125 protein-coding genes (2 of these 125 cut by a window edge) are annotated in these 109752 nt (G+C 63.6%); 51 read left to right on the top strand and 74 right to left on the bottom strand.

Annotated features, from left to right (window positions below; translation table 11 throughout):
* The 9 genes from BMY84_RS05865 to uvrC form a co-directional block, all read right to left on the bottom strand.
* A protein-coding gene (locus tag BMY84_RS05865) for a LysR family transcriptional regulator (RefSeq protein WP_093081508.1) crosses the window boundary here: on the bottom strand, positions 1-759 show its 5' portion. The gene continues 33 nt to the left of window position 1, outside the view; the window shows 759 of its 792 coding nt (coding positions 1-759); its start codon is at positions 757-759; its stop codon lies off the left edge, out of view.
* Complete coding sequence (gene apaG, locus BMY84_RS05860; protein WP_093081837.1) at positions 756-1154, bottom strand: Co2+/Mg2+ efflux protein ApaG; 399 nt, start codon at positions 1152-1154, stop codon at positions 756-758. Before apaG ends, BMY84_RS05865 begins: the two co-directional genes overlap by 4 nt.
* Before the next feature lie 38 nt (positions 1155-1192).
* Positions 1193-2401, bottom strand: coding sequence for an O-succinylhomoserine sulfhydrylase (gene metZ, locus BMY84_RS05855; RefSeq protein ID WP_093081505.1), 1209 nt, complete (start codon positions 2399-2401; stop codon positions 1193-1195).
* Complete coding sequence (locus BMY84_RS05850) at positions 2398-3390, bottom strand: threonine dehydratase (RefSeq protein WP_093081503.1); 993 nt, start codon at positions 3388-3390, stop codon at positions 2398-2400. Before BMY84_RS05850 ends, metZ begins: the two co-directional genes overlap by 4 nt.
* A gap of 64 nt (positions 3391-3454) precedes the next feature.
* Positions 3455-3874, bottom strand: a complete 420-nt coding sequence (locus tag BMY84_RS05845; protein ID WP_093081835.1) for a hypothetical protein — start codon at positions 3872-3874, stop codon at positions 3455-3457.
* 88 nt (positions 3875-3962) lie between these two features.
* A complete protein-coding gene (gene leuB, locus BMY84_RS05840) occupies positions 3963-5006 on the bottom strand; it encodes a 3-isopropylmalate dehydrogenase (protein ID WP_093081500.1) in 1044 nt (347 codons plus the stop codon).
* Positions 5007-5098: 92 nt separating this feature from the next.
* Positions 5099-5833, bottom strand: a complete 735-nt coding sequence (gene recO / locus BMY84_RS05835; protein WP_093081497.1) for a DNA repair protein RecO — start codon at positions 5831-5833, stop codon at positions 5099-5101.
* A 56-nt stretch (positions 5834-5889) separates the two neighbouring features.
* The gene (locus BMY84_RS05830) at positions 5890-7248 is read right to left on the bottom strand and encodes an NAD-dependent succinate-semialdehyde dehydrogenase (RefSeq protein ID WP_093081494.1); all 1359 of its coding nucleotides are present in this window, start codon (positions 7246-7248) and stop codon (positions 5890-5892) included.
* A 313-nt stretch (positions 7249-7561) separates the two neighbouring features.
* Positions 7562-9475, bottom strand: a complete 1914-nt coding sequence (gene uvrC, locus BMY84_RS05825) for an excinuclease ABC subunit UvrC (RefSeq protein ID WP_093081492.1) — start codon at positions 9473-9475, stop codon at positions 7562-7564.
* 155 nt (positions 9476-9630) lie between these two features.
* Here uvrC and BMY84_RS05820 point away from each other — a divergent pair, with 155 nt between their 5' ends.
* Together BMY84_RS05820 and BMY84_RS05815 are read left to right on the top strand one after the other, a co-directional pair.
* The gene (locus BMY84_RS05820) at positions 9631-10683 is read left to right on the top strand and encodes an NAD(P)-dependent alcohol dehydrogenase (RefSeq protein WP_093018184.1); all 1053 of its coding nucleotides are present in this window, start codon (positions 9631-9633) and stop codon (positions 10681-10683) included.
* A 137-nt stretch (positions 10684-10820) separates the two neighbouring features.
* A complete protein-coding gene (locus BMY84_RS05815; RefSeq protein ID WP_093081489.1) occupies positions 10821-12128 on the top strand; it encodes a M20/M25/M40 family metallo-hydrolase in 1308 nt (435 codons plus the stop codon).
* 286 nt (positions 12129-12414) lie between these two features.
* On the opposite strand, the gene BMY84_RS05810 is transcribed toward BMY84_RS05815, so the two are convergent.
* The 5 genes from BMY84_RS05810 to BMY84_RS05790 all read right to left on the bottom strand — a co-directional run bounded on the left by BMY84_RS05810 (position 12415) and on the right by BMY84_RS05790 (position 15058).
* Positions 12415-13038: a F0F1 ATP synthase subunit B family protein gene (locus BMY84_RS05810; RefSeq protein WP_093081486.1), complete on the bottom strand. Its 624-nt coding sequence runs from the start codon at positions 13036-13038 to the stop codon at positions 12415-12417.
* The gene (locus BMY84_RS05805) at positions 13031-13525 is read right to left on the bottom strand and encodes a F0F1 ATP synthase subunit B family protein (RefSeq protein WP_093081484.1); all 495 of its coding nucleotides are present in this window, start codon (positions 13523-13525) and stop codon (positions 13031-13033) included. Before BMY84_RS05805 ends, BMY84_RS05810 begins: the two co-directional genes overlap by 8 nt.
* 88 nt (positions 13526-13613) lie before the next feature.
* Entirely contained in the window at positions 13614-13841 is a 228-nt protein-coding gene (locus BMY84_RS05800) for a F0F1 ATP synthase subunit C (protein WP_006961951.1), read from the bottom strand.
* 60 nt (positions 13842-13901) lie between these two features.
* Entirely contained in the window at positions 13902-14687 is a 786-nt protein-coding gene (locus BMY84_RS05795) for a F0F1 ATP synthase subunit A (protein WP_093018191.1), read from the bottom strand.
* Positions 14688-14734: 47 nt separating this feature from the next.
* The gene (locus BMY84_RS05790; RefSeq protein ID WP_093018192.1) at positions 14735-15058 is read right to left on the bottom strand and encodes an AtpZ/AtpI family protein; all 324 of its coding nucleotides are present in this window, start codon (positions 15056-15058) and stop codon (positions 14735-14737) included.
* A 191-nt stretch (positions 15059-15249) separates the two neighbouring features.
* Between BMY84_RS05790 and BMY84_RS05785 the strand changes: the two genes are divergently transcribed.
* Together BMY84_RS05785 and BMY84_RS29650 are read left to right on the top strand one after the other, a co-directional pair.
* The gene (locus tag BMY84_RS05785) at positions 15250-15555 is read left to right on the top strand and encodes a metalloregulator ArsR/SmtB family transcription factor (RefSeq protein ID WP_177203906.1); all 306 of its coding nucleotides are present in this window, start codon (positions 15250-15252) and stop codon (positions 15553-15555) included.
* A gap of 385 nt (positions 15556-15940) precedes the next feature.
* Positions 15941-16096, top strand: coding sequence for a hypothetical protein (locus BMY84_RS29650; protein ID WP_177203905.1), 156 nt, complete (start codon positions 15941-15943; stop codon positions 16094-16096).
* Between the two features lie 79 nt (positions 16097-16175).
* On the opposite strand, the gene BMY84_RS05780 is transcribed toward BMY84_RS29650, so the two are convergent.
* From BMY84_RS05780 to BMY84_RS05765, 4 genes are all read right to left on the bottom strand, one after another.
* The gene (locus BMY84_RS05780; RefSeq protein WP_093081478.1) at positions 16176-16442 is read right to left on the bottom strand and encodes a hypothetical protein; all 267 of its coding nucleotides are present in this window, start codon (positions 16440-16442) and stop codon (positions 16176-16178) included.
* 118 nt (positions 16443-16560) lie between these two features.
* Complete coding sequence (locus tag BMY84_RS05775; RefSeq protein ID WP_093081476.1) at positions 16561-16941, bottom strand: YdbL family protein; 381 nt, start codon at positions 16939-16941, stop codon at positions 16561-16563.
* A complete protein-coding gene (locus BMY84_RS05770) occupies positions 16938-17126 on the bottom strand; it encodes a YnbE family lipoprotein (protein WP_093018195.1) in 189 nt (62 codons plus the stop codon). Before BMY84_RS05770 ends, BMY84_RS05775 begins: the two co-directional genes overlap by 4 nt.
* Positions 17123-20356, bottom strand: coding sequence for an intermembrane phospholipid transport protein YdbH family protein (locus BMY84_RS05765; protein ID WP_093081832.1), 3234 nt, complete (start codon positions 20354-20356; stop codon positions 17123-17125). The genes BMY84_RS05770 and BMY84_RS05765 overlap by 4 nt, the downstream gene beginning before the upstream one ends.
* A 146-nt stretch (positions 20357-20502) precedes the next feature.
* Here BMY84_RS05765 and radC point away from each other — a divergent pair, with 146 nt between their 5' ends.
* From radC to rimO, 5 genes are all read left to right on the top strand, one after another.
* Positions 20503-21198 (top strand): RadC family protein, encoded by a 696-nt coding sequence (gene radC / locus BMY84_RS05760; protein ID WP_093081830.1) that lies wholly within the window; start codon positions 20503-20505, stop codon positions 21196-21198.
* Between the two features lie 82 nt (positions 21199-21280).
* Positions 21281-22348 carry a LysM peptidoglycan-binding domain-containing M23 family metallopeptidase gene (locus tag BMY84_RS05755; RefSeq protein ID WP_093081473.1) on the top strand — a complete coding sequence of 356 codons (1068 nt, stop codon included), beginning with the start codon at positions 21281-21283 and terminating at the stop codon, positions 22346-22348.
* Entirely contained in the window at positions 22345-23403 is a 1059-nt protein-coding gene (locus BMY84_RS05750; RefSeq protein WP_093081470.1) for a potassium channel family protein, read from the top strand. The genes BMY84_RS05755 and BMY84_RS05750 overlap by 4 nt, the downstream gene beginning before the upstream one ends.
* Before the next feature lie 142 nt (positions 23404-23545).
* On the top strand, positions 23546-26368 hold the full coding sequence (locus BMY84_RS05745) for a TonB-dependent receptor domain-containing protein (RefSeq protein WP_093081468.1): 2823 nt from the start codon (positions 23546-23548) through the stop codon (positions 26366-26368).
* A gap of 106 nt (positions 26369-26474) precedes the next feature.
* Positions 26475-27857: a 30S ribosomal protein S12 methylthiotransferase RimO gene (gene rimO / locus BMY84_RS05740; RefSeq protein WP_177203920.1), complete on the top strand. Its 1383-nt coding sequence runs from the start codon at positions 26475-26477 to the stop codon at positions 27855-27857.
* A gap of 77 nt (positions 27858-27934) precedes the next feature.
* On the opposite strand, the gene BMY84_RS05735 is transcribed toward rimO, so the two are convergent.
* Positions 27935-28753 (bottom strand): DUF4163 domain-containing protein, encoded by an 819-nt coding sequence (locus BMY84_RS05735; RefSeq protein ID WP_093081824.1) that lies wholly within the window; start codon positions 28751-28753, stop codon positions 27935-27937.
* Positions 28753-28953 (bottom strand): hypothetical protein, encoded by a 201-nt coding sequence (locus BMY84_RS05730; RefSeq protein WP_093018368.1) that lies wholly within the window; start codon positions 28951-28953, stop codon positions 28753-28755. The genes BMY84_RS05735 and BMY84_RS05730 overlap by 1 nt, the downstream gene beginning before the upstream one ends.
* Before the next feature lie 141 nt (positions 28954-29094).
* Between BMY84_RS05730 and BMY84_RS05725 the strand changes: the two genes are divergently transcribed.
* From BMY84_RS05725 to argC, 4 genes are read left to right on the top strand one after another with little or no spacing between them, the layout of a single operon-like run.
* Positions 29095-30492, top strand: coding sequence for a leucyl aminopeptidase family protein (locus tag BMY84_RS05725; RefSeq protein WP_093081822.1), 1398 nt, complete (start codon positions 29095-29097; stop codon positions 30490-30492).
* Positions 30493-30539: 47 nt separating this feature from the next.
* Positions 30540-30935 carry a MarR family winged helix-turn-helix transcriptional regulator gene (locus tag BMY84_RS05720; RefSeq protein ID WP_093081465.1) on the top strand — a complete coding sequence of 132 codons (396 nt, stop codon included), beginning with the start codon at positions 30540-30542 and terminating at the stop codon, positions 30933-30935.
* A complete protein-coding gene (locus tag BMY84_RS05715) occupies positions 30895-31803 on the top strand; it encodes a C40 family peptidase (RefSeq protein ID WP_093081461.1) in 909 nt (302 codons plus the stop codon). Before BMY84_RS05720 ends, BMY84_RS05715 begins: the two co-directional genes overlap by 41 nt.
* Positions 31800-32744, top strand: a complete 945-nt coding sequence (gene argC / locus BMY84_RS05710; RefSeq protein ID WP_093081459.1) for an N-acetyl-gamma-glutamyl-phosphate reductase — start codon at positions 31800-31802, stop codon at positions 32742-32744. The genes BMY84_RS05715 and argC overlap by 4 nt, the downstream gene beginning before the upstream one ends.
* A 6-nt stretch (positions 32745-32750) precedes the next feature.
* Here argC and BMY84_RS05705 read toward each other — a convergent pair whose 3' ends face one another.
* Complete coding sequence (locus BMY84_RS05705) at positions 32751-32960, bottom strand: hypothetical protein (protein WP_177185080.1); 210 nt, start codon at positions 32958-32960, stop codon at positions 32751-32753.
* Positions 32961-33192: 232 nt separating this feature from the next.
* Here BMY84_RS05705 and BMY84_RS29645 point away from each other — a divergent pair, with 232 nt between their 5' ends.
* Complete coding sequence (locus BMY84_RS29645; protein WP_177203904.1) at positions 33193-33366, top strand: hypothetical protein; 174 nt, start codon at positions 33193-33195, stop codon at positions 33364-33366.
* 61 nt (positions 33367-33427) lie between these two features.
* Positions 33428-34753 (top strand): PQQ-dependent sugar dehydrogenase, encoded by a 1326-nt coding sequence (locus BMY84_RS05700; RefSeq protein WP_093081456.1) that lies wholly within the window; start codon positions 33428-33430, stop codon positions 34751-34753.
* 78 nt (positions 34754-34831) lie between these two features.
* Here BMY84_RS05700 and BMY84_RS05695 read toward each other — a convergent pair whose 3' ends face one another.
* Entirely contained in the window at positions 34832-35650 is an 819-nt protein-coding gene (locus tag BMY84_RS05695; RefSeq protein WP_093081454.1) for an ATP-binding protein, read from the bottom strand.
* Positions 35651-35758: 108 nt separating this feature from the next.
* Between BMY84_RS05695 and BMY84_RS05690 the strand changes: the two genes are divergently transcribed.
* On the top strand, positions 35759-36712 hold the full coding sequence (locus BMY84_RS05690; protein ID WP_093081819.1) for an L-threonylcarbamoyladenylate synthase: 954 nt from the start codon (positions 35759-35761) through the stop codon (positions 36710-36712).
* 29 nt (positions 36713-36741) lie between these two features.
* Here BMY84_RS05690 and BMY84_RS05685 read toward each other — a convergent pair whose 3' ends face one another.
* The 9 genes from BMY84_RS05685 to BMY84_RS05650 all read right to left on the bottom strand — a co-directional run bounded on the left by BMY84_RS05685 (position 36742) and on the right by BMY84_RS05650 (position 44242).
* Positions 36742-37005 (bottom strand): hypothetical protein, encoded by a 264-nt coding sequence (locus BMY84_RS05685; protein ID WP_093081818.1) that lies wholly within the window; start codon positions 37003-37005, stop codon positions 36742-36744.
* 111 nt (positions 37006-37116) lie between these two features.
* A complete protein-coding gene (gene msrA / locus BMY84_RS05680) occupies positions 37117-37650 on the bottom strand; it encodes a peptide-methionine (S)-S-oxide reductase MsrA (RefSeq protein WP_093081451.1) in 534 nt (177 codons plus the stop codon).
* Between the two features lie 42 nt (positions 37651-37692).
* Positions 37693-39399 carry a long-chain-fatty-acid--CoA ligase gene (locus BMY84_RS05675; RefSeq protein WP_093081448.1) on the bottom strand — a complete coding sequence of 569 codons (1707 nt, stop codon included), beginning with the start codon at positions 39397-39399 and terminating at the stop codon, positions 37693-37695.
* A 136-nt stretch (positions 39400-39535) separates the two neighbouring features.
* Entirely contained in the window at positions 39536-40219 is a 684-nt protein-coding gene (locus BMY84_RS05670; protein ID WP_093018214.1) for a DUF1013 domain-containing protein, read from the bottom strand.
* Between the two features lie 145 nt (positions 40220-40364).
* Positions 40365-41405, bottom strand: a complete 1041-nt coding sequence (locus tag BMY84_RS05665; protein WP_093081446.1) for a glycosyltransferase family 4 protein — start codon at positions 41403-41405, stop codon at positions 40365-40367.
* A gap of 206 nt (positions 41406-41611) precedes the next feature.
* Positions 41612-42484 carry a UDP-2,3-diacylglucosamine diphosphatase gene (locus BMY84_RS05660; RefSeq protein ID WP_093081815.1) on the bottom strand — a complete coding sequence of 291 codons (873 nt, stop codon included), beginning with the start codon at positions 42482-42484 and terminating at the stop codon, positions 41612-41614.
* Between the two features lie 116 nt (positions 42485-42600).
* Positions 42601-42810, bottom strand: a complete 210-nt coding sequence (locus BMY84_RS29010) for a hypothetical protein (RefSeq protein WP_143074991.1) — start codon at positions 42808-42810, stop codon at positions 42601-42603.
* Positions 42811-42823: 13 nt separating this feature from the next.
* Positions 42824-43225, bottom strand: coding sequence for a hypothetical protein (locus tag BMY84_RS05655; protein WP_143074990.1), 402 nt, complete (start codon positions 43223-43225; stop codon positions 42824-42826).
* Between the two features lie 12 nt (positions 43226-43237).
* Complete coding sequence (locus BMY84_RS05650; RefSeq protein WP_177203903.1) at positions 43238-44242, bottom strand: NAD(P)H-quinone oxidoreductase; 1005 nt, start codon at positions 44240-44242, stop codon at positions 43238-43240.
* Positions 44243-44348: 106 nt separating this feature from the next.
* On the opposite strand from BMY84_RS05650, the gene BMY84_RS05645 reads away from it, so the two are divergent.
* The 6 genes from BMY84_RS05645 (at position 44349) to BMY84_RS05620 (ending at position 50729) form a co-directional block, all read left to right on the top strand.
* Positions 44349-44546, top strand: coding sequence for a DUF1192 domain-containing protein (locus BMY84_RS05645; protein WP_093018220.1), 198 nt, complete (start codon positions 44349-44351; stop codon positions 44544-44546).
* Positions 44547-44698: 152 nt separating this feature from the next.
* Entirely contained in the window at positions 44699-47032 is a 2334-nt protein-coding gene (gene clpA / locus BMY84_RS05640) for an ATP-dependent Clp protease ATP-binding subunit ClpA (protein ID WP_093081437.1), read from the top strand.
* 210 nt (positions 47033-47242) lie between these two features.
* Positions 47243-47947: an immunity protein Imm33 domain-containing protein gene (locus BMY84_RS05635; RefSeq protein ID WP_093081435.1), complete on the top strand. Its 705-nt coding sequence runs from the start codon at positions 47243-47245 to the stop codon at positions 47945-47947.
* Positions 47934-48590 (top strand): esterase/lipase family protein, encoded by a 657-nt coding sequence (locus BMY84_RS05630; protein ID WP_143074989.1) that lies wholly within the window; start codon positions 47934-47936, stop codon positions 48588-48590. The genes BMY84_RS05635 and BMY84_RS05630 overlap by 14 nt, the downstream gene beginning before the upstream one ends.
* 118 nt (positions 48591-48708) lie before the next feature.
* Positions 48709-49953 (top strand): hypothetical protein, encoded by a 1245-nt coding sequence (locus tag BMY84_RS05625; protein ID WP_093081431.1) that lies wholly within the window; start codon positions 48709-48711, stop codon positions 49951-49953.
* A 146-nt stretch (positions 49954-50099) separates the two neighbouring features.
* A complete protein-coding gene (locus BMY84_RS05620; RefSeq protein WP_093081428.1) occupies positions 50100-50729 on the top strand; it encodes a glutathione S-transferase family protein in 630 nt (209 codons plus the stop codon).
* Positions 50730-50902: 173 nt separating this feature from the next.
* Here the strand turns inward: BMY84_RS05620 and BMY84_RS05615 are convergent, their stop codons facing one another.
* Positions 50903-51637 (bottom strand): Bax inhibitor-1/YccA family protein, encoded by a 735-nt coding sequence (locus BMY84_RS05615; protein ID WP_093081813.1) that lies wholly within the window; start codon positions 51635-51637, stop codon positions 50903-50905.
* Between the two features lie 453 nt (positions 51638-52090).
* Entirely contained in the window at positions 52091-52843 is a 753-nt protein-coding gene (locus tag BMY84_RS05610) for a hypothetical protein (RefSeq protein WP_143074988.1), read from the bottom strand.
* Positions 52844-53039: 196 nt separating this feature from the next.
* Between BMY84_RS05610 and thpR the strand changes: the two genes are divergently transcribed.
* Positions 53040-53576, top strand: coding sequence for an RNA 2',3'-cyclic phosphodiesterase (thpR, locus tag BMY84_RS05605; protein ID WP_093081424.1), 537 nt, complete (start codon positions 53040-53042; stop codon positions 53574-53576).
* 72 nt (positions 53577-53648) lie between these two features.
* On the opposite strand, the gene BMY84_RS05600 is transcribed toward thpR, so the two are convergent.
* Together BMY84_RS05600 and BMY84_RS05595 are read right to left on the bottom strand one after the other, a co-directional pair.
* Positions 53649-54182 (bottom strand): superoxide dismutase family protein, encoded by a 534-nt coding sequence (locus BMY84_RS05600; RefSeq protein WP_093018236.1) that lies wholly within the window; start codon positions 54180-54182, stop codon positions 53649-53651.
* Positions 54183-54320: 138 nt separating this feature from the next.
* Positions 54321-55352 carry an aromatic ring-hydroxylating dioxygenase subunit alpha gene (locus BMY84_RS05595; protein ID WP_256215082.1) on the bottom strand — a complete coding sequence of 344 codons (1032 nt, stop codon included), beginning with the start codon at positions 55350-55352 and terminating at the stop codon, positions 54321-54323.
* A gap of 331 nt (positions 55353-55683) precedes the next feature.
* Here BMY84_RS05595 and BMY84_RS05590 point away from each other — a divergent pair, with 331 nt between their 5' ends.
* Positions 55684-56325: a DUF3885 domain-containing protein gene (locus tag BMY84_RS05590; protein WP_143074987.1), complete on the top strand. Its 642-nt coding sequence runs from the start codon at positions 55684-55686 to the stop codon at positions 56323-56325.
* A 57-nt stretch (positions 56326-56382) separates the two neighbouring features.
* Here the strand turns inward: BMY84_RS05590 and BMY84_RS05585 are convergent, their stop codons facing one another.
* The 11 genes from BMY84_RS05585 to BMY84_RS05535 all read right to left on the bottom strand — a co-directional run bounded on the left by BMY84_RS05585 (position 56383) and on the right by BMY84_RS05535 (position 65919).
* A complete protein-coding gene (locus BMY84_RS05585; RefSeq protein ID WP_143074986.1) occupies positions 56383-56655 on the bottom strand; it encodes a hypothetical protein in 273 nt (90 codons plus the stop codon).
* Positions 56656-56757: 102 nt separating this feature from the next.
* Positions 56758-57819 carry an OmpA family protein gene (locus BMY84_RS05580; RefSeq protein WP_093081418.1) on the bottom strand — a complete coding sequence of 354 codons (1062 nt, stop codon included), beginning with the start codon at positions 57817-57819 and terminating at the stop codon, positions 56758-56760.
* Between the two features lie 200 nt (positions 57820-58019).
* Positions 58020-58517, bottom strand: a complete 498-nt coding sequence (locus BMY84_RS05575; protein ID WP_093081416.1) for a DUF2793 domain-containing protein — start codon at positions 58515-58517, stop codon at positions 58020-58022.
* 25 nt (positions 58518-58542) lie between these two features.
* Positions 58543-60738 carry a phage tail protein gene (locus BMY84_RS05570; protein ID WP_093081414.1) on the bottom strand — a complete coding sequence of 732 codons (2196 nt, stop codon included), beginning with the start codon at positions 60736-60738 and terminating at the stop codon, positions 58543-58545.
* Positions 60739-60847: 109 nt separating this feature from the next.
* The gene (locus BMY84_RS05565; RefSeq protein ID WP_093081411.1) at positions 60848-61216 is read right to left on the bottom strand and encodes a hypothetical protein; all 369 of its coding nucleotides are present in this window, start codon (positions 61214-61216) and stop codon (positions 60848-60850) included.
* Positions 61213-62022: a DUF2163 domain-containing protein gene (locus BMY84_RS05560; protein ID WP_093081409.1), complete on the bottom strand. Its 810-nt coding sequence runs from the start codon at positions 62020-62022 to the stop codon at positions 61213-61215. The genes BMY84_RS05565 and BMY84_RS05560 overlap by 4 nt, the downstream gene beginning before the upstream one ends.
* Complete coding sequence (locus tag BMY84_RS05555; protein WP_093081406.1) at positions 62019-64346, bottom strand: DUF2460 domain-containing protein; 2328 nt, start codon at positions 64344-64346, stop codon at positions 62019-62021. Before BMY84_RS05555 ends, BMY84_RS05560 begins: the two co-directional genes overlap by 4 nt.
* A complete protein-coding gene (locus tag BMY84_RS05550) occupies positions 64343-64903 on the bottom strand; it encodes a tail tape measure protein (RefSeq protein ID WP_093081404.1) in 561 nt (186 codons plus the stop codon). Before BMY84_RS05550 ends, BMY84_RS05555 begins: the two co-directional genes overlap by 4 nt.
* A 100-nt stretch (positions 64904-65003) precedes the next feature.
* A complete protein-coding gene (locus BMY84_RS05545) occupies positions 65004-65204 on the bottom strand; it encodes a phage tail assembly chaperone (protein WP_093081401.1) in 201 nt (66 codons plus the stop codon).
* Positions 65201-65515: a GTA-gp10 family protein gene (locus tag BMY84_RS05540; protein WP_093081399.1), complete on the bottom strand. Its 315-nt coding sequence runs from the start codon at positions 65513-65515 to the stop codon at positions 65201-65203. Before BMY84_RS05540 ends, BMY84_RS05545 begins: the two co-directional genes overlap by 4 nt.
* Positions 65512-65919, bottom strand: coding sequence for a phage tail tube protein (locus tag BMY84_RS05535; RefSeq protein WP_093081397.1), 408 nt, complete (start codon positions 65917-65919; stop codon positions 65512-65514). The genes BMY84_RS05540 and BMY84_RS05535 overlap by 4 nt, the downstream gene beginning before the upstream one ends.
* A gap of 137 nt (positions 65920-66056) precedes the next feature.
* Between BMY84_RS05535 and BMY84_RS05530 the strand changes: the two genes are divergently transcribed.
* Complete coding sequence (locus BMY84_RS05530; RefSeq protein WP_093081395.1) at positions 66057-66380, top strand: hypothetical protein; 324 nt, start codon at positions 66057-66059, stop codon at positions 66378-66380.
* An 87-nt stretch (positions 66381-66467) separates the two neighbouring features.
* Here the strand turns inward: BMY84_RS05530 and BMY84_RS05525 are convergent, their stop codons facing one another.
* The 11 genes from BMY84_RS05525 to BMY84_RS05480 form a co-directional block, all read right to left on the bottom strand.
* Positions 66468-66866 carry a tail completion protein gp17 gene (locus BMY84_RS05525; RefSeq protein ID WP_093081393.1) on the bottom strand — a complete coding sequence of 133 codons (399 nt, stop codon included), beginning with the start codon at positions 66864-66866 and terminating at the stop codon, positions 66468-66470.
* Positions 66863-67027, bottom strand: coding sequence for a hypothetical protein (locus tag BMY84_RS29640; RefSeq protein ID WP_177203902.1), 165 nt, complete (start codon positions 67025-67027; stop codon positions 66863-66865). The genes BMY84_RS05525 and BMY84_RS29640 overlap by 4 nt, the downstream gene beginning before the upstream one ends.
* On the bottom strand, positions 67024-67548 hold the full coding sequence (locus tag BMY84_RS05515; RefSeq protein WP_093081389.1) for a head-tail connector protein: 525 nt from the start codon (positions 67546-67548) through the stop codon (positions 67024-67026). The genes BMY84_RS29640 and BMY84_RS05515 overlap by 4 nt, the downstream gene beginning before the upstream one ends.
* On the bottom strand, positions 67548-67826 hold the full coding sequence (locus tag BMY84_RS05510) for a phage fiber-tail adaptor protein (RefSeq protein ID WP_093081386.1): 279 nt from the start codon (positions 67824-67826) through the stop codon (positions 67548-67550). The genes BMY84_RS05515 and BMY84_RS05510 overlap by 1 nt, the downstream gene beginning before the upstream one ends.
* A complete protein-coding gene (locus BMY84_RS29635) occupies positions 67823-67990 on the bottom strand; it encodes a hypothetical protein (RefSeq protein ID WP_177185085.1) in 168 nt (55 codons plus the stop codon). Before BMY84_RS29635 ends, BMY84_RS05510 begins: the two co-directional genes overlap by 4 nt.
* Positions 67980-69788: a tail fiber domain-containing protein gene (locus BMY84_RS05505; RefSeq protein ID WP_143074985.1), complete on the bottom strand. Its 1809-nt coding sequence runs from the start codon at positions 69786-69788 to the stop codon at positions 67980-67982. The genes BMY84_RS29635 and BMY84_RS05505 overlap by 11 nt, the downstream gene beginning before the upstream one ends.
* Positions 69789-69900: 112 nt before the next feature.
* Positions 69901-71016, bottom strand: coding sequence for a phage major capsid protein (locus BMY84_RS05500; protein ID WP_093081381.1), 1116 nt, complete (start codon positions 71014-71016; stop codon positions 69901-69903).
* Between the two features lie 148 nt (positions 71017-71164).
* A complete protein-coding gene (locus BMY84_RS05495) occupies positions 71165-71716 on the bottom strand; it encodes a hypothetical protein (RefSeq protein WP_093081379.1) in 552 nt (183 codons plus the stop codon).
* On the bottom strand, positions 71709-72488 hold the full coding sequence (locus BMY84_RS29005) for a hypothetical protein (protein ID WP_143074984.1): 780 nt from the start codon (positions 72486-72488) through the stop codon (positions 71709-71711). The genes BMY84_RS05495 and BMY84_RS29005 overlap by 8 nt, the downstream gene beginning before the upstream one ends.
* 61 nt (positions 72489-72549) lie before the next feature.
* Positions 72550-72963, bottom strand: coding sequence for an HK97 family phage prohead protease (locus tag BMY84_RS05485; protein WP_093081373.1), 414 nt, complete (start codon positions 72961-72963; stop codon positions 72550-72552).
* Between the two features lie 140 nt (positions 72964-73103).
* Complete coding sequence (locus BMY84_RS05480) at positions 73104-73412, bottom strand: DUF6127 family protein (protein ID WP_093081371.1); 309 nt, start codon at positions 73410-73412, stop codon at positions 73104-73106.
* A gap of 45 nt (positions 73413-73457) precedes the next feature.
* On the opposite strand from BMY84_RS05480, the gene BMY84_RS29630 reads away from it, so the two are divergent.
* Positions 73458-73631, top strand: coding sequence for a hypothetical protein (locus tag BMY84_RS29630; protein WP_177203901.1), 174 nt, complete (start codon positions 73458-73460; stop codon positions 73629-73631).
* Positions 73632-73724: 93 nt separating this feature from the next.
* Here BMY84_RS29630 and BMY84_RS05475 read toward each other — a convergent pair whose 3' ends face one another.
* From BMY84_RS05475 to BMY84_RS05455, 5 genes are all read right to left on the bottom strand, one after another.
* Positions 73725-74849: a phage portal protein gene (locus BMY84_RS05475; protein ID WP_093081368.1), complete on the bottom strand. Its 1125-nt coding sequence runs from the start codon at positions 74847-74849 to the stop codon at positions 73725-73727.
* Positions 74850-74906: 57 nt separating this feature from the next.
* Positions 74907-75437: a GNAT family N-acetyltransferase gene (locus BMY84_RS05470; protein ID WP_093081366.1), complete on the bottom strand. Its 531-nt coding sequence runs from the start codon at positions 75435-75437 to the stop codon at positions 74907-74909.
* A gap of 14 nt (positions 75438-75451) precedes the next feature.
* The gene (locus BMY84_RS05465; protein ID WP_093081364.1) at positions 75452-75634 is read right to left on the bottom strand and encodes a hypothetical protein; all 183 of its coding nucleotides are present in this window, start codon (positions 75632-75634) and stop codon (positions 75452-75454) included.
* 98 nt (positions 75635-75732) lie between these two features.
* On the bottom strand, positions 75733-76071 hold the full coding sequence (locus BMY84_RS05460; protein WP_093081361.1) for a hypothetical protein: 339 nt from the start codon (positions 76069-76071) through the stop codon (positions 75733-75735).
* Positions 76072-76146: 75 nt separating this feature from the next.
* On the bottom strand, positions 76147-76779 hold the full coding sequence (locus BMY84_RS05455; protein WP_093081359.1) for an NAD(P)H-dependent oxidoreductase: 633 nt from the start codon (positions 76777-76779) through the stop codon (positions 76147-76149).
* Between the two features lie 463 nt (positions 76780-77242).
* On the opposite strand from BMY84_RS05455, the gene BMY84_RS05450 reads away from it, so the two are divergent.
* On the top strand, positions 77243-78067 hold the full coding sequence (locus BMY84_RS05450) for an IS5 family transposase (protein ID WP_093081356.1): 825 nt from the start codon (positions 77243-77245) through the stop codon (positions 78065-78067).
* A gap of 23 nt (positions 78068-78090) precedes the next feature.
* The gene (locus BMY84_RS05445; protein WP_143074983.1) at positions 78091-79314 is read left to right on the top strand and encodes a hypothetical protein; all 1224 of its coding nucleotides are present in this window, start codon (positions 78091-78093) and stop codon (positions 79312-79314) included.
* Positions 79315-79533: 219 nt separating this feature from the next.
* Here the strand turns inward: BMY84_RS05445 and BMY84_RS05440 are convergent, their stop codons facing one another.
* Both BMY84_RS05440 and BMY84_RS05435 read right to left on the bottom strand, forming a co-directional pair.
* Complete coding sequence (locus BMY84_RS05440) at positions 79534-80847, bottom strand: DNA-packaging protein (protein WP_093081351.1); 1314 nt, start codon at positions 80845-80847, stop codon at positions 79534-79536.
* 88 nt (positions 80848-80935) lie between these two features.
* Complete coding sequence (locus BMY84_RS05435) at positions 80936-82264, bottom strand: M28 family peptidase (protein ID WP_093081349.1); 1329 nt, start codon at positions 82262-82264, stop codon at positions 80936-80938.
* 239 nt (positions 82265-82503) lie between these two features.
* Here BMY84_RS05435 and BMY84_RS05430 point away from each other — a divergent pair, with 239 nt between their 5' ends.
* Entirely contained in the window at positions 82504-83208 is a 705-nt protein-coding gene (locus tag BMY84_RS05430) for a hypothetical protein (protein WP_143074982.1), read from the top strand.
* Positions 83209-83618: 410 nt separating this feature from the next.
* On the opposite strand, the gene BMY84_RS05425 is transcribed toward BMY84_RS05430, so the two are convergent.
* Positions 83619-84029, bottom strand: coding sequence for an SMI1/KNR4 family protein (locus BMY84_RS05425; protein ID WP_093081344.1), 411 nt, complete (start codon positions 84027-84029; stop codon positions 83619-83621).
* Between the two features lie 226 nt (positions 84030-84255).
* On the opposite strand from BMY84_RS05425, the gene BMY84_RS29625 reads away from it, so the two are divergent.
* A complete protein-coding gene (locus BMY84_RS29625; protein WP_177185091.1) occupies positions 84256-84414 on the top strand; it encodes a hypothetical protein in 159 nt (52 codons plus the stop codon).
* A gap of 224 nt (positions 84415-84638) precedes the next feature.
* On the opposite strand, the gene BMY84_RS05420 is transcribed toward BMY84_RS29625, so the two are convergent.
* The 5 genes from BMY84_RS05420 to BMY84_RS05400 form a co-directional block, all read right to left on the bottom strand.
* On the bottom strand, positions 84639-85193 hold the full coding sequence (locus BMY84_RS05420) for a hypothetical protein (protein WP_093081341.1): 555 nt from the start codon (positions 85191-85193) through the stop codon (positions 84639-84641).
* 154 nt (positions 85194-85347) lie between these two features.
* On the bottom strand, positions 85348-86007 hold the full coding sequence (locus BMY84_RS05415; protein ID WP_093081339.1) for a glutathione S-transferase family protein: 660 nt from the start codon (positions 86005-86007) through the stop codon (positions 85348-85350).
* Positions 86008-86090: 83 nt separating this feature from the next.
* Positions 86091-86690 (bottom strand): hypothetical protein, encoded by a 600-nt coding sequence (locus tag BMY84_RS05410; RefSeq protein ID WP_143074981.1) that lies wholly within the window; start codon positions 86688-86690, stop codon positions 86091-86093.
* Between the two features lie 70 nt (positions 86691-86760).
* Entirely contained in the window at positions 86761-87354 is a 594-nt protein-coding gene (locus BMY84_RS05405) for a DJ-1/PfpI family protein (protein WP_093081807.1), read from the bottom strand.
* Positions 87355-87542: 188 nt separating this feature from the next.
* On the bottom strand, positions 87543-88343 hold the full coding sequence (locus BMY84_RS05400; RefSeq protein ID WP_256215100.1) for a hypothetical protein: 801 nt from the start codon (positions 88341-88343) through the stop codon (positions 87543-87545).
* A 233-nt stretch (positions 88344-88576) separates the two neighbouring features.
* Between BMY84_RS05400 and BMY84_RS05390 the strand changes: the two genes are divergently transcribed.
* The 6 genes from BMY84_RS05390 (at position 88577) to BMY84_RS05365 (ending at position 94551) form a co-directional block, all read left to right on the top strand.
* Positions 88577-89209 carry a YqaA family protein gene (locus BMY84_RS05390; RefSeq protein WP_093081333.1) on the top strand — a complete coding sequence of 211 codons (633 nt, stop codon included), beginning with the start codon at positions 88577-88579 and terminating at the stop codon, positions 89207-89209.
* 8 nt (positions 89210-89217) lie between these two features.
* Positions 89218-90837, top strand: a complete 1620-nt coding sequence (gene lnt, locus BMY84_RS05385; protein ID WP_256215099.1) for an apolipoprotein N-acyltransferase — start codon at positions 89218-89220, stop codon at positions 90835-90837.
* Positions 90838-90894: 57 nt separating this feature from the next.
* Positions 90895-92094, top strand: a complete 1200-nt coding sequence (metK, locus tag BMY84_RS05380) for a methionine adenosyltransferase (RefSeq protein WP_093081331.1) — start codon at positions 90895-90897, stop codon at positions 92092-92094.
* A 254-nt stretch (positions 92095-92348) separates the two neighbouring features.
* Positions 92349-92528 carry a hypothetical protein gene (locus BMY84_RS05375; protein WP_093022370.1) on the top strand — a complete coding sequence of 60 codons (180 nt, stop codon included), beginning with the start codon at positions 92349-92351 and terminating at the stop codon, positions 92526-92528.
* Between the two features lie 147 nt (positions 92529-92675).
* Positions 92676-93785, top strand: coding sequence for a hypothetical protein (locus BMY84_RS05370; RefSeq protein WP_256215076.1), 1110 nt, complete (start codon positions 92676-92678; stop codon positions 93783-93785).
* A 64-nt stretch (positions 93786-93849) separates the two neighbouring features.
* On the top strand, positions 93850-94551 hold the full coding sequence (locus BMY84_RS05365; RefSeq protein WP_093081802.1) for a tRNA (guanine(46)-N(7))-methyltransferase TrmB: 702 nt from the start codon (positions 93850-93852) through the stop codon (positions 94549-94551).
* Positions 94552-94657: 106 nt separating this feature from the next.
* Here BMY84_RS05365 and BMY84_RS05360 read toward each other — a convergent pair whose 3' ends face one another.
* Positions 94658-95527, bottom strand: coding sequence for a winged helix family transcriptional regulator (locus BMY84_RS05360; RefSeq protein ID WP_093081326.1), 870 nt, complete (start codon positions 95525-95527; stop codon positions 94658-94660).
* A 54-nt stretch (positions 95528-95581) separates the two neighbouring features.
* Positions 95582-96988 carry a LuxR C-terminal-related transcriptional regulator gene (locus BMY84_RS30370; protein ID WP_256215075.1) on the bottom strand — a complete coding sequence of 469 codons (1407 nt, stop codon included), beginning with the start codon at positions 96986-96988 and terminating at the stop codon, positions 95582-95584.
* A 269-nt stretch (positions 96989-97257) separates the two neighbouring features.
* Here BMY84_RS30370 and BMY84_RS05350 point away from each other — a divergent pair, with 269 nt between their 5' ends.
* From BMY84_RS05350 to BMY84_RS05325, 7 genes are all read left to right on the top strand, one after another.
* On the top strand, positions 97258-98214 hold the full coding sequence (locus BMY84_RS05350) for a ferritin-like domain-containing protein (protein ID WP_093081324.1): 957 nt from the start codon (positions 97258-97260) through the stop codon (positions 98212-98214).
* Positions 98215-98250: 36 nt separating this feature from the next.
* A complete protein-coding gene (locus BMY84_RS05345) occupies positions 98251-99234 on the top strand; it encodes a ferritin-like domain-containing protein (protein ID WP_093081322.1) in 984 nt (327 codons plus the stop codon).
* A gap of 20 nt (positions 99235-99254) precedes the next feature.
* On the top strand, positions 99255-100598 hold the full coding sequence (locus BMY84_RS05340) for an Nramp family divalent metal transporter (RefSeq protein WP_093081319.1): 1344 nt from the start codon (positions 99255-99257) through the stop codon (positions 100596-100598).
* Between the two features lie 15 nt (positions 100599-100613).
* The gene (locus tag BMY84_RS30365; RefSeq protein ID WP_256215074.1) at positions 100614-100736 is read left to right on the top strand and encodes a hypothetical protein; all 123 of its coding nucleotides are present in this window, start codon (positions 100614-100616) and stop codon (positions 100734-100736) included.
* Positions 100737-100848: 112 nt separating this feature from the next.
* Entirely contained in the window at positions 100849-101430 is a 582-nt protein-coding gene (locus BMY84_RS05335) for a sigma-70 family RNA polymerase sigma factor (protein ID WP_256215073.1), read from the top strand.
* 4 nt (positions 101431-101434) lie between these two features.
* The gene (locus tag BMY84_RS05330; RefSeq protein ID WP_256215072.1) at positions 101435-102112 is read left to right on the top strand and encodes an anti-sigma factor; all 678 of its coding nucleotides are present in this window, start codon (positions 101435-101437) and stop codon (positions 102110-102112) included.
* Positions 102113-102197: 85 nt separating this feature from the next.
* Positions 102198-102758 (top strand): fasciclin domain-containing protein, encoded by a 561-nt coding sequence (locus tag BMY84_RS05325; protein ID WP_093081312.1) that lies wholly within the window; start codon positions 102198-102200, stop codon positions 102756-102758.
* Between the two features lie 39 nt (positions 102759-102797).
* Here BMY84_RS05325 and BMY84_RS05320 read toward each other — a convergent pair whose 3' ends face one another.
* Both BMY84_RS05320 and BMY84_RS05315 read right to left on the bottom strand, forming a co-directional pair.
* Positions 102798-103253, bottom strand: a complete 456-nt coding sequence (locus BMY84_RS05320; protein ID WP_093081797.1) for a DoxX family protein — start codon at positions 103251-103253, stop codon at positions 102798-102800.
* A 76-nt stretch (positions 103254-103329) separates the two neighbouring features.
* Positions 103330-103596 (bottom strand): BufA1 family periplasmic bufferin-type metallophore, encoded by a 267-nt coding sequence (locus tag BMY84_RS05315; RefSeq protein ID WP_093081310.1) that lies wholly within the window; start codon positions 103594-103596, stop codon positions 103330-103332.
* Positions 103597-103749: 153 nt separating this feature from the next.
* On the opposite strand from BMY84_RS05315, the gene BMY84_RS05310 reads away from it, so the two are divergent.
* The 8 genes from BMY84_RS05310 to nhaA form a co-directional block, all read left to right on the top strand.
* Positions 103750-104286, top strand: a complete 537-nt coding sequence (locus BMY84_RS05310; RefSeq protein ID WP_093081307.1) for a sigma-70 family RNA polymerase sigma factor — start codon at positions 103750-103752, stop codon at positions 104284-104286.
* Positions 104286-104927, top strand: coding sequence for a DUF1109 domain-containing protein (locus BMY84_RS05305; RefSeq protein ID WP_093081304.1), 642 nt, complete (start codon positions 104286-104288; stop codon positions 104925-104927). Before BMY84_RS05310 ends, BMY84_RS05305 begins: the two co-directional genes overlap by 1 nt.
* Positions 104928-105012: 85 nt before the next feature.
* Positions 105013-105288 carry a BufA2 family periplasmic bufferin-type metallophore gene (locus BMY84_RS05300; protein WP_093081302.1) on the top strand — a complete coding sequence of 92 codons (276 nt, stop codon included), beginning with the start codon at positions 105013-105015 and terminating at the stop codon, positions 105286-105288.
* Positions 105289-105350: 62 nt separating this feature from the next.
* Positions 105351-106181 (top strand): MNIO family bufferin maturase, encoded by an 831-nt coding sequence (locus tag BMY84_RS05295; RefSeq protein WP_256215071.1) that lies wholly within the window; start codon positions 105351-105353, stop codon positions 106179-106181.
* Positions 106178-106927 (top strand): HvfC/BufC N-terminal domain-containing protein, encoded by a 750-nt coding sequence (locus tag BMY84_RS05290; RefSeq protein ID WP_093081297.1) that lies wholly within the window; start codon positions 106178-106180, stop codon positions 106925-106927. The genes BMY84_RS05295 and BMY84_RS05290 overlap by 4 nt, the downstream gene beginning before the upstream one ends.
* 16 nt (positions 106928-106943) lie before the next feature.
* Positions 106944-107651: a peptide-methionine (S)-S-oxide reductase MsrA gene (gene msrA, locus BMY84_RS05285; protein WP_093081294.1), complete on the top strand. Its 708-nt coding sequence runs from the start codon at positions 106944-106946 to the stop codon at positions 107649-107651.
* Entirely contained in the window at positions 107652-108578 is a 927-nt protein-coding gene (locus BMY84_RS05280; protein ID WP_256215069.1) for an alpha/beta hydrolase, read from the top strand.
* 330 nt (positions 108579-108908) lie between these two features.
* Positions 108909-109752 carry the 5' portion of a Na+/H+ antiporter NhaA gene (gene nhaA, locus BMY84_RS05275; protein ID WP_093081292.1) on the top strand. 353 nt of this gene lie beyond the right edge of the window, so 844 of the gene's 1197 nt are visible here — the first part of the coding sequence; its start codon is at positions 108909-108911; its stop codon lies beyond the right edge, outside the window.

Below are 109752 nucleotides of genomic sequence, written 5' to 3'. Positions count from 1 at the left end.
CTTCTTCTGCCGCCATTGGGGCAACGGCGCGATCAGCCAATAGGCGAGCAGGGTCGGGCTGGCATCGCCCACCTGCCGCACCCGGCCCGCCGCAATATCCGCCTGCGCCAGCAATTGCGGCACACGGGCGCGACCGAAGCCATTCGCCGCCGCCTCGATCGCCAGACCGCCATCGGCCACGCGAATGGTCGCAGGCTTGTCGCCAGCGGGGCAACCGGGCCAGTCGATACGATGATCAGGGCCACCATTGGCGGCCTCCACCGTGATATAAACGGCCTCCCCGATCTTCACGCCCTCATGCTCGCCCGCTCCATCGGTCAGGCGCAGGGCGATGTCCAGATTGGCCTCGGTAAAGTCCAGCGCTTCGTCGGCGGACACCAGTTGGAAGGTCAGGTCGGGCTGGGTCGCGGCATAGGTGGCCAGACGCGGCTGGAGCCATTTGGCGGTAATGTCGCGGGGCGCGGCGATGGTCAGCGCATGGCTGGACTGGCCCGCCTGCATCGCCCGGACGGCCTCCTCAAACTCCAGAAAACCGGCGCGCAGGGCATCCAGACCCGCTTCGGTTTCCGGGGTCAGTTCCAGCCCCTTGGGCGTGCGGCGGAACAGCACGACGCCCAGCATGTCTTCCAGCGCGCGAATCTGTTGACCCACGGCGGCCGGCGTCACGGCCAGTTCGTCCGCCGCGCGGGTGAAGGACAAATGCCGTGCCGCCGCATCCAGCACGCGCAGGCCGTTGAGCGGCAAATGGGTGCGCTTCATTCGGCCACCGCCGGTGCGATCAGCGCGAAATGAGGGATGGCGACTTCGAACGTGTCGCCGTCCATACCGATCATGCGATAGCTGCCCTTCATCGACCCGGTCGGCGTACCCAGTGGACAACCCGAAACATAGTCATAGCTTTTCCCCGGCTGCACCACCGGCTGCTCCCCCACCACGCCGTCACCATCGACGCTATGCTGCGATCCGCGCCCATCGGTGATGATCCAGTGGCGGGTCAGAAGCTGTACCGGATGGTCGCCCTGATTTTCGATCCGGATATGATAGGCCCAGAACCAGCGGCCCCGGTCCGGCTCCGACTGTTCGGGCAGAAAGGTGACTGCGACATGGACAGTGATGTCGCGCGTCGTCGCGTGAAAGGGGAAGAGCGCAAGCACGGTCATGTCTCAGGAATGCGCCCTAACCCCCTCGTCCGTCAACGGCCTATCGCGCGCAGCGCCTGATCGAAATCGGCGATGACATCGTCCGGGTCTTCCAGACCGACGTTCAGGCGCAGCATATCTTCGGTAATGCCGACTTCCAGCCGCGCTTCTTCCGCCATCCCGAAATGGGTGGTGGAAGCCGGATGGGTCATCAGCGATCGCGAGTCGCCGATATTGTTGCTGATGTCGACCAGTTCCAGCGCATTGAGCAGGCCATGGGCCTCTGCCCGGCCGCCGCCGACATAGAGCGAGAAGATCGGACCGGCAGCTTCCATCTGCTGCATGGCGAGTGCATGCTGCGGATGGCTTTCAAGGCCGGGATAATTGACCTTGGGCAGGCGCGTTTCCAGGAAGCGCGCGACCTTGAGCGCATTGTCGCTCTGACGACGGATGCGCAGATCCAGCGTCTCCAGCCCCTTCAGCACCACCCAGGCGTTGAACGCGCTGAGCGTCGGCCCGGTATTGCGGTGGAAGGGCAGCAGGACATTGTCGATCCAGTCGCGCGTGCCGCAAATGGCGCCGGCGAGGACGCGCCCCTGCCCGTCCATCATCTTGGTCGCGCTATAGGCCACGACGTCCGCGCCATAATCCATCGGCCGCTGGAGCGCGGGCGAGGCGAAGGCATTGTCGACGACGGTGGTGATGCCATGCGCCTTCGCAATGGCGCACACGGCGGCGATATCCACGATATCCATCGTCGGATTGGCCGGGGTTTCGAAGAAGAAGACCTTCGTATTGGGCTTTACCGCCGCTTCCCAGGCAGCAACGTCAGAGCCGTCGATCGTGGTCGTCTGGATGCCGAATTTGGGCAGCAGTGTGTCTACCAGCCAGCGGCAGGAGCCAAAGGCCGCTTTGGCTGCGACGACATGGTCACCGGCCGACAACTGGCACAGCAGAGCCGCCGTCATCGCCGCCATGCCGGTGGCGGTGGCGCGACAGGCTTCGGCGCCTTCCAGCAGAGCGATGCGCTGTTCCAGCATTTCGACCGTAGGGTTCTGGAGGCGGCTATAGGTCATGCCGACCTGATCACCGGCGAAGCGCGCGGCGGCATCCTCCGCCCGGTCATAGCAATAGCCGCTGGTCAGGAAGAGCGCTTCGGACGTTTCGCCATATTCGCTGCGCGCCGTACCGCCCCGGACCGCCAGCGTCGCCGGCTTCCAGTTCTTCGTGATCTCCGGATTCTGTCCGCTCTTCCGCTTCATATCGCCTTCCGCAATTCCACGCGCGGGGTGGCCCCGCTCAATATCTCGGCCATCTGGCTTCTGTCGCCATTACCGCCCGACAGGATTACCGCAACCCGCTTGCCACGCATTGCCTCTTTTTCCTGCATCAGCGCGGCCAGTGCCACCGCGCCCGCGCCTTCGGCCAGATTATGCGTGTCCTCCCAATAGATGCGGATCGCCTCGGCCACTTCATCATCGGTCACGGCGACGAAACGGTCGGCGCGCGGTCCGAAATAGTCGAGCGCGGCCTGAACCGGGGTGCAGACGGCCACGCCATCGGCAAAGGTGTAGGCGGTGGGGCTGGAGATGAGGCGCCCCGCCTCGAAGCTGCGCTTTGCGGCATCGACATGGGCGGAGACGACGCCGACGACTTTGGTCTTCAGGCCCAGTGCATCGCGCGCCGCAATCGTACCGCACAGGCCGGAGCCGCAGCCTACGGGCACATAGACGGTGTTGAGGTCCGGCACCGCATCGAACAGTTCCAGTCCATAGCTGGCCACGCCGCGCACCAGTTGATCATGATAGGCCGGGACCATGAACAGCCCCTGCTCCTGCGACAGGCGCAGTGCCTCCGCCTTGGCACTGTCGAAATCATGGCCATGTTCGATCAGGTTCGCGCCGAAAGCGCGCATCGCCCGGTTCTTTTCCAGCGCATTGCCATGGGGGACGACGATGGTGACGGACAGACCCGCCGCCTTGGCCGCGCGCACCTGCGCCTGGCCATGATTGCCGCGGGTGGCGGTGATGATGCCCTTCACTTCGGGATGGGCCGTGCGCAGCCAGTCGATATAGGTGATCGCGCCGCGCACCTTGAACGCGCCGGTGGGCGTGTGATTTTCATGCTTCACCCACACATCGCAACCGCTGCGGCCCGCCAGCAGCGGCCAGGCATATTGCGGCGTCGGCGGCACCTGTTCATGGATCAGGGCAGCGGCGGAACGGAGCGAGGCAAGCGAAAGATCGGTCATCCTGCACATCTATCGGCCATGCACCGCCCAGGACAGGACCGATATGGGCGGATTGGCCCCTTTTTCAGGCTGCCTTGCGCACCCCACCGGCAAAGAGCGGGTGGAGATTGGCTTCTTCCCATTCCATCCGGTCATACAGGCCGTTCTGCAATTCCAGCACGGCGGCGCGATAGCCGGACCAGTCGGCGGCGATCTGTGCCGGGGTCCAAAATTTGATATGGTCGCTGTAGCGCAGGAACAGCGCAACCATGGCGCGGCTGCTGGTGCGGACCACCTGATCGGGGTGGGGCGTCATCGGATTACGGCGCAAATCCTGCACCATCGCATCCTCGCGCGCCATATGTTCGCGGAACAGTTGCGAGAAGGCGATGCGGCGTCGCGCAATATCCTGCATGTCCTCCGCCCGCGCGCTTTCCATGGCGTGGGCGAAATCCCGCATCATCCTGCGCAGGCCATCATGATCCTGCGCCAATTCCATATGCATATTCTGCGACCCCATTTTCCCATTAGATCGGCATGAGGCCGCAAAAGTTAAGCCGGCTCGCCGATTATGCGACGAACCGAGCGACGCTTCAGAGCGCGGCGAGGACCGCCTCGCCCATTTCCAGCGTGTTCATGCTGCCGCCCAGATCGGGAGAACGGGCGCCATCGCGCAGCGCCTTCGCCACGGCCGCCTCGATCCGGTCGGCCTGTTCGGGCAGGTTCAGCGAGTAACGCAGCATCATCGCCGCCGACAATATGGTCGCCAGCGGATTGGCCTTGCCCTGCCCGGCAATATCGGGCGCGGAACCGTGGATCGGCTCATACAGCCCCTGCCCGCTGCCGTTGAGCGTAGCGGACGCCAGCATGCCGATCGAGCCGACGCACATGCTCGCCTGATCCGACAGGATATCGCCGAACAGATTGCCGGTGACGATGACGTCGAACTGGCCGGGGTTGCGAACGAGCTGCATCGCGGCATTGTCGACATACATGTGGCTCAGGGCAACGTCGGGATAGTCCGCCGACACCGCGATCACCACGTCGCGCCACAGCTGGCTGGTTTCCAGCACATTGGCCTTGTCCACCGAACAGAGTTTGCCACGACGGGCGCGGGCGGCCTGAAAACCGGCATGGGCGATGCGGCGCACTTCGGCTTCGTTATAGGACATGATGTCATAGCCTTCACGCAGGCCGTCGGCGGTGGTGCGGAAACCCTTTTCGCCGAAATAGACGTCGCCATTGGTTTCGCGGACGATCAGCAGGTCGATCGATCCGGCGACCTCGGGCTTCAGCGCCGATTCATGCGCCAGTTCGGGAAAGACCTTGGCCGGGCGCAGGTTGGAGAAGAGGCCCAATTCCTTGCGCAGGCCCAGGATCGCCTGTTCCGGGCGCAGATGCCGTTCCAGCGCGTCGCAATCGGGATCGCCGACGGCGCCGAACAGGATGGCGTCGGCGCGCTTGGCGATGTCCAGCGTTTCGGGCGGCAGCGGATGGCCGACCGCCTTATAGGCTGCGCCGCCGACCAGACCCTCTTCATAGGTCAGGCCATCGATCGCCAGTGCATCGAGCACGCGCTTTGCCTGTGCGACGATCTCAGGACCGATACCATCTCCGGGGAACAGGGCGATCAACATGGCGGTGCTTCCTCACAATATGTTCGTACGGCCCCGTGACGTGCAATAATGGGGCAGATTGTCGGCGCCCGCCTTTGCAGAAGCTGCCCGCTTTAGGCAACCGCTCTTTTGAGCCGTTCGACCAGTCTTTCCCGCGCCGCCAGCACATCGACACGCCGGTCGGTGAGGACGGAGCGTTCCAGAAAGAAGCCGGTCAGGCGCAGGCCGTCGATGATCTGGTCCCAGTCGCCCATGCCCCCTTCCAGCAGGAAGGGCGGCAGCGGCAGCAATCGGCTTTCATAGCCGACCGCCGCCGCGCGGCTGACGGCGGCAGCGCTGCGCGGGCTGACATAGGCCAGATCGTTCACATCGCCCAACGCCGCGCAGCGGGTGAGATCGAGGCCGAAACCCAGTTCGGCGAGCAGCAGCAGTTCATAACGCACCAGCGCCGCCGCCCAGCCCCGCGCCGCCGCCGCCGCCTCCACCGCGTCGAGCAGGCCGGACAGCGCCTGATGCAGCGCCGGATAAGGCGTGCCTTCGGGCAGGGACGCAGCGGTAAGCGCGCAGCTCCAGTCGATCGCGGCGGCCGGCAGCGGTTCGGCATGGAGCGGGGCGCGGCTATGGGCGAGTTCGACGGTCAGGCCTGCCAGTTGATCCTCGGTCCGGGCGCGAAATTCCGCCATCACCACATTGCCCGGCAACAGCACCGGCCGCATCGCCCGCGACCGGCCGCCCCGGACATAGCCGGGCAGCAGACCATCCCCCGGCGTCAGCAACCGCGCGATCGCGCCATGTTCGCCATGATGGCGCAGCGCACAGACGATCGCGGTGGTGGAGAGATGGGGCATCGCCCCCTCCTAGAGCGAAGCGTGCTCCTGCGAAAGCAGGAGCCCATCCTTCTCCCTCACTTCCGATAGACGCTCTTCAGGTTCATGAATTCATGCAGACCATAGGGGCCCAGTTCCCGACCATGGCCTGAGCGCTTCACACCGCCGAAGGGGGCTTCGGGCGCGGAGGCGAGCATCTGGTTCACGGCGGTCATGCCGGCCTGCACATCGCGAATGAAGCGGGCCTGCTCGTCGGGATCGCTGGTCCAGACCGACGAACCCAGGCCGAAGGGGATCGCGTTGGCGATGGCGATCGCATCGTCGATGTCGCTCGCGCGGAAGAGCATGGCGATCGGCCCGAAAATCTCCTCCCCCATCAGTGCGGGATCGGTCGGCACATCGGTCAGGATACCGGCGTTCAGATAAGCACCGGGCCCCGGCAGCGCCTCGCCGCCGATCAGTGTGGCGCCAGCCGCCTTCAGCTTCCAAATCTGTTCCTGCACGGTGCGGCGCTGTTCCTCGCTGGACAGCGGCCCCATGTCGGTCGCCGGATCGAACGGATCACCGGCCTTTACCGCCATCATCGCCACCGTGTAGCGCTCCAGAAAAGCGTCATAGATATCCGTATGGACGATCATCCGCTTGCCGCAGATGCAGGACTGGCCCGTATTCTGGATGCGGGCGGTGACGGCCTGCTTCACCGCCGCGTCCAGATCAGCCGAGGGCATAACGATGAAGGGATCGGCCCCGCCCAATTCCAGTACGACCTTCTTGAGCGCCCGGCCCGCCTGTTCCGCGACGGCGCGCCCTGTCCCCTCACTGCCCGTCAGGGTAACGGCGGCGACCCGATCGTCGGCGATGATCGCGGCGACCGCGTCCGACCGGATGGGCAAGTTCTGGAACAGGCCGTCGGGCGCGGCGATGAGCGTCATCATCTCCTGCATCAGCGCGGCGACACCCTGCACATTGCTGGCATGTTTGAGCAGGCCGACATTGCCGGCGAGGATGCAGGGGGCCAGGAAACGGGCGACCTGCCAATAGGGGAAATTCCACGGCATCACCGCCAGCACCGGCCCGATCGGCAGCCAGACCAGATCGGCCTTGCCCCCGGATGCCAGCGCGATGCTGCCACCCTCCAGCATAGCCGGACCAGCCTTGGCATAATGGCGGAAGACGGCGACGCATTTGTCGACCTCTGCCAGCGCGGATTTCAGCGTCTTGCCCATTTCCAGCGTCGCCATGCGGGCGAGGCGCTCACGATGCTCCTGATAGGCATCGGCCAGGTCGGACAGCAGCGCGGTCCGTTCCGTCAGGTCCGTCTCCCGCCATGTCGCGAAGCCTGCCATCGCCCGGTCGAGCGCAGCATCGATCTGCGCTTCGATCAGCGCCTCATGGACGGCGATTTCCTCACCGGTGGCGGGGTTGATGCTTTTCATGACGGGCTCCGGACGGGAATGATTCAGGGTGGAAAGGGCAATATGGGGATGCTCTTGCAGGGTCACAACGCGGGTGCAGGGGCGAAGTTCACAGTGTCACTGGGATAGGGTGATGTGCGGGGTAAGCAATCGAGGTGGTGGATCGCGATTAGAAGCATTGCGGTTCCCCCTCCCGTGAACGGGAGGGGGTTAGGGGGTGGGCATGCGCAACGTTGCGAATGCCCACCCCGCTGCGACTAAATTCGCTGCGCTCATTAAGTCTCGCCGCCCCTCCCGCCTGCGGTAGGGGCAATTAAAGCCATTAGACCACCCATCACCCATGGAAATAATCATAGACCTGTTGCGCGACCGCCTTCGATACGCCGGGCGCCTTGGCGAGGTCGTCCAGCGCGGCGTCGCGCACCGCGCGGGCGGTGCCGAAGTGCATCAGCAGTGCCTTCTTGCGGGCGGGGCCGATGCCGGGGACTTCGTCCAGCGAACTGACGGTGATCGCCTTGCTACGCTTGGCGCGGTGGGCGCCGATCGCGAAGCGGTGCGCTTCGTCGCGCAGGCGCTGGAGGTAGAAGAGCACCGGATGGTTGAGCGGGAAGGTGATTTCGCGGCCGTCCAGCAGGTGGAAGACTTCCCGCCCCTCCCGGCCATGATGCGGCCCCTTGGCAACGCCGATCATGGTCACATCCTCTATGCCCATTTCCTCCAGCATGGTGCGGGCCGCCGATAGCTGGCCCTTGCCGCCGTCGATCAGCACCAGATCAGGCCATTCGCCGCTGTCGCGATCCGGATCTTCCTTCTGCGCGCGGCCGAAGCGCCGTTCGAACATCTCGCGCATCATCGCGAAATCGTCGTTGCTGATCGCAGGGTCTTTCATGTTGAACTTGCGATAAGCGTTCTTGCGGAACCCTTCCGGCCCGGCGACCACCATCGCGCCCAGCGCATGCGCGCCCTGAATATGGCTGTTGTCGTAGATTTCGATCCGGTCGGGCACGCCCTCCAGCCCGAAGGCTTCGACCATATCCTCCATGATGCGGCCCTGGCTGGTCGTCTCCGCCAGTCGCCGGTCGAGCGCTTCCACCGCGTTGCGCTGGGCCTGCTTGATCAGGCGGGTGCGGTCGCCGCGCTGGGGCACCTCTATCCGAACCTTGCTTCCGATCCGTTCGGTCAGGGCCAGCGCCATCAACTCGCACTCGGCCGGTTCGCGATCGGTGAGGATCAGCTTGGGCGGCGGTACTTCCTCGTAAAATTGCGCCATGAAGCTTTCCAGCACCTCCTCCGTCGCGACGTCGGCGGTGTGGACGGGGAAGAAGCTGCGATGCCCCCAATTCTGGCCGCCGCGGATGAAGAAGGCCTGGATGCACATCGATCCGCCCTTTTCCGCCAGCGCGAAGATGTCGGCATCGCCCAGCCCTTCGGCATTGATCGCCTGCGACCCCTGAATGAAGGTCAACGCCTTCAGCCGGTCGCGGATCACCGCTGCCTGCTCGAAATCCAGCGCCTCGGCCGCCTGCTCCATCGCCGCGCCCAGCTTTTTCTGCACGGCGGTCGATTTGCCGCCAAGGAAGTCCTGCGCATCGCCGACCAGTTCGGCATAGCCCGCCGCATCGATCCGATCGACGCAGGGGGCCGAGCAGCGTTTGATTTGATAAAGCAGGCAGGGCCGCGATCGGTTGGAAAAGAAACTGTCCGTGCAGGAGCGCAGCAGGAACAATTTTTGCAGCGCATTGATAGTGCGCGTCACCGATCCGGCGCTGGCGAAGGGACCATAATAACGGCCCTTATATTTGCGCGCGCCGCGATGCTTCTGGACGCGAGGGAAGGCGTGATCGTCGCGCAGCAGGATGAAGGGAAAGCTCTTATCGTCGCGCAACAGGACATTATAGGGCGGGCGGTAGCGCTTGATCAGTTGCGCCTCCAGCAACAGCGCTTCGGCTTCGCTGTTGGTGGTGACGATGGTCATGCTGCGGGTCTGGGCCACCATGCGGCGCAGGCGGTTGGGTAGGCGTTCGACCTGGGTGTAATTGGACACCCGGTTCTTCAGCGCGCGTGCCTTGCCCACATAGAGAACATCGCCGCGCGCATCGTGCATCCGGTACACGCCGGGACGGGTCGGCAGCGTCCGGAGCGTCGTGCGGATCGCCTCCACTCCTGCATCGATATCCGGCTGGCTGCCGGTGACGGTGAAGCTCGCCTTGTCTTCGTTGAAACGATCGGGGGATTGGGGGCCGGACATGGGGGCAGAGATAGCGCGGCACGGTAGTTTGGCAATGGGCGGGGTTGATCGCGACCGGTTTCCTTCCTATCTATACCGAGCTGTATAGATTTACGGCTTCTCCAAATCCTCCTCGCCATCTCTGGCGACATTATCAGCATCAAAGGGACCACCCAATGAGCGTAAAAGCCTATGGCGCCTATGCCGCCGACAAGCCGCTGGAATCCATCGACATCGAACGGCGCGCGGTCGGCGCCCATGATGTGCAGATCGCCATCGCCTATTGCGGCGTCTGCCATTCGGACCTGCATCAGGTCCGGTCAGAATGGGACGGCACCCAATATCCCTGCGTACCCGGCCATGAAATCGTCGGCCATGTTACCGCCGTCGGCGACCATGTGAGCAAGTTCAAGGTCGGCGACACCGTCGGCGTCGGCTGTATGGTCGACAGCTGCCAGAGCTGCGCCGCCTGTGACGAAGGGCTGGAGCAATATTGCGAAACCGGCTTCACCGGCACCTATAATGGCGCGACCGAAGATGCGCCGGGCCATACGCTGGGCGGCTATTCGCAGAGCATCGTCGTGAAGGATGATTTCGTCCTGAAGATCAGCCATGCGCCCGAACAACTGGCCGCCGTCGCGCCTTTGCTGTGCGCGGGCATCACCACCTGGTCGCCGCTGCGCCACTGGAAGGTCGGACCGGGGCAGAAGGTCGGCATCGTCGGTATCGGCGGCCTGGGCCATATGGGCATCAAGCTGGCCCATGCGCTGGGCGCGCATGTGGTGGCCTTCACCACGTCCGAGTCGAAGCGGCAGGACGCGCTGGATCTGGGCGCGGACGAAGTGGTCGTGTCGCGCAATGAGGAAGAGATGGCGGCCCATGCCAACAGCTTCGACTTCATTCTGAACACGGTCGCCGCCAGCCATAATCTGGACGCCTTCACCACCCTGTTGAAGCGGGACGGTACGCTGACTCTGGTGGGCGTGCCCGAACATGCGCACCCCTCGCCCAATGTTGCCGCGCTGATCTTCAAGCGCCGCGCCATTGCCGGTTCGCTGATCGGTGGCATTGCCGAAACGCAGGAAATGCTCGATTTCTGTGCCGAAAAGGGCATCACCTCCGAAATCGAACTGATCGCCGCGCAGGATATCGAAGCCGCCTATGCGCGGATGGTGAAGAGCGACGTGAAATATCGTTTCGTGATCGACAGCGCCACGCTGGCGGCCTGATCCGATCCTATATGGATAGGGAAAGGGGGTGCGGAAACGCGCCCCCTTTTTCGTTGGAACACAGGCTCGACAATTCAGGGGCGCACTCTTTAGACCGGCCCGGCGTGTTGCACTGATAATAACGAAAAGGACGTAGAATGAAGCGCCTGGCGCTAAGCATGATCCTGGCGGGAACGGCCCTGTCGGCCACTATCGCCCCTGCCGCAACGGCCCCCGCTCCTTCCCCCGCAGATGCAAAGACGGTCGCCGCCATCCGCGCGCGCCCGGCGGTGAAAACCGCCTTCGCCGCGCTGGAAGCCGAGCATGAGCAATGGGTGAAGAACATCATCACCCTGACCGAAATTCCCGCTCCGCCCTTCAAGGAACAGGCGCGTGGCAAGGCCTATGCCGATCTGTTCCGCGCCGCCGGTTTCACCGATGTGGAGATTGATCCGGTGGGCAATGTGCTGGCGCTGCGGCGTGGCACGGGCAAGCCGGGTGGCAAGGTCGTCGTCATCGCGGCGCATCTGGATACCGTCTTTCCCGAAGGCACGCCGGTTACGGTCAAGCGCGAGGGCAATCGCCTGATGGCGCCGGGGATCGGCGACGATACGTCGGGCCTTGCCACGCTGATGAGCCTGGCCAAGGCGATGAACGCGGCCAAAATCGAAACGCCGATGGACATATTGTTCGTCGGCAATGTCGGCGAGGAAGGTCTGGGCGACCTGCGCGGCGCGAAGCAATTGTTCAATGCAGGCAAATATCAGGGCCGCATCGCCAGTTTCTTTTCGATGGATGATAGCTCGACCGACGGCATCGTCACCGGCGGGGTCGGATCGAAACGGTACAAGCTGCGCTTCAAGGGACCGGGCGGCCACAGTTTCGGCGCGTTCGGGCTGGTCAATCCGATGACGGCGATGAGCCAGACAGTGGTGGACCTGTACAAGATCCCGGTGCCGACATCGCCCAAGACAACCTATAGCGCCAGCGTCGTGGGTGGCGGTTCGTCCGTGAACGCCATTCCGGAGGAGATATGGTTGCAGGTCGACATGCGGTCGGAAAGCGCGGAGGAACTGGCGAAGCTGGAACAAGCGATGCTGGCGACGGCGGACCGTGCGGTCGCGACCGAAAATGCGGCGCGATCGACGAAGGAAGGTGCGATCAGCGTCGACAAGACGATGATCGGCGATCGTCCGGCCGGTCATAGCGACACCAGCAGCGCGCTGGTCCGCCAGACCGTGGCGGCCTATGCGGCGGAGGGCGTGAGTGCCCGGCTGAGCTTCAGTTCGACCGACGCCAATGTGCCGATGAGCCTGGGCATTCCCGCCGTCACCATCCCGCGCGCGGCGACTGGCGGGCGCGGCCATTCGCCGGACGAATGGATCGACGTGACGGCGGAACCCTCGCTGAAGGTCAAGCGGATGGACCTGATCGCACTGCTGGCGGCCGCGGGATATCGGCAATAGACGGAATCTGACGGAGGTTTGACTGGCCTCCGTCAGATTGAAAACAGGTCATATCAAATCACCGTTCGTGCTGAGTAGGGGCTGAGCTTGTCGAAGACCCGTATCGAAGCGCCTGTCCTTCGATACGCCATTTCGACTTCGCTCAATGCCTGTCCTGAGCGCCTGCCTTGGCAGGCAGTCGAAGGGGCTACTCAGGATGAACGGGGTAGATAATTCAAAATCGCCAAAACAGAAAAGGGCCGGTGCGACGTCCGCACCGGCCCTTTTCTGTTGCGATCTGATCCGATCAGTTGATCGTGCCGAGGCCCGAAATCGCGCTGTCGACCAGTGCTTTGTCCGCCTTGGCATCATGGCCCTGGGCGATCAGGGCAGCGGCGGCGGCGGTGGCCGCGTTCACCGTCTTGGCGCGAATGCTGGCGATGGCGGCGCGTTCGGCGGCGCCGATCTTGTCTTCCGCCATCTTCTGGCGACGGGCGACGAGATCTTCGGCATTCACCTTGGCGTCGGCGATCAGCCCTTCGGCTTCATGCTCGGCAGCCTTGCGCATGGCGTCCGCTTCGCCGGCCGCAGCGGCCAGCTTGGCTTCATATTCGCCCTTGAGTGCTTCGGCTTCGGCGCGCAGGCGCGATGCTTCGGCCAGCTGCTCCTTGATCTGGGCGATCCGGCCGTCCAGCGCCTTGCCGATCAGGGCAGGCACCTTCTTGACCAGCAGGATGACGATGAACACCGCCATCGCCAGGCTGACCCAGGCCGTCGCGTCCATGCCGACCGCTTTGGGATCGGTATGCGGCTCGACGCCTTCATGGGCAACGGTGCCGACCGGTTCCATGCCTTCGCTATGGATCGCCTGGTTCAGGTGCGGAACGTCCGCTGCTGCGCTATGCGCTGCATGTGCTGCCGCCTCAGCCATGGGCCAGTGCCGCCTTTACTGCGTTGCGGGCTGCCTCTTCCGACGCATCGACGCCGGAAATGCGAGCCACCATGTCGCGCGCCGCATCGACGGCGACGGTTTCGATTTGGGCCAGCGCCGCAGTGCTTGCGGCCTGGATGCGGGCTTCGGCCGCAGCAATCTTGCTGGCGACTTCGGCATCGGCGGCGGCGAGCTTCACTTCCGAAGCCTTGGCTGCTTCCGATTTTGCCTTCGCCACGACAGCCTGAGCGGCGGTGCGGTTCTGGGCATCGCGAACGCGATAGTCGGCTTCCGCTTCGTCGGCGCGGGCGAAAGCCGCCTTGGCCGCGTCCAGATCGCCGCTGATCTTCGCGTCGCGCGCGTCCGCCGTACCCTGAACCTTGGGCACCATGCCCAGGCCAATGACGAAGAAGACGAAGCCGAACGTCACCAGCAACCAGAATATCTGGCTGGAATAGGTATCGGCGATTTGCGCGATTTGAGGCATTTTACGGTCCGTCCGATCAGAGGGCGGTCAACAGGGAAGCGGGCAGGCACGGCGCAATGGCCACCCTGCCCGCTCCAAATTCGGGCTATTAGGCCACGAACACCAGGATCATGGCGATAACGAACGCCAGCAGACCCAGAAGTTCCGCCGCGGCGAAACCGATGAACAGACGGCCCTGCTGGCCATCAGCGGCGCCCGGATTGCGCAGCGCGCCTTCGAGGAACGCGCTGAACACGTTGCCCACACCGAGGGCGGCGATGCCCGCACCGATCGCGGCCAGGCCAGCACCGAGCAGCTTTGCGGCTTCTGCGTCCATGTCGTAAACTCCTTTGTTAAATCAGATGAAAGTTGAACAAATCAGGCGAAACTTGAAACCTTAGTGCAGGTTCTCGGCATCGTTCAGATAGACCGAGGTCAGCAGTGCGAACACATAGGCCTGGATGACCGCGACCAGCATTTCCAGCGCGCTGATGCCGATCATCAGGATGAAGCTGGCGGTGCCGACGGTCAGGCCCAAGGCCGGCGAGGCGTTGGCGCTGTTGATGACGAAGCCTGCGAGCACCTTCAGCAGCACGTGGCCAGCGGTCATCGCGACGAACAGTCGCAGGCCAAGGCTGAACGGACGCACCATGAAGGAGACGAGTTCGATGAAGAAGAGCGGCACCACCATCGCGATCGGCGTGCCGTGCGGCACGAACAGCGAGAAGAAGTGGAAACCATGCTTCCAGAAGCCGACGATCAGCACGATCGAGAAGCTCATGATCGCCAGCACGCCGGTTGCGGTGAAGTGGCTGGTGAAGGTGAAGGGGTGCATCCCGATCAGCCCCAGCGGCAACAGGCCCAGCAGGTTGGCGAGCAGGATGAACATGAAGAGCGAGAAGACATAAGGAATGTACTTCCGGCCCTTTTCACCGATATTGGCGATCAGCAGGTTCTTGATGAAGCCGGTCATATATTCGACCGCCATCTGCCAGCGACCGGGGACCAGTTCGCGCTTCATGCCGCCGATCACGAAGATCCACAGCACTACAGCAGCCAGCACCATATAGAGCGCGCTGTTGGTGAAGGCGATGTTGAAACCGCCGAGCGACAGGTGATCCGTACCGAACAGAGGTTCGATCGCAAACTGGTGCATCGGATCGATTTTGCCGGATTCTGCCACTTGGACCCCTGTTGCCGTCTAGCATTCGGACTAAGAGCGAAGCGGCCTTATTGTTCGGGCGGCTTCGTCGTCGTCAATCTGATGATATTCCTGAAGGCCGCCACGATCCCAAGACCGAGGAACACCAGCAGGAGCCAGGGTGTCGTGTTGAACCACCGGTCAAGAACCCAGCCGATCAACGCGCCACCGACAAGACCACCGATCAGTTCCGCCAGCACCCGGTTCCCCAACCGCGACCCATCGTCCGCAGCCTGTTCCGTGGCACCTTGCCTGACCTTTTCGACATGCTCGGCCTTCGCGATCCGCTCCTCCAAGGAAGCGATCCGCGAGTCCTCGCCCGCCTGGTCCTGTCCGGGTGTATCCGTGGCCATGCATCTCCTCCATCAGACCTTACAGCCTGTGGTGGTTGGCATGGCGCTTGCGGCTGCACCCGTCAAGGCGAGGCCCCTCTAGGAAGGGTTGGTCGGAGTGTCAACCCCGACAAAAGCCACGGAAATCGGCCTTTTGGACAATAGGCGCCGGCGCCTTGCGTTTCTCTATTTTCCTATTTAGCTAAATGAGAATGGACAAGATCTTCAAGGCGCTGGCGTCCGAACCACGCCGCCGCATCCTGCACTATCTGGCCGCCGAACCGATGACGGTGGGAGAGATTGCCGACAATTTCGAAATGGCGATGCCGTCCATTTCGCGGCATCTGGCGGTGCTGAAGGAAGCCGGCCTGGTGCGCGAACAGAAGCGCGGCCAATATGTCATCTACGCGCTGGTGCCAGAGCAACTGACCGGGCAACTCTATGATTTCCTGACACCCTTTTGCGATCAGGCGCGGGAGATTGCGGAAGCAAGGCCGCGGCGGCGTGGGCGGGAGTGAGGTGGCGGGTGGCGAGCGGACTGTCTGCGTATGGAAGCCGTAGGAGCACTTTCCGCCTTCTAAGAAACAATCAATAAGCCATCGCTATCTTCCAAAGTGGGCGATGCTATGTTGTTGAATATCCACCACTCGGCTGCCCCAGGCCGCTTACCATCTGTGTCACTGCGACACAGCATTAGACGGTCATCCATCGAAAACCACCTTTCGCGTGCGGTTCTCTGGCCAGCCCAAACGGGCTTGGATTTAGCTAAAGCTAGAAGCCCTGCAGCGTCGTCTGGCGGACGACGGAGCTTCCACTGATGCCTTTGCTCTCCTCCGCAGCCATAAGACGAACTTGTCGTCGCATGCGAACATCCTGAGAGTAATATGATTAAGGGTAAGAGCCATGTCCGCATTCGATCGTTTTCCCATTGCTCTTAAACGTCCGCAAGTGATCTTGAGAGCCCTTTTTACCGTCATGCCAGCGAAGGCTAGCATCTCAGGCGGCGGCGCCAAACAGTGCAGCACGGCGCTTATCCAACCCTATCCCGCCATCGCCTGAGACCCCAGCGTTGGCCTTTGGCCGCCCTTCGGGTCGCTGGGGTGACGAAACCGAGCAAGAGACAAAAAAGCGCGGCGCCCTAAATCCGCACCTGACATTTCTTCCAAAATAGGAATGCCAAAATACCAAAGCCAGCCAATGTCGAAAACAATGACGCGAGCCAAAGGTCCGGCATCTCGATCGTGCCCAGTTCCGCCAGGAAAATCGCTGTCGTCAGGGACAGGCTGAACCCAGCCGCCTTCCTGGTGGAAACGAAAAACTTGAAAATTTTGTAGATGGCAGCCCCAACGGCAATCATCACGATAGGACGTGACACTACGGCTAAAATTTCTGGAAGCTGGGTCATCGCCTATATCCGTGGAGCATTCTCATCACAGGTGACAGCGCTCCGCGCCTCGCTCAACACAAAAAAAGCGCGGTGACAGTGCCACCGCGCCTTCAGTACCTGCAATCACGCCCGGCGTTCAGCCCGCCGTCGCGCAATAGGATGGCAGCGAAATCGCCCCTGCCCCCTTGGTCTGCCACGCGCCCGCGCCGATGCGATAGGCCTGGCCCTGCTTCAGGCGGGTGAGCGTCTGGCAAGCGGTGGCGGCGGCCATGTCCTGCACGGTCACGCCGCGCTGGCCGGCCAACTGGGTATAGGCGGCGCGGCGCTTGATATTGATCGATTCGACTTCGGAGCGGATATCGGCGCCGACCGTGCCGGCGATGCCGAGATAGCCGTCGGCCTGTTCGCCCACGGTGCCCGCGCTCATCGCAGCGGCGACGGCGCCCGACTGTGCCATGACCGGCCCGGCGACAGCCAGGCCCAGCGCGGCGACAACAAAGAACATCTTGCGTGTCATTGCGGGAACAACTCCGGATTATTCTGAATGAGGTCCTGGGCGTCGCGTTGCAGCTTCACCACAACCTCCTGCTGCACCTTCACATTCAGGTTGATTTCGATCGGCTTGTCCGGGGCCTTCACCTGGATGCAGCCCCCCAGCGCAAGACCGGCGAAACCGGCCGTCATGATTGCTCGTATCTTCATTTCGGCTCCCCGTTTATCGCCTTTTCGCTTTCCGCAGGCTGAACCGCAAGATTTTGTTGCGTACCCGTGCGCATTTCGCCCTGCACCTTGTCGCCGATGCTGTTCTGGATCAGTTGCGACGGGTCGATGAAGGACTGGGCCGTGCCCATCAGCCCCCGGAACGGCGCGGAAATGCGCACGTTGAAGATGAAGGGCAGACCGATGAAGCTGCGCGAAATGCCGGTCGGCGCATCGCCCAGCTTGCCCCGGTTCACGCCGTTGAAGACGACATTCGTCACCATCTCGCCATCCAGCGCACCGTCCATCAATATGGTCAGGCATTTATATTGCAAATCTTTGAGCGCGTCGAAGGCCATCTTGCCCATGACGCCGACCTGTTCGTTAGAGACGGGACCGATATAGGAAAGCACGCCCGACTGGCGCGTGGGATCGCAGGGGATCACCGGCAGCACGCCTTCGGGCATGATCAGCGGAGGCATGCCCTGTTGCCGGGCGACCAGCACGCCACCGGCGACTCGCCCGCCCTTTGCATTGAAGATCAGCGGCATGATGCCGTCGAACGTGCCGGTCGCCGACACATTGTCCAGTTCCATCGCCTGAATGAAGGCACCCGCGTCCAGACCGATCACCCGGAAGGTCAGATAGCGGTCGACATCGGCGGAAAAATCCATCGTCGTCGGCAGCAATTCCAGCTTTCCACCGGAAAAGGGCCATCCGCCCCCTTCAATCCGCACCTTCTGCCCCGCTTCCAGCCGGTAACGGACCGTGCCGTCATGCACCTCCACACCCGGATTGACGGAGCGGATCGTCACTTGCTGACCGGGCGCAGTGACCATGTTGATAAGGTCGGTGAAGTGGATTTCGCCCGACAGCCCCTCCACCGGACCGAAGGCGGCGGCGAGATTGGCATTGTCGGTGCGGAAGGTGCCGCTGCTGGTGACGGTGGAGCCGGTCCAGTCGATTCGACCCTGCCCGGCGACGGTGGCGTTCACATTGGCGACCACGCCCATCGCCAGCGGCGTGATCTGCTCTGGCTGGAGGCTGGCGTTGAACCGCAAGTCCGGCACGGTCAGGTCGGCATGCCCCTTCCCGCTGGACAGATCATGCGCGATGTCCAGCTTCGCCACGGCCGCGTCGCCCTGCGGCGCCGTCAGCGTCCCGGTGGCGGCGATGCGGCCATCCTTCAGCGTCAGGGCGAAATCGGGCACGGGCATGGGATGGAAGCGGGCCGTCGCCTGCGCATCGCGCACGGTCATCGCCGCCTTGAAGCTCAGCGCGCCGCTGGCGAAGCGCCAGTCGCCCACGCCCTGCTCCACGATCAGCGGCACAGTGCCGATCTGCCCGCCCGCGCCGCTGACCTTACCGCCAAAGCCGCTGGCGATCATCGCCCCGTCCAGCGTCGCGGCGGACAGGCGCACCGGCGCGTCCTGCGGGCCGATCGCCAGCGCGGCATTGGTCATGGCAAAGCCGGTCTTGCCCAGCCGCACCTGCGCCTGATCGGCGGTCAGGTGCATCAGGCTGTCACCGCTCCGCCCGGTCAGCGCCAGATCGCGGATCGCCGCCCCGCCGCTGACACCGGACGGACCGGTAGCGATCATCGCGCCGCCGTCCACCGGGCACAGGGTCTGGCGCGTCTGGCCGAGCGCGAAATTGCCATAGCGCGCCTCCACCAGCGAAAGCGGTACGCAGCCCGGATTGATCGCGATTGCGCCATTGGCGGCGATCCGCCCTTCGACCGGCAGGCTGAGGCCGCGCACATGGCCATCGGGCAAAGGCCCGTCCAGCCGCACCGCCGTTGTCGCGAACCGGGTCGCGCCGTTACGATCAGCGGTAAAGCGCACCGTATCGAGCGCCAGCCGCGCGTCTCCCGCCGCATAGGGATCGACGAATAATTGCCCGCCAAAGCCGCCGCCCGGCCGCCGCGCCAGCTTGAGCGCGGCGCGAGGCAGGCCACCGCCATCCGTCGTCACCGCGCCATCCAGTGCCCAGTCTATCGCCGCGGCCTTGCCCGGCCAAGTCAGGGCCAACCGGCTGTCGGCGCCCAGACCAATGCGCGCACCACTCCTCGCCTCCAGCCCGCCATCGGTGATGACAAGACTGCCGCCGCCCGTCTTCTGAACCAGCGCGAAGCGGGTTTGCAGCCGGTTATGGGCGCCCGCCTTATCCACCGCATCGGCCAGTTTTGCGGCAAGTGGTGCGACCGGCGTTCCGGCAGCCGAAGCACGCAGCCCGGCCAGCGGATCGCGCCCGGCCAGATGCAGATCCTGCCCGGCAATCTGCCCCTTCAGGCTGGCGCCGTCCTTGCCGACCGACCAGTCGCCGGTCAGCGCGGCGTCGCGCAACAGCGCGCCCTGCCCCGTCAGCGCCCGCGCACCCATCCGGACGCGCCCGGCTGTCCGCTGCGCCGTGCCGTCAAAATCGATCCGCCCATCCGGCGACGCCAGCACCAGACCGCTGCCCTTTAGCGCCTGTCCCGACAGGTCGACATGGCCGGTCCAGCGTTCGAGCGCCTTGCCCAGCGTCAGGTCCACGACCGCCCTGGGCCGGGCAATCGCAGCGCCAGCGCTGCGGCAGGCCATCGCATCGGCGCTGATCGGCCCGCTCAGATGCGGTTGCCCCTGTTGCATGGCGATGGCGACCATCGCCCGCGCCATGGTGAGGCCGCATCCGGGCAGCGCGGCGCGCGGCATGGCGGCGGCGAGCCGTCCATGGAAACCGGACTGGAGATTGCCGCTGCCGTCCAGTTGCATGCCCACGCGCCCGGCATCGGTATCCAGCGTCATGCGCGCGTCGGCCAGCGAGACCAATATGTCGGGCAGGCTGAACGGCGCGGTCGAATCGGGATCGCGAAACTTGTCCAGTTCGCCCAGTCGCAGCACATCGTCGCGATAGGAGCCGCGCAGCCGCACGCCGCTGGCCCGCACCGCCGCCACTTGCGGCGTCAATCCGGCAAAGGCGATGTCCACCTCCACCCAGCGGGCGGTCAGATCCGGCCGGGCGGGATCGCCCAGCACGATATTTTCGATCCGCTGGGTGCGAAAGCCGACATCAACCAGATCATAATTGGCCTGAACGCCCCGCCGGTTGAGTTCGCGGCTGACGAAATTCTCGGCAATCGGCGCGCGCTGCGTCCACAGGCCGACCAGCACCAGCGCCAATGACCCCGTGCCCACGCCCAGCCAGCGCAACCATGCCCGGCGAACCGTGTCTTCGCCGTCCTGTTCTTCCATGCCTATGGCCAACCCCGGCTTACTGCGACGCATCCGTCCGTAACGGGACCATAACGTCCTGCACGGCGGAAATATCCTTTTAAATATCCTTGCCCCGCGATTCCGCAACGCATAGCCTTTCAAACACCGCAACGGGGGGCGTGGATTTGGCCGACGAGGATGCAAAAGCCACGCATGACGGCGCGGGCCACCGCGCCCGCTTGCGCCAGAAACTGGCCGAGACTGGCGGCGTTGGGCTGCATGATCATGAACTGATCGAATATCTGCTGGCGCTGGCCATCCCCCGCCGCGACACCAAGCCGCTGGCCAAGGAATTGCTGCGCAGCTTCGGCGGGATCGGCGGCCTGATGAGCGCGGACTGGCAGGCGATCGCCCGTGTGCCCGGCATGGGCGACACCAGCGTCGCCGCGATCAAGATCGTGCAGGCGACCGCGCTGCGCCTGCTGCGCAACGAAGTCGCCGCGCGCCCGGTGCTGGCAAGCTGGCAGGCGCTGCTCGACTATCTGCGGGCGGACATGGCCTATCTGGGGGTGGAACGGGTGCGCGTACTACACCTGAACAGCCGCAACATGCTGATCCGCGACGATCATATGGGCGTCGGATCGATCGATCAGGCCGCCATCTATGTGCGGGAAGTCATCAAACGCGCGATGGAACTGGGATCGGCGGCTTTGATATTGGTCCACAATCATCCATCGGGAGATCCCTCCCCCAGTCGGCAGGATATCGACATCACCCGGCAGATCATCGACGCCGGCAAGCGTCTGGGCATCGCGGTGCACGATCATATCATCATCGCCGCGAGCGGACACAGCAGCCTGCGGGCGCAGGGGTTGCTATAGTGAGTCCCGTTTCGGACCGGTGGCAAGCGAGCATGATGGTTAAGGGCTGGAAACCATTACCGGATACGGTAAATGAAGGACGATGCAGCGCCTGCCTTTCTCTCTTCTCATCCTGTCCTCCGGTTCGCTGATGCTGGCCGGTTGCATTCCCCATCAGGCTGATCGCGCCCAACCCGCGCCATCCTACACCCCGCCGCCCCGGATGGACGGGGACGCTTCCAGCGTGAAGCTGGCCGAACCCGAGCCGGTCTGGACCGCGCAGCAGGTCGTCGCCAATGCCCGGCCGGTGTCGGCCTCCACCTATGTCGTCCAGCCCGGCGATACGCTGCGTGGCGTAGGCAATCGCACCGGCGCCGGGTCCGAAGCGATCGCGCGGGCCAATGGCTTGACCGCGCCCTATATGCTGCGCGCGGGGCAAAGGCTGGCCATCCCCGGCGGCCGCTATCATCTGGTGGCGGAGGGCGAGACGGGCATCGCGATCGCTTCCGCCTATGGCGTGCCATGGCGGCAGATTGTCGACGCGAACGGGCTGGAGGAACCCTATGTGCTGCGGCGCGGCCAGCGCCTGCTGCTGCCCGGTGCCAGCGCCACCCCATCCCCAGCCGTGCCGCCGAGCATGGAACGACGCGCCGCCGCCTTCCGCATCGATATTGATGATGTGCTGACCGGCGGCCAGCCCGCCATCGCCGACAATACGCCCCATCTGGCGGCATCGACCGGCACCAAACCGCTGCCGACCAACGTCCCCATCGCCCAACCCGCCCGCTTCGCCGGCAGCTTCGCCTGGCCGGTCAAGGGCATGATCCTGTCCCGCTTCGGCCCCGGCGAAAGCGGCGCGAAGAATAATGGCATCGATATTGCGGCGCCGGTGGGCACGCCGATCCGCGCGTCGGCCGACGGCGTCGTCGCCTATGCCGGAGATAAGGTAGCGGTGTTCGGCGGGCTGGTGCTGATCAACCATGGCGGCGGCTGGGTCAGCGCCTATGGCCATGCCAGCCGTGTCGATGTCGTGCGCGGGCAAAAGATCAGCAAGGGACAGGTCATCGGCCTGACCGGCGACACCGGCTATGCCAGCAAGCCCAAGCTGCATTTCGAACTGCGCAAGGACCGCGTGCCGGTGAACCCCATAGGCCAGCTTCCCCCGGCATGAGGATCGACCGGCCGCCCGCCTCCTCCCCCACGGCCGGGTTCCTGCGGCGGCGATCCGGCCTGCCGATCTGGGCGGACCTGACATGGCGCGTGGCGCTGGTGTTCGGGCTGATCGGCGTGGTGCTGGCGCTCCACTGGTTCGGGCGCGACGGGCTGAAGGACAATTATGACAATCAGATCAGTTTCATCGATGTCCTCTATTTTACCACGGTAACCGTCACCACGGTCGGCTATGGCGATATCGTGCCGGTCACGCCCGAAGCGCGGCTGTTCGAATCGATTTTCGTGACGCCGATCCGGCTGTTCGTCTGGCTGATCTTCCTTGGCACGGCCTATAATCTCTTTTTCCGCAACATCCTCTACAGGTGGCGCATGGCGCGTATTCAGGCAGACCTGCATAATCACATCATCGTCACCGGTTTCGGCACCAGCGGGCAGGAAGCGGTAAACGAACTGCTGGCGCGCGGCGTAGACCCGCGCGAGATCGTCGTGATCGACGGCAGCGAAAAGGCGCTGGCGCTGGCCGAAGCGCAGGGCTGCAATATATTATGCGGCGATTCCACCCGCGACCGCACGCTGAAGGACGTGGCCATCCACCGCGCCCGCAGCATGATCGTGTCGGCCGGGCGCGACGACACGTCGATCCTAATCACGCTCACTGCCCGCCACCTCGCCCCGCGCCTGCCGATCAGCATCGTCGTGCGGAACGAGGATAATGAACTGCCCGCACGGCAGGCGGGCGCGACCACGGTGATCAACCCGGTCAGTTTCGCCGGCCTGCTGCTGGCGGGCAGCACCAGCGGCCGGCATATCGCCGATTATATGGCCGATCTGGCGGCGTCGGGCGGGCGTGTGAAGCTGAACGAACGCCCTGTCCTGCCGCAGGAAATAGGCAGCCCCTTGTCCGCCATCCGCACCGGCCTCGGCGTGCGCATCTATCGCGAGGACCGGCCGATCGGCTTCTGGGAGGACGCGGCGCAAAGGCTCCAGACCGGCGACTGCATCATCGAAATCGTGGACGAAGGACAGGATCGGAAGGCGCCCGCCGACGAATAGAGCATCAGCAGAGACGGATCGTTCGCGTTTGTTGCGAACCGGCAACATATTGCAAAATTCGCGCTACATTCACCCCGCCCCGATTGCCTTGCTGTAGTAGAACGGAAACACTCCCCTCACCGGTCTTATAGAGGGGTGTAACATGCGCTTTAAAAGTGCCTTGCAATGTGGCGTCGTCCTGTCGGTCGTCGCCTGGACCATTCCCGCCTTTGCCCAAGTCGAACCACAGGCCGACGATGGCACCGCCATCATCGTCACCGGTTCCCGCATCCGCCAGAATCCGCTGGAACAGGACAAGCCGATCGTGACGGTCGACCAGCAGGCGATCGCCCGCACCGGCCTGACCTCGATCGCCGATGTGCTGCAACGCATCCCCAGCGCGGCCGGCGGCCTCAATACCAAGACCAACAATGCCGGCAATATCGGCGGCCCGCCCGACGGTACCGGCGTCAGCTCCGGCTCGGCCGAAATCGACCTTCGCTATCTCGGCGCCAAGCGGACGCTCGTGCTGGTCGATGGCATGCGTTACGTCAACGGATCGGCAGCGGGCGGCATCCCGGCCTCGGTCGACCTCAACACCATCCCGCAAAGCATGATCGAGCGGGTGGAAGTGCTGCAATCGGGCGCCTCCCCACTTTATGGTTCGGATGCGGTGGCGGGCGTGGTGAACATCATCACCCGCCAGTCGCAAAAGGGCCTCGACATGTCGGCCCAGTTCGGCACCTTCCGTCAGGGCGACGGGCATACCTATGACATCAATGCCAGCTACGGCATTCAGGCAGATCGCGTATCGATCGTCTTCGGCGGCAATTATGTGAAGCAGGAAGGGGTCAGCACGGCCGACCGCTCCATCTCGCAATGGCCCGCCGCAGGCGGCAGCAGTTGCGCCGATGGCGGCTGTTCCAGCGCCACACCCAATGGCCGTTACGACGTGCTGGGCCGCAGCCTGACGCTCAGTAATCCGATCATCGGTCGCGCACCGGTGGAGGGCGACTATCGCGCCTATAATAGCTCGACCGACTCCTTCAATTTCGCGCCCTATAATTATCTGCTGACGCCTTCCGAACGCTATGGCGCCTTCCTGAACGGCAAGTTCGAATTTTCCGACGCGGTCAGCTTGCGCACCCGACTGGTCTATCAGCATCGTGAATCGACCACGCAGGCGGCGTTCCTTCCGCTGTTCATCGGGCCGGATGCGGGCAACGGCAATCTGCTCGACACCATTTCGGTTCATTCCACCAATCCCTACAACCCGTTCGGCGTCACCCTGTCGTCCGGCGCGGACGGCAACGAGGCCAATTATTCGACCATCCGTCGCCGCTTCGTGGAGGGCGGGCCGCGCATCTTCAGCCAGGAAGTCGACACGCTGACCATGGCGGCCACGCTGGAGGGCACATTCGATGTCGGCGAGCATAAATGGTATTGGGACGTCAACGGCAGCTATGGCACCAACAATGCGCACCAGACCTTCACCGGCAACCTGAATGCCGCAAAGCTGGCGCAGGCGCTCGGCCCGGTCGCAGACTGCACCGGCGCCTGCGTGCCGTTCAACATCTTCGGCGGCGCTGGCTCCATCACCCAGGCGATGCTCGACTATGTGACCTTTGACGAGCGCGACCGCAGCGAACAGGAATTGTGGGACGTCACCGCCAACCTGTCGGGCGACCTGTTCGACCTGCCGGCCGGTGCCGTGGGCTTCGCGATCGGCTATGAACATCGCGACCAGCAGGCGTCCTACACGCCCGATCCGATCATCACCGCGGGCCTGGGTGCGGACGTGCCGACCAGTCCTGCGCGCGGCGGCTTCAATGTCGATGAAGTCTATGGCGAAATTCGCATCCCCATCCTGGCCAATACGCCCTTCTTCCAGAAGCTGGAGCTGGACGGCGCGGTGCGCCATTCCAATTACAGCAGCTTCGGCAGCAACACGACTTACACCGTGTCGGGCCTGTGGAAGCCGACCCGTGACCTGTTGCTACGCGGCGGTTATGCCGAAAGCCTGCGCGCGCCCAGCATCGGCGAACTCTATGCCGGCCGCTCCCGCACCGACGCGACGATCAACGATCCCTGCACCAACGTACCGGGCAGCGCCTGGCAGACCAATGCCACCGTGCGGGCGAATTGTATCGCCAATGGCGTACCAGACACCGGCAGCTATGCCGAACCGCAGGGCGGCCAGCTCGGCGTCTTCTCGCAGGGCTTTACCGGCCTGAAGCCGGAAACGTCCAAGACCTGGACAGCGGGCGGCGTCTACAGCCCCGCCTGGGCGCGCGACAGTTTCGCCAGCCAGTTCAGCATCGAGGTCAATTATTACACCATCACGCTGAAGAACGCGATCGACTCGGTGCCCGCCTCGCTCACGCTGCAACGCTGCGCGTTCGAGGCTGATCCGATCAGTTGCGCTGCGATCACCCGTACCGGCAGCGGCGCGGTGGCGGGCATCAACGGCGTACTGCAAAACCTCAACGCGATCGAAACCGACGGGATCGACGGCACGCTGAACTATCGGTCGAAGATGGTCGGCAACGGATCGATCGGCCTGAACGTCAACGCCGCCTATCTGCTGAAGTACAACATCAAGCCGCCAGCCGATCTGGGCGCGCCGACGATCAAGTGCGCTGGCACGGAACGTTGCGGATCGAGCGATCAGGCCTATCCCCACTTCAAGGCGAATGCGACGCTGGACTATTCGACCGAAGGCTATGGCCTGTCCTTCACCGGCCGCTATCTGAGCAAAGTCACCGAGGGCGATGGCAATGTCATGAAGGCGACCTTCTATGGCGACATTCAGGCCTATTTCTCGCCCGACTGGATGGACCACCGCGCGCGCTTCACGCTGGGCGTCAACAATCTGTTCAATCAGGACCCGCCGCTGTGCGGCACCTGTGACGGCGCGAACTTCGATACGACCAGCTATGATGTGCCGGGCCAGTTCGGTTATCTGCGCCTGTCCTATAAAATGTAAGCGATCCAGTCGCTTATCGAATGGAAGGGCGCGCTATCAAAGCGCGCCCTTTTTCTTTGCGACCAACATGCATGACGCCCCCGTGACATTTGGCGCAAAAATCCCTATGTGCGCGGCGATCATGGCAACCAAAATCCCAGACGCGCCGAAAATCGGCATGGTTTCGCTCGGCTGTCCCAAGAATCTGGTCGACTCCGAACGTATCCTGACCAAGCTGCGGTCCGACGGCTATCAGATGTCCGCCGACTATGCCGGCGCCGACGTCGTGCTGGTCAACACCTGCGGCTTCCTCGATTCCGCCAAGGAAGAATCGCTGGAGGCTATCGGCGAGGCGATGGCGGAGAATGGTCGCGTCATCGTGACCGGCTGCATGGGTGACGAGGCGGACGTGATCCGCGCGAAATTCCCGCAGGTGCTGGCCGTCACCGGCGCGCATCAATATGAGCAGGTGGTCAATGCGGTGCATGACGCATCGCCGCCCATCCCCAACGCCTTCATCGACCTGGTCCCCGAAGGCGGGCTGAAGCTGACGCCGCGCCATTACAGCTATCTCAAGATTTCGGAAGGCTGCAACCATCGCTGCTCCTTCTGCATCATCCCCTCGATCCGGGGCGACCTGGTGTCGCGCCGGATCGACGCGGTGCTGCGCGAGGCGGAGAAGCTGGTCGCGGCCGGCACCAAGGAATTGCTGGTCATCAGCCAGGATACGTCGGCCTATGGCGTCGATACCCGGCATGATCCGCGCATGTGGAAGGGCCGCGAAGTGCGCGCGCACATGACCGACATGGCGCGCGAACTGGGCCAGTTGCGCACCGCCGATGGCAAGGCGCCATGGGTACGGCTCCACTATGTCTATCCCTATCCCCATGTCGATCAGGTCATCCCGCTGATGGCCGACGGGCTGCTGACGCCCTATCTCGACATTCCCTTCCAGCATGCTTCGCCGTCAGTGCTGAAGGCCATGAAGCGCCCCGCCAACGAAGCCAAGGTGCTGGACCGCATCCGCAAATGGCGCGACATCTGCCCCGATATCGCGATCCGCTCCAGCTTCGTCGTCGGCTTCCCCGGCGAGACGGAAGCAGATTTCCAATATCTGCTCGACTGGCTGGAAGAAGCGCAGCTCGACCGCGTGGGCGCCTTCCGCTTCGAACCGGTTGAGGGCGCGCCTGCCAACGCCTTGCCGGGCGCCGTGCCCGAAGAGGTCAAGGAAGAACGCTATCAGCGGATCATGGAAAAGACCGCCGCAATCAGCGCCGCCAAGTTGCAGGCGAAGATCGGCCGCGTCCTGCCCGTCATCCTCGATGAGGTCGGCGAGCCGGACGAGGAAGATGGCAGCATCGGCGCCACCGCCCGCAGTCAGGCCGACGCGCCGGAAATCGACGGCAATGTCTTCCTGCGCGATGTCGGCGAAGGGCGCCAGGCCGGCGACATATTCGACGTGCTGATCGAGGACGCCGACGATCATGATCTGTACGGCGTGCCGGCTTAAAGCCAATGGGCTCCTGGGAAAGCAGGAGCCCAGTTCCGCCGTTTCAACTGGACTCCTGCTTTCTCAGGAGAACGGCTTCACTTGCCCGCAAACCCGTCCTGATATTCGGTCTTGATCGCCTTGCGCATCGCCGCGTCTACGGGCAGCGCCACGTCATAGCTGCCCTCCGCATAGGGGCCGGCGCTATAGGGGCCAACCACCACGGTCATGGCATCAATCAGCTTTCCATCACTGGACGTCGGCACGATAACCTCGGCCATCGGATCGATACATTGGGTGAAGGGATCGTCCCCCCGCACCACCGGCGCACCGCGCTTGTCGGCGCGTTGGCGATCCAGTTCCTTGCAAAAAGGCTCGCGGATCGCGGCGGCGAAGGCGGCAGGCGTCGTCATCAGCGCCTTGACGCTGGTTTCGCGATGGCGGGCCTTGTCCCACAGCACGACATCATAACCGGTCATGCCATGCGCACCGCCGGTATAGACATAGGTTTGGGATTCGAGCGACAGGAAGCGCGGCGTGTCCGCCTCGACATTCCATTGGCTGTCCAGACTGTGCGCGCGGAACGGAAAGCCCGACTTTTTCGCCGCCGCACTGTCGTCTTTCGCCATTTTCAGCGCATCGGCTTTGGCAGAGGCGGCTTCCTTGCCGAACTTGTCGACCAGTGCCGGAATCCCAGCCGCCTGCGCCGGATAGGCATAGGCGAATTCCAGAAAATCATTCTTCTCCGCCAAAGCGAAAGCCTTGGCGGGCGGCGGAGGCTGAGGCGTGCCTGACATCCTGTCGGCATAGCGGGATGCCGCCGCATTGGCGGAGGCATTCCCGGTCTGCTGTTCCGATGATGGCGAACAGGCGGCGAGCGAAAGCAGCGCCGCGAAACCCAGCCCCCCGTTCCGCATCAGTGCGCCTGCGCCGCGCGGCAACGTTCGCCCACAGCCTTTCGCGCATAGTCGCTGTCCATCGCCCGGCCCGCATTGGACCAGCCCTCGGCGATCAGCGCCTGTTGCACGGCATTGCTATTGTCATATTGCCCGGTTTCCGCGAGCGCATAGGCCCGCGCGCGCGCCGCCTGAAGACTGCGGTCGTCACCATATAGCATCATCCATCTCCTTCTCTTTTATCTGCCTTGGAATCTAGGCCTCTATGGTCGGTTTCGCAAAGGAAGAATGGCCCGGTCGTGCGATGCGCGCGATGAATTTTGCCCTTCCCTTCGCCAACCGCTTTCCCCTACACCCGCGCCATGACCGACCTTGCCGACCTTCTCAAAGCAGACAACCAGCAGCCCGCCCGTTCGATCCATCTGATTGATGCGAAAGGCTTCGATACCTGGCTTGCCGCCCAGCCGACGCCGGCACGCGCCATCGTCGCCGCGCAGAAGTTCCGGGGCAAGGCCGGGGAGCAGGCGATCCTGCCCGACAGCGGCGCGGACGACTGGTCCGTCGTGGCGAGCGTCGCGGACAAGAATGTACTTGGCCCCTGGTGCCTCGCGCGCCTCGCGGAGACGCTGCCCGAAGGCAGCTATCGTCTGGCGGAAGGGTCGATCGGCGCGGCGGGCCTTGGCTGGCTGACCGGCCAATATCGCTTCGATCGCTACCGCAGCGATGATGCGCCCACCGGGCCCCGCGTATTGCTGACCGGGGATGTCGCGCGGGTCGACCAGACGGTGCAACTGGCAAAGGCCGTGGCTTTGGTGCGCGACCTCGTCAACACCCCCGCGGCCGACATGGGGCCGCCCGATCTGGAAAAGGCGGCGGAAAGCATCGCCAAATCCTTCGGCGCGACCGTCACCGTCACGCGCGGCGATGCGCTGGAACAGGGCTATCCGATGATCCACGCCGTCGGCAAGGCGGCAGACAAGGCCTTCGCCCCGCGCCTCATCGAACTCAACTGGGGTGATCCCGCCCATCCGCGACTGGCGCTGGTGGGCAAGGGCATCTGCTTCGACAGCGGCGGTCTGGATATCAAGCCGTCCTCTGGCATGCGCCTGATGAAGAAGGATATGGGCGGGGCGGCCCATGCGCTGGCACTGGCGCAACTGGTGATGGCCGCGCGCCTGCCAGTGCGGCTGCATCTGCTGATCGCGGCGGCGGAAAATGCCATTAGCGGCAATGCCTTCCGCCCCGGCGACATATTGCAGACGCGAAAAGGCCTCAGCGTCGAGATCGGCAACACCGATGCCGAAGGGCGTCTGGTGCTAGGCGACGCCCTGACCCGCGCGGGCGAGGACAAGCCCGACCTGATCATCGACTTCGCGACCCTGACCGGCGCGGCGCGCGTCGCCCTCGGCCCGGACCTGCCCGCCCTCTTCGCCAATGACGAAGCGCTGGCGGCGCAGATCGCAGCTGCCGGGACCGAAGTCGAAGACCCGACCTGGCGACTGCCGCTATGGGATGGCTATGCCGACATGTTGAAATCGGACATTGCCGACATCAACAATGCGGGCGAAGGCGGCTTTGCCGGTTCGATCACCGCTGCCCTCTTCCTCAAGCGCTTCGTGCCGGACGATACGCCCTGGCTGCATCTCGACACCTTCGCCTGGCGCCCCTCCCCCCGCCCCGGTCGGCCCAAGGGGGGTGAAGCGTTGGGATTGCGCGCCGTTTTCCGTCTGTTGCAACAACGCTACGGACGCAACGGATAGTCGCCGTCCGTTACGCAACCGGATTGGGAATCATGCGTTAAGCCCGCATGAACGCCCATTCAGCCACCGATATCGAACGTCCCGGCATCCAGCCTTTGGGCCATTGGATGCGAACTCTGGTAGACTATGTCCGATCGGGCAAGCCGGACCTGACCAACCGGCAGATGGCGTTGATGATGACCGTCTATATCGGTTCCGGCCCGCATACGGTGCGCGGTCTGGCCGAAGCGCTGCATGTATCGAAGCCGGTCATCACGCGCGCGCTCAACAAGCTTTCGGCGCTCGGTTACCTCCGTCGGGAGCGCGATGCGGCGGATCGTCGTAATATTTTCATCACCCGAACCCCAAAAGGGGCGGAATTCCTTGACGCCTTTCACCATTTCATCGCAGGAACCGCGCGCGATGATAGGCATCAACACTCCCATGCGGAACGGACCGCCTGAAAGAACCCGGTTCAAACTCGACGGTCGTTCGGTAGCGCTTGACCGCCGCGTCCATGCTGCGCGCGGCGATCTGGCCGATCTGGCGCTCGCCGGCGTTCTCTTCTCCGCCCATTATGCCCGTGCGGTGGCCTTCACCTGCGTTGCGCCGGGCGCGCCCATCTTCTCCAGCACGTCGCCCACCGCCGAAGCGGTCAGCGAATTGCTGCGCGGCGAAACCTTCCATGCGCTGGACGTGACGACCGACTGGGCCTGGGGCTTTTGTGGCCATGACGGCTATGTCGGCTATATCCGGCGCGAGGCGCTAGACCTGCTGGAAACGCCGACCCACCGGATCGTCGCAAAGACGGCGCCGCTGTTCAGTGCAGCCGACATCAAGTCGCCGATCGCGGACTATTGGCCGTGCGGCGCGAGCTTCACCGGCGAGACGCAGGGCGATTTCGTCGCTTGCGCCGAAGGCTATATCCACGTTCGCCATGTCGAACCGGTCGATGCCGGTCCGGCCGACTGGGTGGCAGTGGCGCAATCCTATGTCGGGCAGCCCTATGTCTGGGGCGGGCGGGGTCATCGCGGCATCGACTGTTCCGGCCTCGTCCAGATCGCCCTCGGCCGGACCGGCACCGCCGTCCCGCGCGACACGGACCTGCAATGCGAAGGCATTGGCGCGCCGATCGAAAGCGATGCGTCGCTCCGGCGCGGCGACATCATCTTCTTTCCCGGCCATGTCGGCATCATGACCGACGGCACCACCCTGCTCCACGCCAACGCCCATTGGATGGCAGTGGTGGAAGAGCCTCTGGCAGATGTCGTCGCGCGCGTTGCCGACGCCCATATCCAGCCCATCATCGCCCGGCGGAGGCTGATGCCATGACCACGAATATCTTCATCGACGGCGGTCACGGCACCACCGGCATCGAAATCGCCGACCGGCTGGCCGGCCGTCCCGAACTGTCGCTGATTACCGTACCGGAGGAAAAGCGCCGGGACGCCGGTGCACGGCGCGACGCGCTCAATGCCGCCGACATCGTCATCCTCTGCCTGCCAGATGATGCCGCCCGCGAAGCCGTGTCCCTGATCGACAATGACACCACCCGTGTCATCGACGCATCGACCGCGCATCGCGTCGCGGATGGCTGGACCTATGGCTTCCCGGAACTGGAACCGGGCCATCGGGACGTGCTGGCGAACAGCCGCTTCGTCGCCAATCCGGGGTGCTGGCCCACCGGTTTCCTGGCGCTGGTGCGTCCGCTGGTGCTGGCAGGCCTGCTCCCTGCCGACTGGCCGGTGACGGTGTCGGGCGCGTCGGGCTATTCGGGCGGCGGCAAGGCGATGATCGCCGATTATGAGGGGGAAACCGGCGCGCCCAGCGCCTTCCTGCCCTACGGCCTCAGCCTTGGGCACAAGCATGTGCCGGAAATGACCCGCTATTCGGGCCTCGCCCATCCGCCGCTCTTCGCGCCGGCCGTCGCTAATGCCTATCGTGGCATGATCGTGGAAGTGCCGCTGCAACTGCGCGCCATGCCGGGCACGCCGTCGGTCGCCGCCATTCATGATGCGCTGGCCAGCGCCTATGCCGGATCGCCGATCGTCAGCGTTGCCTCGGCGGAAGACAGCGCCGCGATGGCCAATGTCACGCTGGAATATGTCGGCGCGACCGACCGGCTGGCCCTGTTCGTCTTCGGCAATGAAGATCGGGGTCAGGCGCGGCTGGTGGCGGCGCTCGACAATCTGGGCAAGGGCGCCGCGGGCGCCGCCGTGCAGAATCTCAACATATTGGCAGGCCTCCCCGAAACGGCGGGCCTGCGGCTGTAAAAGCCTTTAGTGGATCGTACCTAACGGCTGGTCGTGCGTCAGCAGCACGATCAGCCTTTCAATCTGCCGCCAGTGGCAGAAATGGATATGGTTGCCCTGATCCAGGCTGCGATCGGCGCGCGCCGCCGCTTCATAGCCGGCATTGGCCCCGAACAGCGCCATCAGTTCGGCAGCGTCCTCATAGGTCTTGCGACCCGACAGATATGGCACCTGCATTGCAACCCCGCTCATTGTCTTTTCGACATTTTAGTGGAAGAAACCATTCAATCCCCGTGCCATTTCAAGGCTTTGGCTCGCATGGCGGGGCACGAGGGTAAACCCTGCATTAGCCAAGTCCCATATTGACGCATCCATCCCGATACGGGGCATATCATCCCGAAATGGCGCATCGCCCGTGCCAGGACAAAGCCGCTGGCCTTCCCGCGCGGCCCATGGCAAAGCCCGATCCATGACCACGGGCAAGAAGAATCCGACCGGCGCTGGCGCGATCATCGCTTTCCTGATCCTGGGCGGCACCATCGCCGGCGGGTTTATGGGCCAGCCCAGCATCGGGCTGCTGGCGGGAACCGGGATCGGCGTTGCGATCGCCCTGCTGCTCTGGCTGCGTGAACGCGACAAATAAGCACTACAGCGCCTGCGTATCCGCCTTGCCCGGCGCTGCGCCCCGATTTAGACGGGAGCGCATGAACAAACATTTCATCGTCCTGCCACTCGTCGCTCTGGCTCTGGCCGGCGGCACCTTCCTCTATCTGGCACAGGGCGATACGGCCCAGTTGCCCGCCGGCGCCGATACGGGCAAGGAACCGGTGTTCACCGCCCCGCGCAGCGAAATGCTGCCCACGGTCAACATCGCCGAAGTGAAGCCCTGGAAGGGCAATGAGCAGCCTGTCGCGGCCCAGGGGCTGACGGTCGCCCGCTATGCCGATGGCCTCGCCCATCCCCGCTCGCTGCTGCGCCTGCCCAATGGCGACGTGCTGGTGGCCGAAACCAACAGCCCGCCCCGCCCCGAAACCGGCATCGTCAACCGGGTGATGAACTATCTGATGAACAAGGCGGGCGCCGGTGTCCCCTCCGCCAACCGTATCACTCTGCTGCGGGACGCCGATGGCGATGGCAAGGCGGAGACGAAGACCGCCTTCCTGACCGGCCTCAACTCGCCCTATGGCATGGCGCTGATCGGCGACACGCTCTATGTCGCGAACACCGACGCGCTGATGGCCTTCCCCTATAAGGAAGGCGATATCAAGATCAGCAATAAGGGCCGCAAGATCCTCGACCTCCCCACCCAGGCGCCCAATCAGCACTGGACCAAGAGCCTCGTCGCCAGCCCGCAGGGACTGCTCTATGTCGGCATCGGCTCCAACAGCAATATCGGCGACAACGGGCTGGAAGTGGAAAAGGGCCGCGCCCTCGTCCTCGAAGTCAATCCCAAGACCGGCTACAAGCGCATCTTCGCCTCCGGCTTACGTAACCCGGTGGGCCTCGCCTTCGAACCCAAGAGCGGCGAATTGTGGGGCGTGGTCAATGAACGCGACATGCTGGGCGGCGATCTCGTCCCCGACTATCTGACCCGCGTCGAATTCGGCGCCTTCTATGGCTGGCCCTGGAATTACTGGGGCGGGTATGAGGACCGCCGCGTGCAGCCGCAGCGGCCGGAAGTGCGCGAATATACCAAGCGTCCCGACTATGCGCTGGGCAACCATGTCGCCCCGCTCGGCCTGACCTTCGCCGACAAGGTGCAGCTTGGCGCGCCCTATACCGACGGCGCCTTTGTTGGCCTGCACGGCAGCTGGAACCGCAAGCCTGCCGCCGGCTACAAGGTCGTCTATGTCGGCTTTGCCGACGGAGAGGCCGGCAAGGCCAAGCCGGTGGACGTCCTGACCGGCTTCCTCGACAAGGATGGCGCCGCCCATGGCCGCCCGGTCGACGTGACCGCCGACGCCAAGGGCGCACTGCTGGTCAGCGACGATGTCGGCGGCGTCATCTGGCGCGTGACGAAGGGGAAATAATCTCAAACGTCATTGCGAGCGCAGCGAAGCAATCCATGGGCGCGCCAGTGGATTGCTTCGCTGCGCTTGCAATGACGATTATATAGTCAAACCATTCCGCCCGGCCAACTCGACCACATATTGCCAGGCCACCCGCCCGGAGCGGCTGCCGCGTTGGGTCGCCCACTGGATCGCTTCCAGCGGATCGAAGCTGAGGCCCAGCTTGCCCGCATAACCGCTGACGATCGCGACATAGGCGTCCTGATCGATCGCATGAAAACCCAGGCTCAGCCCGAAACGGTCGGACAGCGCCATCTTGTCGTCGATCACGTCGCGCGGATTGATGGGATCATCCTGCTCGGCCAGATGCCGCGGCACGATATGGCGGCGATTGGACGTCACATAGAGGCGGACATTGGCCGGCCGTGCCGCCGTCCCACCCTGAAGCAATGACCGCAAGGCGCGCGCATCGCCCACACCATCCCCGTCGAAGCCCAGATCGTCCAGAAACAGGATGAAGGGCCGCGTCGTCGCACGCAGCAGTGAAAACAGCTTGGGCAGGCTCGCCAGTTCATCGATCGCGCATTGCATCAGGGCGATATCCTGCCCTTCCGCCTGCAATTTGCCGACGACGCCCGCGACTACCGCGGACTTGCCGGTGCCGCGCGCGCCCCACAACAGCACGTCATGCGCGGCATGGCCGGCGGCATGGCGGCGGCTGTTATCCAGCAGCGCGCCCTTCTGGGCGTCGATCCCGCTCAGCAGCCCATAATCCACTGGCGCGAACGCCTCCACCGCATGAATGGCATGGCCATCCCATACATAGGCGGACGCTACGCCCAAATCGGCGGAAACGGGCGGCGGTGGGGCCAGGCGCTCCAGCGCTTCGGCGATGCGGGTCAGAAGAGCTTCGGTCATGGGCGGCGGCTTAACCGCCCCGCTGCATCTAAACAAGTTGCGTCAATGTCATGGTCGTTACGCAATGGCCTTTTACTCGCGGAATTCGGGGACTATATCGCGGGGGCCGTGACTATCGCACAATCAGCCTTTTCCACCCGATCCTGCCCCTATGGCGCTGAGGCGCTGCGGGAGGCGGCCCTGCTCATCCGCGCCGGGGAACCGGTCGCCGTTCCCACCGAAACCGTCTATGGCCTGGCCGCTGACGCCACCGACAGCAGCGCGGTCGCCGCCATCTACAGCGCGAAGGGGCGGCCCAGCTTCAACCCGCTGATCGTCCATGTCGCCGATCGCGACATGGCGCAAAGGCTGGCGGATTTCTCGCCCGTCGCCGCGAAGCTGGCCGACCGCTTCTGGCCCGGCCCGCTGACGCTGGTGTTGCCCGTGCGCGCCGACAGCGGCCTGTCGCCGCTCGTCATGGCCGGTCTGTCGACCGTGGCGCTGCGCCTGCCCGCTCATCCGGCGATGCGCGCGCTGATCCGCGAGAGCGGTTGCCCCCTCGCCGCTCCCTCCGCCAACCGCAGCGGATCGATCAGCCCGACCCGCGCCGAACATGTGCTCGCCAGCCTGAATGGCAAAATTCGCATGATCTTGGACGAAGGTCCGACCAGCGAGGGGCTGGAATCCACCATTGCCGCGCCGGAAGCCGATCGCGTCCGCCTGCTGCGTCCCGGCCCAGTGACGGCCGCGATGCTGGAGGAAGCGACCGGCCTGCCCGTCACGACCGGCGGCGACGCGAAGATCGAGGCGCCCGGCCAGCTCGAAAGCCATTACGCCCCGTCAAAGCCGGTGCGGCTGGATGCGCTGCGCGCGGAGAAGGATGAATATCTGATCGGTTTCGGGCTGATGCCCTGCCATATCAATCTCAGCCCGGAGGCCGATTTGCGGGAAGCCGCCGCCAATCTGTTCGCCGCCCTGCACATCGCCGATGCCAGCGCCACGCCGCGCATCGCCGTGGCGCCCATCCCGATCGAGGGGATAGGCGCCGCGATCAACGACCGGCTGAAACGCGCGGCCGCCTGATCCGGCCTGATCTCTGGGCGGTCAATCCGTCAACCGCAATTACCGTAACCGGCCTCGCGGCACTGCTTGCGCCGTTCCTTGTCCGCTTTCTTCCGCTCCTTGCCTTCGCGCGCTTCCTGCTTGCGCATCTTGCGGCCATAATTGCGGTCGGCCTCTTCTTGGCTCGTCGTCGTCCAGTCGACCACCTGCGATCCGGCCCGCACCGGCGCCGTCACCACATTCGCCACCGTCCGCACGCAACCGGGCAAAGCCAGCAACAGCATCGGCGCGGCGATCAGCATCATCTTCTTCATCATCAGTCCCCCGACCATCGGTTCGCCGCGTCCTTACCATGGTTCAGATGAACCACCGACTAAGGACGCCACAAAACAGGACGGACCGTTGGAAGAGGATTTAAAGCCCCCTTACCCTTCGATCCGCGCCGCAAAGCCCTTGCGCAGCTTGGCCAGCTTGGGCGGGATCACCGCCATGCAATAGGGGTTCTGGTCGCCGACCCGGTCCCAATATTTCTGGTGATAATCCTCCGCCGGATACCAGGGCGCGTCCGGCTCGATCGCAGTGACGATCGGGTCGTTCTGGTCTGCCTGCGCCCGCTCGATCCCGGCGCGCGCTTCCGCTTCCTGTTCCGCCGAATGGGGGAAGATGGCGGACCGATATTGGGTGCCGATATCATTGCCCTGCCGGTTCAGCGTCGTGGGATTATGCGTCGCGAAGAAGATGTCGAGCAGGTCGGCATAGCTAATGACCGAAGGGTCATAGGTGATGCGGATCGCCTCGGCATGATCGGTCGCGCCCGAACAGACCTGCTCATAGGTCGGGTTGGGCACCTTGCCGCCAATATAGCCGCTCTCCACCCCCTCGACGCCCTTCAGATTCTGATAGACCGCCTCCGTGCACCAGAAGCAGCCCCCGGCCAGCGTCGCGATTTCCTGCGTCATAGATCATTCCCTATCCGTGTTTGGCCGCACAGATAGGGAGGATCAGGCCGCTGTTCCAGCCTCTTGGCTCGCGGCTTCCGCTTTCGCCCGCTCTTCGGCCACCAGTTCCTTGCGCGACAGCTTGCCGACCAGCGTCTTGGGCAGGTTCAGCCGCACTTCCACCTCACACACCCGTTCATGCTTGCCCAGTTGCGGGTTCAGCCAGTCCTTCAGGCCCGGCCCGTCAATCTCCGCGCCCTCGTTCAGCGTCACGAAGGCCTTGGGCTGCTCACCGCGGTACCGATCGGGCACGCCGATCACCAGTGCCTCCTTGACCGCCGGATGATGGTAGAGAACCGCTTCGACCTGGCTCGGAAACACCTTGAACCCGCCGACCGCGATCATGTCCTTCAGCCGGTCGACGATCTTCACATAGCCGTCCTCGTCGATGATGCCCACGTCACCGGTGCGCACAAACTCGCCGACGAACACCTGCGCGTCCGCATCGGGCCGGTTCCAATAGCCCTTCATGATTTGCGGTCCAGCAAAGAGCAGTTCGCCCGGTTCGCCCTCCGGCGGCGGCTTCGTGGGATCTTCCCGGTCGACCAGCTTGACCCGCGTGCCCGGCACCGGCTGTCCCACCGTCCCGGTCTTGTTCAGCCCTTCATAGGGATTGGAACAGACGATCGGGCTGGTTTCGGTCAGGCCATAGCCCTCGATCAGCTTGGCGCCCGTCGCCGCCTCGAACTTCTGCTTCACCTCCAGCGGCAGCGGCGCCCCGCCGGAAATGCAGGCCCGCAGCGACGAGAAATCGACATTGCGGATCGCGGGATGGTCCAGCAGCGCCTGATACATGGTCGGCACACCCGGCAGCGACGTCGCCTTGACCCGTTGCACCGCCGCCAGCACCTGCGCCGCGTCGAAGCGGGGCAGCATCACCATCTCGCCGCCATTGATGACAGTGCGGTTGAGCGTGCAGGTATTGGCGAACACATGAAAGAAAGGCAGCACCGCGATGATCCGGTCGGCCTCATTGGCGTGCGGATCGATCGCCTGCGCCTGCCGCGCATTGGCGGTCAGATTCTGGTGCGTCAGCATCGCCCCTTTGGGCGTGCCCGTGGTGCCGCCGGTATATTGCAGCAGCGCGATGTCATTGACCGGGTCGATCTGCGCCACCGCGCAATCGCCCTTGTTCGCCATGAAGCGATCATAGCGGATCACGCGCGGATCATCGGGCAGCGGCGTGCATTCGCTCGCCTTGAACCAGCGGAACAGCAGCGACTTTACCGGCGACAGCACCTCGGCGACCGATCCGACGATCAGCGTCTCCAGCGTGCTTTCCTCCAGCACCTTGAGCGCGGTCGGCAACAGCGCCTTGGCCGACAAAGTGAACAGGATCTTCGTGCCGCTATCCTCGACCTGATGCTCCAGTTCGGCGGCGGTATAGAGGGGGGAGAAATTGACGACGATCGCGCCAGCCATCAGCGCGCCATAATAGGCCGCGACATAATGGGGCGTGTTGGGCAGATACAGGCCGACCCGGTCGCCCTTCTTCACCCCCCGCGCCTGCAATCCACAGGCGATACGGCGGATCTGATCATGCATCTCGCCATAGCTGAACTTTCGGCCCATGAAGTCGATCATGGGGGCATGGGGATGCGCCTTGACGCTTGTCTCCACCATCTCTCCCATCGACATCGGGGTGAATGTCTGGTCCCAGCCCGACGGGTGCTGGTACCGCTCTCTCCAGATTTTTTCTATCTTCTCCATGCCCGAAGTCTATGGGCATGACGCACTTTACGCAAGCGTCAACCAACGCAAAAAGGGCCGCGCCGAAATGCCGGCGCGGCCCTTAAAATTGCTGCATCGCAGCGACTTAGAACAAGCCGCCGATGACGCTACGGCATCACGCCTCGCCCTTGTTCCCGCCGAACGGGTCCAGGATCGTGGCACTGCCGGAAATGAAGACGGACTCGCTCTTGAGCGCATCCTCCGCGCGGCGCGCGGCGTCGTCGCGCTCGCGGCGCAGCTCGTTGATCAGCGCCTCACGGTCGCCATCCAGACGCGAATCGGTCGGCGCCTCGATGCCCGCCTTCTTCGCGGCCTTGGTCACCAGACCGTCCAGTTCGCGCTGCGAACACAGGCCCAGCGTCACCGGGTCCTTGGGCGTGATGTTGCTGATGTTCCAGTGGGTGCGGTCGCGGATCGCCGCGATGGTCGTGCGCGTGGTGCCGATCAGCTTGCCGATCGCGCCGTCCGAAATCTCCGGATGGTTGCGCAGAATCCAGGCGATGCCGTCCGGCTTGTCCTGACGCTTGCTGACCGGGGTGTAGCGCGGCCCCTTGGTGCGACGGACCGGCTCGGGGCCCTTCAGCATCTTCAGCTTGTAATCGGGGTTGCTTTCGCCCTTGTGGATTTCATCCATGGTGATTTCATGGGCGCGCACCGGATCGCGGCCGGTATATTTGATGCTGGCGGTGTCATCGGCGATCGCCTGCACTTCCAGGATGTGGAGCCCACAGAATTCCGCGATCTGGTCAAAGCTCAGAGCGCTGTTGTCGACCAGCCAGCTGGCGGTCGCGTGGGGCATGAGAGGCTGGGACACGGGGGTCTTCTCCGGCGTAAAAACGATAAGGGCCGCCCAAGCAGGGCGGCCACGACGGATCAGAGATAGAACATCCCGCCGCATCCGGCAACAGAATCCTTGGGAAAAGCGTCAGGCCTTGGGAAAAGCGTCAGGCCGCGCTTTCCAGAACATCGGCCATGACCTCCGGGTCGATCGCGTGCAGGCCCGACAGAAACTCGCGCGCGCTGCGATCCCAGCTGAAACTGCGGCCATAGGCAGCACAGGCCGCCCGGTCGCAGGACAGCGCCTGCGTGATCGCCGCGCCCAGATCCTCCGAAAGCGCACCCGTCTCCGATGTCACGATATCGACCGGCCCCGTTACCGGATAGGCCGCGACCGGCGTACCGCAGGCCAGCGCCTCGATCATCACCAGCCCGAACGTATCGGTGCGGCTGGGGAAGACGAACACGTCCGCCCCGGCATAGGCCCCCGCCAGTTCCGTGCCGAACATCGACCCCAGAAAGCGCGCCTGCGGGTAGGCGCGCTCCAGCGCCGCGCGCGCTGGCCCGTCGCCCACCACGACCTTGGTGCCCGGATGATCGGTGGCCAGAAACGCCTCCAGATTCTTCTCGACCGCCACGCGCCCGACGTAGAGCATGATCGGCCGGGGCAGATCGGCAAAAACCGCCGGTGCCTCCGCATCGGGCGTGAAGGCGGACAGATCCACCCCCCGCCCCCACGGCCGCACCTTGGGCAGGCCATGGGCGCGCAACTGCTCGCGCACCGACCGGGTCGACACCAGCACCGCCTGCGCCGGCCCATGGAACCAGCGGATATAGCGCCAGAACCAGGCGGCAGGCAGGCCGGTCCGCTGCGCCACATAATCGGGAAAATGGGTATGATAGGCCGTGGTGAACGGCACCCCGCCGCGCAGGCACCATCGCCGCGCCGCCAGACAGAGCGGCCCTTCGGTTGCCAGATGCACCGCATCGGGCCGAAACGCCGCGATCGCCTGCCCCACCACGCCCGGCCGCACCAGCGCCAGCCGGATTTCGGGATAGGTCGGACAGGGAATGGAGCCATAAAGGTCGGGCGAGATCACCTCGACCACATGCCCCATCCGCTCCAGTTCGCCCCGGATCGTCTGCAACGTCCGCACCACGCCATTGACCTGCGGCGACCAGGCATCGGTAACGATCGCTATGCGCATTGGATGATGCTCCGTCATGACGGCTCCCGACGACTGAGAACCCGCCCGATCAAAATGAAGCCGTTCGTGCTGAGTAGAGGCTGAGCTTGTCGAAGCCTCGTATCGAAGCACCTGTCCTTCGATACGCCATTTCGGCTTCGCTCAATGCCTGCCCTGAGCGCCTGCCTTGGCAAGCAGTCGATGGGGCTACTCAGGACGAACGGGATTTATGCCGCCATCCGCGCCTTGGCGTCCAGTTCGTCCCGCTCCCGCTTGGCAATCTCGTCGGCCCAGTGCAGCACTTCCATCTGCCCGTCGCCATGCTCGACCAGAGCGGTGCAGCCCTCCACCCAGTCGCCATCATTATAATATTGTATGCCCTCGATCTCGCGCATCTCGGCATTGTGGATATGGCCACACACCACGCCGTCGACGCCGCGCGTTCCGGCTTCATGCGCCACCACTTCCTCGAAGCGGGAGATGAAGGACACGGCATTCTTGACCTTGTGCTTGGCCATCTTGCTCAGCGACCAATAGGGCAGCCCCATCCGCTGCCGCACCGCATTCACGACCACATTCAGCCGCATCAGCGTGGTGTAGGCCGCGTCCCCGACGAAGGCCAGCCAGCGATGCGCCAGCATGATCGTATCGAACTCATCGCCATGCAGCACCAGCAGCTTGCGCCCATCCGCCGTCTGGTGGATCGCCTTGCGCCGGATTTCCACCCCGCCAAAGCTCATGCCAGTGAACTGCCGGAACATCTCGTCATGATTGCCGGGGATATAGACGACCCGCGTGCCGCGCTTGGCCCGCTTCATCAGGCGCCACACCACGTCATTGTGGCTGGCAGGCCAGTAGAAACGCTTCTTCAAGCGCCATCCGTCGATGATGTCGCCCACCAGATAGATGGTGTCGCTGTCCACATTATCCAGAAAGTCGATCAGCATCGCCGCATTGCAGCCGCGCGTGCCAAGGTGAATGTCCGAAATCCAGATGGTGCGATAGCGGCGCCGTTGCCCTTCCCGCTCAGGGATATGGAAACGATCGTCCGCGCCCTCTTCCAGCTCGCCCAGAAAGGGCAGGCGCGTAATGGCATTCATGCTGCGATCCCCAAAGATCAATGTCCTCGGGAGCGATTCCTTAAGCCCGCAATGTTACAGTTCCGAAGGGAATATGACGGAAATGCTACGGTTTCCGGGGGTTTTTGGTCAATCTCTCAGCGATTACGTGACAGGAATCGCGTAATTAAACCACCCAACGCACTACTGATTGCACTACCTGCCAAAATAGCGACAGGTGCCGCAGGCGCAACGATCAGCCCCACGACAGCCCCAAGTGCAGCACCGCCTGCCAGACCAGAAGACAATTGCTCAGACCGAGCCTCGTTTGCTTCAACCGCTACAATCTGCTGATCCATATAGTTCATCTTCTATCCGATCTTAGCGGGAGCGATTATCGGCCTGATGGCAGACATAAATAGACGCACATAAAAGAATGGCGGTAACGATATAGACTGATGGAGCAGGAACGAAAGCCTTTTGGTGCCGGACGATCACCATAAACGCATAATAGACGATGATGATCCCAGCCAGGATAGCCAGCCAAATGAATAGCGCAGGATGCTCAACGTAACGGGGCCAGAGCTCCCGCAAAGCCGTGGCGATCAATGTCAGCGCATAAAATGTCAACGCCCAGGGGGTGATATCTAAAACGACATCCCACCGTGGTTGAAAGGTGCCATTGAGCGTCCACCAGAAAAGAACGAATAATGCTGAAAGAATGATCGGCCCACCCAACGGAAGACCAACTTGCCATGCCAGCCAACGCCAATTGGTTCTCATGCGCCGTCCCCCTCAAACCACCAGCACGATCTTCCCGAAATGCTCGCCCGCATCCATCCGCGCGTGCGCTTTCGCCGCATCGACCAGAGCAAACCGCTGATCCATCGCCGGCCGCAACTTCCCTTCGCCCACGAAGCTCCACACGGTCCGCATCAGTTCATCCGCGACCAGGCTCTTGAACCCGCTCGACCGCGCGCGCAGCGTCGATCCGGTGATGGTCAACCGCTTCGTCATCACCGCCGGGATGAACAGGCTCGTCTTCGCCCCGCCCAGCACGGCGATCGACACATGCCGCCCATCCTCGGCCAGACAGTCCAGATTGCGCGGCACATAATCGCCGCCCACCATGTCCAGCACCGCCTGACATCCCTGCCCACCGGTGATCCGCTTCACTTCCTCGACATAATCCTGGGTCTTGTAATTGATCGCATGATCCGCGCCCCAGTCCTTCGCCTGCGCGCATTTCTCGTCCGACCCGCAAGTGACGATGATGGTCACGCCGAACAGGTTGCACAGGCGGATCGCCATCGTGCCGATGCCGCTGGTGCCGCCATGGACCAGCACTATGTCGCCCTCCACGGCATAGGCGCGCTCGAACAGGTTCGTCCAAACAGTAAACAGCGTCTCGGGCAGCCCCGCCGCCTCGGCCAGATCATAATCATCAGGCACCGGCAGGCATTGCCCCGCAGGCGCCACCGCATACTCAGCATAGCCCCCGCCCGCCAGCAGCGCGCACACCTTCTGCCCGATCAGCATGTCGACGCCGCTCCCGGCCGCGACAATGGTGCCGGCCACTTCCAGCCCCGGAATGTCGGAAGCGCCCGGCGGCGGCGGATATTTGCCCTGCCGTTGCAGCACGTCGGGCCGGTTCACGCCCGCCGCGGTAACCTTGATCAGCACCTCGCCCGGCCCCGGAACCGGAACCGGTCGCGTTTCGGGCACCAATGCTTCGGGACCGCCCGGCGCGGCGATGCCGATCGCCGTCATATCCTGTGGCACCGCAAATTTTTCCGCCATAATCGCCCCTACGGAAAGCCGCCATTTTGCTGCACCGCATCAAAATCGACAGTCGGAGCGCGCGACCTTATTGACAGAGTGGGCGACAGGGTCAACATTGCGATTCATGGACTTGGAAGACTATCTGCCGCGAAAGGGAGATGATCCGCTGGCCCGCCTGCTGACACAGGATCTGGGGCCGCTTTCCGTGGCTGAACTGGAAAGCCGCGTCGCCGCCCTCGAAGCGGAGATCGCGCGCACCAAAGCAAAGATTGAAGGCGCCGTTAACCACAAGGCAACTGCCGAGGCGCTATTCAAGAGATGAACCGGCGCCATGCTCCTAACGAATTATATCGTTCATCCGGGCATGGGCAGTCTGGCAATTCCGGCGGTCGGGGGCACGCCCTTGATCCGTCGTCGAGCAATGCCGACATAGGGTTCAAGGTCGCTCCCGATGGGAGCTTGGAGTAAAAGAATATGCCTTCATTCGCACCCGCCCTTGAAACCACATTGCACAATGCGCTGACCCATGCGTCGGAGCGCAAACATGAATATGCCACGCTGGAGCATCTCCTCCTGGCATTGATTGATGACGAACATGCGTCAAAGGTGATGCAGGCCTGCGGTGTGGAACTGGGCGAGCTGGGCGACGCCGTCACCCATTATCTCGACACCGAACTGGACAGCCTGAAGGTCGAAGGGGCGTCGGACCCCTCCCCCACCAGCGGCTTCCAGCGCGTGGTCCAGCGCGCCATCCTGCACGTCCAGTCGTCCGGCAAGGATGAAGTGACCGGCGCCAACGTCCTGGTCGCGCTCTTTTCCGAACGCGAATCCTATGCCGTCTACTTCCTGCAACAGCAGGATATGAGCCGCCTCGATGCCGTGAGCTTCATCAGCCATGGCGTCGGCAAGGGCACGCCCGCGCCCGAGCGTCAGGAGACCAAGGGCGCTCCCGAGGAGGAAAAGAAGGTGCAGGACGGTAAAGGCAAGAAGGACAGCGCCCTCGACCAGTTCACCGTCAACCTCAATGAAAAGGCGGATCGCGGCAAGGTCGATCCGCTGATCGGCCGCACCGCCGAAGTCGAACGCACGATCCAGATCCTGTGCCGCCGGTCGAAGAACAACCCGCTCTATGTGGGTGACCCGGGCGTCGGCAAGACCGCGATCGCCGAAGGCCTCGCCCGCAAGATCATCGAAGGCGAAGTGCCCGAAGTGCTGCGCGACGCCGTCATCTACTCGCTCGACATGGGCGCGCTGCTGGCCGGCACCCGCTATCGCGGCGATTTCGAGGAGCGCCTGAAGGCAGTCGTCACCGAACTGGAGAAGATGCCGCACGCGGTCCTCTTCATCGATGAAATCCACACCGTGATCGGCGCCGGCGCCACCAGCGGCGGCGCGATGGACGCGTCGAACCTGCTGAAACCCGCGCTGTCGGGCGGCACGATCCGCTGCATCGGGTCGACCACCTACAAGGAATTCCGCAATCATTTCGAAAAGGACCGCGCCCTGCTGCGCCGGTTCCAGAAGATCGACGTCAACGAACCCACGATCGAGGACACGATCAAGATCCTCGCGGGCCTGCGCACCGCGTTCGAGGATCATCATCACGTCAAATATACGCCGGACGCGATCAAGGCGGCGGTGGAACTCAGCGCGCGCTACATCAACGACCGCAAACTGCCGGACAAGGCGATCGACGTGATCGACGAAGTCGGCGCGATGCAGATGCTGGTCGTCCCGTCCAAGCGCAAGAAGACGATCACGCCCAAGGAGATCGAGCAGGTCATCGCGACCATGGCCCGCATCCCCCCCAAGACCGTGTCGTCCGACGACAAGAGCGTGCTGGAATCGCTGACCACGGACCTCAAGCGCGTCGTCTTCGGTCAGGACAAGGCGATCGAGGTGCTCTCCTCCGCGATCAAACTGTCACGTGCGGGCCTGCGCGATCCCGACAAGCCGATCGGCAACTATCTCTTCTCCGGCCCCACGGGCGTCGGCAAGACGGAGGTGGCGCGTCAGCTCGCGACCCTGATCGGCATCCCGCTCCAGCGGTTCGACATGTCGGAATATATGGAACGCCATTCGGTCAGCCGCCTGATCGGCGCCCCTCCGGGCTATGTCGGCTATGATCAGGGCGGCCTGCTGACCGACGCGGTGGACCAGAATCCGCACAGTGTGCTGCTGCTCGATGAAATCGAAAAGGCGCACCCGGACCTGTTCAACATCCTGTTGCAGGTGATGGACAATGGCCGCCTGACCGATCACCACGGCAAGACCGTCGATTTCCGCAACACCATCCTCATCATGACCACCAATGCCGGTGCGTCGGACATGGCGAAGGAATCGATCGGTTTCGGCGAACTGACCCGCGAGGATGTACAGGAAGACGCGGTGAAGAAGCTCTTCACCCCCGAATTCCGCAACCGCCTCGATGCGATCGTGCCCTTCGGCTATCTGCCGCCGGAAATCGTCGCCCGCGTCATCGACAAGTTCGTGCTGCAACTGGAACTGCAACTGGCCGACCGCGACGTCCACATCACCCTGGATGAGGACGCCAAGGCCTGGCTCACCAAGAAGGGCTATGACAAGCTCTACGGCGCCCGCCCGATGGGCCGCCTGATGCAGGAAAAGATCAAGCAGCCGCTGGCCGAGGAACTGCTCTTCGGCAAGCTGGTCCATGGCGGCGAAGTCCATGTCCATATGAAGGAAGATGCCGACGGCGTTTCGGCCCTCGCCTTCCAGATCACCCCCGCTGCTCCCAAAAAGGGCAAGAAGGGCGGCAAGGCCAAGACGACCGAAGGCACCAAATAAGCGCCTTCCCACGAAAAACGAAAAGGGCGGCCCGAGAGGGTCGCCCTTTTCTTTTGCCTTCTCCCCTAAGGCGGGAAGGATACGAAGCCTTACGCGCGCAGCGCGTTAGGCGAAGTTGAATGAGGGGGTAGCAACGCTGCAAAATCAACATTGCCTGCCGTCGCTCCAGCCGTCTTGCCTTCCCGCAAGCCCCCGCTAGTTTCGCTCTGCATGCACCTCAAGCACCGCCTCTACAATCTGCGCCGCCGCCTTTTCGGCTCCTGGTCGATCGACGATCCGCGCCCCATTCAGGCCAGCGCGCCCTACACCTATTTCCTGCCCCCTCCCAATGAGATCGCCGCCTTGCGCCCCGGCGATCTGGTCAAGCTCGTCATCCGCAGCCATCCGCCCAGCCTCGAATGGGATGCCGAACGCATGTGGGTAGAGGTAAAGACGATCGCGCCAGACGGCTGGAGCGGCACCCTGGCGAATATACCGTCCGACATGCCCCAGCTACGCGAAGGCAGCCTCCTGCGATTCCACCCCTTCCACATCATCGACCTCCTCTTTGAAGGCAATCGCGGCATACCGCCCCGACCTGCCCGACGCGAATATTGGGACCGCTGCCTGGTCGACAATTGCGTTCTAGATGACGGCGTCCCGGTCTATTATGTCTATCGCGAAGAGCCAGACATGGCCGATGAGAATGACAAATATCCCGAGAGCGGATGGCGCATCAGGGGCGACTATCGCGACCTGACCGACGAGGAACTGGAAGCCCGTCCTTTCCAATATATCGCCATCGGCAAAGTGCTGAACGTCGATGACAGCTGGCTGCACCTGATCGATAGCCCGATCGGATCGGCATGGCTGCGCAACTTCGAAACCGGCGCCTATGAACCACTCGATGAAGAGGGCGGCCATGGCAAAGCCTGAAGCCATCCTCCTCCTCCACGGTTTCGGCGGCCACCCGCTTCAAACCGCTCTGCTCGCCCGCCGCCTGCGCGCCAAGGGCTTCGCTGTCGCGAATATCGGCTATCCCAGCTGGCGCTGGCCCATCGACCGCGTGCTGGACCATCTCCACCGCCGCCTCACCGCTTCCCCCGTCAGCGCCGCAAAGACGCTCCATTGCATCGGCCATTCCATGGGCGGCCTGATGCTGCGCGCCTATATCGCCCGCCATCGCCCCGACACTCTTGGCCGCGTGGTGATGCTCGGCACGCCCAACAGCGGCAGCGAAATCGCCGACCTTCTCTACCGCCTGCGCCTGCACCAGCCGATCCTGAACCATGCCGGCGCCCTGCTCCGCACCCGGCGCGACGCCGCAACGGAGGCGCTCTTCGGCCCCATCGATTATCCCCTCGGCATCATCGCCGGCGATCGCCCGATGATCGGCGCTATCCCCAATCCCATCTTCCGTGCCCCCAATGACGGCAAGGTCAGCGTCGCCGCCACCCATGTCGCGGGCCAGAGCGACCATCTCACCCTCCCCATCGCCCACACCGCCATGATCTACAGCCAACCTGTCGCTGATCAGGTCGCCCATTTCCTGCGCGAAGGGCATTTCCAGCGCCCCTGAAGGCGGAAGCGGCGATGATGCGGCCATCACCCCTCCCACCCCGCTCCATTCTCTGCTACACACCGCCATCCCAGAAAAAAGGTCGCATCTCTTCCGCAACGGTCAAGGAACAGATGTCGTGCATAAAATTCTGACTTCGCGCCCCGCTCGCGGCGCGCTTCTTCTTACATCCCTCACCCTTCTCGCCGCGCCGTCCACCAGCCAGCAGGCGTCAGCCCCCGTCGCCCGCTACACCATCGACGCAGGCACCATGTCCGGCATGGCGGCCATGGGCGGCGGAGGCGGCGGCATGGGTGCTGCCATGGGCATGATGATGGGCGGCGGCCGATCGCAGGCCATGCATGAACTGGTGCTGCGCCTCGGCTCCACCCGCGCGCCTGCCAGCGGCGCCCCGACCGCCGATCATTTCCTGCCCGCCAGCGTCGGCCTTGGCGCCTCCGTCCCGCTCGTCACCCCGCGCATCGTCCCCAGCGAGGAACAGGCCATCCCCGGCGAAAAGCCCAAGGGCCGCCTCCTCCTCTACTGGGGCTGCGGCGCCACGCCCGGCCCCGGCCAGCCAATCGTCATCGATTTCGCCAAGGTCGCCAAGGGCCAGATGCCCCCCGGCCTCTACATGACCGGCGCCGCCATCCCGCAAGAATGGCAGGTCCGCGCCTCCAACAGCCGCACCTATGGCGACTGGCCCAATGGCCAGACACGCAAGATGGTCCCCGCCAACGCCTCCCTGCTGGGCGACCATCGCATCGCCGGCAATTACAGCCCCGACATCGCCTTCACCCTGAAACAGGATTTCATGCCCGCCATCACCGGCCGCGCCAGTCCGGGCGCGGGCGGCACCACGAATCTCAGCTGGAACGCCCTGCCACAGGCGACCGGCTATTATGCCTGGGTGTTCGGCGCGAAGGAAAATGGCGACATGGTCTGGTGGGCCTCTTCCGCCAGCCAGGCTTTCGGCGGCCCGGTCTGGGACTGGATTTCCCCCGCATCGGTGCAAAAGCTGATCGGGCAAAAGATCGTCATGCCGCCCAGCCAGACAAGCTGCACCGTCCCCGCCGCCGTGGGGCAAACGGGCGCGGACATGCTGATGGGCAACCTCTACGCCTATGGCCCGGAGGCGAACTTCGCCTATCCGCCGCGCCCCGCCGATCCCAAGATCGCCTGGAAGCCTGAATGGATCACCCGCGTCCGCTATCGCGCCAACACCATGTGGATGCTGAACGGGCCGGATATGGGCGCGATGATGGGCGAGGCTGGCGACGAAGAAGCTGATGCGAGCGACGCCGCCGCCCAGCCGAAGAAAAAGAAGAAATGCGGCGGCGGCCTTGGCGGCATGCTGAGCGGCGCCATGGGCGTGGGCTGTTAGGCGTATAAGCATCGTGCTCCTGCGCAGGCAGGAGCACGATTGCAACCTTTCAACCGGGCTCGCACGTCACACCCCGCAAAGCCACTGGCGCAGGCATCCCGCTTGCGCCACCTTGCCGCCATCCCGATTCCGCACGGAGCCCCCCGATGACCCTCGACCTCGTCTTCTACACCAACCCCATGTCGCGCGGACAGATTGCCCGCTGGATGCTGGAGGAGGTCGGCGAAGTCTATGAAACGGTGCTGCTCGACTATGGTACCACGATGAAGGCGGCCGACTATCGCGCGATCAACCCGATGGGGAAGGTGCCCGCCATCGTCCATCAGGGGAAGACCGTCACCGAATGCGCGGCCATCTGCGCCTATCTGGCCGATGCCTTCCCCGCCGCCAATCTCGCCCCGCCGGTCGACCAGCGCCATGCTTATTATCGCTGGCTCTTCTTCGCCGCCGGCCCGGTCGAAGCCGCCGTCACCAACAAGGCGCTGGGCTTCGTCCTGCCCGAAGGACGCGAGCGCACCGCCGGCTATGGCAGTTTCGACGACACGATCGATGCGTTGGAAAGCGCGGTTTCCGGCGATGGTTGGATTTGCGGCGATCAGTTCACCGCAGCAGACGTCTATGTCGGGTCGCAGATCGACTGGGGCCTGATGTTCAAATCCATCCCCACCCGCCCCGCCTTCGAAGCCTATGCCGCCCGCCTGCGCGCCCGTCCCGCCTATCAGCGGCAAAAGGCAATCGACAGCGCCCTCATCGCGGAAATGCAGAAGCAAGGCTAAACCTCCACTTCCCTCTCCCTTCCAGAGAGGGAGCAGACCACTATAAACCCCCTCCCTTTCAGGGAGGAGGCAGGGAGTGGGTATCAAGCGCAGCGAGCTTCTAAGCCCTCCAACAAAAAAAGGCCCGGCGGATCGCTCCACCGGGCCTTACTCATTTCGCTATCGCCTATCGATCAGCGACGATCGCCGAACAGGCGCAGCAGGAACATGAACATGTTGATGAAGTCGAGATAGAGGTTCAGCGCCCCCATCACCACCGACTTGCCCATCATGTCGGTGCCCGCGACCTGCGCATAGATGCCCTTGATCTTCTGCGTGTCATAGGCGGTCAGGCCGGCGAAGATCAGCACGCCCAGCGCGCTGATCACCAGGCTCATCAGCCCCGACTGGAAGAACAGATTGATCAGGCTGGCGACGAACAGGCCGACCACGCCCATGATCAGGAAGGTGCCGAAGCCCGACAAATCCTTCTTGGTGGTATAGCCCCACAGGCTCAAGCCCGCAAAAGCCGCCGCCGTCGCGAAGAAGGTCTGCGCGATCGACATCTGCGTATAGACCAGGAAGATCGACGACATCGACAGGCCCATCACCGCGGCATAGGCCCAGAACAGCCCCTGCATCGCTGCCGTCGACAGGCGGGCCATGCCAAAGCTCATCACCATGACGAACGCCAGCGGCGCGAACATGATGACATATTTCAGGATGCCGGGACCAGCGAGGATCTGCAACGCCAGCCCGCTCGACGCGAACAGCATTGCGACGACGCCGGTCAGCAGCACGCCGCTCGCCATATAATTATAGACCGACAGCATATAGCGGCGCAGCCCGGCGTCGAAAGCCTCGCCGCGCGCGGCAGAGGCGCCGCCAAAGCCCGCAATGTCGGAACGGGGATCGGACCAGTTGGCCATGAAATTCTTCTCCTTCACCGGCATCTCTTTCGCCGGCCTCTCTCTATTATCGGCGCAACCGCCCTCCACTTCAAGCCAAACCCGCATCCTGAACGCTTCGTCACGCAGCGGACAGGCAAAGATATCGCATTCGGCTGGGGGCGAGGCATGGAAAGCAAGCCATCAAAAGCGCGCAAACCCACCCCCACCACACCGTCATCCCCGCTCAGGCGGGGATCCATCTCCCCCCACTTCCCCTTGCTGTCAGACTGAGGGAAAGATTCCCGATTTTACGGAAATGACGACAAGGGGTGGATTAGCGGACGGTCAAATAAATCCTCCCCAAGCAAGCTTGGGGAGGAACTAGGAAGGTCCGCTTCTGGTCATTCTTACCCGTCATGCCAGCCAAAGCTGGCATCTCAAGCGGGGGCGCCCAGCAGTTGAGCGTGACGCTTCTTCAAGCCAGTTTTGCTCTCAGTTTTCAGCCGAAGCCATCCACAATTCCTCATGCGGGAATGGATAACGAACACTTGCCGACCATTTTTGCCCGTCAATTTCGATGGCCCCCTTCTCACGACGGCTGCCTAAAAATGCTCTTAAAGCGGGTAGATCGGACGACGGGAGAAATATGCTATATCCATTGCCCTGTTTGCGCGTCGCCGGGCCTTTCAAACCGGGCCAACGCTTGGGCCACATGATCGATTGATCGGGCGCATAGTCATATGGCCATATCATGACCTCTACCTTTTCCGGCAGCCAGGGCTGAGCACCGGAACTTGAAAATCCGCGCAGTCGATCAAATGCCGTCAGCACCGCCTCTGGCAGGCTCGACCTGACATCCTCATCGTCCAGCGATCCATAAACCGTGATGTAAGCTGGCACCTTGCGCCCATAAAGGAGCAAACTGCTATCGGGCTGATCCGTTATGTTCGTTGCAGAGTAACGACCGGCGAGCATGCTCATTTCATCACCGCCAAACGCCTCGACAAGCGCGTCCTTACGGGATCGATCCAGTTTGGTCGACAGGAACCCAGACTTGGTTCGAAAAATCACCGTTCCGTCGTCATAAAGGGCGAAAGCCGGAGAGTCTGAGCCTGTCACCGCAAGCCAGGGATCAGACTGGAGCAGCACGATTAACGGACTTGGCGTCGAAGATGATCGGGCTTCGGCAAGCAAGAATGGACGATTAAAAAAGGCGATCTGACTTTTATCCGCCTTCAGCAGCACATGCTTTTCGGATGTTTCTGAATCACTGCATGCCGCCATGCCAAGACAGAGACACGCTACTACGAGCAGAGGCGATGCTATCCGGCGTTTCATCGGACAGAAGATGAACCGACCGCTGCTTCCAGGCAAGAAGCGCTCAAATCGCCCCCCCAACAAAACATCCCCCAACCGCCGCAAATCCCCCTATACCCACCCCATGCATCGCCTGTTCGTCGCCATCCGCCCGCCCGCTGATCAGCGCGCCTATCTTATCTCCCTCATGGCCGGGGTCGATGGCGCCCGCTGGCAGGACGACGCCCAACTTCACCTCACCCTGCGCTTCATCGGCGAAGTCGATCGCCACGGCGCCAACGACATTGCCGATGCTCTGACAGGCATCCGTTTCGCCCCGTTCGATATCCGCCTGTCGGGCGTGGGCAGTTTCGATCGCAAGGGCGTGGTCGACACGCTCTGGGCCGGCGTCCAGCCGCGCGATCCACTCGCCGCGCTCCACAAGAAAGTCGACCGTGCCTGCGTCTCGACCGGTCTGGAACCGGAAAGCCGCGCCTATCTGCCCCATGTCACGCTCGCCCGCTTCGGCCGCACGGGCGCCTTCATCGATCCCTTCCTCGCCCGCCATGCCGGCCTTGCCGCCGCGCCCTTCCGCGTCGACGGCTTCACCCTCTATGAAAGCCGGATCGGCCATGGCGGCGCGACCTATCATCCGGTTGAGGAATATCCCGCCACCGCCTGAACGAGAAAAGGCCCCGGACCGCCATCATGGGCGATCCGGGGCCTTTTGCGCATAATCCGCCCGAAGGCTCCTTTACTTGGCCGACAGCACGCCGCATGCCGCACGCCCACCGGCATTGCCGGTCGGGTCAGTCTGATAATCATCGGCCTGCGCATGGATCACGATCGCCGCACCGTCGGCATCCAGCAACGGCGTGGCGCCTTCGCTGATGGTGCCGGCGGGCACGATATATTCGATCGCGCCGGTGCCATCCGGGCCGACCGTCATATTGGGCATGTCGCCCATATGCGGACCGGCCGGATTATCCTTGCCATGCTTGTGCGCGGTCGGGTTCCAGTGGCCACCCGCGCTGGTGAAGTCGGGGCCGACGCACTGGCCGGTCGTATGGATATGCACCGCGTGAATGCCGGGCGTCACGCCCACCGCCTTCACCAGCACATGCAGCCCATCCGCCGCCTGGGTCACGGTGGCGGTGCCGCGCGCGGCACCATCGCCCGCCGCCAGCTTGGCCGAAGCGGTGGGGGCAGCGGCGCTGTCGCCGGTGGTCGCACAGGCGGACGCCGCAAGGGCAAGAGGCAGGGCGGCAAGAAGCGGAACGATTTTCATGACAAACTCCCGGGAAAGGGCAAGGCAGCTACGCGAACGCGGCAAGGCGCTTTTTGTTGCCCATTCGCACCGATTTGTCACGTCCCTAACCTACTGATTTTCATTAGCCCAGCCCTACCCACTCCCCTGCCCCGCTGCTCAGGCCGCCGCCGGCACCGCCGCTTCCGCCCGCCGCAACTGCAGCCGCAACTGCATCAGCCGCCGCCGCGCCCGGATCGCCCCGGCATCCGTCTCCAATATCGCCGGCCGCGCGTCCCAGAAATCCTGCCCGTTCAGCGCCGCCTGCGCCGCCTCGATCATCGGCTCATCCTCCTCGACGAACACCTGCCGCGCCAGCGCCGCCGCTTCGGGCGTCACTTCATGGTCGAAGAAATAATGCGAACTTTCCTGCGTTTCGGGCGTGATGATATGGGGATTGGTCATGTGCGGGATCAACATGTCCTGCCGCCCGCTCCCGGCCCGCGCCAGTCCGACCGTCAGCGCCATGCTGGCCGGCGCATGCCAGCACATATGCAACCACTGGTCGATCCGCTCGCCCGGCACCAGCATCGACTCCGCCCACATCGGCGCGGCGACATCGGTCATGTCCCAATTGTTCCAGATCGCGCCGCTCTCATCCTTCGTCACCGACTGTCGCCCGGCAAAGATCGATCCGTTCACGCCAAAGCTTTTGACATGCAGGAATTCGGCATGGGTCAGGTCCATCAGATTGTCGGTCAGCAATTCATAATGGCCCCGGATGACCATGCTGCTGCGCTGCATCCCCGGCCGGTCGACAAAGGCGAAATCGGGGATCAGCGCCGGATCGGCCATCGCCGGCCCGCCCGGCCAGAACCACAGGCCGCGATGCCAATGGACCACCGGCATGGTGCGCGCCCGCACATGCGCGGGCGGCGGCGCGGGAAAGGGATTATGGACACAGGCGCCGCTGCGATCGAAACCCAGCCCATGATAGGGGCAATGGATCACCCCCGCCTCGTCCAGCCGCCCCTTGCTCAGCGGCACGAACCGATGGGGACAGCGATCGATCAGCATCGCATAGCCGCCATCGGGCAACCCGGCGATCAGCCATTGTTCATCCAGCAACCGGCGCGACAGCATACCACTCTCGGGCACCTCATGGTCCCAGGCCGCCATATACCAGAGATTGCGCACATAGTCCGACATCATCCTCTCCCATTGATTTTCGGAAGATGGCAGACGGCGAACAACAGGCAGCGCCGCTTCCATCCCGAAGGACTGCCCCCGATCGGGGCAAAGCGGCCTGCAGCATGACGCGCGGAATACCCCGCACCGTCTTCCCAAACGCGACCAGAGGCCGCACTACCAGGCTGGTCGTTTCGTAATTGGAATTGAAATTCCAGTCAAGGCCATGCCATTGGTGGTCCGAACATGGTTTTGCACATAGCAAAGTAGCCATAACCATTTCTCGCCCCCCGCCGATCGTTGCCGCTCAGTTTAGCGAGCAAGCAACCCATAAGCTGGCATTGCACCATGAGGGGTGCGCCTGATAACCAGCCTCATGGCAACTTACAGCATCGAAACTTTGTGGTCGAAACTTTGGGCTCGCCGTTTCAGTCCGGATGATGCGCGATTGCGCTTTGAGCTTGGTGGCGAGGCCTTCGATAACACTAGCCAGCCAGTTCCCCGCTTTCTCCAGGCATTGCATCGGTCTTCAACCATAGCCGACGCGGTGTTCCGCGAAAATTGCGTGGCGCTTGTCGCCTGGAACGGACGAGAGCCAAATGCCCTTGATTATCCCGAAGTCAAAAATGGCTTTGATGCCCTTGCCGCAACAGGCTTTGATGCCCCACAAACTGGCGAGTGGAAGAGCATATTATATCCAGAATCTGATGATGATGAGCCATATGTCTGGACAGTTCGCAGCTACGACATCAGCGCCAACAAGGCCGCTCGCGACACCATTCTCTGGCACGCCATTGCCGATGAAATGCCCGTCTATCCAAGCGCTCCGGTTGTGACTTTTCTGATTGATCCCGTGCATGCGATCATGCTGCACGTCTATGATGATCGCGGCATGGACATCATGGCCGATGCGGCAGCCAGGTTGCGCGACACATATACGGCCTTCGACGGATGGCTTCTCGACTATGATCGCAACAGAATGGCTAATCTATTTTAGCCACGCCTGCTCGCAACACCGCGTCGCTCAAACCGGATGACCGCATGGCCATCACCCCTACCGCTTGGGCCACACCCATAGCGGCGGATCGGCATCCTCGGCGCGGGTTTCGCCCAGTTGCTTCGCCAGCCGTATCTCCTCTATCCGCCCGTCGCGCCGCAGCCCCTGAATCAGCCTTTCGCTGTGCGACACCAATATGATTTGCGTCCGTGCCGAAGCGCGCACCAGCAACCAGGCCAGCAGCGCCACCGACAGCAATAAATAAGTCAGGCCGACCCATCCGTAACGCGAAGAGTTTGCCCTGACCCGTTCGTTTCGAACATTTGGCAAGCCGCACTCGATAACAATCAGCCTGCCATCCACAACGAAAAAGGGGCCAGTCTTGCGACCGGCCCCTCTTCTGCTTTCCATCCCGAAGGAAGGAAAATCCGATTACATGCCGGCGCCCGGACCGTAGCTGATTTCCACGCGACGGTTCTGGACTTCACGAACGCCGTCCGCGGTTTCGACGCGGGGCTTCGATTCACCGAATGCCTGGGTGGTCATCACGCCGTCAGGGATACCCTTCGAGGCGAGATAAGCCTTGGTCGCGTCAGCGCGGCGCTGCGACAGGCCGACGTTGTACGAGGCCGAACCCGACTTGTCCGCGTGACCTGCCAGCATGACCTGCGCACTGCCGCAGCTGCTGTAGGCCGAAACCGCGTTGTCCAGAATGGTGGCGGCGTCAGGCGTGATGTCCGACTTGTCCCATTCGAAGAACACGATGTACGGTCCAGGGTTGCACTCCACAGCCGGCGGAGGCGGCGGCGGGGGAGGCGGCGGGGGCGGGGGCGGCGGGGGAGGCGGCGGCGGCGGAGCCGCTTCAGCCGGAGCGCCGAAGTTGTAGGTCAGGCCGAGCAGCAGGCTGTGCGTGCGCAGCTTGGTCTTGATGGTGTCGCCGGCATCCGCAACTGCGGTGGTGTAAGCCGGGATCAGCTTGATATCGTCCTGGTTGAAGAAACGATACTTCAGCGAGACGTCGACATTGCTGGTGACCGGGTAACGAACGCCAGCAATCGCCTGCCAGGCGAAGCCAGTGTCGCTGTCGTTCACGATGTCGCTGGCCAGCTTGCCGCGCGAAACGCCGACACCGCCGCCGACAAAGCCCTGAAGGCCATCGTCGGGACCGAAGTCGAGCAAGCCGTTCAGCATGAACGACAGAGCCGAAGCCGCACCACCGAAGTTGCTCTGGCTCAAGTCAACCTTGGCGCGCTTATATGCCGATTCCGCTTCCAGGCGGAAACCGCCGAAATCGTAACCGATATTGGCGTCGAAATCATATCCCTTATGGAAATCGACCGAACCGCCGGCATCGACGCCGTTTACGGTTGCGTTCTGGTCTTCCACAAGCAGGACGCCGGCGTCGACGCCAACGTACCAGCTGTTGTCGCGCGCGAAGGCCGGGCTGGCCAGGACGCTAGTCGCAAGAGCAGCCGCGAGGGCAAGCTTCCGCATTTGGTTTCCCCTTTCAAGAGTGTCACGAAGGACTGCTGAAACCCTGTATCCGCAAGAAGGTTTCATAGCAAGTCCACAATTAGTGAAACCGTTGCAAAAATAACGCACTAGCCCGCCTTCTGACGTCGCGACAGGCTAATGGGAAGGAATCCTAGACTATTGACGCACCACCGCAACAAGAAAAGCATATTAGCGTAATATTAGGCTACAATCAGCCCATGTGCACGCAGGGCTGACAGAATGGCCGCCAATGTTGTTCGCGCCTCGACATCGATAACGCTCCCTCCCCCCGGATTCGGGATCGCTGCCTGACGGGCGGCAATCACACGCTGATCGTCCACATACAGGCCATCACTTCGCACCGCACCGTCGCGCCAGTTCGTCCCGTCATGAAAAAGCCGGTGCCCCCGGTCGGCGACATCCATCGCCATGCCCGCGCGCGCCGTCACGAACCGCCATCCCCCCTCGCTCCAGCAGGCGATCGCCCCCGCCTGCCCGGCCCATCCCCCGCTGGCCCCCGCCGCCACGATCCAGCATTGCCCGATTTCCGGCGCGCCTGGCGGGCTCGCCACATCCGCGCTCTCCGCCCGCCCATGCAGCAACGCATCCACCAAAGTCAGCGCCTCATTATGAAAGACTTCCTTCTGCGCCTGCCCGGCAAACAGCAAAGGCAGCGCCCATCGCGGCGTCATATCCATGATCTTGTTCCTTTTTTAAAAAATGTCAGAAGCTGATGGCGATGCGCGCCGCCCGCCCCATGGCCAGCGTGCCGATCTGCGCCACCTCGACAGCCCAGTCCGCGCCCGCCGCGCCATCCGCCGCGATCATCGCCGCGTCATATGTCCAGCCCGGCACGCCCGTCTCCACGCTCCGCACCACGCGCTCGCCGTCCAGCACCCGCACCCGATAGCGCTCGCTTTCCTCGCCCAGCGGCACGTCCCCGCCATTGCTCCAGCGCCACCCCGCCCGGCTGCGCCTGACCCAGCCGATCACCCGGCCACCGCCCTCACCCCGCACCGTCAGATGCACCGGCGCAGGCGGCATCAGCGCCTCACCCCGGATCGCCAGCGCGGCCTCCACCGGTTCGACATCGCCCAGCCCGATCGCCGCCAGACGCAGGCTCGCCCCCACCTCCCCGCTCCCGCCCAGCGCCGTGAGCGGCTCCACCAGCCGATCCTCCTCGATCAGCAGGAAGCGATCACCCGCGCCATGCGCCGCCATCGCCCACTCGCTTCCCCGCAGCCCTCGCCGCAGCCCGCTGAGCCGCCAGCTTGCCGGCCCGATCCGCTCCGCCACCTCGAACTGGAGCAATTCCTCGCCCAGCAGACACAGGTTCCGCCCCTGCGCCAAGGCCGCCTCATCCGCGCCGCCCAGGTCCATATCCTCCGCCAGCAACGTCACCAGCAGTGCCTGCTCCCGGTCAACCAGCACCCGGCTACCGACCGGCAAGGCCGCATCCGCCGCCCCCATCACCGCCCGCCCGGCACTCCGCCCGATCGCGCTGGCCTCGCCGCTCTCGCTCATCACGAACAGCGCCGCACTGCGCCATCCCACCCCGCCGCTCGCCGCCGCCACGAGTAAGGGTGCACTCGCCACGCCATCCCGCAGCGGCGGCAAGTCCGCCAGCATCAGCACCGTCGCCCCATGCGGCGCATCCACCTGCCGCACGATCGCGCCGGAAGACGCGCCCGTCGGCAGCGCGCCGCCCGCCCCCGGCACCCGCCGCAGCGACAGGCGCACCGCCATCGCCTCCCATTCCCGCTCCTCGATCCGCCACAGCCCCGGCACATCCTCGACCGTCACCACCATGCCCGGCGTCAGGCCCAGCGCGCTCCAGTCGCAGCGCAGCGCCATCGTCGCCCGCCCGGTCCATGCCGCCCCCAGTCGCACCGCCGCCAGCGCCCGCGCATCGTCCGCGCCCATCACGACCGGCAGTTCCATCCCCTGCTCCTGCCGCCCCGGCCCCGGCCGTACCACCCGCTGCACCCCCGCCTGATAATCGCGCGCCGCGTCATAATGACGCAGGCTCAGCGCCACTGGCACGCCATCGGCCGCCCCACCCGATCGCTCGACCGGATCGATAACCTGCCCATTGATCCGCCGCGCCAGCCTGTCCGCGCTGATCTCCCCCTCGGGCGCGCCCGTCGCCCGCAACTGCAATCCCGCCTCACCCGTCGCCAGCGCCAGCCCCTGCGCCTCGACCAGCGGACCGATCGCCGCCCCGACATCAGTCCCGCCCGCCGCAAAGCCATCCAGCGCCGCCAACCCGGCCCCGCCCAGCGCTCCGTCGCTCAATTCCGCCGCAACCACCTCGATCGAAACCGCCCCCTCGTCCGCCTCCACCTCGAACGTCAGCGACGGAATCCGATTGCCATAATCCGCCAGCGCCAGATCCTCGAAGACGACATAGGCCATGCCCCGATGCCCCGGCGTCAGGCCCACGCTTTCCGCCGAAGCGATCAGCGGATCGACCGCCTGCGCTTCGTCACCCAGGTGCACCCGAAAAGCAGAAACCTCCGTCTTGAAATCCCCCGCAGCCCCTCGCAGCAAATTCCCATCCGCCCAGATTCGCCCGATCGACCGGATCGCCCGTGCCGACAGCGCCACCGCAAAACTCGCCGAATAGCTATAGGTCGTGATGCTCGCCCGCCCCTTGCCACCGCCGCTCTTGCTCTTCACCTCCTTCAGGTCCGTCGCCCAGATCACCGTTCCGGCGCCCCGCATCGTCCCGAAAATCTTCGGCACCTGCGTCCCGTAACTCGATGTCTGCACCTGCAAATCCGACAGGCGCGATCCCTCCCGCCCCTTGGGCTTGAACAGAACCTGATTGTCGATGACATTGCCGATCACCGCCCCGATCGCCGCGCCGATCGGCCCGCCCAGCACGGTCCCCACCGCCGTCAGCACCACCGTCGCCATAAGTTTCTCCCTCACCGCGTCATTGCGAGCGCAGCGAAGCAATCCACCGGCGCTCCCATGGATTGCTTCGCGGCGCTCGCAATGACGAAAATTGTTATTCGATCGGGCTCTATTCCACGGCCCACCATCCAAGAATCGGCCATGGCGACACCCCCGGCATCTCCACCACCCGCCCCAGCCCGGCATGGGCATGGACGAACCCCGCCCCCGTCCCGATCATCAGATGCAGTTGCAAAGGCCCCGGCCTTGCCAGCGCCAGATCGCCCGGCCGCCCCTGCGCCACAGGCCGCAACCCCGCCGCCCGCAGCCAGCCCTCGGCCCGCGCCACATCGCCACTGCGCAGCCCATAATCGCCCGGCGCTTCCCGCCCCAGGGCCAGCGCCGCCAGCCCCACGCAATCCAGCCCCGCGCGACTGCGCCCATGCAAACGAAACGGCACCCCGATCATCGCCCGCGCCCGCTCGACCGCCGCGCTCATGCGCCGGGATAGCGGGTCAGCAGATCCATCCCCGGCAGATAAGGCTCCCCCCGGAAATTCACGACATTGCCAAAGCGCCCCGCACAGGTCGCCATTTGCCGGTCGCACCCCTGCGTCAGCAGCGCCAAAGTCCCCGCCTCCACCGCAAAGGCCGGCGGATCGACCAGAGTCACACCCTCCGCGCCATTATCCGCCACCGCCTGCACCAGCCCGACATTGGCCCCGCCCAGCCAGCGCAACGTGCCAAAGGCATAGTCCCCCGCCCCCAGCCCACCGGCAGCCACTTCGGCCCCATCCACGGCCGTAACCGCCACGATCCGCCGCCGCCCCGCCATGTCGACCCGGCACGCCCTGTCGCCCAGCCGCGCCCGGCAATCGGGCGACGTACTCGGCGCCACCGGCCCACCCAGCACCGCCGCCGCGCCAATCAGCTCGGCCGTAAAAGCCGCCCCCTTGCGCGACACCGCCCCCATCTCGCCCCGCGCCAGCAGCAGCCACAGCGCACCGGGTGCCTCCCATTGCGTCAGCCGCAACTCCAGCGCCGCGCCATCCCAGCGCCCCGCCATCAAATCCGCCTCGCTGATCGCATCGCTGGTCAGCGCGCCCGCCACATCGCTATCCTCGCCCTCCAGCCCGATGCCCGATCGCACCGCCGAAGGCGTCATCCCCGGCGCCGCGCGATAGAGCAGCCCGCCCATCTCCAGATTGCGATCATGGCTGGTCAGGCCAATCGTCACCCCGTCCCGCCGCTCGATCCGCCAGCAAAAGGCCAGCGTAGTCAGCGCCCCATCCAGCCCCCCGCTCATTCGCGTATCTCCACCAGCGGCACCGACACCGCCTCCCCGGCGGCAAAGGTCGCCCGGTTGATCTCCAGCCGGTCCTCGGTAAAGCGCACCGGCACATCGAAACGGTAACCGGCCGTCAGCACCACGCCCTCGCCCGGCGCATCGTCAAAGGCGATTACGCCCATCCCCGCATGGCTCCACCCCGCCGTCAGTTCGACGCCATCGGCCGCCACGCGAATGCTGCCCGCGACCGGCCGGGTGATGGTCCGCGCCTGTGCCTCCTCCCCTGCGCCATAATATCGCATCAGCGGAAATTCGACCGCCACCCCGTCGCCAATGCCCAGCCGCTGGTCCAGCGGCCCCGGCACAGCCCCCGGCACCCCGCTGCGATCATCATAGGGATCGCTGAAGCGGAACCCCCGCGCCGCGCCCCGCCGCGCGCGAAAGAAAGCGATCAGCGTGGCGATATCCGCCTCGCTCCGCACCCCCGGCCCGGCATCATAAGACAGCCTTGCATCGGCCCAGTCGCTCGACCGCCGCTCATGCCCGGCCGGGCTCTCCACGATCTGCGTCGAAAAGGCGGGACTGATGCTCGCCTCCCGCCCGATCGACAGGGGAAAGATCACATCGTCAAAGGCTTGCACATCATCCTCCCCATGGATTGCAAAGCAGGTAAAGCCATCGCGACACACTTGCGGCATCGCCCAAATGAAGGTCGCCGCCGTCCCCCGCGCGACAGACGCCTGCGCCGCCGCCACGATCGCCCGCCACTGCCCGGCCTGCTCCGGCAACAGCACGAAGCCCGAAAAATATTGCTGTTCCTCGATCGGATAGCCCAGCCGCGCCGTCGCCAGTTCCACGCCCCGCGCGGTCAGATGCGGCCGCCCCTCCGTCACCCAGTCATAATCTTCCAGTTGCAGCACGTCGAAGGCGGGCGAAGCCCAGCCGACCGGCATGTTCGCCCGCTTGGCCTCCGGCGCGCGCGGATCGAGGATGGTCGGCAGATAGGCCAGCAAATGCGTCACCGCCCCCGGTGCAATCGCCTTCACATGCGCGCACAAGGCCGCCGTCGACGCCGCCAGCAACGCCCCCGCTGCATCCAGCAACTCGCACTGCGCCGCGTCCAGCTCGCCCCACAGGCTCCCGATCGACACCGGCGCGCCGCCCAGCGCCGCCCGCGCCGCATCGTCATAGATACAGATGCGCCCATCCCCCGGCATCACCCACCACCAGGGTTCCCCCACCTGAAAGCGGATCGTCAGACCCGCCTCCAACCCGATGGAAACAAAGGCCCCCGCCACTGCCTGCAAATAGGCCATCGCCCCGCTCTGCGCCGGCGACAGCAAAGTCGAAGGCGGCGACCATCCGGTCAGTGCCGGGTCGCCATTTTCCGCCCTTTGCTTCCAGTCGTTCCAGCAATGCGCATCGAACAATTCATAGGATAGCGACCAGATCAGCTCAAAACCCCATGCCTTCGCCTGCGCCGCGAAATCCCGGTGCCAGGCCGCGCAGGGCACATTCAGTACCCCGCCCGCCAGACTGACGAACAGGTCGCTGCCCGCCCGTTCCAGCCGGAAATAATGGCTCATGCCGACATAATGGTTGATCGCCCCGCGATAGCCCAGCGCATGGATCGCCGCCACGACCCGCGCGGGCGTCTGGTTGAAACAATCATCATAGCCGGTCGCGATTCCCAGCCCATGCTCCGGGAGCATCACATCGCCCACCGCCAGCACCGATCCCGCCCCGTCGCAGCGCAACTCGCTCAGTTCCGCCCAGCCTTCGACCGCAGCAGGAAAGTCCGTATCCCCCGCATCATAATCCGGCGGCACCAGCGAAATGAACATCCGGTCCACATCCCCTGCCCACACTGGGTCCGCCTCGCCGGGCAACAGATAGCCGCCCTCCATCGCCGAAAAATCCAGCGTGATGACAGCATCTTCCGGCCCGCCGCTCGCATAATTCCACAAGCGCACATACCAGGCCCGCGGCGCCCCGCCCGCATCCCGTCCCTCGATCGTCAGCGTCGGCCCATGCGTCTCGTCCAGCTTGCGCAGACCACCGGAGCGCCAGCGAAAGGACAGCACACAACTACGAAAATCCCGCCGGGTCTCATAGGCCAGCAGGGGATGGCTCCATCTATCCTCCGCCTCCCATATCAACCCCGCCAGATCGCCCGACCCGTAAAACACCGCATCCACCCGCAATGCATCCGGCGCGCTCGTCACCACCCCCGCCATCATCGGCCGGGGGAAATTCACCGTCCAGTGCGTCGCCGCAAAGCGTTTCATGAAGGCCGCCTCCTGCCCCCGCCGCGTATCGGCCAGCCAATAGCCTATCGTCATTGCGCCAATGCCCCCCGCACCGCCCGCGCCACCTGCCGCGCGCTGCGCGCCAGCAACCGGCTCTCGCTCTCGCCACCCCGGCCATTGACCGCGATGCTCACCCGCACGTCGCGCCCGCCGCCGCCACCGGCCGCCACCACCTGCCCGCTGCTCGTCGGCACGAACAATTCCGGCCCGCGCTCCCCGACCATATAAGCCCGTCCCCCCGTCACCGGCCCGCCGGTCGCCCGCCCCGGCGATCCCATCAGTGCCGTCAGCGCAGCCGTCGCCAGGCTCGCCAGCCCGCCCCCGCTGCTGCTCCCGCCACCCACCGCCGATTGCAGTGCGCTCGCCGCAATCTCATTCAGCGCCGACAAAGCCACCGCGCGCAGATCGTCAAAGCCCAGCTTGCCTGTCCTTACCGCCCGCAACAGCCCCTGCTCGATCCGCCGCCCGGCCCGATCCGCCCCATCGGCCAGCGGCCCTTCCATCTCCCCGCGCATCGCCGCCACATCCCGGCTCAACCCCTGCGTATCCGCCCGCACCCGCACCACCAAAGTCTCGATCTCGTCTTCCATATGCCCTCCCGCACCCCACAGAGCATGTGCTCCTGCGAAAGCAGGAGCCCAGTCCTGCCCTCGCTACTGGGCTCCTGCTTTCGCAGGAGCACGACGCGCCTCAATCCGGCATCACCCCCATCAACCGCCGCAACTCCGCCGCATCCACGCCAGCCTCCCCCGCTTCCTCCTCCCCCCGCGCCGCCCGCAGCACCGCAGCCAGCTCCGCCGGGGTCGCGCGCCAATAGTCGTCCGGCCGCCATCCCAGCAGCCACCCGGCCACCCCCGCCAGCCGCCCCGCCGCCTGCGCAAAGCGCGTCATTTCCCCGCCAATATCTGTTGCAGGATGGCCCTCAGCACCGGCGTCACCCGCGCCAGCCCCACCGCCAGCACCACCTCGCCCAGCGCCTCGCGCGTCAGCCGCTCGCGATCGACCAGACAATGCCAGAACAGCCCGACCAGCTCGGCCAGCGACAGCCGCCCGTCCGCCGCCCGCTCCACCAGCGCGAACAGCGGCCCCAATTCCGCTTCCGCCGCCACCAAAGCCGCGAAACTCGGCCGCACCAACAACTGCTCGCCACCAATCTCCAGCGCCGCTTCACCCCTCTCCGGGTTCGCCGCCGCGCCGCTCATTCGCTCACCACTGCGCCGCTGCTTTCCAAGCTCAGCGTATAATTGCGCTCGCCATTATAATCCCCGGCATAGTCCAGCCGCGTCACCAGAAAGCGCCCGCGCATCCGCTCCCCGCTCTCGAAGCTCAGTTCGAACGCCTCGATCGTCCCGGCCAACGCATGATTGCGCACCCGCACTTCCGCCGCCGATCCCGTGAACAGCCCCGCCGCCGACACGCTGACCGATCGCACCCCTGCGCCCGACAGCAATTCGCGCCAGCCGCCCGAATCCTTGCTGGTGATGTTCACCGCCTCGCCATTCACGGACAATTGCGTGGTGCGCATGCCGGCCACCGTCGCATATGTTGCGGGCATGTTGCCGTCGCCCACCTTCAGCAAAAACGCACTTCCTTTTTCGACGCCCATGGCGCATTCTCCAGCCAAGCGACACCGACGTCCGAAGCACCCTGCTACGGCCCGGAAAATCGCGAAAAAACAGGAGACTCGGCCGCCTTCCGCGCGACCGGTCTCAATAGAAATCTGGGGTTGATGGAGAGGTCCCGATGATTGTTGCCGCTTCGCTTGCGATGATGCTTGCCGCCGCGCCTGCCGCTGATGCCGTGGGCACCGGGCGCAAGGAATTTTCCAAATGCCTCAGCGCCCAGACACAGCCGGCGCTGGAAAAGAAATTGTCCGTCGGCGATTTCCAGTCCGCGATCAAAAGCGCCTGCGCCGACAAGGAAGCCGCCTTCCGCAACGCCATCATCGCCCAGGACAAGGCCGACAAAATGTCCGACGCCGACGCCAGCAGCGACGCCGACGACCAGATCTCCGAATATGTCGACAAGATCACCGGCGAATATGAAGAAAGCAGCCGCCCGAACTGACGTCCTCTTCCTCTCTCCCCCTCTCAGGGGGAGAGATACGAAGGCTTGGCAGCTTGCTGCCTAGCCGCAGTTGAGAGGGGGGCTGCGCTACGCCCCCTCCCGCACCGCCCTCACCCGATAATCCACCACGCCACGCCACCCCTGCGCGCTACTGCGCGCCACCCGCGATCGCAGCAACCGCGCACTAACAATCCGCCAGCCCGCCTCCACGCCCGCCGCGCTTATCGCCGGATCGACCCGCGCGATCATCCCGGCAAGCCGCCCCGGCGTCTCGTCCGCCACCACCAGCCCGATGGTCAGCCGCAACTCGCGCCCCTCGACATCCTTGCCGCCCCAGTCGCTGCCCAGACATTCGCCCACAAAACCAAGGGGCGCCGCCGCCCGCACCGGTTCCCCGTCATAAAGGCCATTGACCAGCGCCATCAGCGCCCCGTCCGCCCGCAACGCCGCGATCACCGCCGCCCGCACCGCCACTTCCGCGCTCATCGCCCTCTCCCCGCTTCCCGCATCACCAGATCGCGCAGCCATCGCGCCCGCAGCCCCCGCCCGGCCGCCACGACATCCTCGCCCTCGATCCCCGCCTCGACACCCGCATCCCCCAGCGCCGCCGCCCGTGCCTCCACCATCCGCACCAGCGCCGCCCTCATGCCAGCCGCATCCGCCGGAACGGTCGCCACAGCGCACTCACCACCGCCGGCGGCGCCGCGCTCTCATTCCCGCGCGCCAGATAATGGTCCGCCGCCAGCCGCACGATCCCCTGCCGCAAGGCCTCCGGCAGCCCGTTCATCTCCCCCGCCAGTCCCGCGCGATAGCGCACCGCCAGCACCCCCGGCTCACCCGCCCGCGTCGCCCGCACCCAGCCATCGCCCGCCGCATCCACATCGATCGCATAGGCCCCCACCGGCAAAGCCCCGCCATCCGCCGCCGTCACGCTCTCGATGCTCAGCACCGGCCGCGCCGACAGCCTCTGCCAGCGCCCGTCGCCTGCCACCGTCTCGCGCGCCTCCCGCGCTACCAGCCACTGGCCGACAAATTGCTCGCACAGCGCCGCCGCACTGCGCAGCAGCCCGGCCAGCACCGCATCTTCCGCTCCCGTCTCGATCCGCAAATAGGCTTTCAACTCCGCCAGCGACGCCGCCAGCCCCCCGCTTTCCCGTTCCACCAGCATCAGCGCTCCTCCACCCGGATCGTCAGCGTCCGCTCATCCACCTGCCCGTCGGACAGGGTGACGCGATTGGTCAACCGATAGACATGGCCGATCACCCCACCGCTCAGCCTTGCGCTGCTGCGCTGCGCCTCGAACGCGCTCGCCTCCACCACCAGCCCGCCCGTCTCCACCGGCGCCACCGTCCATCCGCTCGCGACCAGGCTCTGCCCGGCCAGATAGGCGGACCAGTCGACGCCATGGTCGATCCGCGCGTCCGGGTCTTTTACAAATAGGCTCATCTTATCCTGCTCCCCCGTTCCGCCTCGGCCCGCGCGGTCCGCGCCTCGCCCGGCACGCGCCAGCCCTGCCCCGGCCGCACGCCGCCGCGCCACGGCCCTGCCCAGCGATCCGCGCTCTCCGCCAGATCGCCGATCACCCCCGCGCCCAGCGCCTCACCCTGCATCGCTCGCCTCCAGCGCTGCCACCCGATCCGCCAACGCCGCGATCGCGCGCCGCTGCCACGCCGCCTCCAGCGCCAGACATTCCTCATAGCGCAGCCCCCAGCGCTCGCCCGCCGCCCGCGCCGGCCGCATGACAACGCCCTCGTCATCACATTCTTCAGCCTGCGCATCCCACGCATCATGACAGAGCAGACCCCATCGCTGCGCCGCGCCATCGCCCATCCGCGCATCGATCGCGTCGCGCACCTGCTGCGCCACCAGCCCGACATGCCATCGCGCCGCCACGCCCTTCTCCGCCACCGCCGCGCGAAAGCGATAGCGCACCCAGCGCACATCGCCCCACGCCTCGATCAGCGCCGGATCGACAGCCTCCATCTCCTGCTTCTCGCGCGCGTCGGACGTGCTGATCGTCCCGCTCCCGGCATAGACAATCGACCATCGCAGCGCGGCCCCGCCCAGCGCCAGACTATTGTCGCTCGCCGGCGCCAGCACGCCGCCCACCTGAAACTCGCCCGTATCGCGCCGGATGGTAAGCGCCGTGCCCAGCACCGACCCCGCATCGGAAAAGCGGCGCAGCGCAAAGTCCGACCCGGCATTGCTCCCACCCTCCGCGCCATTGGTCTTGCCCATGTCCCAGCGCCCCGCCGTGCCGCTGCGCCAGCGCAACAGCGCATATTGGCCGGCAAGCGAGTCGATATAGGAAAAGGCGGTCGAGGAGGGATGGCTCACCTGTAAACTGGTCAGCCCCGCCACCGCCCCGCCGCTGATCGCCACCGCCGACGCCGCCTGCACCGCCATGTCGCCCAGACCCAGCGCGCCGCGCGCACCGCTGGCGCTGGTCGCCCCGGTGCCCCCGCTCGCCAGCGCCAGCGTCCCGCCCAGCGTCAGCGTCCCGCTGCCCGTTACCGGCCCGCCCGACACGCTCAGCCCCGTCGTCCCGCCGCTCATCGCCACGCTGGTCACGGTGCCGCTCGTGCTGCTCGTCCCCGCGCCGATATAGCTGCGCACGCCCGCCGCATCCGCCCGCGTCAGCAGCGCCCGGCCGAAACTCGTCGTCGCCAGCGCCGCGATCGCCTCCAGATCGGCATCATAGGCCTGCACGTCGCTGCCGATCGCCAGCCCCAGATTGCTGCGCGCGACGCTGGCGCTCGACGCCCCGGTGCCGCCATCGGCCACCGCCAGATCCACGATGCCGCCGATCGTCCCGCCGCTGATCGCCACCGCGCCGGGGCTTTGCGTCGCGAGGGCGCCCAGCCCGATCGCCGCCCGCGCCGCCGCCGCATCGCCCGCGCCGATCAGGCTGCGCCCCTGCGCGCTCAGCGCCGTCAGCCCGGCCGCGCCCGCCCCGGTCCAGTAACTCATCTGGTCCGCTGCGCTCGCCTGCCCGGCCAGCGCCGTCAGATTGGCGCTCGCCCCCTGCTTGCCGTCCAGCGCCGCCGCCAGCCCGTCGATCGCCGCCATCCCATGGCCATGCGCCTCGACCGCCGCCGCCCATCCGGCATGCAGCGCCAGCCCGACCTTCTTCTCCAGCGGCGCAAAATCCACCGCCGCGCCGCCTGCCGAAGACGCCGCCGGCGTCCGCACCAGCCGCCCGGCCTCGTCCAGTTCCCCGGTCCCCGCCTCCCACTGGGTCGGATCGCCCACGCCCATGATCATATAGGGAAAGCGCGTCCCCGCCCCCAGCACATCGGCAAAAGCGCGATAACCCGCCACCGCCCCGCCCAGCAGCAACGGCCCATCCCCGCCATCATAACAGACCTCCCGCACCAGGTCGGCCATCTCCATCCCCGAAATCGCCACGCCCACCCCCTCGAACAAAGAACAAAAAAAGCCCCTCCCCTTTAGGTCGGAGAGGGGCACGTGACCCTCTTCGAGGGTTGGGGTGGGGGCGTGCCCCACCCCCACCGTTCAATTAAGAAGCCGCAAACTTCATCAATTTAATCGCTTCCGAATTGGCCACGCCGCCCCCGATCCGCTTGACCGCATAGAAATGCACGAACGGCTTGTTGCTGAACGGATCGCGCAGGATGCTCGTTTCGCTGCGCTCGGCGATCACATAGCCCGCCTGGAAATTGCCGAAGGCGATCGACAGACTGTTCGCGGCAATATCGGGCATGTCCTCGGCCTCGACCACGCGATAGCCCAGCAGCGTCGCCGGCTGCCCCGCCGCCATGGACGGCTGCCATAGAAACGCGCCATCGCTGGTCTTCATCTTGCGGATCACCGCCAGCGTCGCCGAGTTCATGACGAAGCTCGCCCCCTGCCGGTACGGCGCGCGCAGGCTCTGCACCAGATCAATGAGCCTGTCCTGCGGATTGGACGCAGCAAAGGCCCCCGCCGCCCCCGACGCCACATATTGCAGCGATCCGAAAGCGCGCACGCTGTCCGCCTCATTGGTGGTCGTATAGGTCAGGAAGCCCTTGGGCTTGCTGGTCCCATTGCCATTGACGAAGGCCGCGCCCTCCGCCGCCGCAAATTCGCGCGCAATCTCGCTCGCCAGCCAGCTTTCGACATCGAACTGCGCATCGTCCAGCATCGCCTGCGACGCCGCCGGATTGGCGAACAGTTCGCCCGAAGGCGGCACGATCTCGTTGAAGCTCGGCGTCCCCGTCTCGGCCCGCGCGCCCGTCTCGCTGGCCCAGCCCGACACGATCCCGCCCGACGTCACCAGCTTGCGATAGCCCGCCGTTCCGGTCCGCACGACATTGGCGATCCCGCGGATCGGCGACACGCTCTTGAGCGTAGCGTCGATCAGCTGATCGATCTCCCGCGGCACCGCATAGCCCCCCGCCGCGCCACTGGCGCCCGAAAAGCTCTTCAGCTCCACCCCGGCTTCCAGCCCCTGCCGCAGATAACGCTCCACGAACTGCGCCCGCGCCGGATCGACGGCACCACCCTTGACCCCATCCAGAGCCGGCCGCTGCTGCGCCAGCAAAGCCCCCTTCAGCGCCGCGACTTCCCCCGCCAGCCCCTCGATCCGCTCCCCCTGCGCCACCAGTTCCAGACTCGCCTCCAACATATCCGTCATTCCACTTCTCCCGCTTGCAGAAACGAAAAAAGGCGGCCCCGGATGGGACCGCCTTGCGACCTTTCAATAATTCAAACACCTAATTACGATAATCAGATGTATTTCACGCTAATATCCAAGCATTTTCTACAACCTTGGCAATCTGGACTTACGCCGCTGCCCTACCATACTCTGCTTCTGCCCTATACTTCGGAAACGAAATATCAGGGTTTGGAACAGGCATTCGCCGCTTAGGCAACGAAATAACTGGAGCCGTCAACACTGGCTTCAACTTACCACCCAAACGCAGCAATTCATCATACAAATGGCGATGCAATGCGTCCACATCACCTTTCATATCGTCCATTTGGATAGGCTCTAATGACGCGAAATGAAGCGCCGACATTGCCGAATGGTTGAATGCAATCGACTCGCAACCCAAACGAAGGTCATCGGGCTCAGCTTCGCATACATGATCCCATGCACGCGCAAAAAGAGTATCCATGAAGCCGTCAAGATCGGCCATTTCAGGCCACGTGTGCAGATTAACGAGATCCATTTCAAGCGGCGTAAGCGCTTTTCTCGATGCTAAGCCTAGGAAACGAAAGCCATTTTCCACAGCCGCTTCCAGCATATAGCCCAAGTTGATCGTCGGTGCCTCGATCGAGGTCAAATCTGTCCTGTAATCGAGGCGATACAGTGCGCGTTTCGAGTCAGTCATTATCGCCTCCTAGCTTCATGAGTGAACGGAGCTGGTTTCGACGTGCAGCAAGCCAGCCAATTGTATCTTCTGCTTGAACATCGGTTAACACCGTACCAACGAGTCGCCGGACAATATGTTGCACGTCCTGCTCATCCAGCGCCTCAATCGCAGCGACCGCCACCTCACGCGCCGGGCGCGCATTGGGTTGATCGCATGTTCCATATCCCTCCGACGCAGCAAGAGTCGAAGCATCGGCCCCTTGCCCGAGTAAATAGCTGTGGTCAATTGAAAGCAACTGCATTCTACCGCTGCTGTCAATCTCATAGAGCAGGTTTTGGGGGTGCTGGTTGTGGTCGATGTCACCAATCCACGTCCAGAAAGTACGAAGAGCTTCAAGCCCAGGAACATTGTGCTGATTCAATGAGGCGTTACCTTCACCCCAATGGCGCCCTGAACCAAGGCAAGCCAATGATAAGATCGTAAACCGATCCCACTCCGTGCCGTCTTGTGGTGCTCGTATTACTACCGGCGCAACCGGAAGGTGGAGAAGAAATCCCAAATCGGCAGCGATTTTCTCATTCGCTACAACTGGCGTCCCAGCATCCATACGGGGCTTTACGAAGCCAACCCTTGAACCTCCGAACGTGACCCTGCAAGCACCATCTGCTGACGAGCTGTAATCGCCTATTCTCGTCACATTCAAGATCTGAATTGGATTATCGAACCAATCTTCCGCTATATTTGGAACTGGATCGACAAAGCGACGAAGTTGGAGAGATGCTACGCTCATTATGCATTCATGGCGAAACGAACAATTTATGGCAAGTCGAGGAATGAGTATTCGTCTTGCATTATCGGCAACTGCCTCCCTCAACCGCCACCACCCGCGCCATGGGCTGCATCGGATGCGTCACCACGCTCACCTCGACCAGTTCCAGCGCCAGCAATTCGCGCGGCCCGGCGCCCCGCGCCGCCTTCACCCGATAGCCGAATGACAGCCCATCGACCGCGCGCGAAGCCAGTGCCGCCGCGGCCTCCCGCCCGGCCACCGTGCGCCGCGACACCCGGCCGATCACCCGCAGCCCGCGCGCATCTTCCCGCGCCGTCTCGACCACGCCGATGACGCTGCCCGGCCCATGCTGCCACAGCAAAGGCACGCCCGCCGCCTCCACGGCGCCAAAAGCCCCCGCCCGCACCACATCCCCGCCCCGGTCCACCCGATCGAAAATCGCCGCATAACCGGCAAAGCGCAGATCTCCGCTCATGCAAAACTCCGTTCGTCCTGAGTAGCCACTGAGCTTGTCGAAGTGGCGTATCGAAGGATGGCCCGCGCGCCTGCTTCGATACGAGGCTTCGACAAGCTCAGCCTCTACTCAGCACGAACGGGCGTTATTTCTGGGGATGCTTAAGCCCGCACCAGCCCCAGCAACCCCATCTTCACCGCAATCCCCAGCAGCAACAGCGCCATACCGATCCGCACGATCCAGCCGATCACCGCCCCGCGCGCCGCCTTCTTCGCGTCGCGCCAGGCGGACAGCAATTCGCGCAATTCCCGCACATCGCTCTCCGCGCGCCGGTCCGCCAGCCCCAGCCGCTCCAGCGCCCGCCCCGCGCCAAGGTCACTCGCCTCCTCGATCAGCGCGCGGATCGTCACCAGATCCAGCATCTGCCCATCCGCCTGCGCCACCAGACGCGCCAGCATCTCCTCTTTCATCGCCCGCTCCTTCCCATCCGCCCACTCTGCCCCTATCTGCACGCCATGAAGCGCACTCCCCGCAAAGTCCTGATCGTCCTCATCCTCGCCGCGATCGGCGCCCTCGCCTGGCATTTCGACCTGTTCCGCGCCGGCGACTGCCTGACGCAGGGCGGCACATGGAATTGGGACGGCAATTTCTGCCGCCTCGATTCCCTCCCCGCCCGCGCCCCGGACTGAAAAACACGCATATCGCAGACATGAAAAAGCCGCCCAAAAGGCGGCCCATTCTCCCTTATCTTCTCCGCGTCCCCGCGCCTCCGCGCGAAAAATTCAAATCCCCAGCATCGCCCTCTTCTCGTCCCCCGACAGGAAGTCCGCCGCCGCCACCCGCTCCCACAGCGCAGCCCGTTCATCCGCCAGCGCCGGCACCGCATCCAGATCCGGCTCGATCACCACGCCCGGCCACCAGGGCTGCAACCCTTGCGACAGCCCGGCGCAAATCTTGCCCACCAGCGGCAAGATCGCCTGCCGCCACAACGCCTTGTTCGCCTCGCGATAATTGGCGTAAGCATTGTCGCCCGGCAGCCCCATCAGCATCGGCGGCACCCCGAACGCCAAAGCAATCTCCCGCGCCGCCGCACTTTTCAGCCCCACGAAATCCATCTCCGCCGGGGTCAGGCTCATCGCCTTCCAGCTCAGCCCCCCCTCCAGCAGCATCGGCCGCCCCGCATTGGCCGCCCCCGCAAAGGCCACCTCCATCTCGCGCTTCACCCGCTCGAACTGGTCGGGCGACAGCACCGATCCATCGCCCGGCTCATAGACCATCGCGCCCGAAGGCCGCGCCGCATTGTCCAGCAGCGCCTTGTTCCACACGCTCGCCGCATTGTGGATCGCCACCGCCCCCGCCGCCGCGCCGATACAGCCCAGCCCATAATGATCGTCCAGCGGATGCAGCGCCTTCAAATGCAGCAAGCTGGTCCGCCCCGCGCCATCCTCCGGCGACAGCCGCGTCACGCTCTCCCCCACGCGATACAGATAAGCCGCCGGCCACCCCCGCGCATCCGCTTCCACGCTCACCCGCTCCGGCCGCAGCGCAAACAATTCGGCCGGCCGCCCATCCGCCCCCGCCATCACCTGCACATAGCCATTGCCGTGCAGCAGCAGATGACAGGCCAAAGTCTCCACCAGCCCCTGCCCCGCAGAGGCCCGCCCGACCAGCGCCAGGACGGCCGCATCCTCCGCCACCCCGCGCACCTTGATCGCACAGGCCCCCGCGCCTTCGGACACCAGCCGCATCGCCCGCTGCGCCACCGGATTGCCCATCACCCCGGCGCGCAACTGCGCCTCATAGGATGCCGGCCACTCCCCCAGCGCCACCGCGCCCGATCCCCAGGCACGCGCCAACACCGGCCGCGCATCCTGCGATGCGGCCGCCTTCGTCCCGAACCATTTCATGCTTTGCCTCCCAGCAATGAAGCCCACTCACATCCGCCGGAGGCACGACCTCTCAGATCATGGACTCTTCAGGTCCATGAACATCAGCGGCGTTTCCAGCGCCCTGTTCGCTTCCGTATCGAGCAGGCGAAATCCCAATTTGCGGTAGAAATCGATGGACTTACGTTTCGCATCCACGATCAGGAACCGGCATCCCGCATAGGGCTGGATGGACAGCGATATGACGCCGATGACCGTCGTCACCAGTTCCCGTCCCCAGCCCAGTCCTTCACAGCCGTCGCACACAGCCAGCCGCGCGATCCGCACCGCCGGCTGATAGCTGTACCGCTCGGCCGCTTTCTTGTCATCGATAGGGTAAGCGCCCTCCAGCTTGATCTCCGCGCACATGATGCTGGCATAGGCCAGAACATGCGGCGCATCAGGTCGCTTGATGACATAAGTCGTCGTCAGATGCGCAGCCCCGGATTTCAGCGCATCGCGACGCAGAAATTGTTGCAGCGGCCTGTCGCCGATGTCTTTCATACGAAAACGGCTGACCTGATCCAGGCCAGCCGCTTCCAGCTTCTTGATGATGATTTCCCCCGACATGGGAGAATTATGGGTCAGCGCGAAGCGCTGTCAATCTTGACCTGACCGGTTGCCAGCAATGTCGCCGCCAGTTCCTTGCCACGACTGACCGTCTGCTTGACGGCGACACTCTGCCCAGTGCGGGTCTGCGCCACGAATTTGCGTGCATCTTCTCCGCTCAGATGGAGACCACCAAAGCTACTCGAATGAACCGCCATAGAATCTCCTTTCCTCGCTGGAGCCATCGACATACATCTATGACCTGATGGCCATATCGCAGCGTGAATTACCAGAATTCACGCCCATCGCCAACCCGTCACCGATTCCGCGCCAACACCCGATCGCACACAGAATTCGTACCCTCGCTCTTGCCGATCACGCGCCCGGCCACCGCGCCCGCAGCGCCGGCCAGCAATGTCTCGCCCAGGCTCCCGCCCGCCAGCGCGCCAACGCCAGCACCACCGGCCGCACCGATCACCGTGCCCTTGTCGCGCCCCTGCTTGCCCTTGAGCAGACAGTATCGCACATCGTCCCGGTCGCGCGGCGCCGCACGGGCCACCCGCGCGCGATCCTTGCTGTTCAGACTGGCAGCCATCACCGGCGTCGCGATCACACTCACGCCAACAGCCACCGCCATCAGCTTCACCATCTTCATGTCACATACTCCTGATTACGGCAGGAGAACGATCCGGGCCGCCCACCAGTTCCCCGGCAGGCGGCCCCGAACCCCTCAATCAATCCGCGACACAAACTCGCCGATCGGCCGCCGCACCTTCTTCAGGCCCAGCAACCAGTCGCCCTCATCCGCGCGATAGCCGACCGGCATGATCGCCACCGACCGCAGCCCCCGCGCCCGCAAATCCAGTATCGCATCCAGCGCCGCCGGATCGAAGCCTTCCATCGGCGTCGCATCCACTTCCTCGAAAGCGGCGGCGGTCAGCGCGATGCCCAGCCCGACATAGGCCTGCCGCGCGGCATGTTCGAAATTGGTCTGCGCATCGCGCTGCGGATAAGTGCCCAGCAGCATCTGCCGATAGGCTTCCCAGCCCTCATTCCGGAACCCGCGCTCGTCATTCACCAGGTCGAACATATGATTGATCCGGTCGGCGGTATAATTGTCCCACGCGGCAAAGACGATCAGATGCGACGCATCCGTCACCTGCTCCTGGTTCCAGGCGATCGCCTTGATCTGCTCGCGAATATCCTTGTTGGTGACGACGATCACCTCGAACTGCTGCAACCCGCTCGACGTCGGCGCCAGCCGCACCGCCTCCAGGATACGCTCGATCTTGTCTTCGGGCACCCGCTTGTCCGGGTTCATCTTCTTGGTGGCATAGCGCCAGTTCAACCGATCGATCAGCATGCAAACTCCTCAAAACAGTGCCCGCCGGAGATAGGCCCGGCCGATGACGCTGTGATGTAGAGGAGTAGGCGGAGAAATAAAGGTCTTGGTTTGAAACTTTTACAAACGCCTTGTGCCCCCTTTACACCTGATCCACTAATGCTGAGAAGCAGATGAATTCGTGCATGGCCTACTGTTTGATGCGAAATGGCGGAAAATAAAAAGGGGAAACCGGCGTGGCCCCAATTCCAATATTCAAAGCTTCCACTGGAGCTTTCTCCCGGTACCGTTGACGGAACGGCGGTGTTATCCGCGAGTCCTCACATTTTACGTCAGCGATTTTAATCAGGCTTGATGCATTATAACGCATTTCCATTTGCATGTTCTGCAAAATGTACGATCTATAATCTAAAATTATTCTAGGAAATTAGAGCCCGTTTGAGAATGGGTTGATGCGGCAACGCGGGCGTGATTCAAGCTTGGCATGTGGAGCCGAGCGAGCCGTAGCCGGATGGCAGGATTTGAAAAGCGATCAAAGCGCTACCCGACCGATCTGACGGACGAAGAATGGCTGTTCATTCAGCCGTTTCTGCCGCCCGAGGCCAAGCGCGGTCGCAAGCCAGAAACGGACCAGCGTGATGTCCTCGATGCGTTGCGCTATCTGGCCCGAACAGGTGGTGGATGGCGAATGTTGCCGAACGACTTCCCGCCCTGGCAGACGGTGTATTGGTGGTTTCGCCGTTTCGTGCGCCGACTGCTGTTCCGCACGGTCCACGACGTTACCCTCATGCTGGACCGTGAACGCGAAGGGCGTGAGCAAAGCCCGACGGCGGCCGTCGTGGATAGCCAGTCGATCAAGGCGCCAGCGGCAGAAAAACGGGGCTTTGATGCAGGCAAGAAGGTCCTCGGTCGTAAACGGCACATTGCCGTCGATACCGATGGCCGATTGCTCATGGTCAATCTGACCACTGCCGACATCTCCGACAGCGCTGGCGCTCAAACGATCGTCGCGGCAGTTCGCAAGCGATGGCCGTGGCTGAAGCATTTGTTCGCCGATGGCGCCTACGACCGCACCCGCCTGATGGACGCCGCCGCCTATCAGGACTTCGTCCTCGAGATCATCCGCCGCTCCGGCAAAGAGCCGGGCTTTAAGGTGCTGCCAAGGCGCTGGGTCGTCGAGCGTACCTTCGGTTGGATGACCCGGTGGAAACGCCTCGTCCGCGACTACGAGCAGCGGATCGACGTCTCGGAGGCCATGATCCATGTCGCTCTAGGCAGTCTCATGCTCCGCAGAATTGTCCATCCATGACATTCTCAAACGGACTCTGAGCAATGACAGAAAAGGTTTTCAATCCAGAATTCAACCGCTTCTGTTTAAAATGGGCGACACCAATACCTGGCAACACAACAGTCTACGGAGGCTCGATTCGCACCTCATCAGAGGCAGCTCGAAAACAGCTTCATGTTTTAAAGGCTGAATTGTTCGAGCAACTTCTCTTGTTCGGTGGAGTCAATTTCAGCATTAATGGACCCAATACGATCATACCTATTCTGTATCGCTCGATGAACACCAAGGCTTTGGATGCATTGCTAGAACAGCAGGCTCTTTCGTTCACCGTCTGGACACCGCAGCCTATGATGGCCCACGATCAAGGGAGGGTGAAGGCTACCTTTGTGGGCCGTATCGGCGACGGTAATGATAGCGAACTCGACATAGAAAAGATTATCGATATCGGCCTTGAAGTGCAGTCAGTCGGAATGATTGACAGCTACAAAAAAGAGCTACGAAAAAAACTAATCTCTGCTCACACCCTTTTGGATTCCAATCTCCCAGCGACTGCTTGGGACGTCGCAGGGCAAGCTTTAACAGCGGGAGAATTGGAGGGGATGGGCCTATCAAAGCGATCAACGATCATCGAATCGCCCACGTGCGATGGCGAGAGATTAAATGAAATCGCAGAATCAATCACGGCCTACCGGTACATTCTAGATCATGGTATGATTTCGCAGAATAATGCAGGCACCTTCGACTGCTTCCGCTTTGGCGCAGAACAAATAAAAGAAACAAGCTCTTCTACAAACGCATTCTCCGTAATTTCGAATTTCGAAAAATTTCCAAATCTTCGTGCTTTGTACGATAAAGTTGACAAGCCACTTCAGGTAGCCGCATCGTTTAGGTCTACAAACACGGCCAATCGTTTTAGGGACTGGCTCTCCACTGTGGCGGAATCGCCTAGTGATGCGGCGCTGATCCGCGAATATGTCGATGCCTGCGCGCAGCGAAAAGGTCTATTTGATTCTGCGCCGGCGAAGTTCTTAAAAGTTACAACTATGGTTGCCGTTGGTAGCCTCCTTGTACCCGGCGCCGAACTTTTAGGAGCAGTTGCGGGCGCTGCACTAGGCCCCGTTACCGACGCTGCTGCTAAAATGGTTGCTGGAAAATCAGCTGAACTTGGACTCGGTGTCATAGATTCATTTTTAATCGATAGTCTGAAAAGAGGGTGGAGCCCGAAGGCCTATTTTGATCGACTGCGCCGATATCAATCACAAAGTTGAAGTAAATTCATAATAATTTTCAATCTTTATAAATATACTGTATGATAATAATTTCAATTTCTACAATAAAATTAAATTTTATATTATTTAGCTTTCAAAATAGGAAATTTGCGAATTTCAAAAATTTCACATACAAATTAAACTGCGAATTTTTGATGCCAAATCATTAATGAACAAATATTTTTTAGATCGTAAATCGGGGTGGAGCGGGACGAAAAATCACATCCCCCTTACCCGCGCCTCCCCCACCTTCCCCAGCATCAGCTCGCTCATAGCCCATACCAGCGCGTCCGCCCGATCCGGCGATCGTCCCGGCCCCACATAGCCGCCCCCCGCCAGCAATCCGCACATCTGGTCCTCCAGCTCCGGAAAGGCGCCGCGATGCGCCACCCGCCCGGCCTCATACAAAGCCGCCACCGGCTCCGCCCGCGCCGCCTTCCCCCGGCTCGCATGGACCAGCCGCACCGGCATCTTCTCTTCCGCCGCGCGCAACACGCTTTCCACCATCTGCCCGCCATTATTCGCCTCGGCCACGACCCGGTCGGCGCCATGCACCATCGCCGCCGCCGCGACCGCGCGCGCCCAGCCTTCGGGCCGCATCCCTGCCACGCTCGCGTCCGCGATCACATAGCCGCGCCCGTCCCCGCCAATCCCGGCCACCACGATCCCGCACGCATCCCCGCCTGCGCTCGCCGGCGGATCGACCGCCACCACCACACGGGCCAGCACGCCCGGCACATGGCGCACCCGGCACCGCTCGATCAGGTCGCGCGTCCACAGCGCGCCCTCCACCTCCTCGATCAGCTCGCCGTCCAGTTCCTGCCGCCCCAGTCGCGTGCCGCCATAGCTGGCCGCCATCGCCGCCACGAAGCCCGGCGCCAGATTGGCTGCATTGTCCGCCGTCCGCCCCCGCGTCACCACGACATCATCCCCGTCCCGCGCCACCAGCCCGCGCACCAGCGGCACCGGCCGCGGCGTCGTCGTCGCCAGCACGCGCGGCGCGGCTCCCAATCGCAATCCCATCATCAGATTATGCCAGGCCGCCTCGCCGCCCGCCCATTTGGCGATCTCGTCGGCCCAGCCATGGCTGAACTGCGGCCCGCGCAAACCCTCCGGCTCGGCCGCGCCGAACAGCGTCGCCGTCGCGCCATTGGGCCAGCGCAGCCGCCGCAGCGCCGGGGCATAATCCGGCCGTGCCCACCATGGCGCGATATTCAGCAGCCCACTCTCCCCCTCCACCATCACGCTGCGCGCCTCGCCCAGCGTCGCACCGACCAGCGCGATCCGCGCCGCCGGATCGGCCTCGGCAATGGCCCGCACCCATTCCGCCCCGGCCCGCGTCTTGCCAAAGCCGCGCCCCGCCAGCATCAGCCAGATGCGCCAGTCACCCGCCGGCATCCTCTGCCCCGGCCGCGCGACAAAGCGCCACTCCCGCTCCAGCCGCTCCGCCGCCGCCGGCGTCAGCCCCGCGCGCAACCGCGCCCAGATCGCCGCATCCTCCCCGCCCAGCCATTCCCGATCCGAAACGTCCATCGCCCTCCCCCGAAACGGCACAAAAAAGGCCGCCCGAAAGCGGCCTTCTCCAATCTTCTCCGTGTCCCCGCGCCTCTGCGCGAACCCGTTATTTCCGCGGCGCCATCCCGCCAAAAGTGACGAGACTCTCCGCCCCATCCTTGGCCACAGCCGCCACACCGATGAAATGATCGTCGACCACCACATCCTTCAGCACCGTCTCCGTCGCGCCGGTCACGACCCGGCTGTCGCTCCAGTCCTGCGCATCGGCCCGCCGCCAGTAAACCTTATAAGCCGCCGCCCCCTGCACCGCGTCCCAGAACACCCGCGTATCCATCGACAGCGCGCCATCCAGTGAAACGCTCGCAGGCGCCGCCGGCGCATACGCCAGCACCCGCAGCGTCGCGACATTCAGCGCCGTCACCTTCGCCAGATAGGGAAAGTCCATCCCCTCGACCGTATCGCCATAGACCCGGCCATTTTCGGTCCGCAAATCCTGATGCTGCCGGTCATAATTTTCGATCCCCACCGAAAAGCGCACCGCCGGAAAGCCCAGGTCCAGGAAAGGCGAATGATCGCCCCCGCGCCCGAACCGGTCGAACCGCCGCACCGCAAACACGTCCAGCCCGATCGCCGGATCGGCCTTGGCGATCCCGTCAATCTTCTTGGCCAGCGCGCGCGAGGGACCATCATCCTCCCCGCCGATCGCCCGGCGGGTCAGATTGGCCTTCCCATCCTCCGAAAAGCGGATGCCTTCGGAAAAGACGCGCACCCGGTCCGCCACCCGCTGCCCATTCTGGCCCAGCGTGTTGCCGACAATGTCATTGTTCAGCATCGCCCGCACCTGCCAGCCGCGCGCCCTGGCCGTGGCCGCCAGCAACTTGCCACCCCACAGCCCCTGCTCCTCACCCGACAGCAGCGCATAGACGATCGTCCCGTCGAACTTCTCGCCCGCCAGCACCCGCGCCGCCTCGATCACCAGCGCCGTGCCCGACGCATTGTCATTCGCGCCCGGCGCATCGCTCGTAATGTTCATCACGTCCGTCACGCGGCTGTCGATATGCCCGGCGACGATCACCACCTGATTGGGATCACCCGTCCCCTTCTGGATCGCCAGCACATCCACCACCTCGACCCCGTCGGGCGCACGCGGCCCGGTAAAGCGATCCGCGATCGTCTCCACCGTCAAACAGCCACCGCACGCCTTGCTGATCTTCTGAAACTCGCCCGCGCCCCATGTCCGCGCCGCCCCGATCCCTCGCTTGGGATCGGTCGCCGAAGACAGCGTATGCCGCGTGCCAAAACTCACCAGCCTCTCCACCGTCGCCTTCATCCGCACCGGATCGGGCGCCTTCGTCTCGGCAAGAACAGGCTGGGTCAGGGCGGTGACCGAACATAGGGTTGCGGACAGGGCGGCGATCAGGATCATCTTGGTCATGGGACCAAACTCATATCGCCTGCCTCACGCCTGTAAAGCACCGCGCGCCATGGCCCGACGCATATAGACCCCCTCCCCAAACACCCGTCCCCCAATCCAGTCCCCGTCCCGCCCCGGAACAATCGCTCCAAATAAAGCCCAAGACCAATCAACACTTTATCGCTTGACGACTTGCCCGCGCCCAAGCACCAGTTGCACTTCGGCTCCGGGGGGAGTCGTATCTATTGGGGGGTCCCATCATGAAGTCCGTGTCCAGCGCCGTTCTCGGCGTGATTGCCTTTGCCTGCGCGCCGTCCGTCATGGCGCAAGTCACCACCGCGCCCGCCACGCCGGTCGCCACCATCATCGCTACGCCCGCCAACGGCAACATCCTGCGCGCCGGCACCCAGATTCCGCTCAAAATGGCCGAGCCGCTCACCACCGAAGGCAAGAAGCTGCTCGTGGGCCAGCGCGTCCAGCTCGAAGTCGCCGAAGCCGTCAGCCTCAATGGCCAGATCGTGATCCCGGCCGGCAGCCCCGTCACCGGCGAAGTCACCGACGTCCGCAACAAGGGCATGTGGGGCAAATCCGGCCATATCACCGGCCGCGTCCTCTATGTCCGCGCCAACGGCAATCAGATCCGCCTGACCGGCACCTTCGATGACAAGGGCGTCACCGGCACCGCCGGCGTGGTCGCCGCGATCGCCTTCGTACCGGTCGCCGGCTTCTTCACCACCGGCACCAGCGCCCGCATCCCGCTCGGCGCGCCCGTCACCGCCTTCCTGGACGAAGATGTCAGCGTCGCCTTCGCCGCTGCCGCACCCGCGCCAGCCGCCATCCCCGTCGCCACGACGCCCGTAGCAGCCCCCGTCACCCCGGCAGCAACGCCCGCCGCCGCCGCGACCCCGACCACAACCAAGACATCGCTCGTCGACCCCTCGCTGGAAATCAACGCCGGCCGCTGACAGGCACCGGGACGCCGGCCAAACCACCGGCGTCCCGCCCGCCAAAGGGGCAGAGAACAACAGCACTACCTGCCAACCGGGTTGGCAAAGGCCGGGCAACGCCCATCCCCTCCAACCGTCACCCCAGCGACCCGAAGCGCGGCCAAAGGCCAACGCTGGGGTCTCAGGCGGAGGCGGGAAAGGCCTGAACAGGCAGGTCGCCGCTTTAACTCCACAAGCAGCACATAATGTTCACGCGGAGCCGCGAAGACGCGGAGAAAATACGCAATCCCTCCGCGCCTCCGCGTGAACCAAATTAAAGAAGATTTCGCGCTGAGACGCAGAGAACGCAGAGGAAATTGCCACCCTGCTCTGCGCCTCTGCGCGAACATAATATGCCCTTTCGACGCAAAGCGAGCAAAAGCGGACGTTTAAGCCGCCTCTGCCTCAAACCCTATCCGGTCATAAAATACGTTAAAGTCAGGTGCGATAACCGAGGCGCTATTCCCGCCCACTACCATATCGATAACAACGACAGGCCAAGGCGCTTCCTTACGGGTGTCGAACGCGAGATACTCTCCGCCGCCATTGCTACCGAAGATGAGAAAGCCTTGTAGATCAGCTTGGCCGTTATTCTCGCTGTTGATTGCCTCCGCTACGGTCATCGCTGAGTCCAAACAGAGGTTGTAAGGCTGAACTGCCAACGGACCTTCTCCGCCATCGCTAAAAGCAAGCAGGTCGAGATACCGTGTCGGCAGATTTTCCGGTGCGGCCATGCGTAACTGTGCCAAGGCCTCTGCTGCCGCCCCACTCACAGCATACCAATCTCGCCCTTCAAGCATCGCAGCCCCCTTAATGACCTCTCATAGTTGTCTGCTTGTCGGTCATGCGCAACTTAAACCCGACCGTCCCCAAACCACCCATCCCGGCCACCCCCCACCATTCACCGCAAAAACCGCAATTCGGTCGCAATAGCGTGCCGCCCGAAAGACTTTATTAACCCCCGTCCCCAACACTCCATCGCTTGGGTGTGATCGGCGCAGACCGCCGCCCAGGGAGAGTGAGGCCATGATGCAGGGGTCCGACTTCGTTTATTATTCCACCCGGTGCCGCAAACAGCGGTTGATGGCCGACGCCTCGACCCACAGCCGCGCGCGCGCCGCCCATCGCAAGCTCGCCGCCGCCTATGCGGACCGCGCCGCCCTCGCCATGCTCAACAGCGATTAGCGGCGCTATACAACAAGTCTGATCCGTCATTGCGAGCGGAGCGAAGCAATCCACAGCGCACCTTTGGATTGCTTCGCTCCGCTCGCAATGACGGCGTGCTTCAAAGCCAAATGATCGCAGTCCAACGCAGCACCTGCACCTGCCGAAGAACCGAACGAAATCCGAACAATCCCGCCTCAGCGCCTGTCGGGACAATAGAACAGGCGAGCGCATACCGCTGCCCGCTATCCTGCTCCCACCGCCTCCGCACGCCCCCTCTCCGCCTGCACCTCCGCCATTATCGCGTCCACCCGCGCGATCGCATCCGGACTGTCGGGCCGCTCGACCGTCACCCCTGCCGCCGCCTGCCGCATCGCCATCATCGTGTCGCGATGATAGGCCAGCAGGCGCAGCGCCACGGCCATGTTGCGGCTGCGCTTCACCTTGCGCGTCTTGACCGCCCCCTCGGCATCCAGCGTGATATCCTCCACCTCGCTGCCGAACAATATTTCCCGCATCAGCAGCATCTCGATCTCCTGATAGCCGATCGTCAGCGCCTCCATCCACGCCTGCGCAAAGGCCGGAACGGCCTTCTTCCGGCGATAGGCGCCCGTCCGGCTCTTGCCGATCGCGCGCGCCGCCTCGCTGGCGTTGCACGTCTCGGCCAGCGTCTCCAGGAACAACTGCTCGTCCGCCTGGCTCCACCCGTCGCCACGCACCTTGCGCATCTGCGCCTGCGTGCCGCCTGCCATCGCCTGCCGCTGCGGCACCATCTCGCCCCGCTTCTTCCTCGCCGCCATGCCCCGATCCCCCGCCTGCCGCCCGCACGACGAAAAGGGCCGGCCCCATACAGGACCAGCCCCTTGCACCGCCATGTCGGCGACTCACATTTTCCCAATATCCACATATCTGCCACAACAGCGTGACGCTGTCAAGCAAAATGTACCATATAGGTTATTTGCTCAGCATCGACTCCACCATCGGCCACTCCTCCGCCAGCGCCGTCGCGACGCTCGGCCGCGCCCGCACCCGCGCCAGCCAGTCGACCGTGCGCGGCCACCGGTCCGCGCTCAGTCCGGCCGAAACATAGGCGACATTGATCAGCGGACAGGCCACCGCCAGATCGGCCAAAGTGAAGCGATCCCCCACCAGCCAGCCGCCGCCCTCCGGCCCGGACTCCAGCACAGACTCCAGATAATCATGGATTTTCGGCATCTCCTCGGCCTCCGCCAGGTCCGCCGCCGCCAGATCCGGCTCACGCTTCAGCCGCCGCGCCACCGCCCGGTTGAAGAATATCTTCTGCCCGGCCGCCTGCACGATCGTATCGCCAAATTCCTCATACCATATCGTGCGCGCCCGCTCCCTCGGCGCCGCCGGGATCATCTCCTCGCCAGGCTTCAGGGCATCCATATAGGTGATGATGGCGGTCGAATCGCACAGCAGGAAATCGCCATCCTCCAGCGCCGGTATCTTGTCGAAGGGCGACGCCTTCAGATAGCCCTCCGCCCCGCGTCCGAAGCCCGCCGCCTGCACCTCGACGGCAATGCCCTTCTCCGCGGCAAAGACGATCACCTTGCGCACAAATGGCGACGGCCGCGCCCCATGGATGATCATGCCCGTTCCTCCTCTCCTGTGGTCGGATGGCCGCACCATGGCAGGCCAGTAGCGGATTGCAACCTGCAATCACCGCCCTCAGTTCACTCCACCCCGCTCTTCTTGCGGGCCTCCCGCGCCTGCGCCTCCCGCTCCAGTTCGGCCCGCTCCGCCTCCTGCTCGGCCAGCAGCGGCACGCCCGCCACTGCCCGCAGCGCATCGGGCACCAGCACCCGGTCATAGGGTTCCTGCGTCGCCACGCCGTCGCGCACCCGATATTGGGTGCCGTAAATCTGCGACCGGCCGATCGCTTTCAAATAGCGGTCCAGCGTTGCCGCCGCGATCCATGCCGCATCGGCCCGCCCCTTCGCGACCGCGCTCGTCGCCAGCACATGCGCCTTCAGATAATCGGCCGGTTCGCCCCCATGTTGATAGATATAAGCCGCGTGATAGAAATCGGTCCCGCTGCGCAGCGCCCCCGCCGCGATCAGCGCCCCGGTCCGCGCGCGCCGCTGCGCATCCTCCGCCTCGATCCGGTCCCAGTCGCCATCGAAGCCATGTTTGCGCGCAGCCTGATCGGCATCGAACAATGAAGTCATCTCGGCATTGACCGGGCAATCGGCCTTGCAATCCTCCGGCGCCTCAGCGGCCAACGCGCCCTGCGACAGGGTCAGACATAGCAGGAAAGGGGCAAGCCGACGCATATTCGCACCTCCGATCATGAAGACCATCGGTCATGCCGCTATCACCTGACGCGGGCAATCCCTTCACCCGTCACCCCAGAAACGGCCCCACCACGCCCATCACCCGCGCGACCGTTTCCGCCTTCTCGCCCACCGGCGCGACATAGTCGATCACGGTCCGCGCGACCTCTTCCCCTGCGCCGCGCGCGATTGCCCAGGCCGCCAGATAGTGCGCCGCCATGCACCCGCCCGCCGTGGCCACATTGCCGGCGGCATGGAAAGGCGCATCGATCACCCTTGCCCCCGCTGCGATCGCCCAGGGCTTCGTCGTCACATCGGTACACACCGGCACATCGCCCAGCAGCCCCAGCTTCGCCAGCACCAGCGCGCCCGAACATTGCGCCCCGATAATCTGCCGCACCGGGTCCAGCCGCAACCGCGCCATTAGTTTCGTATCCGAAACAACTTCCAGTGTCCGCACCCCGCTCCCGACCAGAACGATGTCCGCTTCCTCTGCAAATTCAATGCCTTGCTGTACCGCAACCTGCACGCCATTCATCGACGTCAGCGTCTCTCCCGGCCCGCAAATCCCGGCCCGCCAGCCCGGCACTCGATTGAGCAGCGCCAGCGCCACGAAACTGTCCAGTTCGTTGAACCCATCAAAGGTCAAAATCGCGACCCGCATCGTCACTCCATCCTCGCAAACGCCGTCATTCCCGCGCAGGCGGGAACCCATCTCCCGACCTTTTCCCAAAGGAAAAGGCAGCGGGACGGGCGCCCACCAGCCGAGCCATGACGCAATCTCAACAGGAGGGGGCTTCTACCCGCTTGCCGGACCAGCCGCCCGATCCGCTCGCGCGATATTGGCCTCTTTCAAAATTGCGGTCCGGCGACTCCCGGCGCCAGCCGCTTCATTTCCGGCTGCGCCGGTTGCGACCTGGCGTCAGGCCCGGCGTCATCATCAGACCCCGGCCTTCCGGCACCCGGCGCCCCGGTCCGCGTATAATCGATGCGGATGCGCACCCAGCTTCCCACCATCGTCTTGCCGTTCACCCGCGGCGGCCGCACGAGGAATTGCCACGCCGCCAGCCGCACCGCCCTGCCCAGCCCGGACCCCATCGGATATTCGCCCAGCACCTGGCAATTTTCCACATGGAAATGGTCGATCGTCTTGCACGCCACCAGGCCATAGCCCTGCGGCGGCGCATTGCCGGGCAGATAGGTCGACAGTTCGGCATGGGTCGGCCGCCGATACCATTCCGCTTCATAAAGCTGCACGCCACCCGGCCCTTCGCCCGGACCGGACACCGCTGCACTGTCGCCCTTGCCTTGGCCCACGCCCTGCGCGCCCTTGGGCATGTTGCCGATATCGGCCGACGCCATCTGCTCGCGATTCAGCGTCAGGAAGGGGAAGGGCGATGGCGGCTGCTCGGCGGGCTTTTCCACCGGGATCGGCGGCCGCACCACCGGATCGGCCTGTTTCTGCGGCTGCGCCTTGTCCTGCTCGCGCTTCTGCGTCTTTTCGGCCTTGGCCTGACTCTCGTCCTTCTTCTGCCCCGTCTCGACATCGAACGTCACCGGCAGCCGGTCGTCGACTTTGGGCGGATCGAATGTGGGCGACAGGGTGAACAGCGCCAGCAGCAGCAACAGGTTCAGCACCAGCGCGAAGACGATACCGCCCGCGCGCTCCCGCACCTTGGCCCAGGGGATGGGCCCCCAGTGGAAGGGCGATGCCCCGGAAATGAAAGGGATGTTCAAAGGTGCGGACCGAACAGGACTGGATAAGAGAGGGGTCATGCCCAGACGGCGCGGAACAATCAAGTCCGTCGACGCGCCTGCCCCAAAGGACCGCAGCATCGTGCCAAAAGCGCTGGCAGCTCCTGCCGATCTCGGCTAGTCCCGCCGCGATGCTGACTAAGCTCTATCAATGGATGCTGGCCAAGGCCGCCCACCGCCACGCCGAACGCTGGCTCTTCGCCTTCAGCTTCATGGAATCCAGCTTCTTCCCGATCCCGCCGCACCCGCTGCTGGGCCTGATGTGTCTCGCCCGCCCGGAAAAGGCGCTGCGCTTCGGCTTCATCTGCACCCTAGCCTCGGTGCTGGGCGGACTGGTCGGCTATGGCATCGGCCACTTCCTTTATGAAGCGGTCGGGCACCAGATATTGAGCCTGCTCGGCCTCACCGCCAAATTCCCGGTCGCGGCCTGCTATCTGCGCGATTACGGGGCGGAAATCATCCTGATCAAGGGCGCAACGCCCATCCCGTTCAAGCTCATCACCATCACGGCGGGCTTCATCGGCCTCTCGCTCTTCACCTTCCTCTGGGCCAGCATCCTCAGCCGCGCCTTCCAGTTCATGATCGTCGGCTTCCTCTTCTGGAAATTCGGCCGGCCGATCAAAGTCTTTATCGAGAAATATCTGGCGCTCCTGTCCGCCCTGTTCCTCGTCCTGCTGGTCGGCGGCTTCCTCGCCGCCTCGATGCTGACGGGCGGCGGGCACAAGGATGACAAGTGCAGCCACGCCACCATGGCAACGCTCTGATCCGCCCCATGCGCGCCCTGCCTGCCGCTTTGGCGACCCGCCCGAAACGGACCGCGCTGCTCGCCGGCTTCCTGTCGGCCACCGGCTTTGCGCCGCTCAGCCTCTGGCCCGTCACCCTCGCCTGCCTCGCCACGCTGATCCTCCTGATCGAAGCCGCGCCCGACCGCCGGGCCGCTTTCCTGCGCGGCTGGCTGTTCGGCGTCGGCCACTTCACTTTGGGCCTCAACTGGATCGCCCACGCCTTCACCTTTCAGGACAGCATGCCGCACTGGTTCGGCTATGGCGCGGTTGTCCTCCTCTCCCTTTACCTCGCCGTCTTCCCCGGCCTCGCGACATTGGGCACATGGTGGCTGCATCTCAAACTCCCCTCCCTTAAAAGGGAGGGGCAGCGAGACTTGGCGGCTCTGCCGCCTAGTCGCAGCGGGGTGGGCACCAGCGCTCCCTCATTCCCCCTCCTCTTCGCCGCCCTATGGATCGCCACCGAATATCTGCGCGCAACCCTCTTCACCGGCTTCGCCTGGAACCCGCTCGGCGTCACCCTGCTCCCCACCGGCGCCGCGATCGCCGCCACCCTGATCGGCACCTACGGCCTTGGCGCGCTGACCATCCTTGCCGCTGGCGCGTTCCTCCTCGCCAGCCGCCGCCACTATCGCCCCGCCGCCATCCTCGCCGCGCCGCTCCTGCTGCTCGCCCTCTGGGGCCAGTTCGCCCCAGCCCCCGCCACGCCCACCGGCGCGCCGCGCATCCGCATCGTCCAGCCCAATATCGGTCAGGACGAGAAATATTCGGTCGAGGCGGAGTATCGCAATTTCCGCAAGCTCTCGACCCTTTCCGGCCAGCCCCGCCCCGCCCCGCGCCTGATCTTCTGGCCCGAAGCGGCGATCCCCGCCTATCTCGATATGGAGCCTGACTGGCGCGGCCGCCTCGCCGGCCTGCTCGGCCCCGGCGACCTGCTGATGACCGGCGGGGACAAGGTCTATTTCAAGCCGGTCGAGGAAAACGGCACCCTCGTCAACAAACTCACCGGCGCCAATAACAGCGTCTGGATCGTCACCCCTGCCGCGACCATCGCCGGCCGCTATTCCAAGGCGCATCTGGTGCCCTATGGCGAATATCTGCCGATGCGGAATATCCTCGAACCCATCGGCCTGTCCCGCCTCGTGCCGGGCGACGCCGATTTCTGGCCCGGCCCCGGCCCGCAAAGCCTCACGCTGCCCGCCACCACCGGCCGCCCCGCGCTCAAAATGGGTATCCAGATCTGCTATGAGATCATCTTCTCCGGGCAGATCATCGACGCGAAGAACCGCCCCGACTTCCTCTTCAACCCCTCCAACGACGCCTGGTTCGGCAGTTGGGGCCCGGTCCAGCATCTGGCGCAAGCCCGCCTTCGCGCGCTGGAGGAAGGCATTCCGATCATCCGCTCCACCCCCACCGGCGTCTCCGCGATCATCGATGCGCGCGGCCATGTCGTCCACGCGCTCGGCCTCAACCGCGCCGGTTTCCTCGATTCCGGCCTCCCCCCCGCCTTGCCGCCAACGCTCTTCGCGCGGCTAGGCAACTGGGCACCATTTATGCTGATGCTCGCCCTTCTCGGCGCGGCCCTTGCCACTCGCAAAGGCAAAAGCTAATAGGCACATAAACATTTCTTTATATCGAAATCTACCCAAGCACCTTACGGGAGTCTCATGCGTAACCAATTCCTCTTCACGTCGGAATCCGTTTCCGAAGGCCACCCCGACAAGGTCGCGGACCAGATTTCCGACTCGATCGTCGATCTGTTCCTGTCCAAGGACCCCGAAGCCCGCATCGCGTGCGAAACCCTGACCACGACCCAACTCGTCGTCCTGGCCGGCGAAATCCGCTGCAAGGGCGTCTATGAAAATGGCGAATGGGCACCGGGCGCCAAGGAAGAGATCGAGGCGACCGTTCGCGCGACCGTGAAGCGCATCGGCTATGAGCAGGACGGCTTCCACTGGGAGACCTTCCGCTTCGAAAACAATCTCCACGGCCAATCGGCCCACATCGCGCAGGGCGTCGATGAAAGCGGCAACAAGGATGAAGGCGCCGGCGATCAGGGCATCATGTTCGGCTATGCGTCGGACGAAACCCCCGACCTCATGCCCGCCACCCTCTATTACAGCCACAAGATCCTGGAACGCATGGCGGACGACCGCCACAACAAGGTCGTGCCCTTCCTGGAGCCTGACGCCAAGAGCCAGGTGACGCTCGAATATATCGATGAAAAGCCGGTCCGCGCGACCGCCCTCGTCGTGTCGACCCAGCATGCCGCCGGCATGGACAATGACGACAGCCGCGCCGAACTGCGCGCTTACGTCAAGGGCGTGATGGCCGACGTCCTGCCCGAAGGCTGGCTGCCCGGCGACGAAGCCATCTACGTCAACCCGACCGGCCTGTTCGAAATCGGCGGCCCTGATGGCGACGCCGGCCTTACCGGCCGCAAGATCATCGTCGACACCTATGGCGGCGCTTCGCCCCATGGCGGCGGCGCGTTCAGCGGCAAGGACCCGACCAAGGTCGACCGTTCGGCTGCCTACATCACCCGCTATCTGGCGAAGAACATCGTCGCCGCCGGCCTCGCTCGTCGCTGCACGATCCAGCTCAGCTACGCCATCGGCGTCGCCGAGCCGCTCTCGCTCTATGTCGACCTGCACGGCACCGGCACGGTCGAGGCTTCGGCGATCGAAGCGGTCCTGCCGACGCTGGTCCGCCTGACGCCCAAGGGCATCCGCACCCATCTGGGCCTCAACAAGCCGATCTATCAGAAGACCGCCGCCTACGGCCATTTCGGCCGCACCCCCGACGGCGATTACTTCCCCTGGGAAAAGACCGACCTGGTCGACGCCCTGAAGGCCGCTGTAGCCTGATGATGTCTCCCCTCCCCTTCAGGGGAGGGGCAGCGAGACTTACGCGCGAAGCGCGTTAGTCGCAGCGGGGTGGGCAAACGCAACGCTCCAAAAAAGGCGCCCGGGCACCCCGCCCCGGCGCCTTTTTCTTACCTCTGCCCGTCCGCAACATGACGAAAAGTTCATTAGGAATGCGCCCCTCTCCGGCGCATAAACCCCTTGTCGGGTTCGCACCCCTGTCGAGCCCGACAACCCTCTCCCCAAAGAGGCACCCGATGACAAAGATGGTTGCCACCGCCCTCCTCAGCCTTGCCCTGATGACCGGCTATGCTGCTCCTGCATATGCCGCTCCCTGCAAGGACGCGAAGGGCAAGTTCGTCAAATGCCCGCCCAAGGCGCCCGTCAAAAAGGCACCCTGCAAGGACGCAAAGGGTCGTTTCATCAAGTGCAAATGACCTGACGATCTGGCGGCAGGCGGCTTTCAGCCCCTTCCTGCCGAAACCCGATGGCGTCTCTCCTCGTCGCCCTCGGCCAACCGCTTGTTATTCTGTCCCTTCCCGCTATCCTGACTGCACTGCAAGGATGCGGGAGGGGGCAGGTTCATGCATAGACATATGTGGCGTTTCGCCATCGCGCTGGCCGCATCGGCCGCCAGCCTGTCCGCGTCCGCCCAGCCTGCGGCGCCCACGGCCATCACCGCAAAAGCCGGCAAGCCCTGGCTCCACAAGGCGACCGGCATCGCCCTGCCTGCCACGATAGACGGTTTCGCCCGCGGCGAAATACTGGACCTCAGCAATGGTCCGCAACTTGACGTCTCGATCGCCTATGACGACCCGATTGGCCGCACCCACGTCAATATCTACATCTATCATGCCGCCGCTCCCTCGACCGCGCTCTGGTTCGACGTCGCCGCCACGATGATCGCCACCAATGACAAGCTCGGCACGATCACCCCGCACAGCGCCCCGATCCCCTTCGCCATCCCCGGTGCCAGCGCCCCCGCGGGCCTCCGCCAGAGCTTCGCCATCACGAAGGTCAGTCGCAGCAGCGGTGTCGCCCTCATCGGCCTTGGCGAATGGGTGGTAAAGCTGCGCATGACCTCGCCGGTCTATGACAGCGCCCAGCTTGATGCCGCGATGGACCGGATGATGCAGCAGGTCGGCTGGCCCAAAAAGCTCCCGCCCCTCGCCACCGCCACGCCGCTGGCCCCCTGCACACAACCGCGCAGCTTTGGTCCTCCGGCTGAAAAGGCCAAACAGGATGACGCCGCAATGTTGCTTGGCGCGATGATGGGCAGTCTGGTGACGGATAACAGCCGCAAAACACGGAAAAAGGGGGAAGCCCCATCTGCCCCCGCCTTGTGCGTCCTTTCCGACCGCATTGGCGGCCGCCTGCCCATCTATCAGGGAGAAGGCGAAAATGCCGGCTATGTCATTCCCCTGGGCGACTCCGGCATCCTGCTAGACGTCAGCCAGGATTCGCTTGCCGGCCTGCTGACACCCGAAAAGGACAAGGATGCAAGTCCAGCCCCATGGTCCGTCACCATCAAACGGCTGGACCGCTGGCTGCAATATCCCAGCTATGCCACCCTGCCGCCACCGAACCAGGCCATCGAAATCTTCCAGAAGGAAAAGCCGCTATCCGCGACCAGCATCTATGGGAAAGGCGGTACTCAGATCAGCATCTCGCCCGACGCGATGAAAAAGGACTGACGACGGCGGCGCCTCCCCCTCTCCCACCTTGCCCCCATCGCCCCGTCCCGCTATCGGCGCGGCCATGACAGCGCATAAGTCCGGCGACCCCACGACCCTCAACCGCCTCTATGGCCGCCAGTCGGGGCCAAAGCTCCGCAAGGGCCAGCAGGAACTGGTCGACACCCTCCTTCCCGCCATTTCGGTGCCGGAGGAAGGGGAGGTCACGGCCGCCAGTCTCTTCGGCTATGATCGCCCGCTCCATTTCGAGATCGGCTTCGGCGGCGGCGAACATATGGCCCATCGCGCCGACATGCTGCCCGATCATGGCTTCATCGGCTGCGAGCCGTTCCTGAACGGCGTCGTGCAGGCGCTCGGCCATGTCCGCGACGGCGCGCTCGGCAATGTCCGCCTCCACATGGGCGACGCGCTTCAGATACTCTCGCGCATCCCCGACGGCGCGCTCAGCTTCGTCTATCTGCTTCATCCTGATCCCTGGCCCAAGGCCCGCCATGCCAAGCGCCGGATGATGAACCCCGGCCCGGTCGCGATGATCGCAAAAAAGCTAAAGCCGGGCGGCGAATTCCGCTTCGGCACCGATCATCCGGTCTATCTGCGCTGGGCGCTAATGGTGATGAACGGCCATCCCGATTTCGACTGGCTGGCCAGCGAACCCAAGGACTTCCAGACCCGCCCCGGCGGCTGGCCCGAAACCCGCTACGAAGCCAAGGCCCGCAGCATCGGCCACGAAGTCTGGTACTTCCGCTACAGGCGAAGGATCGGATAGCTGCTATTCTAACCTTGCATTATATCGCCATATATAGATTTTAGATCAATCATTCATAAGACCGTGATTGCTGGGTGATTGCCAATTTATCGAATTTGATACCTGATTACAGAGACTTCATGGCCATGGGCGAGCTGACCCTCCGCACCGGCTCTGTGAACATATAGCCCTCATTCCTGATCGTCCTGATGAAATGATGGTCCCCGGCCAGCCTGCGGCGCAAGCGACAGATTTGTGTATCGATCACGCGATCTGTGATGTCGCTTCCCATGGTCGTGACGATGTCCAGAAGCTGATTGCGGTTGAGCACGCGGCGTGGACGCAGAACAAAAGCGCGCAGGAGAGAGAATTCTCCGGCCGACATCATCACAATTTCGCTTCGGTCGTTCACAACAAGATGCTGCCCCAGATCGAGGGTCCATCCCGAAAAGGCATAGAGGTCATCACCCGGAGCTTGAGCGGCACACTCAGCGCGGCGACCTGTCGCTAGATTGATCGCCTGTTGCAGTTCATGCGCCCGCCAGTCGGGCTGAATGATCCTGCTATTGCCGCAGCAGATGGCTTCAAGCCTTTCAAAATCGCGCCAGTCCGTCGCAAAAATGAGAAGGCTCAATCCAATCGACTGCGCTGTCGCGACTAACTGCATGCAGGCATCGGCCGGCACAAACCCATTTAGCAGAACGAGGTCGAACGACTGGCTATCTATGACATCACTGTCAAATGCGTGGTCGGTGCGGGTGATTGTCCTAACCCCCCAACTTCCCAGAAGAGCTTCCAGTGCCCTGCTTCGGTTCACATCGGACTCAATAATCAGCAGGGAAGTTGCATGCCCGTGAAGTTTCGCAGCATGTGGCATGAAGTCGCCGGGCTCACGGTGCATCTGACCGAAGGCGGTGAGTTGCGCACGGCTGATCGTGGAAATCCGCCCAGGATAACGCGGGAAGCGATAAGGCCGGTAATGCGTCAGGCTGGGCATAAATCCCCTCTCCTCCGATGCGTTGGAATTAACAGCATCATGTCTTGGAACAGATTATTTCCATGGCCTGTCCGCCGTCACACCCGCCCGATGTGCGATTTGCAGTAACGCGGACAGCGTAGAGACATTGAGCCGCTCCATAAGATGAGCGCGGTGGGCTTCCACAGTCCGGGGGCTGATGCCAAGCGCGCGCGCGATGCTTTTATTCGTGCCGCCATCGACCAGACCCAGAAGTACTTCCCGTTCCCGCCGTGGCAGCCGCGCGAGACGATCGGCCAGATCGCCGCGCTCACCCGATGGCGCGTCGAACCGGCAGGGCAACGCCTCACTGGCATGTCGAAGGGCCCGGTCCAGTTCATCCGCGCAGAGCGGCGTGATCAGAAAATCAACGGCACCTCCACGCATCGCACCGATGACATGCTGCGTCGGGGTCGTGCCGTCGCCGATGAATATGACCTGCAGATCAGCGGGTCGACCGTCCAATATCCTGGAAAAGGAGGTTTCCGGATTATCGTTACCTCGTAGGTCAACGATGAGGCAGCCCGGATTGAGCACTTCGGCGACCTGCATAAGTTCATGAGCCGTCGAGAAGCGCTTGATCCTGTGAGCGCGCCTGCAAAGTTCGGCCTCCATGACCGGATCGGACAGATCAGAGCGCTGCACCAGATAGAGCTGGATTTCCGGCGACACGTCCTCGATGATTCCACCGATCCAACTCTCTTCTCCTGGGCCGGGTGGGATAGCGAAGCAGGTTTCACGAACCTGGCAACGCACGATGCCTTCACGGTCGATGATCCTGTAGGATAGTCGCTGGACTTGACCGGCATGAGCCAGCGCGCGCATGTCCGAAACATGCGTCCGATCTTCGGGGTGGATGTGGCCATGCAAGTCGAGCCCAGGGACATCCGCAAGATCGACGTCCCACAATATTTCCGCCGCTGGACTGCGATATTTCAATGCCCCCGTATTAGTGCAAGCTATCCAGAGCGCGAGGCTGCTATGGTCGGCAAAGCGTCGGAAAGACGCATCCATGGATTGTGATGCGCGTTGACTATGCGACGGCTCTTCAATCTCTTCGAGAAGAACGATCGCCCCGGAGATATCAGCCAGATCTGGATCTGCATAAGGCATAGCTCGCACCCTGACCCAAGACGCACCGACCTCGCCGTTTCGCAGAAGAAAATCGATAGCCGGCATGCCCTGTTCGCCGCCAAATGCGCGCAGGGCGGGATGGTGCGGTTTTTCAAGAGGCGCCCCATCGGGATAATAGCCCTCGCTGCACGTATCGAGCAGGCAATCAACCGAGCGGACACTTCCACCGGTGGTACGATTGAATCGACCATTGGCATGCGACAGTCTGCCGTCGCCCGCAAAAATGGCAACACCGATGGGCATATTTTCGAGGATCGACGTCACCGCATCCCCATGCATGCCTCCTGCATAATTGTCCTCAGCCCGCATGCCCGCTCCTACGATCGTCATTCGCGAAACTCGGTCTGGGCTAGATACGGGCGCATGATCCAAACGGATGCGCTGCATCTAAATATTATGCAAAAGTGAATCAAAAGGCGCCTTAAAACGTCGGTCCAGTCATTTGGTTGCTTGCGTAATATCCCTCAGTAATCGGCCGAAATAGCCAGACTTTGAACCGCCCTTCACTCCTTGGCGGCTGCCAGCGATCTCGCTTCTCCTGCGGATCGTCACGACAGTTCCAAGTGGAGGAGCATCCCATGCAAGATGATGACGACCTTACGCTCGAACGCCTGCGCGAGCAGGGCGAAAAGCGAAAGCAACGCCGCGAATTCTTCCGGGCCCTGGCCGCCGTGGCAGGCGTCGCAGGCGGCATGCAGATGGCGATGACCATCGCGCCCGCCAATGCCCAGTCGGCCACTCTGACAGATGCTGACGTTCTGAATTTCGCCCTCAATCTCGAATATCTGGAAGCGCAATTCTACTCCTACGCCGCGCTGGGCATCGGTCTGTCCAATGCCGACCTGTCTGGCACGGGCACCCAAGGCGTTGTATCGGGCGGCCGACAGGTCAATTTCAGCGATCAGATCGTGGCGCAATATGCGCGGGAAATTGCGGCCGATGAAATCGCGCATGTCCGTTTTCTGCGCCAGCAGCTCGGCGCTTCGGCTGTGGCGCAGCCAGCGATCGACATCGGGGTCAGCCCAAACAGCGCCTTTTCCGCGGCGGCACGTGCCGCTGGTCTGATCGGCGCCGGGGAAACCTTCGACCCCTACGCCAGCGATGAAAATTTCCTGCTTGGCGCCTTCATCTTCGAAGATGTCGGGGTGACGGCCTATAAGGGCGCAGCGCCGCTCATCACCAACAAGACCTATCTGGAAGCGGCGGCCGGCATATTGGCGGTCGAGGCTTATCATGCCGCGATCGTCCGAACGACGCTTTATGGCAAGGGGATTGCGACACCTGCGCTGCGCACATCAGCCGACAAGATTTCCGACGCGCGCGACAGCCTCGACGGCGCCAGCGACCTGGACCAGGGCATCTCGCCGATCGGAAGCGCCTCCAACATCGTGCCGCTCGACAGCGACGGCATCGCCTACAGCCGGACCACCGGCCAGGTTCTCAATATCGCCTATCTTAACAAGACGGCGGTGAGTTCCGGCGGTTTCTTCCCGTCCGGCGTCAACGGCACCATCCGCACCAGCGCCGCCAACTGAGCCCCGCACGACCTTCACTCCCAAGGAGTATCCGACATGGACAATAACGAAGCCATCATCGCGGCCTTCAAGGCGCGCGCGCAGCGGCGCGAGGAACGTCGCCACTTCTTCCGGCTGGCAGGTAGCGCCGCGCTTCTGGCCAGTGGGGCCAGCATCCTCTCGGCCTGCGACGATGACGACAAGACCGTGACGCCCACCCCAACACCTACTCCAACACCCACGCCGATTGGCGACGCAGACGTCCTCAACTTCGCGCTGCAACTCGAATATCTGGAGGCGCAATTTTATTCCTACGCCGCCACAGGCGAAGGGCTGGCTGCCAGCCTTTTGACCGGAACCGGGACGCAGGGCGCTGTAACTGGGGGCCGCAAGGTCACTTTCACCGATCCGGTCGTTCAGCAATATGCAAATGAGATCGCCGCCGACGAAGTCGCCCATGTCCGCTTCATCCGGGCGCAACTGGGCGCTTCGGCCGTCGCCCAGCCTGCGATCGACGTCAGCGGTGGATCGACCAGCGCCTTTTCGGCTGCAGCGCGCGCCGCGGGTCTCATCAATGCGAACCAGGCCTTCGATCCCTATGCGAACGATGAGAATTTTCTCCTCGGCGCATTCATATTCGAGGATGTAGGCGTGACGGCCTACAAGGGGGCAGCGCCGCTCATCTCCAACAAGACCTATCTGGAAGCGGCAGCCGGCATATTGGCAGCGGAAGCCTATCATGCCGGCCTGATCCGCACGGTACTCTATCGCAAGGGGATCGAAGCACCCAGCCTGCGCACATCTGCGGACAAGATTTCCGACGCACGCGACAGTCTGGACGGGTCGTCGGACCTTGACCAGGGCATCAGTCCTAACGGCAACGTCTCCAACATCGTGCCGACCGACAATAATGGCATCGCCTACAGCCGTTCGACCGGTCAGGTGCTCAACATCGTCTATCTCGACAAGACGGCAAAGAGCGCAGGCGGCTTTTTCCCGTCGGGCCTTAACGGCAACATCAAGACCAGCGCCGCTAACTGAGCCGAACCGGGAGCGAGCCCATGTCACCACCACCGCCAGCCGCCGACGCCGTGATCGAACCTGTAGCGACGGCCTATCAACCAAGTCTGCCCGAAGCGCATCGGTCGGTCAGCGTGCCTGGCGGGGTGGGACAATTTTGGAGAAAGCTGGGGGCCTTTGCCGGCCCCGGCTATCTCGTCGCCGTGGGCTATATGGACCCTGGCAACTGGGCGACGGATATCGCGGGCGGATCAAGCTTTGGCTATACGCTCCTTTCGGTCATCCTCTTTTCCAACCTGATGGCGATGCTGCTTCAATCGCTTGCCGCAAAGCTCGGCATCGTCACCGGTCTCGACCTCGCACAGGCGTGTCGGCAGCAATATAGCCGCCCTGTCCGCATCATGCTTTGGTTGCTGTGCGAGATAGCCATCGCAGCCTGCGACCTGGCCGAGGTGATCGGCACCGCGATCGCCCTGCAATTGCTGTTCGGCATCCCGCTTGTGCTGGGTATCTGCGTAACGGCCGCCGACGTGTTGCTGATCCTGCTGCTCCACCAACGGGGGTTTCGTCAGCTCGAAGCCTTCGTCGTTGCGCTGCTGATCGTCATCACCGGCTGCTTTGCAGTCGAACTGCTTCTGTCCCAGCCGGATATGGGCGCGGTCGCCAAGGGGTTCATCCCCACCACCCAAATCGCGACCAATCCCGCGATGCTCTACATTGCCATCGGCATTCTGGGCGCGACGGTCATGCCGCATAATCTCTATCTTCATTCCTCGCTGGTCCAGACCCGCCGGTTCGAACGGACGCGTGGAGGCATAATGGAAGCCATCAAGTTCGCGACGATCGACAGCACCGTTGCGCTCGGCTTCGCCTTCTTCATCAACGCCTCGATCCTGATCCTGGCCGCCTCCGCCTTCCACGCCCATGGCCGCACCGATGTCGCCGACATTCATCAGGCCTATGATCTGCTGACCCCCATATTGGGCGCGGCGGGTGCCAGCGCCCTGTTTGCGACCGCGCTGCTTGCGTCGGGCCAGAACAGCACGGTCACCGCAACGCTGGCGGGCCAGATCGTCATGGAGGGCTTTGTCGATTTCAAAATCTCCCCGTGGCTCCGCCGGCTCGCAACCCGCCTGATGGCGATCGTACCGGCGGTGATCGTCGCCACCCTATATGGCCCTGATGGAACGATGAAACTGCTGATCCTCAGCCAGGTTATCCTCAGCCTTCAACTGCCTTTCGCCGTAGTGCCCCTCGTCAAGTTCACCAGCGACCGGGGCCTGATGGGTACCTTCGTCAACAGCACGGCGCTTAAGATAGCAGCTTGGTCGGTGTCCACGATCATCATCATTCTCAACCTTAAGCTGCTCTTCGAATTCATCTGACGGAAAGGATATGCCATGCGTTATCTGGAAGAATATACAGGCCTTAATGTCTCCAGCTTCACGAGCCCGTCGCGGCTGGCGATCGGCTGCTGCATCATGCTTCTGGCGCCGATCCTGACGCTCGGCAACTTCGTCTAAAGGGAGCGTCTTCTTATACATAGCGGACTTATTGTAGAAGGAATGCATCCCATTCTCTCGCCATGTGTTATCAGCGCGACAGGCCTGCACGGGCGTTGCGATGGGGACAGCGATGGCCGGAGAGGCGCCGGGACAACCGAAGATGGATGAAGCGCGGGCCAAACTGGTTGCGGCCCTGCAATCGGCCGCATCGGGCCAGTCATCGTCGGTAAAGACCATCTATGACATGACATCCGCGAAACTATACGGGATTTGCATCCGTATCTGTCCTGACAGGGAAGCGGCGGAGGATGTGTTGCAGGACGTCTATGTAAAGATCTGGCGGCGGGCGGGAAGCTTCGATCCCGCGCGGGCAAGCCCGATCAGCTGGATGGCGGTTATCACCCGGAACGCCGCACTCGACTGGTGCCGGCGCGAAGGTCGACATAATATGACCTCGCAGGACGATGGAATCGACATTGTCGACGACACACCGCTCGCAGACTTCCAGCTGGAACAGGATCAGCAATATTCCAGACTTGTCGGCTGTCTCGACGGACTGGGTTCCGACCAGTCCCGGACGATCCGCCGCGCCTTTCTCGACGGATTGACCTATCAGCAACTGTCCGACGCTAGTGGTACGCCGTTAGGCACTCTTAAAAGCTGGGTCCGTCGCGGTCTCCAACAGTTGAAGGCCTGCCTTGGCGATGCCTGATCCCATGCCCCCCCTCGACCGCGATACGCTGGCTGCCGAAATGGCGCTGGGTATTCTCGATCATGCCGAGCGTGCCGATGCGCTTCGCCTCTGCTTGTCCGATCCCGATTTCGCAGCAGCGGTCCAACAATGGGGGCTTCGCTTCTCGCCTCTCCTGGCGAACCTACACTCCGTCGAAGCGCCCGCCCATATCTGGCCGATGGTAGCCGCGCGGGTCGGGTCTGGCGATCATGACTCCCAGCATATCAGGACCCTCCGACGCTGGCGCGGTATCGCCGCCATTTGCGGGGCGATCGCGGCCACCCTTGGCCTGTTCATTCTCGTCCGCCCGGCCGATGCCCCCGCCCCCACAGCAATGGGCGTCGCGCAGCTTGCCGATGCCAGCGGCGCCGGTGCGCTGGCGATCGCCTATGATCCGTCCCGCGGCACGCTTCGCCTCAGCCGGGCAATGCTCGGCGACAGCCAGAAGCGCCCGGAACTGTGGGTCATCCCTTCGGACGGGAAGCCGCGCTCGCTGGGCCTGATCAATGGCGGTAGCGGGACACTCACCATCGACAGGAGCCTCCAGCCATTCCTCGCCGAAGGCGTAACGCTCGCGATCACGCTGGAAGATCCCTCGACCGCGCCGCATCCCGCGCCAACCAGCGCGCCCATCCTTACGGGCAAGATTTCGATTATCTGAGCAGGGGCTGCATCTGGCGGCCCCCAAGCATCGTATCTTCCCCAGCACCCCGAATACAGGGCGTGCCAACGGAAGGATGCCCAACATGAAATCCCATAATCGCAAGATCGCCTTTGTCCTCGCCGGCGCGCTTCTCCTGACCGGGACAGCCTCGCTTCAGGCCAAGAATCCCATGGTGGGTGGCGCCGCCATGTATCCGACCAAGACCATCGTGGAAAACGCGATGCAGTCGAAGGATCATACGACGCTGGTCGCCGCCGTGAAGGCTGCCGATTTGGTCGATACGCTATCGGGGCCCGGCCCCTTCACCGTGTTTGCGCCGACCAATGCTGCCTTCGCCAAACTGCCGGCCGGAACGGTCGACATGCTGGTTAAGCCGGAGAATAAGGCGAAGCTGACCACAATCCTGACCTATCATGTCGTTCCCGGTCGCATGACCGCCATGGACATCGCCGCCAAAGCGAAGGCCAATGGCGGCAAGGCGATGCTCAAGACCGTGCAGGGCGAGACGCTGACCGCCTGGAAGGACAAGGCAGGCGCCTGGTGGCTGACCGATGCGAAGGGCGGCAAGGCAAAGATCACTATCGCCAATGTCATGCAGTCCAATGGTGTCATTCATGTCATCGACACCGTGCTGATGCCGTGAACAGAGAAGACGGAGCCGGCTTCATTATCCGGCTCCTCCTCATCCCTTCAGCCGCAGCCCCGTCCGGATCAGGGCATCGATCGACCATCGCCCGCCACCGCGCGCGATGAGCGGGAGCAGGATCGCCGCCCAGCTCAGGTGCGTTGGCCAGGCATCGGGATAGACAAATATTTCGATGACGGCAGTCATGCCAAGCAGGGCCGCCGCAGCGGGCCGGGTGAAGAGGCCCATCACCAGCAGGATCGGAAAGAGATGCTCTGAATAGGTCGCCGCATGTGCGGCAATCTCTGGCGGGACGATTGGCAGCGCATATTCGGTGCGGAACAGGTCATAGGTGGCCGGCGTGATCGTCAGCAGCCCTTCCACCTTGGTTCGGCCGGACAGAAAGAAGATGGCGGCTATGCCAATGCGCGCGATCAGCAAAAGGAGCGCATCGGGCAGCAATCGGGCGAGGGTCGCGGTCGCGCGATCATAGGCGGTAATGAGCAGCGACATGGCGATATGCTCCACAGGCGGAATGGGAGGCCCGCCCCCTGCAAGCGGATGCGGGCGGGCCTTATGGAGGGAAGTCTCAGGCCTTGGGGGTGAGTGAGCCGAAGCCCTTGGGCGTCTTCGTCTTGACGCAGGTGCCGGCCTTCACCAGCTTCCAGGCATTGCCCTGATAATCGATCTTCGACGTGCCTGCGCAACTGGTGCCGACCCCGGCCTTGCAATCATTCTTGCCCGCGAGCGACACGCCATAGCATTTCTCCATCGGCTTGGCGGCGGGCGCGGCTGCGGCGCCACCGGCGATCGAAAGGGCAAGGGCGGCGGCGATGGTGGCATGGGTCTTGTTCATGTCGGGTCTCCTGAGCCGGTCCGGAAATCGGGCCGGTGACACAGGAGCATTCGAGAGCAACCTCCACCGGGTTACAGTGCGAAGCTTCGAAATTTATTCTATGTCTCCTGTAACCTTTGCAGCGTCCTCCCCGAACGGGGGTCAGGAGCATCGATGCGGTCAAGCGAAGATCAGTTGCGGGCGATGATGATCGGCGGCCTCAATGGCGACGCCGTGGTCCATGCTGCGCTGTTGCGCGCGCTCGTGCCCCTGCTCCAAGCCTTCTACCGCCGCCGCATGCGCGACGGCACGGACGATATCGAGGATCTTGTGCAGGAAACGCTGATCGCCGTACATACACGCCGCGCCACCTATGATCTGGATCGTCCGTTCACGGCCTGGCTGTTCGCGATCGCACGCTACAAGATGATCGATCATTTCCGTGCCCGACGGCAGACCTGCACAGTCGAGGGGCTGGAAGAGATTTTGGCCATCGAAGGGTTCGAGGTTGCGAGCAATGCGCGCATGGATATGGATCGCCTGCTGGGCGGCTTGCCAGCCAAACAGGCCGATATGATCCGCGCGACGAAGATCGACGGCCTTTCCGTATCGGAGGCGGCGGATCGCGCCGGGATCGGTGAGTCCGACGTGAAGGTTTCCATCCATCGCGGCCTCAAGGCGCTTGCTGCCCGCATTACGGGGGAAAGGTGATGAGCACCGACTCCCTGATCGATACCCTCTCGGCGAACCTGCGGCCTGTGCGTCGCTTCGCTGTCGGGCGACGGATCGCGCTTGGTATCACAGCGGGCGCTGTCGTGACAGTGATGCTGATCATCATGGGCCTTGGCGTCCGCCCCGATCTTGGCCTGGCGATGCGCGGCTATTCCTTCTGGATGAAGTGGATTTACACGCTTTCGCTCAGCCTTTGCGCGCTGTTCATGGTGGCGCGACTGGCGCGGCCGAATGGAACGGACCTGCGCTGGCTGTGGCTGATGGCGATACCGGTTGGACTGGTGGCGACGATTGGCGGGCTGGAACTGGCCCATGCCCCGCCACGCGACTGGCTGGCGATGTGGCTTGGCCATAGCTGGAAAATATGCCCCTGGCTGGTGCTGTCCCTGTCGGTACCGATTTTCATTGGCCTGCTCTGGTCGTTCCGCCGGCTCGCGCCGACCCGGCTGCGGGCTGCAGGGGCGGCGGCGGGCCTCGCGGCAGGCTCCTGCGCGGCGACGCTCTATTGCCTGCATTGCCCGGAGGTTTCGGCCATTTTCGTGCTCACATGGTACACGCTCGGCATCGCTCTGGCGGCGGGAAGCGGCGCCCTGCTGGGGCCGCGCCTGCTGCGCTGGTGAAAATAATATGAGCAGCATGTAACCATCCGCGCTTTTGCTCCGTATCTCCAAAGCCAACACGGCACATATTATTGGAGAGCATCCCATGACCCCCACCAAGACCGGCTTCAGCTTCGCCGCCACCGCTGCCCTGCTTGCCCTCAGCGCCGCCGCCACATCCGTTCCCGCCAATGCCAAGGGCGAGAAGGCCGAAACTGTCCATTGCTATGGCGTCAACAGCTGCAAGGGCACGTCGGACTGCAAGACCGCGCAGAATGACTGCAAGGGCATGAATGTGTGCAAGGGCCATGGCTTCAAGGAAATGTCGGCCAAGGCATGCACCGCAGCGGGCGGCACGACAACCGAGCCGAAGGCCAACTAAGCCTCCCTGTCCGGCCATGGCTCGCCATGGCCGGACAGAGCCTTTCGCACGGGAGTCTCGCCTTGACTGCATCTTTTTCCAGCTACGGCCTTGGCCTGCGCAAGGATCATTATCGCGATTTTCTGGAAACCGATGTCGCGGTGGATTTTGTCGAGGTCATCTCGGAGAACTTCATGGTTCCCGGCGGGCGACCGCGCGACATAGTGCGCCGCGTGCGCGAGCGCCATCCGGTCGCGCTGCATGGTGTGTCTATGTCGATCGGGTCGGCGGACGGTCTCGACCGCGCCTATCTCGATCGGCTGAAAGCCCTGGTCGAAGAGATCGAGCCGCTGTTCGTTTCCGATCATCTGAGCTGGTCCCGCTTTGAGGGTTTCAATTCCCATGACCTGCTGCCGCTGCCCTACACGCAGGAGGCGCTGGATGTCGTATGCGCCAATATAGGCATGGCGCAGGATGTCCTGGACCGGACGATGCTGATCGAAAACCCGTCCAGCTATGTCGCCTTCGACGGATCGACCATGACCGAATGGCAGTTCATCGATGCGATGTGTGCCCGCACCGGCTGCCACCTGCTGCTCGACGTCAACAATATCTTCGTCAGCGCCAGCAATCATGGCTTCGATCCCCTTGCCTATCTGGATGGCATCCCCTTCGATCGGGTGCGCCAAATCCATCTGGCGGGGCACAGTCAGGGCGCCGACATGCTGATCGACACGCATGACCAGCCCGTCCCGCCACCGGTATGGGCGCTTTACGAACAGGCCATTGCGCGTGCCGGTCCTGTCGCGACGATGATCGAGCGGGACGACGCTATCCCGCCGCTCTGCGACCTGCTCGACGAACTTGCTATCGCGCGCGCCATCGGTGTATCCATCGATCGGAAGGCGGCATGAGCCTGACCGCGCTTCAGGGCGATTTCCGCTGCTGGCTGATCGACGCATCGCCAGAAGCTGCGGATCGGATCGGCCAGGCGGCCCGCCCGGGCCTGTCGGTCTATCAGAATAATTATCGCGCGCAGCTTATGGCGTGCCTCTGCGAAACCTATGAACAGACGCATGCATGGTTGGGTGACGAGGCATTTCTCGCTGCTGCTGCCTCCCATGTCGACGCTACGCCGCCCAGCGCCTGGACACTCGATGCCTATCCCATCGATTTTGCCGAGACCCTGGGTGCGATCTATCCTGGCGATCCGGAGGTTGCCGAACTGGCTGCACTGGAATGGGCGCTTTCCCGCACCTTCACCGCGGCCGATGCGATCGCGATGACGCCTGACATGCTTGCCAGCGTCAATTGGGACAGTGCGGCTCTTCATTTCGCGTCCAGCCTCACCATTTTAGTGGCGACCAGCAACGCTGCTGCGATCTGGTCCGCGCTGTCGAAAGGCGAGATGCCACCCGACGCTGTTGCCTTGCCTGAGCCAGCCGCGCTGCTGGTCTGGCGACAGGATTTCACCCCCTGCTTTCGGACGATCGATGCGGTTGAGGAACGCGCGATAACGCTCTGCATGGGCGGCGCGGCATTCGGCGCGCTTTGCGGGTCGATGATCGAAGCGCTCGGCGAGACCGAGGGTATCGCTCGCGCCGCCGCGTTACTGGGCCAGTGGATTGCCGACGGCCTGATAGTCGGCACATCAGAATGACAAGGAGCCACTTAGCATGCCTTATCGCAAACTGACTATCGGCATCGCTTCCGCCGCGCTCACAATCGCGGGCACTGCCCTGTGGAACCAGTCCGATCTGGCGACCGCTGCGACACTGGCAGCGATCGGCATCCCGGCACCTGTCCTTGATACGCCCAATCCGGCGAAGAGCGACACCGCCATCTTTGCTGGCGGCTGTTTCTGGGGCGTGCAGGGCGTGTTCCAGCATGTAAAAGGCGTCCGCAGCGCGGTATCCGGCTATTCCGGCGGCAGCCGCACAACTGCCCGTTATGAGCGTGTGGGATCGGGCGACACAGGCCATGCCGAGGCGGTCCGGATCAACTATGATCCCACGCAGATCAGCTATGGCACGCTGCTGCGTATCTATTTCTCGGTCGTCGCCGATCCCACGACGCTCAACTATCAGGGGCCGGACCACGGCACCCAATATCGAACCGCGATCTTTCCAGTGACGGTCGATCAAAAGGCCGTCGCAGAGCGCTATATCGCGCAACTGGGTAAGTCCGGCGCATGGAAACGGCCGATCGTAACCCGGGTCGAGCCCTATAAGGGTTTCTATCCTGCCGAGGCCTATCATCAGGATTATCTGGCGCTCAATCCTGGCGCTTTCTACATACGCGCCAACGACCTGCCCAAGGTCGCAGCACTTAAAGCAAGTTTCCCAACATTGTACCGCGCCAAGCCAGTTCTGGTGAAGGGATAGATGCGCGAAATTGCGGAGTGGGGACATCCGCATCCCGTGATAGGGACGGGCATGGGCAAGCGCGGATTGATGGCAGGAATCGGCATATGCCTGTTGATGGGCCTCGTCGCGGCAGTCTCTGCCCCGCTCCAGAGTTTCGACCTTCTCGTCCCCAAGGATAGTGGCGGCATCAGGATCGCAAGCGGCATCGCCTACGGCGGCGGGCCACGGCGAAAGCTCGATATCTACGCCCCAAGCGATCGCAAAGCCGACGCAAAACTGCCGATTGTGATCTTCTTTTATGGCGGTTCCTGGGCCAGCGGCACACGAACCGGCTACAGCTTTGTCGGGCGGGCGCTCGCCGCGCAGGGCTTCCTGGTCGTCATCCCGGATTATCGGATCGGGCCTGAGAATGTCTATCCCGATTTCGTGACCGATGGGGCCGACGCTGTACGATGGGTGATCGCCCATGGCGGGAATTATGGCGGGGCGGCCGAGAGGATCGTCTTGAGCGGTCATTCGGCGGGTGCCTATATCGCGGCGATGCTCGCAGTGGATGGGCGCTGGCTCGGACAGTCGCGTCGCGCAGTCAGAGGCTTTGTCGGAATCGCAGGTCCCTATGATTTCGCGCCATTCGACGTGCCAGCCAGCAAAGCCGCCTTCGGGCGATGGCCTGACGCGGCTGAAACCCAGCCGGTGACATGGGCAGGCGCGGGCGATCCCCCAACATTGCTGCTGATCGGCGACAAGGATGAAACCGTTCGGGCATATAATAGCAAAGCGCTGGCTGACAGGCTGCGATCTGCGAACGTGCCTGTGGAAATCTGGCGCTATGCTGGCATTGGTCATGTCGGAATGGTGACCGCTTTCGCCCGACCGCTGCGATTTCGCGCATCGGTGCTGGAAGACAGCGCGCGCTTTATAAGGACAGTGGCGGACACTGATTGACGTGGAGGTAGTGCGAAGCCGCCACTCAGCGATGGGTTTCCTTTCCAGAAGCCTGTCGATGCACTTCCGCCTCACACCGGCCCCATTGCCCTTAGGCTCAGGCGTATGGCTTTGCTGTACCGCTTCTACTCCGCATTCGCATAGCAATAGGATTTTGGGAAGCCTGCGGGGCCCGTTCGCTTTTGGTGGATGCCAGCAGATCCCAGAAGATCGCTTGCCTAACCAGCAGTTCTTCCTCATAAAAGAACCGGGTGTCCGCTATCGTGCGGGCAGGTTTATTCCGTTGGTCGGGCCGCCAGCGGGCTAAATGCCTGCCCGGAGTCTCCCTACATGGCCGCCCTTTCGCGCGTAAAGCCGCTTAGCGCCCTGCGCCAGTTCCTTCATGGCCAAGCCTCATCAGGCATTGTCCTCATGCTGGCGGCAGCGCTCGCTATGGTCATCGCCAATTCGTCGTTGGGGCCGGGCTATGAGCATATGCTCCATACTTATCTCGGCCCGCTGTCATTGCATCACTGGGTCAATGACGGCCTGATGGCGATATTCTTCCTGTTGGTCGGCTTGGAGATCAAACGGGAAGTCATGGATGGGCAATTGTCCTCGTGGCCGCGCCGCATCCTGCCGGGTATTGCTGCGGCTGGCGGAATGGCTGTACCCGCACTCATCTATCTGACTTTCAACACGGGCGCGACAGCGCACGGCTGGGCAATCCCGGCGGCGACCGACATTGCCTTTGCGCTCGGCGTTATCGCGCTGTTGGGCAATCGCGTTCCCATTTCGCTTAGGGTATTCCTGACTGCCCTCGCCATCATAGACGATCTGGGCGCGGTGGTAATCATCGCCTTCTTCTATACGGCGAAGCTATCCCTGATCGATCTGGCAGGTGCGACGGCGATTACGGTGCTTCTGTTTGCCATGAACCGTTTCGGCATGCGCCGATTGGCCCCCTATCTTCTTCTTGGCGTTCTGCTCTGGGTTCTGGTGCTGCGTTCCGGAATCCATGCGACGCTCGCAGGCGTCATCCTTGCCTTCGCCATTCCTTTGCAGGGTACGCCGGGAAAGCCGGATGCGGAGGAATGCAGCCCGCTCCATCGCCTTGAGCATCTTCTGCACATTCCGGTAGGCTTCCTGATCGTGCCGATTTTTGGGCTCGCCAATGCAGGCGTCCGCATCCTTG

It is taken from the genome of Sphingobium sp. AP50, from assembly GCF_900109095.1.
In the GTDB taxonomy this organism is placed as follows: Bacteria; Pseudomonadota; Alphaproteobacteria; order Sphingomonadales; family Sphingomonadaceae; genus Sphingobium.
Note: the sequence above shows the minus strand (reverse complement) of the source record. Positions and strands in the feature narration are given on the sequence as shown.

Excerpts from the sequence above, each read along its gene's own strand:
- BMY84_RS05330 (WP_256215072.1), top strand. The coding sequence starts at position 101,435 with ATGCCCCCCCTCGACCGCGATACGCTGGCTGCCGAAATGGCGCTGGGT.
- argC (WP_093081459.1), top strand. The coding sequence starts at position 31,800 with ATGACCACGAATATCTTCATCGACGGCGGTCACGGCACCACCGGCATC.
- BMY84_RS05655 (WP_143074990.1), bottom strand. The coding sequence starts at position 43,225 with ATGAGAACCAATTGGCGTTGGCTGGCATGGCAAGTTGGTCTTCCGTTG.
- BMY84_RS29005 (WP_143074984.1), bottom strand. The coding sequence starts at position 72,488 with ATGAGCGTAGCATCTCTCCAACTTCGTCGCTTTGTCGATCCAGTTCCA.
- BMY84_RS05600 (WP_093018236.1), bottom strand. The coding sequence starts at position 54,182 with ATGAAAATCGTTCCGCTTCTTGCCGCCCTGCCTCTTGCCCTTGCGGCG.
- BMY84_RS05670 (WP_093018214.1), bottom strand. The coding sequence starts at position 40,219 with ATGCCCCACGCGACCGCCAGCTGGCTGGTCGACAACAGCGCTCTGAGC.
- BMY84_RS05765 (WP_093081832.1), bottom strand. The coding sequence starts at position 20,356 with ATGGAAGAACAGGACGGCGAAGACACGGTTCGCCGGGCATGGTTGCGC.
- BMY84_RS05455 (WP_093081359.1), bottom strand. The coding sequence starts at position 76,779 with ATGCTGATCGATCGGTTGAACTGGCGCTATGCCACCAAGAAGATGAAC.
- BMY84_RS05425 (WP_093081344.1), bottom strand. The coding sequence starts at position 84,029 with ATGCTTGAAGGGCGAGATTGGTATGCTGTGAGTGGGGCGGCAGCAGAG.
- BMY84_RS05615 (WP_093081813.1), bottom strand. The coding sequence starts at position 51,637 with ATGGCCAACTGGTCCGATCCCCGTTCCGACATTGCGGGCTTTGGCGGC.
- BMY84_RS05450 (WP_093081356.1), top strand. The coding sequence starts at position 77,243 with ATGTGGAGCCGAGCGAGCCGTAGCCGGATGGCAGGATTTGAAAAGCGA.
- BMY84_RS05440 (WP_093081351.1), bottom strand. The coding sequence starts at position 80,847 with ATGGACGTTTCGGATCGGGAATGGCTGGGCGGGGAGGATGCGGCGATC.
- leuB (WP_093081500.1), bottom strand. The coding sequence starts at position 5,006 with ATGTTGATCGCCCTGTTCCCCGGAGATGGTATCGGTCCTGAGATCGTC.
- BMY84_RS05445 (WP_143074983.1), top strand. The coding sequence starts at position 78,091 with ATGACAGAAAAGGTTTTCAATCCAGAATTCAACCGCTTCTGTTTAAAA.
- BMY84_RS05775 (WP_093081476.1), bottom strand. The coding sequence starts at position 16,941 with ATGACACGCAAGATGTTCTTTGTTGTCGCCGCGCTGGGCCTGGCTGTC.
- BMY84_RS05555 (WP_093081406.1), bottom strand. The coding sequence starts at position 64,346 with ATGACGATAGGCTATTGGCTGGCCGATACGCGGCGGGGGCAGGAGGCG.
- BMY84_RS05665 (WP_093081446.1), bottom strand. The coding sequence starts at position 41,405 with ATGCGCATAGCGATCGTTACCGATGCCTGGTCGCCGCAGGTCAATGGC.
- BMY84_RS05485 (WP_093081373.1), bottom strand. The coding sequence starts at position 72,963 with ATGAGCGGAGATCTGCGCTTTGCCGGTTATGCGGCGATTTTCGATCGG.
- BMY84_RS29640 (WP_177203902.1), bottom strand. The coding sequence starts at position 67,027 with ATGAGGGCGGCGCTGGTGCGGATGGTGGAGGCACGGGCGGCGGCGCTG.
- BMY84_RS05300 (WP_093081302.1), top strand. The coding sequence starts at position 105,013 with ATGACCCCCACCAAGACCGGCTTCAGCTTCGCCGCCACCGCTGCCCTG.
- BMY84_RS05405 (WP_093081807.1), bottom strand. The coding sequence starts at position 87,354 with ATGCGGGTCGCGATTTTGACCTTTGATGGGTTCAACGAACTGGACAGT.
- BMY84_RS05515 (WP_093081389.1), bottom strand. The coding sequence starts at position 67,548 with ATGCTGGTGGAACGGGAAAGCGGGGGGCTGGCGGCGTCGCTGGCGGAG.
- BMY84_RS29635 (WP_177185085.1), bottom strand. The coding sequence starts at position 67,990 with ATGCAGGGTGAGGCGCTGGGCGCGGGGGTGATCGGCGATCTGGCGGAG.
- BMY84_RS05550 (WP_093081404.1), bottom strand. The coding sequence starts at position 64,903 with ATGGAAGACGAGATCGAGACTTTGGTGGTGCGGGTGCGGGCGGATACG.
- BMY84_RS05735 (WP_093081824.1), bottom strand. The coding sequence starts at position 28,753 with ATGCGGAACGGGGGGCTGGGTTTCGCGGCGCTGCTTTCGCTCGCCGCC.
- BMY84_RS05465 (WP_093081364.1), bottom strand. The coding sequence starts at position 75,634 with ATGGCGGTTCATTCGAGTAGCTTTGGTGGTCTCCATCTGAGCGGAGAA.
- recO (WP_093081497.1), bottom strand. The coding sequence starts at position 5,833 with ATGCCCCATCTCTCCACCACCGCGATCGTCTGTGCGCTGCGCCATCAT.
- BMY84_RS05580 (WP_093081418.1), bottom strand. The coding sequence starts at position 57,819 with ATGCGGAAGCTTGCCCTCGCGGCTGCTCTTGCGACTAGCGTCCTGGCC.
- BMY84_RS05510 (WP_093081386.1), bottom strand. The coding sequence starts at position 67,826 with ATGAGCCTATTTGTAAAAGACCCGGACGCGCGGATCGACCATGGCGTC.
- BMY84_RS05830 (WP_093081494.1), bottom strand. The coding sequence starts at position 7,248 with ATGAAAAGCATCAACCCCGCCACCGGTGAGGAAATCGCCGTCCATGAG.
- BMY84_RS05460 (WP_093081361.1), bottom strand. The coding sequence starts at position 76,071 with ATGAAGATGGTGAAGCTGATGGCGGTGGCTGTTGGCGTGAGTGTGATC.
- BMY84_RS05345 (WP_093081322.1), top strand. The coding sequence starts at position 98,251 with ATGGACAATAACGAAGCCATCATCGCGGCCTTCAAGGCGCGCGCGCAG.
- BMY84_RS05630 (WP_143074989.1), top strand. The coding sequence starts at position 47,934 with ATGGCAAAGCCTGAAGCCATCCTCCTCCTCCACGGTTTCGGCGGCCAC.
- BMY84_RS05535 (WP_093081397.1), bottom strand. The coding sequence starts at position 65,919 with ATGGGCGTCGAAAAAGGAAGTGCGTTTTTGCTGAAGGTGGGCGACGGC.
- BMY84_RS29645 (WP_177203904.1), top strand. The coding sequence starts at position 33,193 with ATGACCACGGGCAAGAAGAATCCGACCGGCGCTGGCGCGATCATCGCT.
- BMY84_RS05560 (WP_093081409.1), bottom strand. The coding sequence starts at position 62,022 with ATGAGCGGGGGGCTGGATGGGGCGCTGACTACGCTGGCCTTTTGCTGG.
- BMY84_RS05815 (WP_093081489.1), top strand. The coding sequence starts at position 10,821 with ATGAAGCGCCTGGCGCTAAGCATGATCCTGGCGGGAACGGCCCTGTCG.
- metK (WP_093081331.1), top strand. The coding sequence starts at position 90,895 with ATGCGTAACCAATTCCTCTTCACGTCGGAATCCGTTTCCGAAGGCCAC.
- BMY84_RS05375 (WP_093022370.1), top strand. The coding sequence starts at position 92,349 with ATGACAAAGATGGTTGCCACCGCCCTCCTCAGCCTTGCCCTGATGACC.
- BMY84_RS29650 (WP_177203905.1), top strand. The coding sequence starts at position 15,941 with ATGTCCGCATTCGATCGTTTTCCCATTGCTCTTAAACGTCCGCAAGTG.
- BMY84_RS05620 (WP_093081428.1), top strand. The coding sequence starts at position 50,100 with ATGACCCTCGACCTCGTCTTCTACACCAACCCCATGTCGCGCGGACAG.
- BMY84_RS05810 (WP_093081486.1), bottom strand. The coding sequence starts at position 13,038 with ATGGCTGAGGCGGCAGCACATGCAGCGCATAGCGCAGCAGCGGACGTT.
- BMY84_RS05390 (WP_093081333.1), top strand. The coding sequence starts at position 88,577 with ATGCTGACTAAGCTCTATCAATGGATGCTGGCCAAGGCCGCCCACCGC.
- BMY84_RS05575 (WP_093081416.1), bottom strand. The coding sequence starts at position 58,517 with ATGGATATGACGCCGCGATGGGCGCTGCCTTTGCTGTTTGCCGGGCAG.
- BMY84_RS05770 (WP_093018195.1), bottom strand. The coding sequence starts at position 17,126 with ATGAAGATACGAGCAATCATGACGGCCGGTTTCGCCGGTCTTGCGCTG.
- lnt (WP_256215099.1), top strand. The coding sequence starts at position 89,218 with ATGCGCGCCCTGCCTGCCGCTTTGGCGACCCGCCCGAAACGGACCGCG.
- BMY84_RS05540 (WP_093081399.1), bottom strand. The coding sequence starts at position 65,515 with ATGAGCGGCGCGGCGGCGAACCCGGAGAGGGGTGAAGCGGCGCTGGAG.
- BMY84_RS05805 (WP_093081484.1), bottom strand. The coding sequence starts at position 13,525 with ATGCCTCAAATCGCGCAAATCGCCGATACCTATTCCAGCCAGATATTC.
- BMY84_RS05565 (WP_093081411.1), bottom strand. The coding sequence starts at position 61,216 with ATGAGCGCGGCGGTCGAGCGGGCGCGGGCGATGATCGGGGTGCCGTTT.
- BMY84_RS05695 (WP_093081454.1), bottom strand. The coding sequence starts at position 35,650 with ATGACCGAAGCTCTTCTGACCCGCATCGCCGAAGCGCTGGAGCGCCTG.
- BMY84_RS05715 (WP_093081461.1), top strand. The coding sequence starts at position 30,895 with ATGATAGGCATCAACACTCCCATGCGGAACGGACCGCCTGAAAGAACC.
- BMY84_RS05790 (WP_093018192.1), bottom strand. The coding sequence starts at position 15,058 with ATGGCCACGGATACACCCGGACAGGACCAGGCGGGCGAGGACTCGCGG.
- BMY84_RS05705 (WP_177185080.1), bottom strand. The coding sequence starts at position 32,960 with ATGCAGGTGCCATATCTGTCGGGTCGCAAGACCTATGAGGACGCTGCC.
- BMY84_RS05495 (WP_093081379.1), bottom strand. The coding sequence starts at position 71,716 with ATGACTGACTCGAAACGCGCACTGTATCGCCTCGATTACAGGACAGAT.
- BMY84_RS05475 (WP_093081368.1), bottom strand. The coding sequence starts at position 74,849 with ATGAAATGGTTCGGGACGAAGGCGGCCGCATCGCAGGATGCGCGGCCG.
- BMY84_RS05755 (WP_093081473.1), top strand. The coding sequence starts at position 21,281 with ATGCAGCGCCTGCCTTTCTCTCTTCTCATCCTGTCCTCCGGTTCGCTG.
- BMY84_RS05365 (WP_093081802.1), top strand. The coding sequence starts at position 93,850 with ATGACAGCGCATAAGTCCGGCGACCCCACGACCCTCAACCGCCTCTAT.
- BMY84_RS05310 (WP_093081307.1), top strand. The coding sequence starts at position 103,750 with ATGCGGTCAAGCGAAGATCAGTTGCGGGCGATGATGATCGGCGGCCTC.
- uvrC (WP_093081492.1), bottom strand. The coding sequence starts at position 9,475 with ATGTCCGGCCCCCAATCCCCCGATCGTTTCAACGAAGACAAGGCGAGC.
- BMY84_RS05340 (WP_093081319.1), top strand. The coding sequence starts at position 99,255 with ATGTCACCACCACCGCCAGCCGCCGACGCCGTGATCGAACCTGTAGCG.
- BMY84_RS05435 (WP_093081349.1), bottom strand. The coding sequence starts at position 82,264 with ATGACCAAGATGATCCTGATCGCCGCCCTGTCCGCAACCCTATGTTCG.
- BMY84_RS05660 (WP_093081815.1), bottom strand. The coding sequence starts at position 42,484 with ATGAATGCCATTACGCGCCTGCCCTTTCTGGGCGAGCTGGAAGAGGGC.
- BMY84_RS29010 (WP_143074991.1), bottom strand. The coding sequence starts at position 42,810 with ATGAACTATATGGATCAGCAGATTGTAGCGGTTGAAGCAAACGAGGCT.
- BMY84_RS05685 (WP_093081818.1), bottom strand. The coding sequence starts at position 37,005 with ATGAAGAAGATGATGCTGATCGCCGCGCCGATGCTGTTGCTGGCTTTG.
- thpR (WP_093081424.1), top strand. The coding sequence starts at position 53,040 with ATGCATCGCCTGTTCGTCGCCATCCGCCCGCCCGCTGATCAGCGCGCC.
- BMY84_RS05335 (WP_256215073.1), top strand. The coding sequence starts at position 100,849 with ATGGCCGGAGAGGCGCCGGGACAACCGAAGATGGATGAAGCGCGGGCC.
- BMY84_RS05305 (WP_093081304.1), top strand. The coding sequence starts at position 104,286 with ATGAGCACCGACTCCCTGATCGATACCCTCTCGGCGAACCTGCGGCCT.
- BMY84_RS05480 (WP_093081371.1), bottom strand. The coding sequence starts at position 73,412 with ATGAAAGAGGAGATGCTGGCGCGTCTGGTGGCGCAGGCGGATGGGCAG.
- BMY84_RS05820 (WP_093018184.1), top strand. The coding sequence starts at position 9,631 with ATGAGCGTAAAAGCCTATGGCGCCTATGCCGCCGACAAGCCGCTGGAA.
- BMY84_RS30365 (WP_256215074.1), top strand. The coding sequence starts at position 100,614 with ATGCGTTATCTGGAAGAATATACAGGCCTTAATGTCTCCAGCTTCACG.
- BMY84_RS05595 (WP_256215082.1), bottom strand. The coding sequence starts at position 55,352 with ATGATGTCGGACTATGTGCGCAATCTCTGGTATATGGCGGCCTGGGAC.
- BMY84_RS30370 (WP_256215075.1), bottom strand. The coding sequence starts at position 96,988 with ATGCGGGCTGAGGACAATTATGCAGGAGGCATGCATGGGGATGCGGTG.
- BMY84_RS05750 (WP_093081470.1), top strand. The coding sequence starts at position 22,345 with ATGAGGATCGACCGGCCGCCCGCCTCCTCCCCCACGGCCGGGTTCCTG.
- metZ (WP_093081505.1), bottom strand. The coding sequence starts at position 2,401 with ATGAAGCGGAAGAGCGGACAGAATCCGGAGATCACGAAGAACTGGAAG.
- BMY84_RS05700 (WP_093081456.1), top strand. The coding sequence starts at position 33,428 with ATGAACAAACATTTCATCGTCCTGCCACTCGTCGCTCTGGCTCTGGCC.
- BMY84_RS05525 (WP_093081393.1), bottom strand. The coding sequence starts at position 66,866 with ATGAGCGCGGAAGTGGCGGTGCGGGCGGCGGTGATCGCGGCGTTGCGG.
- BMY84_RS05360 (WP_093081326.1), bottom strand. The coding sequence starts at position 95,527 with ATGCCCAGCCTGACGCATTACCGGCCTTATCGCTTCCCGCGTTATCCT.
- BMY84_RS29630 (WP_177203901.1), top strand. The coding sequence starts at position 73,458 with ATGAAGCGCACTCCCCGCAAAGTCCTGATCGTCCTCATCCTCGCCGCG.
- BMY84_RS05720 (WP_093081465.1), top strand. The coding sequence starts at position 30,540 with ATGAACGCCCATTCAGCCACCGATATCGAACGTCCCGGCATCCAGCCT.
- BMY84_RS05845 (WP_093081835.1), bottom strand. The coding sequence starts at position 3,874 with ATGCATATGGAATTGGCGCAGGATCATGATGGCCTGCGCAGGATGATG.
- BMY84_RS05785 (WP_177203906.1), top strand. The coding sequence starts at position 15,250 with ATGGACAAGATCTTCAAGGCGCTGGCGTCCGAACCACGCCGCCGCATC.
- BMY84_RS05410 (WP_143074981.1), bottom strand. The coding sequence starts at position 86,690 with ATGCGTCGGCTTGCCCCTTTCCTGCTATGTCTGACCCTGTCGCAGGGC.
- BMY84_RS05745 (WP_093081468.1), top strand. The coding sequence starts at position 23,546 with ATGCGCTTTAAAAGTGCCTTGCAATGTGGCGTCGTCCTGTCGGTCGTC.
- BMY84_RS05280 (WP_256215069.1), top strand. The coding sequence starts at position 107,652 with ATGCGCGAAATTGCGGAGTGGGGACATCCGCATCCCGTGATAGGGACG.
- BMY84_RS05530 (WP_093081395.1), top strand. The coding sequence starts at position 66,057 with ATGATTGTTGCCGCTTCGCTTGCGATGATGCTTGCCGCCGCGCCTGCC.
- BMY84_RS05570 (WP_093081414.1), bottom strand. The coding sequence starts at position 60,738 with ATGGCGACGGTGGTGCTGACGGCGGTGGGGACCGTGCTGGGCGGGCCG.
- msrA (WP_093081451.1), bottom strand. The coding sequence starts at position 37,650 with ATGACGCAGGAAATCGCGACGCTGGCCGGGGGCTGCTTCTGGTGCACG.
- BMY84_RS05420 (WP_093081341.1), bottom strand. The coding sequence starts at position 85,193 with ATGGCGGCGAGGAAGAAGCGGGGCGAGATGGTGCCGCAGCGGCAGGCG.
- BMY84_RS05470 (WP_093081366.1), bottom strand. The coding sequence starts at position 75,437 with ATGTCGGGGGAAATCATCATCAAGAAGCTGGAAGCGGCTGGCCTGGAT.
- BMY84_RS05850 (WP_093081503.1), bottom strand. The coding sequence starts at position 3,390 with ATGACCGATCTTTCGCTTGCCTCGCTCCGTTCCGCCGCTGCCCTGATC.
- BMY84_RS05645 (WP_093018220.1), top strand. The coding sequence starts at position 44,349 with ATGGACTTGGAAGACTATCTGCCGCGAAAGGGAGATGATCCGCTGGCC.
- BMY84_RS29625 (WP_177185091.1), top strand. The coding sequence starts at position 84,256 with ATGATGCAGGGGTCCGACTTCGTTTATTATTCCACCCGGTGCCGCAAA.
- BMY84_RS05370 (WP_256215076.1), top strand. The coding sequence starts at position 92,676 with ATGCATAGACATATGTGGCGTTTCGCCATCGCGCTGGCCGCATCGGCC.
- BMY84_RS05800 (WP_006961951.1), bottom strand. The coding sequence starts at position 13,841 with ATGGACGCAGAAGCCGCAAAGCTGCTCGGTGCTGGCCTGGCCGCGATC.
- rimO (WP_177203920.1), top strand. The coding sequence starts at position 26,475 with ATGTGCGCGGCGATCATGGCAACCAAAATCCCAGACGCGCCGAAAATC.
- BMY84_RS05290 (WP_093081297.1), top strand. The coding sequence starts at position 106,178 with ATGAGCCTGACCGCGCTTCAGGGCGATTTCCGCTGCTGGCTGATCGAC.
- BMY84_RS05780 (WP_093081478.1), bottom strand. The coding sequence starts at position 16,442 with ATGACCCAGCTTCCAGAAATTTTAGCCGTAGTGTCACGTCCTATCGTG.
- clpA (WP_093081437.1), top strand. The coding sequence starts at position 44,699 with ATGCCTTCATTCGCACCCGCCCTTGAAACCACATTGCACAATGCGCTG.
- BMY84_RS05545 (WP_093081401.1), bottom strand. The coding sequence starts at position 65,204 with ATGACGCGCTTTGCGCAGGCGGCGGGGCGGCTGGCGGGGGTGGCCGGG.
- msrA (WP_093081294.1), top strand. The coding sequence starts at position 106,944 with ATGCCTTATCGCAAACTGACTATCGGCATCGCTTCCGCCGCGCTCACA.
- BMY84_RS05500 (WP_093081381.1), bottom strand. The coding sequence starts at position 71,016 with ATGACGGATATGTTGGAGGCGAGTCTGGAACTGGTGGCGCAGGGGGAG.
- BMY84_RS05675 (WP_093081448.1), bottom strand. The coding sequence starts at position 39,399 with ATGGAGAAGATAGAAAAAATCTGGAGAGAGCGGTACCAGCACCCGTCG.
- BMY84_RS05415 (WP_093081339.1), bottom strand. The coding sequence starts at position 86,007 with ATGATCATCCATGGGGCGCGGCCGTCGCCATTTGTGCGCAAGGTGATC.
- BMY84_RS05725 (WP_093081822.1), top strand. The coding sequence starts at position 29,095 with ATGACCGACCTTGCCGACCTTCTCAAAGCAGACAACCAGCAGCCCGCC.
- BMY84_RS05320 (WP_093081797.1), bottom strand. The coding sequence starts at position 103,253 with ATGTCGCTGCTCATTACCGCCTATGATCGCGCGACCGCGACCCTCGCC.
- BMY84_RS05325 (WP_093081312.1), top strand. The coding sequence starts at position 102,198 with ATGAAATCCCATAATCGCAAGATCGCCTTTGTCCTCGCCGGCGCGCTT.
- BMY84_RS05730 (WP_093018368.1), bottom strand. The coding sequence starts at position 28,953 with ATGCTATATGGTGACGACCGCAGTCTTCAGGCGGCGCGCGCGCGGGCC.
- BMY84_RS05350 (WP_093081324.1), top strand. The coding sequence starts at position 97,258 with ATGCAAGATGATGACGACCTTACGCTCGAACGCCTGCGCGAGCAGGGC.
- BMY84_RS05635 (WP_093081435.1), top strand. The coding sequence starts at position 47,243 with ATGCACCTCAAGCACCGCCTCTACAATCTGCGCCGCCGCCTTTTCGGC.
- BMY84_RS05650 (WP_177203903.1), bottom strand. The coding sequence starts at position 44,242 with ATGGCGGAAAAATTTGCGGTGCCACAGGATATGACGGCGATCGGCATC.
- BMY84_RS05430 (WP_143074982.1), top strand. The coding sequence starts at position 82,504 with ATGAAGTCCGTGTCCAGCGCCGTTCTCGGCGTGATTGCCTTTGCCTGC.
- BMY84_RS05315 (WP_093081310.1), bottom strand. The coding sequence starts at position 103,596 with ATGAACAAGACCCATGCCACCATCGCCGCCGCCCTTGCCCTTTCGATC.